This window comes from Arsenophonus endosymbiont of Aleurodicus floccissimus (assembly GCF_900343025.1).
Taxonomy (GTDB): Bacteria; Pseudomonadota; Gammaproteobacteria; order Enterobacterales; family Enterobacteriaceae; genus Arsenophonus.
Genome location: NZ_OUND01000001.1, coordinates 980,414 through 1,095,756, shown reverse-complemented (window position 1 = coordinate 1,095,756; position 115,343 = coordinate 980,414). Strand labels below are relative to the sequence as shown.

Genomic DNA, 115,343 nt, shown 5'->3' with positions numbered 1-115,343 from the left:
TGGATAGTTCAACGCCCCGATCGTCGATGCCCTATTACTATACTTCATATATCTATGTTACACGGAACGGGGCGAGGATGGATGATTCAATTGATGGAAAAAATTCTAGGCTACTGGAATTGTACAAGGGCGAAAATGGATGTTATTTGCAAGAATCAATACCATGACTATTTACATCATTCTCTACTATGTAGCGTTGATGAAGTAAGAGAAAACACGGATAAGCGGTATTTAATTAGCGATCAACTACGTGACATTCTTACCGAGCCTAGATTTGAAGTTAATAATAAAAAAGAAAATAACTGAAGACATTTTTACTAGCTTTCTGTTTTTATCAAACCATATAGATGCAATTATTATCCCTGAAGAAGATAGACGTATTGCAGTCTTTGGAGGGCCTGATCACTTACAAGATGTCAAGTATTATGAAACCCTTTATCGTTATTTATTTTACAAGACGCTAATTTCATATCACAGGTATTTTGGTACTTAAAATCCATTGATTTGAATCAATTCAATTGGCAAAGAGCGCCTAATACTGAAGAGCGTCAGATCATGGTAGAAAGTAGCCGTTCAGATGTTGCCAAAACCTTGCATGATTTGATTGATGATCCTATTTCTCCCGTTATGACCTATCAGCAGATAGTTAATTTTATTATTGGTGATATGGGTTCAGCAGTGGAAATCAATGCTAAACAAATTACGGCGATTTTAATAGCAAAAGGGTTGGTGCAATGTGAAAAAATAAAATTCAAAGTTGAAACTGTTCACCCTGGAGGCTTGTAAAAAAAGAAAATTAACAAACGAAGAAATACGTATAGCGTTAGAAAAATGCGAAGAGCTACAAGAAAAGGTGGTAGGTGCTGCTTGTTTTAAGTTATTACGTACGAGATAACGTAATATTTTGTTATATAATATACGTATTATATATGTTTAAAGTATCTGCCACCTCCCACCTTTTTTGTAAAGATGTAGATGCTGTAAGGCTTAATGTGGGTGGCTGATAGGTATTTTAAGTGTCACCTCCACGCTTTCACACTTTTAACGGAGCGAAAAGATCATGAGCAGAAATATTGAGAAAATACTTTTACACTGGGGCGGTTAGTGTGCGGGTAATCCGTATGCGGTGGTGAGCTGGTTGTCAGTGGCATCGGGCTTTAATCGCCTCATGCCCCGTTTACAGGCGCAAATCGCTTATCGTGCAGTGATGGGGATGTGCTAGTGATTGATGTGTGCGCCAGTCGCCTTAAGATGGTGGGTATGGCGAGAGAATTGAGTTACATTGAGGATTATTACATCAGAGGGATATCCAAGCGTGCCATTGCGCGAAAGTTCAAAGTGCGTGACGGTGAAATCAGAGAAAGAATGCAAATTGCGGAAGGATTTATTTTAGGATGCCTTAAATCCATTGATATTCAATTAGATATTGACGTATTGTACAAATATCATACAAATAGTTATCAAACACTAGTGCGCACGCAAAAGGTATGCTAAAATGCGCATGATGAATTTTTACGTACAAATGTAAACTGATAAATAAAACCTCAATTAATTATTTTTTGCTCACCTCGCTTTTTACGGCACCGCAATACTCATACATTCAATAATCAAAACGAGTAAGGCGGTTGGCTTCCTTTCCGTTTAATCGCTGTCAGGCTTTCAGGCCTACGTCATCGATTGATAAAATTCTGTGGCCTGATGAATCTCTTTATTTTTAAAAAAAGGATATCTTTATGCGAAAAATTAATCGTACACTACTTTTTAGCTTTTACACTGATAACCCCTATTACGACGCTAGCGTCAAAAAGTGTGACGGCGGATGACATTCATCAGGCAAAAGTCATTACGGAAACATATGGTGCGCCTAATATAGCCAATGGTCGCAATTGTGCTGCCGATGGCGAAGGTCTACAGGCAAAGCTGGCGCTTCTATTACCTTGTCCAAAACCCTCACCGGAACCGGTGACTTTCTGCTATTTTCAGCTTAAAGATGATAAGTGCATGACCACGACAAATGACTTCACGGTGGAAATTGCCAAATGTGATTTTAATGATGAGAAACAACGTTGGACGGCAGGGTTGAAAACTGGCCTCGAAATTAAGAATCTGGCAACCGATCACTGCCTGACTGCAAGGGGGCTAAATAATTTCCTTGTGGCACAGGCTTGTAATGGTGTTCCAGCACAGCACTGGCAATTGTCTTAATCAATCAAAAACAAACCAAGGGGGCGACATGATGTTGCCTCTCATCATCAAACTCTAAAAATAATGACAATGAAAATGTCTGAAAAAAACCGGGATGTGGGTTGCTCTGTTGGCGTGGATCCGCTACAATTAAACGGATTTTGGTTACGCCATTATCGCCGCTATTTTTTCGTTTTTACGTAACGCATGGCTTAAGTCTTCCTGGAGTCGTCGGATGTTAGACTCGCTGTCGTGTAGCACATTGGCTTTTTTGCTAAACCGTTACTGAATTTCATCGAAACACTATTAGGAATAACATTTCCCGATGGCCCACCGCAGGTGTTAGCGATTTATATCGGTTACGTGGGAACGGATTATATTCGCGCCCGTATAAACGTGTTTATTAAACGTAAAAACAAGAAGTGAACATGGATATTAGTTCTGAAGGAATAGCACGAATAAAGGAATTTGAAGGACTAAAGCTCCACGCTTACCGTTGTAGTGCTGAACAGTGGACTATCGGCTATGGACACACAAGCAACGTCAAGAAAGGTGATGTTATCACCCCCGAACAGGCGAGATTTTCTTGTATAAAGATATTGCACCGATTGTTGAATGGCTCAATAGCTTAATTACCGTACTGATAACTCAGACGCAGTTCGATGTGTTGTGCTCACTCGTTTTTAATATTGGAATTGGCGCATTTACCACATCGACGTTACTGAAAAAACTGAATGTGGGGGATTACCCGGGGGCGGCTAATCAATTTCCAAGATGGTGTTATGTGACACGTAAAGGAAAAAAAATTATTTCATCTGGATTATTAAAACGTCGTCAGGAAGAGAAAGCGTTGTTTGAAAGCAATATACGGGGAGTATAATATGTTATGGCGACCTTACATCCCTATCCTGATAATTATTGTTGGGTTGATGATTTATTTATCAAACTATCAAAATCTGAAAACGCAATACCAAACGCTAAAACAGCAATATCGTGAGAAAATTGAAGTGGGGAAATTGTACCAACAAGAGCTGGAAGATTTGCACCAACTTGATATTCAACAGACTAAGGAACTCAATAATGCCAAAGCTGAAATTGCCAGGCTGTATGATGCTGGCGTGCTGGCAACAAGCGGTTGCGCGTCAACGCCGTGTGTTCAACACCCCAAACCACTACCTCTCCCAGAGCCGACATGATGAAGCCACCGCAAAACTTAGTCCATCAGCTCGACAGGATTATTTCCGTCTACGGGAGATGATAGTTGAGAACAAAAAGCAGGTGGAATATTTACAGCAGTACATCAAAACACAGTGTCAATTCCATTAAAAGGAAAAGCAATATGTTTAAACATGAATTAGGTCAAGTCGTTCAAATTACTATCAATGGTGAAGAAGGTCATATCAAAGGCCGTGCTGAATACGCCAATATGAATAATCAATATTATGTCGATTACCTGGCAGCAGACGGTCGTGGTGTTGATGGCTGGTTTGATGAGGGTGAGTTGTCACCAGCGAAGCCGATATGACTGAACTGTGGCTAATTTTGATTTATTTTAAGCGTAAAAATAGTTTTATATCTGCCACCTGTTTTAATAATAAATTGTATGCCTCATCCGTTCTGGATTTTTCATGTTTGAGCTGATTAAAAGTCGATTGATATTGACAAATTAACGCTTCGAAGCGTTTCTGTTGTCTTTTAGATAACCGGCGCATTAAGCATGTTATGGCGGATTCTGGTAAGAGGAATGCAGTAGTAAAACCCCGTCGTTCAAACCATGACTGCATATAATCAAAATAGTCAATTATGGGGTTCAGCACGCCCATTAAATTCCTGTCTTTTGTCTCTACCAATTGCGTGTTTGTTACCAATATATAACCCCAGGAAAAATGTTAATAAACTAATCAGAGGTGAGTAAAGTTGCAGGATTTTTATCAAATCATTCATGAATATTGGTGGCTCCTTTATCCAATAATTACGTTTATTTTTGGTTTGTTATGTGGTGGTTTAACAGGTTGGCTACCATTTAGCTACAAATAATCAATAGGTTAAAAACTTTAATGATGAGACAAAATCAATTAAATGGTTAAACAGAAGTTTAACTATCATTAATTTTATCAGTGCTTACTGCGGCTGGATAGTAACCAGTATTATTTATTTAACGAGAAAATAAAATGAAACTTAATATGTTAAAGCCAAGATTGATGATATTAAATAACACGGCTGTTAAACCCTATCATGTTAGCAATCGACGTATTACTGGGTATCAGCTGCAAAAGCGTCGACTTAACATATGGAAAGACAACCCGCACTGCGCGGTGTGGTCGCTAGTCGATTACCCATCAGGATTTGAGCTTGATCATATCATCCCGTTGTTCAAAAGGGGTGCGGATACCATTGAAAACTGTCAAATCCTTTGCATATGCGAAGACGGTTGCCATCAGTGAAAGACAAAAATGGATTTGATAAACCATTGTTTTTAAATATAAAACAGTGTGGGGGATGTCGAAAAGGTTAACCGCCCTACTTTAAAAAACCTCCCGTCCTCTCATTCAGAGAAAAAATTTCGATTTTGAAAAGATCAACATTTGTGAAAAAACGATATGCTAACAATAAAAAAAAGAAATTTGCTGAGGCATTACGTGCGGGTAAAAATCCGCGAGAAGCCGCTATTGACGAGGGTTACAGCGAAAAAAGCACAATATCAAAGGGTAGTCATTTAGCTAAAGATCCCGATGTCATGAACTATCTAAAAATGTTGACTTTCGGGGTCAACATTTCGCAACAGAATACGACGGCAAACCTGAATAAAAATCTGGAAGATCCTGTTGACGTGATGACGTTGATTATGACAAAGCATATTAATACGGATCCAAAACTGGCATTAGACGCAGCAGCTAAATTAGCACCGTATATTCATAGAAAGCTAGATGATCCGGGAAAAAAGAGTTAAAAGCAGAGAAAGCGCAACCGTTAATCGATTTACAGCATTAACCAACACCATTATTAAAACATTAAAAAAGGGCTTACCAATACGCCGTAAAGCCTCGTTGTTCAGCGGCTGTCAAAAAGACTATGATTTAAGGCAAATCAACGGCAAAACATGCAAAAATCGATTTAAGTTTGGTTAACTTGGTGTGATCATCCAATCCAAGTTTAATTGATGTCCTTTTATAAGCTGCATTAGCAAGAATGCCATAGCATTTAGTATCTGATTTTTGTAATTCATTAAATTTCTGGTGTAATTCATCATCACTTAGAGTTGATTCATTATAAATTAATGCGAGATATCTCTTGGCCTGTATATTTGAAAAACATGAATGTTTAGCGTAGTCGTAGAAATACCGAATGACAGAAAGGCATGAAACAAAGACACCAAATAAAAGCAAATTTGAAAAGGGTGTAAAAACTGAACCACCCAATATAAACAAAATCACAGATATCAATTTATCTATGTCCCGTTAAGGTGCTAAACATTTCTTCTAAGTAGTAAGAATAATTAATATCAAAAATTATATTATGACGGTTCATAGTGTTATTTCTTTTGATTTAGTTTAGGTCTGAGCTTTTTAGGCATTTATTTCTCTTCAAAATCATCAGATAAATAGCGATAACATTTAAGATAAAAATGACAAAAATTTCGCATATTTAATCCTTTTTCAGTTCGTTGGGGTTAATTGATTATACATGATTTCAATCGTTGGGGAACGATGAAGCCACCGCTGTCTGAGGTGGCTAAATAATCAGGTATTAATAACTTAAAAGCGGTTGATTACGCGAAAACAAGGTTTGAAAATTATGGAACAGTGGTCAACCGCTTGTACAGATTGGGCTGAGCGTATAAAACAGGGGTTCTCAATCATTCCTAAGCCGATTTATCCTGAACAGGCCGAGCAAGCCCTTGATATTTTTAAACAGTTAAAGATTGTTGATGCACCGAATAGCCCTACATTTGGCGAATCGTGCGCTCAATGGGTGTTTGATTTAGTTGCAGCACTTTTGGGCTCCTACAATGTTAAAACAGGCAGAAGACATATCACCGAAGTTTTTATATTGATACCTAAGAAAAATAGTAAATCCACGTTAGCGGCGGGAATCATGATGACCGCCTTATTGCTGAATTGGCGAGAGGCGGCAGGCTATACCATTATTGCCCCGACAGTTTAAGTGGCGAACAATGCGTTTAACCCCGCTAGAGATGGGGTCAGGTATGAGGATGATTTAAATGATCTGCTTCAAGTACAAACACATATCAGAACAATTACCCATCGCAACACAAACACAACGTTAAAGGTTGTGTCTACTGATCCGAATACAGTATCTGGTATCAAATCCGTAGGCACGCTGATTGATGAATTATGGCTATTTGGAAAACAGGATAAAGCCGAAGACATGTTACGTGAGGCGATTGGGGGGGGCTAGCTTCACGCCCTGAAGGATTTGTCATTTACACTACTACGCAATTAAATGAACCTCCATCAGGAGTATTTAAACAGAAATTGCAGTATGCCTGTGATGTTCGTGACGGCAAAATATATGATCCACATTTTTTACCCGTTATTTTTGAACACCCTACTGAGATGGTAGAAAAGGGTGAGCATCTGTTGCTTGAGAATATTGCAATGGTTAATCCTAATTTAGGTTATTCCGTTGATAAGGTTTTTTTAAATCGAGAATATCAAAAGCCAAAAGAAAGTGGTGAAGCATCCTTTAGGGGATTTTTAGCCAAGCATGCGAATGTGGAAATTGGATTAGCATTGCGATCTGATCGCTGGGCAGGCGCGGATTTTTGGTCACAACAATCTGATAGCGAATTGACATTGGAGACGTTACTTAATTGTTCTGAGGTTGTGACGATGGGTATCGACGGCGGTGGGCTTGATGACCTTCTGGGATTGTCTATTGTTGGTCGCTGCAAAGACACGCGAAAATGGCTGTCATGGTCCTATGCCTGGGGACACAATTCTGTTCTTGAACGACGTAAAAGTGAAGCTACAAAACTACTTGATTTTGAAAAAGAAGGGGATTTCACTTTAGTGAAACAGGTAGGTGATGACAACGCGCGCACTAGCAAATATTGTTGAATATATTTATCAATATGGATTATTCGATAAAATCGGTGTCGATCCAGTAGGGAATTGGTGGAATTTTAGATGAAATTGTTCAGTGAGGAATACCACAGGAAAGTATTGTCGGTATATCCGCAGGGATGGCGATTAGGTGGCGCCATTCAAACTGCAGAATGCAAATTAGCAGAAGAAGCGTTTAATCCACGCAGAACAGTCGATGATGAACTGGTGCGTGAGTAACGCTCGTATTGAGCCAAAAGACAATGCCATATTAATCACAAAACAAGCCAGCGGTAGGGCAAAAATTGACCCGCTAATTGCGCTCTTTAATGCCATTTCACTGATGGCGTTAAATCTAGAACCCGCAAAAAAAGAATATAAAGTCTTCTTCGTTTAATCAATATCTTATTTTAATGAAAACCTCGTGTTAACGTGGTTTTTCTGGAGTCGTTATGCAAGATAAACGTTCCTATAGTCTTCTGACGATAAAATCCGTCAATGAAGATAAAAGGGAAATAACCAGTGTTGCAACCACACCCTCGACAGATTCTTACGGCGATATTGTCAATCCATATGATGGAGTATTTACGTTGCCTATCCTTCTGCTATCTTCTGCTATGGCAACACAATCAGGACGAACCGATAGGTGAAGTGCTAGAGGCCAAAGTTACAAAAGCTAGCATTGAAGTCAAAGCAAAATTAGCCAGATTAGCATCACCCTCAAGGTTATCAGCAAGGCTTGAAGAAGCCTGGGAATCAATCAAGTCTGGGCTTGTAAAAGGGTTTTTTATCGGTTTTAGACCGCTTGAGTATAGCTTCATTGATGAAGGCGGCATTCACTTTACAAAATGGCAATGGAATGAACTTTTCGCTGTCACTATTCCTGCTAACGCAGAATGTAATATTCAAACCATAAAATTATTATTCACCCCACCTGCCTCGTCCGGCAGCACTAGGCAAAAAAAATAAATTATCAAATTTAAAAGCTGGCGTTTCAGCATCAATCAATAAAAAGGAAAGTCAGATGACTATCGCTGAACAAATAAAATCATTTGAATCTAAGCGCTCGGCTAACGATGCTGCTCGTTTAGACATCATGAATAAAGCCGCCGAAGAAGGCCGCACACTTGACCAAGAAGAGTCAGAAAACTACGACAACCTAACGGCAGAAATCAAATCGGTTGATGCACATTTATCACGATTGCGTGAAATTCAAGATACGCAGATTAAAACCGCAAAACCCGTTGATAACACTCAAAAATAAATCTTAGACGCAGTGCGTAGTCGTTCCGGCATTGTTAAAGCAGATGAGAAACTCGCTCCAGGCATTGAGTTTGCACGCCATGTAAAATGTTTAGCATCCGCTAAAGAAAATACCCATCAAGCGTTAGAGATTGCGAAAGCGAAATATCCAGAGCAGCCACGCATTCAAAATGTTTTAAAAGCGGCGGTAAGTGCTGGAACAACAACAGACCCAGATTGGGCTGGTGCACTGGTTGATTATAAAACTTTTGTGGATGATTTCATCGAATTTTTACGTCCCAAAACCATTATTTGGCAATTCGGCACAGGAATCATTCCGTCTTTATTTAACGTTTCTTTCAATGTTCGTATTACTGGCTAAATTAGTGGCGGTAATGGATATTGGGTAGGACAAGCAGCACTCAAGCCATTAACTAAAGTAGATTTTAAATCAATTACGTTAGGTTTTGCTAAAGTCGCTAATATTGCAGTATTAACAGATGAACTTGTTAGATTTAGCACTCCTTCAGCTCACCTGTTAGTGCGAAATGCTTTAGCTGCCGCCATTATTGAACGTATTGATAGGGATTTTATTAATCCTACAAAAGCAGAAGTTGCAGGTGTATCACCCGCCTCCATCACAAATGATGTCACCGCAATAAAATCAACGGGAAATCCAGAAGCAGACGTTGAACTGCTATTTGAGGCCTTTATCAATGCGAATCTAACACCCACCAACGGTGTGTGGCTCATGTCATCAATGACGGCACCACTTGCACTATCGAAAATGAAAAATCCACTCGGTCAAAAAATGTACCCTGAGCTGACCTTATTAGGAGGCACATTCCAAGGATTCCCGGCAATTGTTTCGCAATATGTGGGTACTAATCTTATTTTAGTAAATTCTTCAGATATTTACCTAGCTGATGACGGCCAAGTTGTTATTGAAGCGAGCCGTGAAGCCTCATTAGAGATGGAAGATCAGCCTACCAACAACAGTAAAACAGGCAAAGGTGCTCAGTTGGTTTCTATGTTCCAGACCAACAGCGTTGCGATTCGAGCTGAACGTTTTATTAATTGGCGTAAACACAGAACAGAAGCGGTAGGGTAGGTTTCAAATGTTAACTACAAAACCTCTGTTACCGACCCAAAGTCTTAACCGCCGATAGTACAAAATTTACGGTGGATAACACAACGTTAACAGCAGATAGCACTAAGAGTAAGGATAAATAATGGTAGATATTAAAAAAAATCAATATTCGTACCGGTACTAATGATGGCACTGGCGATACCTTGCATAATGCCTTTAGTGTAGCTAATGACAACTTTGAAGCACTTAATGCCTTACCCAAAAAGGGGACAAAGGCGTAGGTATCAAAACAATTACAGCATCAAAAACAGGAAACACGGTGACGCTGATAGTAGCGTTGACAGATGGAACAAAGCAAACACCTTCCTTCGAGGTTTAGTAATAAAATGGCGCATATCGCGCCTTTATTTTTTACAAGAAATGGATGAATTATGCCCGTTTTCAAAAAATTAAGCGGTTTTTTGCGTCGCTCATTTTCAGGTAGAAATTTAGGAAGCTGTGGCTGGTTTCCGTTTATTGTTAAAGAGCCGTATCCCAGTGCCTAGCAAAAAAATATTGAGTTAAGTCTAGAGGATATACTCGCTTATCATCCAATTTTTGCATGTATCACCTTAATTGCTTCTGATATTGCAAAGTTACCTCTGCTTTTAAAAAAGCAAGATAGTCATGGCATTTGGATTAATACAAACACCCCCCTTAATTTCCGTTATTAAAAACCAAAATGCATTACAAACACGTAATCAATTTTTTTGAAAACTGGCTTAATTCCAAGTTATCGTCTGGTAATGCGTATGTTCTTAAAAAGAGAACAGACAGAGGAAAAGTTAGCTCGCTGCATATCCTTGACCTCAACAGAATAACACCCCTTATCAGTGATGATGGTGAAGTTTTTTATCAAGCATCCGTTGATAATATTTCCGGTGTTAAAGATACCATCACAGTACCGGCTACTGAAATTATTCATGATCGCTTTAACTGTCTTTACCATCCCTTAGTGGGTTTACCGCCGATTTATGCGTGTGCGATGGCAGCATCACAAGGCACAGCGATTATGAGAAATTTAACAAATTTATTTGTAAATGGCGGAAAATCTGGAGGAATTATTGAGATACAAGGAAAACTTTCCGAGGACTCAGTTCGTGAATTAAAAGAACATTGGGAAACAAAGTTATGGCGGTAAGAATGCGGGTAAAACAGCAATTATAACCGAGGGGGCCCAAATATAATTCTACCTCTGTTAGTCCAGTTGATTCTCAACTGGTTGAGCAACTTGGATTAACCGCAGAGATTTGTTGTTCAGTTTTCCACATACCAAAGTATAAAATTAGATTAGGCGAAGTGCCATCTTATAACAATGTCGAAGCCTTAGATCAGCAGTATTATTCATAATGTTTACAATCACATATTGAAGCCATAGAAAATTTACTCGTAGAAGGATTAGAACTGCCTGATAAAAATAAAATTGAATTCGATTTAACCGATTTGCTGAGAATGGATACATCTACTCGTTTTAAAACTTACGTAGATGGTATCAAAGGTAGGTGGTTGACAGCGAATAAAGTTAGGAAAAAGGAAAATTTACTCGCAGTGGAAGGAGGAGATACCCCTTATTTGCAGCAACAGAATTACAGTCTTTCAGAGCTTTCTCAACGTGACAGTAATTTAAAAAAACACACAGGATCCCGCACCGCAAAACGCAGAAACACCAAAATAGCTAACCGAGAGCGAGAAACGGGCATGTCAATTCATTTTTAAAGGAATTATCACAAAATGAACGAACGCGAGTTGTCATTATTAGAGGCAATTGGAGAGGCCGTTACCGATGTCTTGGCTAAACAGGAAGTAGATCTTGTTGAGAAAATAAATAGTGTTAAAAAACATGTTGATGAACAAATTTTAAATTTAAAACAGGAAATAAAAAATAAAGAAATTGTTATCAATGAAAAAATATTAGAAGCAAAAACAAAAAACCTTATTGAAGAACCCGCAATAGAACGACCTGAACTTAGTTTGCTAGATATTGAACAGTTAATAAATGCAAAAATTGCTGATGTAGTTCAATCGGTTTCTGCTGAAAAATTACCGGATATCCATGCTTTTATCACTGATGCTATCGATAAACTACCGAAACCAAAAGACGGTAAAGATGCCGATCCAAAAATCGTAGCTAAAGCCCTGCTTGAGATAATACCAAAACCTCAAGATGGCAAGGACGGCAAGAATGGAAAAGACGCATTAAATATTGAATTGTTGCCTAGTATTGATGAATCAAGAAGTTATCCTAGAGGCACATTTGCAACACATAGAGGGGATATCTGGCGTTCGTTTCAGCAAACAACGGGTATGCACGGCTGGGAATGTGTCGTTAACGGACATTATACAGAAAGTGAAGAATTCAAAGATGCTAGAACACTATCAATTCGATCTGAAATGTCGAATGGACCTATCACAACCAGCGAATATACCATTCCAACCATGATTTATGGTGGTATTTATTCTATTGAAAAAGAATATCAAACCGGAGATGTTGTTTACCTGGAGTGGCTCACTTTGGCACTGTAATGAAAAAACACAAGATAAACCTGGTGAAAACGCTTCTAAAGGTTGGACACTGATTGTTAAACGTGGAAGGGATGCAAAATGACCATGATGAACATTGTTACAGTAGAAGAGGTAAAAGCACATTTACGCATCGATCATGATGAGCTGGATAGTGTATTACAAGATAATATTAATGCAGCCACCGAAGCGGTACTCGATTTTGTTGATTACTGGGTAGAAAAAAACAGCAACAATTAGAATAAAATAAAATAAAATAAAATAAAATAAAATAAAATAATATTCCATATTTTGGCGTGTAAAAAGCGCAATAATAATATTTTTTAGTATAAAATATCGTTATCCGGAAGGTTCTGATAATAGCTTATATCAACGTGGTGAACTCCATTTTCCCGTGACATCCCTTATTTATTCATTGCATAAACCTGTCATTATCTGAGATGTTCATGTTAGCAGGATCATTAACTAAACGTATTACACTCTCAAAATTTAAGATCATTCGTGATGATCTTGGCGGTGAAAAAGTTATTACGGAGAAAGTGAGTGAAGTTTGGGCTAAAGCAGAGGCGATATCTAATCGCAAAATACGAACGGCTGAGTAACAACAGGTCATTGAAACAATGCGATTCACAATAAGGCCAAGAAGTGATGTTGATATTAATTGGTTAGTTGGTTATCAAGACCGTAATTTCACTATGCGAGCTATTGATAGAAATGAATCCGATAGAGTGATCATAACCACCGAAGCGGACAACCGTCATGATAGAAAATGATATCAAAGTAGACTTGGAGTGTATCACGCAATAACCAACATATCCTATCTCGCTACCGTCTAATCATCTTGAAGGTGTTATTTACCAACGCATCAGTGATCCAAAAATGTTTACCGGACTTGCTAGAATTAGATTGGTACAAGCAAGATTTTAGGTAATTGTTCAGCTAGTTGACGATTATGAAAAAGCACTATTCATAAGCGATAAAATACGCGACCAATGGGAAAGTATTGAGCATAGTTACTTAGGAAATTATCCAGTGCAAACAGTAGAGCGTGGTAATTTCTGGCAAAATATGGAAGAACAGACAGATAACCCCAAGATTTATCGCGTTGGTCGTGATTTCATACTGACATATGCCGAGGACGCTAAATGAGAAACCGAGTAGAAGTTAAAGGATTAAGTGATCTTGAATCCGCATTAAAAAAACTGGGCGATGAAGTTGCGGTTAAGGTTTTACGCAAAGCAGGGAGTGAAGCAATGAAACCGGTGTTAGCCGACATGAAATCAAATTCGGGTTATGACGGGCTAAGCAAAAAAGAACATATGATAGATAGCATTAAAATCCGCACAAGCAGTAGCATGAAGGACACAAAAACACAAACCGTCGTCACAGTGAGAGTTGGCCCCTGAAAACAACATGCGATGAAAGCACGACGCAATAGTTTGGTACGGTTAAACAAATAGCGCGCCCTTTTATCCGACCCACATTGGATTATCACCGTGAATTTATCCTTAATGCCTTGGCCTTAGAAATTCGCGCCAGCATTGAAAAACATCGTTAAATAATAGGAGTTATTATGTCTGAAAATAAAACCTCGTCGGAATATGCCACGCTCCCCACAGGTACGGTGGTTAAATTTGGCAAACCGAGTGATAGCGTTGAAACGATGAAGCCACTCATTAATTGTAAAGCATCAGGCGCTACAGGTTTAAGTGGTAGCTTCATTGATTGGACGACACTCATAGATAAAAACAAGCAATTTATAGCTGATTTGCCTGAGGGCCCTGAAAAATCTATCGGATTTATTGATGATCTAGAAAATGAAAATTTTACGGCATTTTTAAATGCGGCACAAAAGAGAGAAACGGTTCAGCTTTATGTTGAGTTGCCAAACAAGCGGATAGCGACAATGGTTCTGTCATTATCAGGTTGGGAGATGAATGACATCAATGCGCCCGCAAGTGAAGTCATTCAGATTACGGTGAAAGGCAAACAGAATAATCTCACCTGGGGAACAGTACCCCAAAAGCCTTAACCGCCGACAGTACAAAACTTACGGCGGATAATATAAAGCTAACAACTGACAGCACAAAGAATAAGAACACATAAAGGGTAGGAAATAGTATGTCATCACTAAAATCCCGTTTATTAGCGCCGGATGTTTATGTAGAAAAACATCCCCTCTTTAGTACTGAGGTTTATTTACGTCGCTTAACAATTACGGAGCTTGATACGTATGAACAGACGTTAAAAAAGGCGCAGGACAATGGTTCAAATACGCAGGCAAGTATTGCAGGGGCGAACCTGATTTTGCAAACGATTTGTGATAAAGCAGGGCAACCCTTACCCACTGAGGAATTACCCACAGCAGAAGAACTCATCGCCACAAAATCTACCCACACATTGATTGAAGCCCTCAAGTTTGTTCAGCAATTTAGCTGTGGTAGTCTGGATAGCGCTAAAAAAACTAATCGACTCCGCTCGCTTAGGTTTTCTTTTTCAACTTGCTGATAGATGGGGTGAACCTGACCCGCGCAAAATTGCGGCTTTACCGAACGAAATACTTACGCACTTGCAAGTGTTTTTTCTGTTGGAAAGGGAACCCGAAGGGGCAGATATTACGGAAAATGAAGTCATTGCACATGATGATGTTAATCAGTAATGTAATACGATTATGAGGATGTTAAATGGTTGATGTCGCCAGTCTCTGGCGGTGGCACTGCATCTGAATGCCGCCAGTTTCAAATCACAGCTCACGGATGCTTACAGTATCGCGGCAAATGAATCCCGTCAATTCACCCGTCAGGTTGAAAGCAGTTCCAATGCGAGTGCGTGCGCCATTAATCAAATGGCGACACAGGCAAAGCGTTCGAGTGGTCAAGCCGCACAAGGATTTGGTCAACTTCACCATGTGTTAACGAAACTGGTTTCGGGTAGCAATGTTGCCGCCAGTACGATTTCAAATGCGTTGGTGCCCGCTTTTGAACGGTTATTCGGCTCTGCACAGGGTTCCACTTTTGATACTCAACGGCAGATGGCGAAAGAAGCCGCGCAAAGCGCGGTAGATTATGCATAGTCTACTATTGATGCCGCCAAAGCAGATGCTACCAGAGCGCAGCAGGGTTTAAAAACTGCACAGGCAATGAAAGTACAAGCCATCGCGCAGCGTGAACAGGTTTTTGCATCTGATGAATATCTTGAAAAGATGCGCGCTATCAACGCCCCAAATGGACTGAATACCGCATAAATTAAAAAGGTGTATGTGGCGCAAAATGCGGCAAATGCCAGAGCGATAGCGGAAGCGAATCTGGCTGAAATCAGTGCAAGTCAAAAAGCGGCTGCGGCTTCAGCGCAATTAACGACGGCACAGGCAGCGGAAATCACGGGTACCCGACAATTAGCTTTGGCCAAGTAACAACTTGCCGTTGCAAATACTGAGTTGAGTATGTTACAACGCGTAACAGGCCGGATTTCAGCTGCTTTCAGTAACCTCGTTAATCTGATGGGTGGGCCACTCAATGTGGGTTTGATGGCGACAGCGGGAATAGTATTTTATTTGTATTCGCAGTTTAAGGAAGCGGAAGAAAGGAAAAAGTCTTTTTATGCAGCCCTTCAAAAAGGTGGATTATTTTTATCGACAACAACGGTTGAATTGAATTTGTTAGCAGACCGACTAGGCGGGATAGCCGAAGCCTATAAAGCGGTGACTTCTGCTGCTAGTGCGGAGTTTACGGGCAAGCTATTGTAAGATGTGGCAGAGTTTGGGGCTAAACTTGAGGAGTCTGGCGGTAGTGTCGATATATTGGTCAGGCAAGCTGTCGGCTATTGGGGACTAACCGTTAAAAGCCTTGCGAAATTACGCAGCAGAAGGTGTGGAATTAACGCAATCGATTTACGAGCAAATTGCTGCCTTGGAAAGACGGGGGCAAATTGAAGAGGCGAAGGAGCTTGCAAGAACCGCCTATGAAAAACAGTATCAGGAAAATATCAAAGAGAGTGATCGTTTAACGCAGGCGCATAAAAAATCACTCGATAATATGACCGGCAGTTTTAACGTGTTGATGGCGGTATCGACGCAAAGTCTAACACTGTATAATCAGGTATTGCAAAAAGAAAAGGACAAGCAGGAAGCGATTTACGCCAAGCAACGCGAAGAGCGGGAAGCATAAACGAAAACCGAAAGACAGCTAGCCATTCATACCATCGAAACCGCGGCACAAATTAATGAGGGTAAAGATCCGCTGAAAGAAAGAGCAAGAATTCAGCAGGAAATTGATCAACGCTATAAAGATGGTGGCCTAACGTTGGATGAGTATACTAAGGAGCTAAAAGGACTGGACAAACTGTACGCCTCTCCACAAAAAACGTCCGGTAAAACCGTTGATGCAGGGCGTCAGCGAATTGAGCAACTACAACCACAAACGGCGACCTTACAGGCGCAGTTAATGGAAAATGAAAAACCGCTCGATTCAGAGCGGAAATTAGTCGCCTTTGAGCAAGAACGCACTCGATTAAAAGGGCAAACGCTGAATGCATCGCAGAAGAGCGTGTTAATTCATGCGGATGAAATTCGTGCACAGTTGCAAATCAATGCCGGGTTAGAGCGTGAATTACAGTTAAAAGCATTAAAGCAACGATTTTCAGATCAGGATTTTGAGATCACAAAACGTACGGCTCAAATGCAGCAGGAAGCACAGAATCGAATTCTGCAAATGACTATGCCCAAAGTAGATTATAATTTGATGCTTGAAGAACAACGCGTCAGGGATGACTGTCGCAGTCGGCGATATCAGTTTGATAAGGAAGTTTCGGATAAGACCTCATAACTTTATGCAGAACAGACTCAGTTTTTAGCGCAAGAAGAACAAAAGCAAATTGAGATAGTGAGAGTTGCTGCAATAAGTAAGGCGAAGAGGGCGCAAGATGGGGGGAAAGGCGTAGCCAAAGGTTGGCAGGAATTTGGGGCTGAAACAGAGAACGTATTTGATAATATGCGAAACATTACTAAAAACGCTTTCGAGGGCCTGTCAAATACGCTGGCTGACTTTGTGACGACGGGTAAATTTAACTTTTCTGATTTTGCGCAATCGGTAGTCAACGATATTACGAGAATGATTACAAAAATGTTGGTTTTTAAAGCGCTGGAATCGAGCTTAGGTGGCTCTGAGTTGGGTAATTTCCTTGGCATAAAGCCAACGCACTTGGCGATGTTTATCGTTCGTCGGGGTTAAGCGCCTATAGCAATACCGTCGTTGATTCACCGACATTATTCCCGTTTGCTAACGGCATTGGATTAATGGGAGAAGCAGGGCTAGAGGCAATTATGCCGTTAAAGAGAGGTGAAGATGGCTCTCTTGGTGTAAGAGCATTAGATTCATCTACAAATTTTGCTAATCCTGAAATTCACATTCATCAAACAATTAACGTCTCTGGAAATGAGGATAAAGCTCTTAATGATGCTATGCAACAAGCCGCATTAGCAGGCGCAAAGCAGGTGCTAGTGATACAATTGCCTTTATCCAGTGGGGTTTTTCGACTAATGGACGAACACGAAGACTACTGGGAGGATAGCGGTGGATATAATTGAATGGCCTGAAAATATCGTTCTTTCCGCTATGAACTGGCAACTGGTGAGTAACAGCAAAACGTTTACCTCAACGTTTACCGGAAGTGTTCAGACAGTGCGTTTTCCTAGAAGCAGTTGGTGGTGGAGCTTACCTTTCAATAACCTGACTGAGAATAAGTCACGTGAACTTGAAGCATTGGCTGCTGAATTTGACGGCGAAAGCGGACGAATAAAAATTTACAACTAGATACGAAAAGGTTTAATCGGTAATGGGGATCCGATAGTCAGTGCTGAAAATTAAACTGGCAGAATACTACAAACAAAGGATTGCAAGCCTAATTTAACTGTCATGCGAAAAGGAGATTATCTGACGGTTAACAATGAATTAAAAATGGTGACGGATAATGTGACTAGTGATGTTGATGGGAACGCTGCAATACCAATTTCACCGATGTTGCGATATACGCCTAAAATAAATGATAAAATAGAAACCCGTTCACCGTTTGGTATTTTTAAGTTAACAAGTAATGAACAAGGAAATTTCCAATCTCGACCAAGCATGTTTTCATCGGTAACCTTGGAGTTTGAGGAGGCACTCTACTAATGCTTTATCATCCTTTTTCAAATAACATGGTTAAAGCGATCAATAATGACTATGAACTTGTTATTGCCGTCCGTTTGGATTTAAAATCCGGCGTAACGCGTGCGCATACCGGCGTTGGTAATTTACCTATTGCAGGTGAAGTTTATCAAGGTGTTGGCTAGTTTGGTAAGGTTGAGCAGGTTCAGGAACAGAACAATACCAGCCCACAGCAGCTCATTTTATCTCTGTCAGGGTTTGACTCGCTGCATTGGTGATGTCATGAATGAGCGTAGTCGAGGCCGGAATGTACGGTTAATGCTGGTTGCTATCAACCAGGAAGGTAAGCCTGAAATAGCAGAGGTCATATTCGCTGGTCAAATCTCAACGATTGGGATGACGACAGGGAAGAGAATGCTGTTGCTGTGACGGTAATCGCTTTGAGCGCTGGTCAATGGGACTGCTAGACAGATTCACGGATGAGTCATGGCGTAAACGGAAAAGTGATGACTGTATATTCCGCGCTATGTGGCACAAATGGCTGAGCGGGCCATTTATTTGGGTAGTAAGAAAGATTCGCCCGCTTTTGTGTATAAGTGAAATTTGAGTAAAAGCTATTTCCCACTATAATGTAATGCTTTTTTTAATCATAGGACAAACAATGAAAAAACTATTGTTGCTGGTTATCCCAACACTATTTTCAGGCGCGGTAATGGCAAAGGCGGGTGAGAGTACGCTCTCTTTTGGGTATTTGAATGTAAAATCTGGTGGAGAGAAAATATTAACTGAGAAAGCGGATACAACAAAACCAGATCCTGAAGGAATTGCAACAGTTTATGCTGATGGTTATTCAAAAGCAGGGGGAGCATTTGTACGTTATCGCTATGAATTTAGTGATGATTGCGGGGTTATCAGTTCATTTGCTTATTCGAAAACGGACTATAACAAACTGATTACCTTGAATATTGATAAACAGACATCTAAACATACTTCTAATGTTAAAGGAGATTATATGTCTTTAATGGTTGGCCCCGCTTATAGAATTAATGAATATCTAAGTATTTATGGATTAGTAGGCTTGGGATATAGCAATGTAAACTTTGATTTGGATGTTACCAAATATGGTAAAAAAAGTTTTCAAAAAGCAGCACTAACTTAGCCTACGGCGTTGGTATGCAAGTCAATTTCTGGCAAGGCGCTACGTTAGATGTGGGTTATGAACGCTCCGGTAGTGGTGAGTGGAAAACAGACGCTTTTACCATTGGTTTAGGATATAAATTCTAATGCGACGTCGAGACTGGGCAACCAGACTACCCAATACCCTAAGGGCGGCGATGAGTCGCCCTTTTTCATGGGGCGAACATGACTGCTGCCTGTTCGCTGCTGACTGTGTAATTGCCGTTTGCGGTTTTGACCTGTGTTTGGAAATTCGGGGACGTTATCGCTCAAAAGCGGGCGCATTACGAGTATTAAAAAATCAATTTGGCGATTTATAACAAGGGGTAAGCTGTTTTTTCAATACGATACTCGTTGAACAGGCAGGGCGGGGCGATGTAGTAATGTTTGATGGGGATGAAGGCTTAACGCTCGGTGTTTTGTGGGCCAATAAGATTTGGGCAGTGACCGATATTGGCGCAAGACCCGTTGATAGAATTCCTATCATGGCATGGAGAATTGAGTAATGGGCAAGACCGTCACAAGCGTTATTGGTGCGGGTTTGATGATAGCGGGCGTCGTGGCAACGGGCGGTTTGGGACTGGTGTTGATGGCAGCGGGTTTGGCTGTCCAAACCGCAGGGTCATTGTTATTTCAGGATAAGCGGCCCTCTGGGGGCTATCGTGACCAGGCAGAGCGCAAGCAGATTTTACGCTCGTCGACGGCGTCAGAAACGGTGATTGTGGGCAAAACAATTTGCTCAGGGCTACTCTTTTTTGCGTAAGAAAAAAAAGGCGAACAGGATAAAAACGAAAAACTTTTCTTGGCAATCACACTGGCTGGACATAAAATCAGTCGCATTGGTCAAGTTTGGCTTAACGACGATACGATAGGCTCTTTTGGCGATAAAGCCGATTACGAATTACATAACGATAGAAAAAGAGTTGATCCTTATTTAGTCAAAAATGCCCCAAGTTGGAAAAACGACATGATAGGCCGAGGCTTAGCCTGGCTGAGATTAACGCTAACCTATGATGCTGAAAAATTTCCCTATGGTGTGCCTAACGTTAAAGTGGAGGTTTGGGGAAAAGAAATATTCGACCCAAGATCGAACAGAACCAATTGGAGTAATAATGGCGCACTGGTAATTTTAGATTTCTATCGGAGTTACCTAAAAGTGCCCGATAGTGATATCGACTTTAATGTCTTTAAAGTTGCTGCGGATTTATGTGATGAGTCAGTGACGACCCCAGAGGGTAAGTCTAAGCCGCGTTATACCTTAAATGGTGCTTATGAGTTATCGGAATCCCCTGCCTCTATCCTTGAACATATGCACCGTTGTATTGGCGCAGAACCGACATACATTGCAGGGCAACACGGTATATTAATGTGGGCGTATCATGGCCCTGCTACGCTTAAAATTGAACCACATTAAATCATCGACACGGTGAGCATTACACCTGAACTGTCGTTAAGTGAGGCGACCAATGCTATTTATGGTACTTTTGTTGATGCGGAACAGAAATACACTAAAACGGACTTTAGCTCAATTGTAGTGGATAAATGGGTAGCAGAAGATGGACTTGAGATTAAAGAAAATATCGATTATCGCTTTGTGAGCAGTCCTTATCAATCTCAGCGTTTAGCCAACCTCTATTTATGCAAGAAACGGGCGGGAAGACGTGTTCAACTAACATTAAACTTAGATGGCTACGCTTATCGTCCTGGCGATGTGGTATTGCTCGATTTACCGAATTTAGGCATTAAATCGCTTGAATTTCGCGTGGCTGAATGGAAATTTCATCCGCAGGAAGGCGTAGAAATTCTGTTAGAAGAGGACGGCGCGTATATTTACGAGGATATTATTGGTAAGCCTTTTGAAAGACCGCCATTTACTGAACTACCAACAGGTGGCATTGCGCCCCCGATAAATCTTACCTTTATGCTTGTGAATATTGGTGATGTGGTTCAAGGGTATCTAAGCTGGGAAAACGCCGCGGCTGATGTCCGTCACAATAAGGTAAATATCATTGAACAAGGTAAAGTGATTCAAACTATTCAGGTGCCAGGCGAGCGTGTTGACATTGCAGGATTACCAAGAGGAGTCTATCGCGTTGAGGTCAGAGCAATTAATGCAGCAGGGGCAATATCGCAACCGACCATTTGTGATTTTTCTATCGAAGCCCCACCTCCTCCAATCAGTGTTGATATTACTGTCGGCATGTTTTCATTAACTGCTGCGCCACGTCAAGGGGATTCTGCATCGTATGGGAGTAACTTTGAGTTTTGGTTGAGCGATAAGAGATTGTCGGACTCCTCAGAAAATGAAGTTATTAACCATGCCACTAAAGACGGGCAAGGACAGTTCTGGACACAGGAAAATCTTAAAGTTGGCCATGTGTATTTTTTCTATATTCGCACGATAAACAGTTATGGAAAATCGCCTTTTGTTGAAGCATCAGGCAAACCAGATAGTTTACCGGGTGATATTTTAGAAGAAATTGACAAAAAGATTAACGAAACGGAAGTCATTAAGCAGTTAAAAAAGGGATAGAGAGTAACACCGAAGCCAATTTTAGAAAACGCAAAAAGACTAAATGGTAACTTTGAGCACTTCATGCGCCAAAATGGCAAGATGAAAGCCGAAATTGTTAGGGTTGATAATTATGTGGTAACCGATACCAAAGCCTTGGCTGAATCTATCCATCAGGTCAGGGTAACCGCGGATAAATCTTGGGCATCGGCGCAGAACTGGCTACAAGCCAAATACGACATGAAAAAGGGCGAAGCTTCTGTAACGTGGACATCGTTAGTCAAGATTCACCATGACGGCGTAGATTATGACGCTGGCATGGTGATTGGTGCTGAGCTTAAAAACGGTAAAGTCACAACTCAGATTGGCTTTAGTGCACAGACTTTCATCGCCTACAATCCGGCTAATGGTAAGATGGAGCCGGTTTTTGCCATCAAAAACGGATAGGTAATTTTTAACGATACGCTAATAAGTAAGGCAACCATTGAAAATGTAATAGTCGGAATGGATTTAAAGTCTAAAAATTATATTCCCGGACAACAAGGAACGCGTATAGATATGGTTAACGGTAATTTTGAAGTTAACAGTGTATCTTCTACTTATCGTACAAGACTGACAAATAAAGGTTTTTATGTATATTCGGGTAATACTCCGATTATAAAGCTTGGAGAATTTATATGATTGGCTTAAGAATAATAAATCCAGATGGTTCTTCTTTTTCTTTTAATGAAAATACAACTCCAGCGACAAACATATGGACAAAAGCTGTTGACGTAAGAAGAGGTGTTTAGACTTGCCCCAACCCAATACCGCAAGGTTATAAATTTGTGCTATCTCGGGGTGGGGCCCTTGCTAGTGTACGATTTGTGCAGCAGGGTAACGCTATGGTTGTTGCAGGAACAGAAACATTAGTCTCTTATTCTGAGTCTAATCGTTTGGTGATAGTGCATAATTTGCACTGGGTAGGGACTGAGCCTATTCAAATTATAGCTTATCCAGACTATAGTAAAATATCTATTGCAGGAAATGCTGGGTTAAAGATATTAGGTAGCGCTATTTTTCTAAATTCACTACCGATAACAGGTTATTCATACGCTTTTCATAAGAAGATTATGATTATTGATGGGGTTTTTAATCCTTTAGAATTAGGAGCTGGTTTAACACCAGATAATGCCATTTATTTTTTTATTCTACCGATGCAAAAAATTATATTGGTAGAGAGCCTATCAGGGATGGGGTGGAAGTGTAAAAAGTTTAAGGATTTCAAACATAAGACGTGATTCACGTAGCTTGGCAAAATCTAAATATTATGTAATTTCTTTTTTAGGACAGCTAAATCTGGCGAACTAGAGATCAGGGGGTGCGGACTAAAATTACGTAATATTGATGGTAATGTGATATTTAATTCTCAGTTTAATGTTATGACAAAACCTGTTTTAGTACCAAGCACTGAATTTGCGGTTGGAAAAGGAAAAGCAATTCCAGGAATAAAAAGGCCGATGTACACTCTTCAACGTGTCGGTGACTATTTCTGGCGTACAGATGGTGGCTACCTTGACTACCTCAATATTTTTCAAAATAGCAAAACAAGTTTAGGACTTTCTCGTTACCGATATTTTTATAATTCAGCATATATTGGTGAAACGACAACCGCCTTGTCATCTTTCCCTGTATTAGTATTGGATGCAGAAGATTACTTTAAATTCTAATAAAATATCGATTCTTTTGGTCGCGGAAAATTAAATATGATTTATACAGAAGGTACAGTCACAACCGTGTTAGGCTCTACTATTGTAAAAGGCTCAGGCACGAAATGGAGTAGCAATAATCCATTAGTCTCACCAGGCATGTTAATGTTCATTAAAAACGGTGATATGAATTATCCTTACATGATAAAAGCTGTTAACAGTGACACGGAATTAGTACTTGCTGAAGAGGCGACATTTTCAGCTACCGACACAACATACACGATTAATCTCACTGAACCAAATAATAATTCTGATGCGGCAAGAGCACTGGTTGCAGCTAACACTTACATCCTCTACTTTCTGCAAAAGATGGATACCTGGATGGGTGAAAATGGAATTGTTGAGCTTACTGTTATCTAGTGGAAAAATCATTAAACTCGAATCGATTAAGGCATTACAGAAATTAGTTAAGGGTAAAGCCAATGCAAGTGATATTTAAAGAGATAAAAGATGAGTTAGAAAAAAAGCAGATACAACAAAAGTTAATGAAATAAGCAATTCAGTTACAGAAATAAGTAAAGATTTAGCTAACAAATTTGACAAAATCAATGTAGTTCAAGAAGTTAGTAATGCAACTGACAAAGTGATTAGTTAAAAAGCATCTACTGATAGTTTTGCCAAGAAATACTCGCAGGAAGTACTTAGAACAGGCAATATCGTTATCAAAAGTGGTAACGATTACTCCGCCCTGATGATAGAAAGAAAAGATGGCCGCGTACTTGCGCCTCAAACTTCTACTGATAGTGCTTATTTTGCCTATGGAGAAGGTGAAAAAGAAATAATCACTATTCCATACAACACGAATGGCACAATGATGGTAACAAGTGATTATATTGTTGACGGCAATGGCTTTGTTAAAAAAGCATCGCCCATTATCAAAATTTTTTCTAATGGAAATTTTGAAACGAATGATGAGTCAGAAGGTGCAACTGTTCAACAAATTGAACAGGGAAATATTTAATTAATGGGGTGTTGGGTTATAACGCTGATGGAGCATGGGGTATAAATGGTGGGATCACAAATACCAAAAAATAGCAATGGCTTATCGTTAATTTATATCAAAGATAAAATTCTATCTAACGGTAACATCGAGATTCAAACATTTCACCGGCAGCACACCCATTTGCTTAAAGATTTCCAAAACTGGCGGGTTAAAGAAATTATTGACGGCAAACTAGTTTATTACGCTGACGGTGAGCAAGTTGATATTCCATTATCAACATGGCTAGATGTGAGGGTAGAGATGCCTAATGATTCAATCTGGAATCAGCAACACGCGAAAAAAGAATAGCCCCATCACAGTGGCATCATATTAGCAGCGTTGGAGGAAGTTGTTAACTATTAGTTGTTGGTTGCGGGTAGGGGGTTTTGTGAGAACTAGTGGTTTTGTTCTTTGCGTTATGGCAAAGATAGCATATGAGGTGAAAAAATAATTTGTACATAATTGTGTATATAAAGATAAATTTAAAATCATTAATTTATTTAAGTTAATGATTTTAAATTATTAATTTGATAATTAACTTATTTGGCATATAAATGATGATGAGATTGGTACAGTGTTTGGAATTGGTTTTCCTCCTTTTACGGGTGGACCATTTAGATATATGGATCAACAAGGTATATCAAATATTGTTGATATAATGCATCGACTAGCACAGAAATATGGTAACAATTTTGTTCTTTGCGAAAGGCTAATGCAAATGGCTAAATCAAATAAAAAATTCCATCAGTAGTTGATTATTTTAGTAGCATTCTAAACCTTACTAATATCATGGTATTAGGAGTAATTTCTATTTAACTTGATATAAAATAAACTTTTTTCGTTTTTTATGAAAATAAAGCGGTTCCTTTTTTTGTAATTTTAGTGCAGAATCTCGGGTTGCTTTGCCCTGCATATTTTCCGACAACAACATTAGCGAGTAATGAGAGGGCTCCTATCTAAGGGGTTAGGTGAAAATATTTTACTCAAATGGTGGATTATGCAAGTTTTTATTATGCGTCATGGTGACGCAACGATGAATACAATAAATGATGAAGCAAGAGAACTTACTCTTAAAGGAATTGAAGAATCTAAATTAATGGCCAATTGGCTAGCACAACAGAATCCAGTGTTCGACCAAGTGTTTACCAGTCCATATGTAAGAGCAGTACAAACTTATCAGGCAATGCAGCCATTATTGCCCTATTCAGGCGAACAAGAAGTATTAGCAGAACTTATTCCTGCTGGTGATCCCCAATCTATTGCTAATTATTTGCAATTACTTGCCGATGGAGGTGTAAGAACAGCATTGATTATTTCTCATTTACCATTAGTTGGTTATTTGGTATCAGCTTTGTGCCCACAAGAAATCCCTCCTATGTTTCCAACTTCTGCGATTGCTTATGTAGAGATAAATACCGAAATGCGGCACGCTGAATATAGATGGCAACGGGGACCTTCTCAAATATTGCATAATGTTAATAAACTAGCGGCACATTTCTAGTTTTATTTTACGTATTATCTGCGCTGAGTTTCATCAGTTTCTACCAAGATAAGCAACGAGGCGCTACCACCCCAAGCTTTTGGGGCTTGATGAAAAGCAGTGATATTAGGGTGTTGAGCAAGCCAAAGGGGAATCTGTTGTTTTAAAATGTGTTTTCCGTGGCCATGCATAATACAGGCAGAATGGATATTATCTCTATAGCAAGTAGCGATTAGCGCTCCAATTTCTTGTTTAGCTTGTCGTTGGGATAAGCCATGTAAATCGAGAAATAGTTTGGGAATATAATCATTCCGACGTAACTTTTTTAATTCATAAGGATTAATATCCGGTCGTAAATATCGAATCGGTCCATCTGCTTCTAGCACCGGTTTATACTCATCTGAAAAGTAATAACTGGCATCGAGCTGCTCTTGGAGCAAACATTTTGTCACAATGTGTGATTTTATTCGATGATGTCTTAGTGGTGGATGACTAACAATGTCATGTAATAAAGGTTTAGTCCCTGAAGTCGCCTCTTTAAATAGTTTAATTTCCTCAGCACTCAATTTGAACTTATTTTTCATTGTGATTCTATCAATCAGTTAGTCAATTATTCTGTTAAGTTTATCTTAATTTTCCTGCTATTACCTTCCTTATAAGCAGCAAGCTTTATAAGCTATTGTTAGTATTCTAATATCAATTAATGAGATTGCTATAAAATTCCTTAACAATAAGCTGATTTGTTAAGTAGTTCGTGGCAGACTATCGGGATTAAATATATGAACTTTGTATTGGCTAGGAGGCGTTTTGGACAAGATTTTTGTTGATGAAGCGGTTGCGGAACTACATACCATCCAAGATATATTGCGTTGGGTAATTAGTCGGTTTAATGCAGCAAATATTTATTACGGTCATGGAACAGATAATTGTTGGGATGAAGCTTTACAACTTGTTTTACCATCACTTTTTTTGCCCTTAGATATCCCTCAACAGTTATGGGGTTCTCGTCTGACTTTAAGTGAACGTCATCTTATCGTTGAACGGGTGTTATGCCGTGTTAATGAACATATCCCTGTTGCTTATTTAACCAATAAAGCCTGGTTTTGCGGGCATGAATTTTATGTTGATGAACGCGTTTTGATCCCACGTTCTCCTATAGGAGAACTGATTAATGAGCATTTTGCCGGCATCATTGATTATGAACCTGTAACTATTTTAGATATGTGCACGGGTAGTGGATGTATTGCTATTGCCTGTGCCTATCAATTTCCGCAAGCGCAAATTGATGCGGTTGATATTTCTGCTGATGCATTGGCGGTAGCTGAACAAAATATTGCCGCTCATGGGTTCTCTAAACGGATAGCACCTATTCGTTCAGACTTGTTTTTGAATATGCCTATTATTAAATATGATTTAATGGTTACTAATCCACCTTATGTGGATGCTGAAGATATGTCTGATTTACCAGCTGAATATCTGGTAGAGCCTAAATTAGCGCTAGCAGCAGGCTCTGATGGTTTAAAACTTGTTAGAAGAATTCTAGCTAATGCTTCACGTTTTCTAACGGACAATGGGGTGCTTATTTGTGAAGTTGGTAATAGTATGTTACACCTTATTGAGCAATATCCGGATATTCCTTTTACTTGGTTGAAGTTCGAACAGGGGGTCGATGGTGTATTCATGCTAACGCAGAAACAACTTATTGAACATCAAAAGAAATTTAAATTATTTATCGATTAACGGGTAATTACATTTTTTCATACAATAAAATAATTTATTCATTAATTATTGTAATGAATGAGAAAAAGAGGAAACAAAGGGGATGGCAGGAAATTCGATTGGACAGCTTTTTCGTGTTACCACTTTTGGTGAATCACATGGTTTGGCGTTAGGTTGCATTATTGATGGCGTTCCGCCTGGTATGGCATTATCAGAAAAAGATCTGCAAACTGACTTAGATCGTCGTCGGCCTGGTACTTCTCGTTATACAACTCAACGGCGTGAACTTGATCAGGTTAAAATTTTATCCGGCGTTTTTGATGGCATAACGACAGGAACACCCATTGGTTTGTTGATTGAAAATCAGGATCAACGGTCGCAGGATTATAGTGAGATCAAAGATATATTTTTCGTCCTGGGCATGCAGATTATACCTATCAACAAAAATATGGTTTACGTGACTATCGTGGTGGTGGGCGATCTTCAGCACGTGAAATAGTGATGCGTGTTGCTGCCGGTGCGATCGCAAAAAAATATTTGCAACAAAAACTAGGTATAATCGTTCGGGCTTATTTAAGTCAAATGGGAGATATTTGTTGTGAACTAAAGGATTGGGATTTGGTTGAACAGAATCCTTTCTTTTGTCCTGATGCAACAAAATTGGAGGCAATGGCCGCTTTATTATGTTCATTGAAAAAACAAGGTAATTCTATTGGCGCTAAAGTAACCGTCATTGCTGAACATGTTCCGGCTGGATTAGGTGAACCTGTTTTTGATCGATTGGATGCGGATATTGCCCATGCAATGATGAGTATTAATGCAGTTAAAGGGGTTGAAATTGGTGCTGGTTTTAAGGTGGTCACATTAAAAGGGAGTGAAAATCGGGATGAAATAACCCGTGATAGATTTATCAGTAATCATGCCGGTGGCATCTTAGGTGGCATAAGTAGTAGTCAACCGATTATTGCCCATTTAGCCTTAAAGCCAACTTCAAGTATTAGCATACCGGGTAGAACTATTAATCGGCAAGGTGATGAGGTCGAAGTGGTTACAAAAGGACGTCATGATCCCTGTGTTGGTATCCGAGCTGTACCGATAGTAGAAGCGATGATGGCAATCGTGCTTATCGATCATTTTTTACGTCATCGGGCTCAATGTGGTGAATTAGCTTTTAATCGTATGATATAAATATTAATGAAAGAACATAATTATAATCATCTAATTAACATTTTTAGTATTTGTTTTGAGAAAGAGTATCGCACGCGTTTAATTAAAGGAGATGATGAACCTATCTATCAGCCTGCAGATGATAAGATACCGTATCATCGAATTATTTTTGCTCGCGGCTTTTATGCTAGTGCTTTACACGAAATTTTCCACTGGTGTATTGCCGGAGAAACTAGACGTCAACAAATAGATTTTGGTTATTGGTATTATCCAGATGGGTGAAATGAGCAAACACAAAACGCTTTTGAGAATGTTGAAGTCAAACCGCAAGCACTTGAATGGATGTTTTGTATGGCGTCAGACTTTCCCTTTGATGTTAGTTGCGATGATTTGGCCGCTAATTTTGAGTCTGACCGGCATGCTTTTCAGCGCAAAGTCTATCGGCAGGTGCTGAACTACCTTACAAATGGTATTCCAGCCAGAGCTGAGAGATTTATTCAAGCTCTATAGTTGTTTTATAATACGCCTCCCTTGGTGAAGCAAAATTTCATTTGCCCCGAAGAGCTGTAAAAAATTTAGTTAGTATAAAGGAACAAAACCATGCTTGCGAAATTGGAAACACGTATTTTAACGCAAATTGATAATAATGTTGATGATGCTAGTCAAATGAACTTTTTGTTGGCGGTTATTTACGTGGACATTTGACATTAGCCATTACTGAATTAGAAACTGAAAATAAAAATAATATTGAAGCGCTTTCTGAGTGTGTCGAAGAGAGTATTGACAAAGCAATTAAGGCGGGTGAATTAAGTCCCCCCTGATCAACGATTGATATTAAATACTTGGCGGATGTTGTTAGAAAATGCCGCTCGATAAGCAAAAAAGCAAGTAAATTTAAACAACCTATTGTTGCATTTTTTTAAAATGGGGTAACGATCTTGGTAAGATTGGCAGTACCTGATGAAGCAGAAAAGTTAGTCAATATTGAACATTTGGCAGCAGCCATATTCCGTCAAATTCCAGCGCTTGGTTGCTGATGCACAAGGCAAATCCGTTAACCAACATTTAGAATTTATTGTTGATGGCGATTGTTGGGTGGCAGTTGAGCAGCAGCAGCTTGTTGGTTTCATTGAGGTTGAAGTAATGGATCAAGCTTTGCATATTTGGGAATTATCTGTTGATAGCCGATGGCAAAGAAGAGGAATTAGTAAGGCTTTACTGCAAAAAGTTATGATGCAAGCAAAACAACTAAACTGTGATCATGTTACTTTAACCACTTTTTGTGATGTTGCTTGGAATGGTGTTTATTATCAGAAATTGGGCTTCACAATTATTCCGGCTGAAAAGTTACCTGTGTCACTACAAGCTATCTTTAAAAAAGAGGTGGCTTATGGATGTACTGCATCCTCACGTTGTGCAATGCAGTACATCCTTTAATGGAGATTAAATTTTTTGCTATAAAGCTAATTATCCAGTTTAACCGCACGGCCTTGTAATAATTTTCTGATCCAAAATCGGTTAGGATTGAGATTTGCCAATATATCATCGTCAAAAGGCAATGGTTCACCAAAAATTTGACTGCAAAGTAGCTCTGCGCAAATTGGCGCACTACATAATCCTCTTGCATCTAATGCACCAATAACAAATAGATTGTCATGAATTGGTGCTTGCAAAATATACTGTTGCTCACTGAGCTGTTTATCTAGCTGGGCATATTGAAGAATAAGTTGATCAACATCCGGTATATTACCGATCATCGGTAGATGATCACGTGTAACACAGCGGATGCTTTGGCGTGATGCATTTTTGCTGATATCAATTTCTTTTGTCCATCCAACATCAGGCAAACAGTTTAATAAGCAAGCATCGTTTTCTTGTTGCTCCAATTTGGAATATTCTAGCGTGAGTTGATGACGTTTATAGCTAGCGCCTAAGCAATGATATTGATGATGAGCGGGCGTTATATATATCCGGCATAACAGAGTGTTGTTTGCAGTTGCTTAAGTATCGGTGTGGTCGGAATATGGCTCACTTGCCCGCGAACAGCACTAACGGGTAATTTTTCCGTTTGAGAAAATAAAGGCAGTTGATGACCATTAGCGATAATGACGGTTTTATGGGTTATTTGTCGTTGCATATCTCCTTGTTTAAATAGCAACTTCCAGCCAGCGGCACTATTTTCTTTCCAGCTGAATAAGACGATGATTAAAATGACTGATTAAACCTTGTTGTTGCACATATTGCCAACTATTGGATGTCAACTCAGCTGGGCATAACCAACCAGCAGCTGGATAGTAGATGCCATCATGGTTAACATCAACACCACAAATGGTTTGTAATGTTTATCGAGTTTCATGGTGCGCAAAATCAGCTGGCTAATTTTTTGTTAATATTTGATCGATTTTTTGTCGGCTTTTTACGTCATAAGCTAACTGCACTAAACCGCTCCAATCGTGAGCAAATGCGATGCCCTAACTGTTGAAGTTGGGTGTAATAGCGTTTTGCAAAAGTAAAAGCGGTAATAAAAAAGCGTTCTAAACCATCGTGGTGACCAGTTAATAATGGATAAAGTGCGCCTTGACGATTGCCGGAAGCGTTTTGTGCCACACTGGGATCTTGGCAATATAAAGTTACCTAACTTCCTCTACGTAATAAAGCAAGAGCAGTCATCATACTGGCAATACCACCGCCAATAATGGCAATATCCTCGGTTGTTGATGCGGCTTGTCGAGCGAACCAGGGTTGTGGATCAGATTGCTGATTTGCTAGTAATTGACCGGTTAGCATTTCACGTTTACGGCCAAAACCTTTGATTTTTTACTTGAAAACCGGCTTTTTCTAATCCACGGAGACCGATATCGGCAGAAGTAAAGGTAGCAAAAGTACAACCATCACGTCCCCAATTTGCCATTGTAGTGAATAGTTGTTCACTACACATTTGAGGGTTTTTAGCTGGAGCAAAACCGTCTAAAAACAAACTATCTATTTTATTGAAAAAATTAGATTTTAATTGAGGTAATTGTATATTTATATCGCCAAAACAAAGATCGAGAATGATTGTCCCATTTTCCATAACTATTCTATGAAAACCTGGTAACGATTGAGGCCATTGTTGACAAATTTATTTAGAAAAAGTGGCGAGTTCAGGCCAACATTGATGAACTCTTAGCAAATCAGTAATGGACAAAGGATATTTTTCAAAACTGATACTGATATAGTGTAAAAGTTGTAACTGGTTGTTAGGCGCTTGTTGGCGAAACTGAATAAATAACTGACAGACTGACATAAAGTTTAGCCCAGTACCAAAACCAGTTTCTGCAATAACATATAGTTTTGCGGAGTGAGAGAAAAAGCGATTTGGTAACTGATTACCGGCTAAGAACACATAACGTGATTCTTCTAAACCATTTTAATTAGAATAATAGACATCACCAAAGTGTTCAGAGATATGGATATCTTGCTCGTTCCAGCTTAATTTAGCTTGGCTTATCTCATTTGTATTCACAAAATTATCTACAATATTTTAAATAATCAGCCAATTTTAACGAATTTAACTTGAGTACGCTAGCTATCACAAAATATAAAAGTTAGCCAAGATAATGTTTTCTACAAAATTTTACCTGATCGGACTTGTTCAGCTTACAAGTGTAAGCTAAAGTAACATGCTAAGCTCCCAGTAAATAAATTTCGACTATGAGGTAATATAAGCAATGAAGCGTGCAGTCATTACTGGTCTGGGCATTGTCTCCAGCATAGGTAACAACCAGCAAGAGGTACTGGCTTCCCTAAAAGCGGGTCGTTCTGGCATCAGGTTTTCAGAAGAATTTAAAGGAATGGGTTTACGCAGCCATGTCTGGGGTAATATTCAGCTGACGGAAGATGATATTAAACAAAAGATTGACCGCAAAATTCTTCGTTTTATGAGTGATTGCTCTATTTATGCCTACTTGGCGATGGAAGAGGCAATTCAGGACGCTAAACTGACAGAAGAGCAGATCTCAAATATTCGTACCGGTTTAGTTGCTAGTTCTGGTGGCGGTTCGCCCCGTAATCAAGTGGCTGGTTCTGATGGTATGCGTGCCAAAGGATTGCGTGGTGTTGGTCCCTATATGGTGACCAAAGCAATGGCTTCTGGTGTCTCAGCTTGTTTAGCCACACCGTTTAAAATTAAGGGCGTTAATTATTCTATTAGCTCTGCTTGCTCAACTTCAGCCCACTGTATTGGCCATGCAGTTGAATTGATGCAATTAGGTAAACAGGATGTTGTTTTTGCTGGTGGAGGTGAAGAACTAAGCTGGGAATTAACCTGTGAATTTGATGCAATGGGAGCATTATCTACCAAATATAATGCAACCCCAGAAAAAGCTTCTCGTACCTATGATCAGGATCGGGATGGTTTTGTGATCGCTGGTGGTGGTGGTATCGTTGTGGTAGAAGAGTTAGAGCATGCTTTGGCACGTGGCGCACATATTTACGCTGAAATTGTTGGTTATGGAGCGACTTCAGACGGTTATGATATGGTTGCTCCGTCAGGTGAGGGTGCGGTAAGGTGTATGAAAATGGCATTGGTAGATGTCGAACAGGTTGATTATATCAATACTCATGGAACTTCAACGCCAGTTGGCGATACAAAAGAGTTAGAAGCAATTACTGAAGTGTTTGGTACTAATACGCCAGCGATTTCAGCGACTAAAGCAATGACTGGCCATTCTCTGGGCGCGGCTGGGGTACATGAAGCTATTTATAGTTTGTTAATGTTAGAGCATGGATTTATTGCTCCAAGCATCAATATTGATAATTTGGATGAAAAAGCGCGAGTAATGAATATTATTATGCAACCCACTGATAAGAAATTAAATACTGTAATGTCAAATAGTTTTGGTTTTGGTGGAACTAATGCGTCGTTGGTAATGAGTAAATACCATTCATAATTATATTACCAAGAAAACAACTACCTACTGATAATCTATCAGTAGGTTTTTTTATTGTTTTCGATATAATTAATTGATTTAATAAGCTCTTTTTTATTAGTTTTAAAAAGGAGATGGTTAAAAAGCTGCGTCAGTGGGGTACGTAATTGCTTCGCTAAAATAACACCGAGTAGCACTTACACCACCACCAATTAAATGGTAGCTGTGCATTTTTTCATTTAAAAATAGGACAGCGATAATGGCAATAAATACCAGTGCCAGATTCATAAATATTGAAGTTGTATTAGCGCCAAGTTGAAATATACCCTGGATCCGTAAGTAGGTTGCAATCAGTGAGGCGGCAATGCCGGCAAACAAGATCAAATTAATATTTGCCGCGGTAATTTCTACTGTTTTAGCCAGTAAAAAATTAGGCAATAGTAGGATCACAGCAAAGCTAATTTGGATATAAAGTGATTGCCAATTGGGTAATGGGATTGCCCAATGCTTGGTTAATACACCATATAGAGAATAAGAGAGAGCAGCGATAAGCATGAGTAATTGCCCGCTATTAATTCCTTGCATAAAAAATATCATTGGGGATCACCCTGACAGATAAGACAGATAAGACAGATAAGACAGATAAGACAGATAAGACAGATAAGACAGATAAGACAGATAAGACAGATAAGACAGATAAGACAGATAAGCCCAATTAAGGATAAGAGGGTACCAATTACAATACCAATGGTAGGAATAGTGCGTAGCACAAAAATACTGAGTATCACCGTTAACAAAGGAATAACCGAATTTAATACTCCCATAAAGGTTGCGCTAACCGTGTGAGCAGCATAATAGGCCAAACTTTGGTAAATCACCATGCCAATAGATAGAGCCCCTAAAATAAAAAGTTTCCAGCCATATATTGCCTTACTACTTTGCGATTTTTAACTATCCCTTTGATCATAAAAGGGGTAAGTAATAAAAACGGCAATAACCAGCGATAAAAGGAAATAGCCGTAGGATCAATCACGTTTGCAACTGCTTTACTTACGACTGTATTAATTAACCATAATAGAACTGCAAAAAGGGGAAAAAGAAAATTTTTCATTATTTAGTCATATCTATCATTTGGTAATAATTTTGCTATTTTAACATTGTCTGATTTATTACATATATTTATAATAAGACAAACGATCCGTTCTTTCTGCCAATATTACTGTGATGGAAAAAATCAAATATATACTTGAACCAAATATTATTGAGCCAGAATCCATAGTTTTTCCTAATAATGAATTGTTAGGTGATACTAAGTGCAAATTACATCGCCATAAATTTGGCCAATTAATTTATGTGGTTAAAGGTATTATAGAGATGCAAGTTGCTGCTCAACATTATATTGCTCCGCCGGAATTTTGTATCTGGATCCCAAGTGGTGTTGAACATGTCACTTACAACAAAAAAAGTGTTAAGTTTAATATATTAGATATTTCCCAGACACTCAGTCATGTTCTGTGTAAAAAACCGTGTATTATTCGTCAAACAGCTATTTTTCATACCATATTATTAGATTTTTATGCACGTCAGATAAGCCAACCAAAGACCGTAGAAGATATGCGCTTAGCCAATGTTTTGATTAATCAATTAAAACGTTCACCTATTCAAAAAACCTATTTACCTGCCAGTAAGGATAAATTTTTAGCGCCTATTTTAGTACAATTACAGCAAAATCCAGCCGATAATACCGCTTTAGCTGTATGGGCCAAACGGGTATATACCTCAGAACAAACCTTGTCACGCCGTTGTCAACAGGAACTGGGGATGTCATTTAGTGAATGGCGCCAGCGATTACGTTTTTTACATGCCATAATGAAATTAGAACAAGGTAATAGTGTCCATCAGGTAGCTTTTGATGTCGGTTATAGTTCCTCCTCGGCTTTTATTACCATGTTTCAGCAGATTTCAGGCACAACACCAGAACGTTTTCGACAAAAAAGTGACGATGACTAAACCGGTTGTTAGGATTTATTTCATTAACATGGCAAAATAGCAACTTGTTACCTTATCGAATAGTAAAAAACGATGGGTTAATTTTGATAAATATAATTGGGCATTAAATAAGTGAAAATATTGGTTGATGAAAATATGCCTTACGCAACACAATTATTTCAAACAATCGGTGAAGTCAAGGCTGTTTCTGGGCGTTCAATCTCATCGTCAGAGCTAGCAACAGCGGATGCTTTAATGGTGCGTTCAGTTACTCAAGTCAATGAAGCGTTACTTAAAGAGAGTAAGGTAAAATTTGTTGGTACTGCAACGGCCGGATTTGATCATGTTGATAGGCAATGGTTAGCGCAAGCGGGCATCGCTTTTTCTGCCGCACCCGGTTGTAATGCAACAGCGGTGGTAGAGTATGTTTTTTCCGTTTTATTGGTACTGGCTGAACGTGATTGCTTTGATTTGCGAGAAAAAACAGTCGGTATTGTTGGGGTTGGTAATGTTGGTAGTCGCCTTAATGTGCGTTTAAAGGCTTGGGGCGTGAATACGTTACTTTGTGATCCGCCTCGTGCAGACGCTGCCGATAATAGTGAGCAATTTTGGCCACTGGAAAAATTAGTTAGTCAGGCGGATATTTTAACTTTTCATACCCCGTTAAATAAATCTGGCCATTATTCACCTTACCATTTATTAAATGAAAAGTTGCTTACAGCTATGCCGGCAGGACGTATTGTGCTAAATACTAGCCGCGGAGCAGTTGTTGATAATCAGGCATTATTAACAGCCTTAGAAAATGGTAAGAAAATCGACGTTATATTAGATGTTTGGCAACATGAGCCCTCTATTTCCCTAGCTTTGTTAGCTAAAGCTAGAATTGGCACGCCACATATTGCTGGCTATTCTCTAGAAGGTAGAGCACGCGGTACCAGCCAGATTTTTACCGCATTTAGCCAGTTTTTAGGCCAAGAACAGCAAATTAAACTCGCTGATTTATTACCTAGTGCAGAGTTTAATGAAATTACTTTTAGCGGTGAATTAACGCAGGCAAGTTTAAAACGTTTAGTGCATTTAGTTTATGATGTCCGTCGTGATGATGCGCGATTAAGAAAAATTGCCCATCTTGCTGGCCAGTTTGATCATCTGCGTAAATATTATCCAGAACGCCGTGAATGGTCATCTCTTAGGGTGAGTTGTGATGATGCCGATGCCGCCAATAGACTAAAAATGCTAGGCTTCAATACCAAATTAATTTGATTAAAAATGCTAATAAAATTGGAGAAAACCAACATGACAGAAGGTTGGAATATTGCACTATTAGGTGCTACCGGTGCGGTCGGAGAGGCCGTATTGAGTTTATTACAAGAACGTCAGTTTCCTGTTGGTGAGTTATTTCTATTAGCCAGTGAAAATAGCGCAGGAGAAAGCATCCGTTTTAATGGTAAGCAATACACAGTTATTGATACTCAATTATTTGACTGGACGCAGGCGCAATTGGCTTTTTTTGTTGCTGGTAAAGAAGCGTCCGCTCGTTATGCAGAGCAAGACGGTTGTATTGTCATTGATAGCAGTGGTTTATTTGCGTTGGAACCAGATATTCCATTAGTCGTACGGGTGTTAATACCCATCTCTTGGCTAATTTATCGTAACCGTAATATTATTGCCGTTGCTGATAGCTATGTCAGTCAATTGTTAGTCGCCGTTAAACCGCTAATTAATTTTGCCGGCATTCATCGTTTAATCTCAACCAATCTGTTTTCAGTTTCGGTGCATAGCAAAAGTGCAGTGAATGAATTGGCGGGTCAAAGTGCCCGATTGTTAAACGGTTTAACCGTTGATAATGAACGTTTTATTAAGCAGCTAGCATTTAATCTATTACCATTATTAAGTGATGATGAAGGTTCTGCACCGCAGGAGCGCAGTTTAGTTGATCAAGTGCGTAAAATTTTACAGAATGATTGGTTATCCATTTATTGTCAGTTTCTTGCAAGCACCAGTTTTTTATGGCAATGCACAAGTGGTTCATGTGGAAACATTACGTCCGATGCCCGTACAAGAAGCCTGGCAAGAAATTACTCAATTTGATGAGATTGAGCTAGTTTGCGAAGATGATTTTCCAACTCAAGTAACAGATGCTTCAGGTAGTGATCGATTAAGTATTGGTTGTATGCGTAATGATTATGGTGCACCTGAGATATTACAGTTTTGGTCAGTTGCCGATAATACCCGATTTGGTGGTGCTCGAATGTTAATAGAAACTACGGAGCGATTAGTGCAGGAGCAATATTATTAATGTTGGAGAAGCAACCCCCTTTATCGATGGCTAAAATTGCGTTAGGTATTGAGTATGATGGTAGCCATTATTATGGTTGGCAGCGTCAACAACAGGTAAAAAGTATTCAGGCTTGTTTAGAGTTTGCGCTAACAAAAGTTGCCAATGAATCTATCCACGTTTATTGTGCCGGACGCACTGATGCAGGTGTGCATGCTACTAGCCAGGTTATCCATTTTGAAACATCTGTCACACGTAAAGATTCTGCCTGGACAATGGGGGTTAATAGTTACTTACCATCCGACATTGCAGTACAGTGGTGCAAAATTGTTGAGCCAGATTTTCATGCCCGTTTTTCCGCCACCGCGCGTCGATATCGTTATATTATTTTCAATCAGCGACTTCGACCTGCGATATTAGCCGCAGGCGTAACGCATTACCATGCCCCCTTAGATGCAGAAAAAATGCATCTTGCCGCTCAGGCATTGATTGGGGAGCAGGATTTTACTTCATTTAGGGCTATTCAGTGTCAATCTAAATCCCCTTGGCGTAATATAAAGCATGTTCATGTCAACCGTTATTGTGACTATATTGTGGTTGATATTAAAGCTAATGCCTTTGTTCATCACATGGTACGCAATATTGTTGGTAGTTTGCTAGCAGTAGGGTGCGGTGATCAGGATATTAGTTGGATAGCAGAGCTTTTAACATTGAAAGATAGAACAAAAGCGGCGGCGACTGCAAAAGCAGAGGGGCTCTATTTAGTTGCTGTCGATTATCCGGCAAAATATAAATTACCTACAACGATCGTAGGACCGCTTTTTTTACTAGAATAATAAATTTAATTTTGCGTTTAATTACACAGCGCTGAAGCTGTCAACTGTTGGATTTTTTATGGAATTTATTACTTTTATTATTGATTTTATTATATACATCGATCTTCATTTAGCTGAGCTGGCTGCAGAATATGGCATTTGGCTATATGCCATTCTATTTTTGATAGTATTTTGTGAAACTGGATTGATTGTTACGCCTTTTTTACCGGGTGACTCCCTATTATTTGTTGCTGTGGCGCATTAACGGCACTGGAGAGCAATGATCTTAATCTTCATTTAATGGTAGTATTAATAATTATTGCAGCAATTATTGGTGATGCGGTTAATTATACTATTGGTCGTTTATTCGGCGAGCGTCTATTTAGCGATTCTAATTCAAAAATTTTTCGACGGATTTATTTGGAAAAAACACACCAATTTTATGAAAAACATGGTGGTAAAGCGATTATTTTAGCTAGATTTATACCTATCATTAGAACGTTTGCTCCATTTGTCGCAGGGATGGGAAAAATGTCATATCGGCATTTTGCTTTTTATAATGTGGCCGGGGCTTTAATACGGGTTCTATTATTTACTTACGCGGGTTACTTTTTTGGTGATTTGCCAATTGTTCGGCAGAATTTAAAATTATTAATTATGGCAATTATTTTAATTTCTACTCTGCCGAGTATTATTGAGATTTGGCGCTATCGTTGATCATCAATAAAAGAAAAACAGGTTGTTAAACCAAAAAAATAGATAGTCATTAGCAGGTTTGATCAGTTTTTTATCCACTATGTTTTGTCATTGTGGTTTAATGATTAACATAATAATGAGACTGATAATGTAATTTCAGACAGAAAGGTCTATTAATGAGCTGGATTGAAAAGATTCTTAATAAAAGCAATATTAGCCAGACCCGTAAAGCGAGTATCCCTGAAGGGGTTTGGACAAAATGTGATAGCTGCCGGCAAGTACTCTATCGCGCTGAATTAGAAAGTAATTTAGCCGTATGTCCAAAATGTGATCATCATATGCGTATTTCAGCCCGTCAACGTCTGTCCTCTTTTCTTGATGAAGGAACCACGGCTGAATTAGGTAGTGAATTAGAGCCGAAAGATATTTTAAAATTTCGTGATTCAAAGAAATACAAAGATCGCATATCAGCAGCACAAAAAGCGACACATGAAAAAGATGCTTTAATCGTGATGAAAGGCTCGCTTAAAGGTATGCCAGTTATTGTAGCCGCTTTTGAATTTGCTTTTATGGGCGGTTCAATGGCTTCAGTTGTTGGTGCACGTTTTGTGCGTGCGGTAGAGCAAGCACTGGAAGATAATTGTCCGTTAGTTTGTTTTTCTGCCAGTGGCGGTGCTCGTATGCAAGAAGCATTAATGTCCTTGATGCAAATGGCAAAGACCAGTGCGGTACTGGCGAAGATGCAGGAACGAGGGCTTCCCTATATCTCAGTACTTACCGATCCAACTATGGGCGGTGTATCAGCAAGTTTAGCCATCTTAGGCGATATTAATGTTGCCGAACCTAAAGCGTTAATCGGCTTTGCTGGTCCTCGGATTATTGAGCAAACGGTACGCGAAAAATTACCACCAGGTTTTCAACGCAGTGAATTTCTGATTGAAAAAGGTGCGATTGATATGATTGTCAGACGGCCTGAAATGAGGGACAAATTAGCCGAAATACTGGCGATGCTCACTCATCAAACCGTTCAAGATGCAAGTCAAATTGATGTTATTAACTTAGTTGACGATGATCTGGAGCCACCCTATCGTGAGAAACCCGAAATTGACAACAAATCAGATCAAAAATGAGAAGATATCTGAAACCTTGATGATACCAGGGGTAACCTCTTCTTTAGCTACCTGGTTAACTTATTTAACCCGGCAGCATAGCAAAATTATCGATATGGGGCTTGAGCGGGTTGGTGTCGTCGCTCGACAGCTGGATCTTTTATATCCCGCCCCGAAAGTCGTTACTGTTGCTGGCACTAATGGTAAAGGAACGACTTGCCATACATTGGAATCTATTCTGATTGAAGCGGGATTAAAAGTCGGCGTTTATAGTTCTCCTCACCTGTTGGATTATACTGAGCGCGTTAGGATCCAGGGTAAGATGTTACCTGAAGCGGAATTTTGTCGGGTTTTTGTCGATATTGAATCTAAACGCGGCACAACAACGCTGACCTATTTTGAATATGGCACCTTAGCTGCTTTACAGTTATTTAAACAAGCTAAACTTGATGTGGTTATTTTAGAAGTCGGTTTGGGTGGACGGTTAGATGCAACCAATATCGTTGATGCGGATATTGCTGCCATCACTAGTATTGCATTGGATCACACTGACTGGCTTGGTGGTGATCGTGAGCAGATTGGCTACGAAAAAGCCGGTATTTTTCGCTCAGGGCGCTATGCGGTTGTGGGTGAACCGGATATGCCGCAGTCGATTAATGAAGTGGCTCAAACCTTAGAGTCAAAATTATTTCGTTGTGGGGTAGATTGGCAATTTGAACTACAAAATGATCATTGGCATTGGCGATCCCATGATCACGATTTTAAACAGTTACCTGTGCCAAATGTCGCACTAGCCAATGCTGCAACCGCATTGGCAATTATTGATTGTTTAATCAAACAGGGTGATGCCATTGGTCAGACGATATCATTGCCCGCTATTCAGCAGGGATTGATTAAGGCGAAATTACCAGGACGTTTTCAAATTATCTGCGAGCAGCCTTGTGTAATTTTAGATGTTGCGCACAATCCCCATGCGGCAGCTTATTTAGCCGATAAACTGGCTCGCTTACCCAGGCAGAAAAATACTAAAGTTCATGCCGTTGTAGCGATGTTAGCCGATAAAGAGATAAAAAGTACTTTATCTTATTTGGCCGCGCAGGTTGATAAATGGTATCTCGCTTCATTAATTGGGATACGCGGTGCCGATGTAGCGCAATTAGCGCAGTATGTTGAATCGTCATACCAATTTGCGACGGTCAAAGATGCCTGGTTGCAGGCTATGGCGGAGGCTGACAAACAGGACATTGTGTTGGTTTGTGGCTCATTTCATACTGTTGCAGAGGTTATGGAACTGCAGACAAAAGAGGAAAATTTAAGTGGCCAGTAAGTTTCAAAACCGTTTGGTGGGAATGATTGTTATTGTTGCAGTTGGTGTTATTGTATTACCCATATTATTGGATGGTAATAAGAAATATAATGAAACTGAATTTGCAGCGATCCCTTTGGTGCCTAAAGCCAGCGATGAATATGAAATTGAACCTATTGCGCCAATTAATCCGAAGCCACTAGCGACATCCTCAGCGAGCGCTGCAGAAGCCATGATTTCTGAGGTCATTTCTGATTCGAAGGCCAAATCAGCAGATAGTCTGTCCGCTCAGCAACAAGCAAAGCCTAAACCAGCAGTCAAAGTTGAAAAACCCGCGCTAGTGCCAGAACATATCACTAAGTCAAATGAGAAAACTCAAGCACCGCAGGCGCGGGCTTATGTTATTCAGTTGGCGGTACTGAAAAATGCAGCAAAAGTGGAAGAGATTATTGCCAAATTACGTTTATTTGGCTACCAGGTTTACACCGAGCCATCATTACTAATTAATGGTCAATTGACTCGAATTTTTGTTGGCCCAAATGCTTCGAGAGATAAATTGCAGTCCAGTTTGTCGGAATTGAAAGATTTAACCGGCTTACAGGGGCAAATACACGGTTATAAACCGTAAAATGGATATGTGCTAATAGATAAAACATATTGATACTAAACAGTTATATTAATTATTCCTGCGGCGATCATGATTTATCTTTTCGCCGCAATTTATTGCTACTTTTCAGCAAAAATATCTAACGCAAACGTTTTCGTTTTCTGCTAGAATACCTTCGACCATGCTGAAGGTTTAATTTTTGGGATTAAAATTATGGTTTGGATTGATTACGCTATTATTGGCTTTTCTGCCTTGGTCAGTTTAATTCGTGGTTTTGTGCGAGAAGCTTTGTCACTTACTTACCTGGGGTTGTGTTTTTTTTTGTTGCCAGCCAATTTTATCCTTATCTGGCGACTTATCTCACCCGCTTTGATGACAGGCTGATTAGAAATGGTATTGCAATTTTATTTATTGCCACTTTAATTGTGGGTGCGGTAGTCAATTATGTGATTAGCTCGTTAGTCGAGCGAACAGGATTATCAGGTACTGATCGCGTGTTAGGCGTCTGTTTTGGTGCGTTACGCGGTATATTGATTGTGTCGGCAATCCTGTTTTTACTGGATACTTTTACACCCTTGCCAAAAAGTGAAGATTGGCAACGCTCTGAATTGATACTCCAATTTAGTCATATTATTAGATGGTTTTTTGATTATTTAAAAAATGTGTCAAGTTTTTTACCTGAAAATATCACTCCGTTTGGTTGATGAGGAAAAAGTAGATGTGCGGTATTGTCGGTATTGCTGGTTTTACACCAGTTAACCAATCAATTTATGATGCGCTAACAGTGCTTCAACATCGTGGGCAAGATGCTGCAGGTATTGCAACAATTGATGAAAATAAACAGTTTCGCCTACGTAAATCGAATGGCTTAGTAAAAGATGTGTTTGCTACCCGCCATATGCTGCGTTTGCGGGGCAAAATGGGAATTGGCCATGTGCGTTACCCAACCGCGGGTAGCTGCAGCGCTTCTGAAGCGCAACCTTTTTATGTTAATTCCCCTTTTGGTATTACATTGACCCATAATGGTAATTTGACCAATGCACATGAATTAAGAAAAACGTTATTTAAAACGACCCGTCGTCATGTAAATACTTTTTCAGATTCAGAAATCTTGCTCAATATTCTTGCCCATGAATTGGATCAATTTGATCATTTTCCGCTTACTGCGGAAAATATTTTTACCGCTATTGCTGTGATGCATAATAAAGTTCGTGGCGCTTATGCTTGTGTTGCAATGATTATTGGCCATGGTTTAGTGGCGTTTCGTGACCCATTTGGTATCCGCCCTCTGATGCTGGGTAAGCGCACATTGGAAGACGGTCAAAATGAGTACATGGTTGCTTCGGAAAGTGTCGCTTTAGATACCCTTGGTTTTGAGTTCTTGCGTGATGTCGCGCCTGGTGAAGCGATTTATATTACTGAACAGGGAGAACTTTACAGCCGGCAATGTGCAGAAAATCCACAATTAACCCCTTGTCTGTTTGAGTTTGTCTATTTAGCCAGACCGGATTCCTTTATCGATAAAATATCGGTTAATAAAGCTCGGTTGCGGATGGGGCAAAAATTGGGCGCCAAAATTGCCCGTCAATGGCAGGATTTAGAGATTGATGTTGTGATCCCGATCCCTGAAACATCTTGTGATAGCGCACTGGAAATAGCTTATATTTTGGGTAAACCCTATCGGCAAGGGTTTGTTAAAAATCGTTATGTGGGGCGCACTTTTATCATGCCGGGACAGCAGGAGAGACGCAAGTCGGTACGTCGTAAACTGAATGTCAATCGAGCCGAATTCCGGGGTAAAAATGTTTTATTAGTTGATGACTCTATTGTGCGCGGAACAACCTCTGAAAAAATTGTTGAGTTAGCACGCGAAGCTGGGGCCAAAAAGGTCTATTTTGCTTCGGCATCACCAGAAGTTCGTTTTCTAAATGTTTATGGTATTGATATGCCGTCCGCTAATGAATTGATTGCCCATGGGCGTGAAGTGGATGAAATTCGTCAACTTATTGGTGCGGATGATTTAATTTTTCAGGATCTTCCTGATCTGATTGCCGCAGTTAGGGAGGAGAACCCCGATATCACTACTTTCGAATGTTCGGTTTTTAATGGGGTTTATGTTACCAAGGATATTGATCAAGCTTACTTGGATTATCTGGAAAATCTGCGTAAGAACGATCAGTTAAAAGAACATAATGAGATTGAAAATTTGGAAATTTACAACGAAGGCTAACTTGTTGTTATCGTATGAATTAAGTTAGACTTTAACGGATATCGTTAAGCTGACAATACTGAAATCTATTTTATCGTTATTATTGAGCAGAAATGATGCAGAGAATAATTATCGGATTGACAGGCGCTAGTGGTGCAATTTACGGCATTCGTTTACTTGAAGTTTTACGTTCTGTTGCTGAGGTTGAAACGCATTTAATTGTCAGTGTAGCGGCTAAGCAGACTATAGCGCTGGAGACCTCTTATCGCCTACGCGATGTTCAAGCAATGGCAAATGTTGTGTATGAAGATAGAGACATTGCAGCGGCGATTTCTTCTGGTTCATGTATTACCTCCGGTATGATTATTATGCCGTGTTCAATAAAAACGTTATCTGGTATTGCCAATAGTTATAACGATACATTAATTACGCGGGCGGCTGATGTGGTTTTAAAAGAGAAGCGTAAATTAATCTTGGGTGTCAGGGAAACACCTTTGCACCTAGGCCATTTGAGATTAATGATGAATGTCATACAGATTGGCGCGATAATTTTTCCACCGATGCCGGCCTTTTATCATCAGCCAGAAACCGTACAGGACATTGTCGATCAAACTGTCAATCGAATATTAGATCAATATGGTATCACCTTACCACAAACCTTATTTACTCGTTGGAAAGGTATTAAATAATGGTCTCTTGCGACGTAGTTAATAGTAATGACTCGAGTGCTTCTTTTAATTCAATATAGTGAAATTTAAATCCAGCTTCTTCAAGACGCTTTGGAATCGCTTGTTGCCCACCTAACATTAATGCTGCAGATTCGCCCATAATCGATTTAATAACAAATTCTGGCGTTCTGATCAGTGCCGGACGATTAAGTACTTCGGCCAGTATTGCACTGAACTGATCATTATGCACGGGGTAGGGCGAAGTAATATTAAACGCAGCAGATAATGAAGGCGACTCAAGCAGGTAATTAATCGCATTGACGACGTCATCAATGCGGATCCAGGGAATATATTGTTTGCCTTTGCCAATTGGTCCGCCTAATCCGGCTTTAAATATCGGTAACAACTTCTTCAGTACACCGCCTTCTTTCGCCAGTACCACTCCAGTTCGTAGCAAACAAACGCGTGTTTTATCACTTTCGGCTTGTAATGCCAATGATTCCCATTTTTGGCATAGCTGGTGAGTGAATTCGGCATGTTGCATATCGGATTCAGTGACAACAGTTTGCCCTTGATTACCATAATAGCCAACCGCTGAACCAGAAATAAACGTTTTTGGTGGTTTTTTACTGTCTTTGATCAGTTGGCTTAAGCGTTCTGTCATTTTCCAGCGGCTTTCATACAGAATTATTTTTTGTTCCTTAGTCCATGGTTTATTTGCAATCGGTTCACCTGCAAGATTAATAATGGCATCAAAACCCTCAAGATTATTAATCTCATTTAAGCTTGTCAGACAATCAACATGTCGACCAAATAGGGTGTAAACTTTTTGGCAAGATCGACTCAGTACGATGATAGTATGGGGAATGTATGACCAGTTGTTGAACAAGTTTTGAGCCAATTAAGCCGGTACTGCCAGTAATAAAAATCCTCATTCTCACTCTGTGGTTTTCAATAATGAAATAAGTAATTATAGTATTGATATTTAAATAAACAGTAGATCATTAGATCTGTGAGTGCAATCAATAAGCTGGCCAGTAAAATTGTCGCCGTTTCGTTGTTTAAAAAATATTCATTAAATTTGGCTAATTGATGTTATTTAACACTTTAAATGTTAATTTTTAGTTGGCTTATTGATTAATTAAAACTAAAAAAACCAAATAGTGAGTTATGTAATAATCATGTATTCATATTTCTTGTAAGACTATTAAATCAATGCTAAAAATCATATTGGCTAAGCTTATTTATTTTAATTTTTTATGAAAAGAGATTTATATTCATCAATAAATTAATTTTAACAATAAGTTGTTATTTTACAGATTGTTAATATATTAACATTAAAATTAAAGGCAGGATAATAGAAATATTTGATTAATTATTATTGATACTAGTTGTTATTTATAAAAACAAACCAGACGCTAGATAAAAGTAATTAATATTAAAATAGCTAATATATATCAGTAAATTTTTATTGTTTAATTTAGCGGCTAAAATTAGTATATCTTGTTTTTATATTTTGCTAGCTTAATGCTTATTATCATTTTTGCTTTATGTTATAAAAAGAATTGATGTGATTTTATGAGTAATTTCACTGTTAATTTCAACTATCCCTAGGCTCAGTGTAAAGTCTTTTGTATCTGCTAATAATAGGCTATGCTTATTTAAGCTGTAGTAAAAAAATAGGGTGCAAAAAGTGCGCCAATCGCTATCTAATTAAGACTTAATTTGCATCAGCAAGTTACTGAGTTTAGACTCAAGTAAACAGATTGATGACCGCTTAAAAATGAGAAAGGTTCGAGATGGGAGGAGTAATAAGCGAAGTAGTCAATGCAGAATGGATTGATATTGTTGACGATAAAAATAAAGTGATTGCTCAGGCGACACGCCAGCAGATGAGAATAGAGAATTTATTTCATCGTGCAGCTTATATTATTGTGCACGATGGTATGGGCAAAATTTTGATCCAACGTTGTACTGAAATGAAGGATATTTATCCTGGTTTATTTGATGCAACCGCTGTCGGTGTTGTTACCAGTGGTGAAGGTATGCTGGCAGCAGCCAGGAGAGAGGCAGAAGAAGAGTTGGAGATTGCTGATATACCTTTTGCAGAGCATGGGCTTTTTTATTATGAAATAACACAATGTCGGGTGTGGGGTGGTTTGTTTAGCTGTGTCAGTCATGTCCCGTTTGCATTACAGGAAACGGAAGTAGAATCGGTTTTTGAGTTGACGCCAGATGAGATTAATGCCCGTCGTCATGAATTTACCCCCTCATTCACTGAAAGCCTTGTCGCTTTGTTTCACCCGCAATAATAATGAATCGCAAAAAACCAAGTTATGCTAGAAAGTTGATTAAGTTTTGATGAGCAAAAATAAATAATGGTAAAGTAGTAGTGATAAGATTGAATCAGCAGTAATTTATCAATCTATTTGTTGATAATATATAATAATATTATTTTGTGATAAAAGTCTTATATTGCAAATCATAGCATATTATCTTGTTATTTTAGATAATATGCTATCGGTTTAAATAAGTTATTAATTTGTTATTTCAGTCGCCGTATCATTTTCATCTTCACTAACCGTCAACCAGGGATAGTATTGTTGGCGTCGCTCATAGCCTTTAGCGGTAACCGTTCGTGTTTCTCGCCCTAGCGGATCATAATAATGAGTGTCGGCATAGTAGCTATCACGACCACTATTATCGAGAATATAATGCTAGCTATTACTGAAAAAAGGTTGATATTGGTGGACAACTAAGCCTTTGTTATCATACTCTACTCGACCTGTTACTGCCCATCGCGAGCTGGTGAAAGCCTGTTTTGCCTTACCGAGTTTATTTTTGGCTAAACGATCATCTTTGGTCACAATATAAGCATCACCAGCGGGTATCCCGTAATGCAGTTTGCAGAGACCTGCCTGCGCCATCAATAAAGTTGATCTGTTGTCGCTGCTGCTGTTGCTCATCAGGATAATAACGATCGGTATTGACAGTTAAAATATAGGGCGATTGCCTTTCAGTATCATCTGCTAACTGTACTTTGTCAACTGGCGTATTGCTTTTACGTAACCAGCGTTGGTAGCCAATAAAATTTACATAACCTTGCTCATTGACAACTTGGTTATATTGATGCTGTGAATTAGTGACTGCTGAGATAAAATCTTTGGTTGCCGGTTTCATCCACACTGCTGGCGCATAGAAGTAAAATTGTGCAACCGGTTGTGGTGTTGGCATGCTCAAAGCCGCGTCAATTGTGTCTGGTGGCATAAAAGGAACTTCATCGGGAGGCGGAAATCCGGCTAGCTGTCCTTCTTCTGTGCCCCATATTCGACTGGAAGAGATGCGTCCAAAGGCATCAAAATCGACATAACTGATATTATCATTAATATCTTTAATGCTATAAGGCATAAGAAAACGGTAATTATAATCCGCTTGCGTATAGAAACCAGCGGCATCAGTAGTACTTATTACGACGCAGTAATATTTATCCCATTGATAATCGGTTGCGCCGGTTAATAATAAGTGGCGCTGACGATAAGGATAATAAAAAGCTTTTTCATCATAATATTCACTATAGTTAAGTCGTGCGATCCAGATATCAGCAGTTTCTTCCCCTGGACGCGGGAATAGGTATTTGGTTTTGATATAACCCGCATTGGTTAAATATGCTTCAATTTGACTTGCGCTAAGTACTGGTTCAAATGCCAGAAAACTTTGCTTATCAAGTTCGGCCTGCTCAGTAAAAGCGACTAAAGCTTGGATTGTCGGGATTTCTACTAGCTTATTATCGCCACCTTCCAGGTAGTAAATTTTACTTTGTCCGGCATATTCTCGCGGCGTGTTTTCACTCAAAATACCATCAGGATTTAACAGCGATTCAAGCGAAAATCCTTCAGCTGGCACATCGCTGGCAGGTAAAGTGATCATATCTGTCTGCTGTATATCAGCAATATTTAATCGCCATTGTTCTGGTGTTTTTAAATTGTGGAAGCGGATTTTATTTTCGCTAATGCGTAATAGTAGTTGTTGGGGATCATAACTCTGCTCAAAATTACCGTCTGGCAACCAAATGGAGGGAGGAATTATACTAATAGGTCGACGTGGATAGTTGATGGCAACATTATGTATTATTGCCCCATTATCATCAAACGCAAGATTAACGTTTTGGCTATAAAGCGGATCTTCTGTAATACGTTCATAATTGTAATCCCATTGCTCTAATGACATGGAGGCCCCATCGCTAAACCGGTTTTGTTCGTTGTCACTGCAGGAATTTGCCTAACCTGATAACGGTATAAGGATTTTCAGCGTCAGCGGCCTGATCTAAGCCATAAAGTTCACTGTGCAGTGGACTGCCCTTTAATGATCGATAAGCCCAGAATCGTTGCTGTTCATCCGGAGAGATAATTGGTACATCTTGGCCTTGCTGGTATTGGGTAAGGCGGGTTTTACCAGCTGGAAACGCTTGTTTATCCCCTTGCCAGTATTCTGATGCAAAAGCTGCTTGGTCATCGATATTGCCGATATGAAACCATTGTCTTAATAATGACGGCATACTACGTTGGTCGGTATTGCCTTTTGCATCTTGGATTGAATCGACAATATCAAGCCGGCCAAACCCACGGAATTCGCGCTCTATACCATCATACATACCATGCAAATAATCAACACTTTGACTAAAACAACTCATGGTAATTTCGTTAAGTTGGTTAATTTTATTGAGCAGCTGAATCGGGAAAGGGAGGTGGCTGGCATAGCTTTTATTCTGTTGAATTGCTTGCTGTTTTTCATCCAGCCAAAATTGCACCGAACTGCGATAGTAAAAAGTGGTATCGGTGCCACAATTATTATTTTGTTGATTAAGGAGGTAAGGTTTTTGGTTGGCTAAATCATAGCGCCAATGCTTTTGCTCCATATGCGGTATATTCAAGATCAAACTAGCGACGCTTAAGCCCTGGATATCTGTAATCCACAATTGGCAGATATCATCATAAGCCACACCGTTTGACAGCGGTATGGTTATCGGTGTGGCCAAGTTATTGCCTGACTGATTCATGTAAATTATTAGATGATCGGACATTAAATAGATAATATCGGTGGTGCCGGAACCATCCAGGTCGGCTAAATAGAGTTGTTTTGGATCAAAGCTGTCTTGTGGTTGTTGAAAACCACTGAGCTGAATCGGGGCACCAAATAGACCTTGGCCAAGATTAGGCCAGCAGGTCACTTCATGATGACGAATACTGATCAAATGTTGTTGGCCTGATCCTAATAGATTACTGAATGCGACCAATTGGAGCTCATCTCTGCCAATAATCGGTAATTTGACAGACGCGGCTTGCGGGTAGTTGACTGGCGCGGCAAAACTTATCCGCTGATTGGCATAAAAACGCACACTTTTAGGGCCAATGAGAGTAATATCCGCTAATCTTGCACCGGTAATGTCAGCAAATTGGGCTTGGTTATTTTGTAATTCGGTATGAATAGCCTGTAGTGGAATAAAGTCACTCCAGCTTCTATCTGGTTGGTTGTTGGGCATAATAACCGCCAATATTGAACTGGCTGAAAAACCATTCCAGCCGTCCATCATCGTTAATATCCATTAAAGTGCCACCACTGAGCAGGGTGGGTATATTAGGTAACCGCTGTGCTGGCGAATAATGAATTTCATCGGTTTGTGGTTGGCCGCGTATTGGGTCACGGTAGTACTCGGCATAATTATCTTCATACAGAATGCCGGCAATACCTTCACCATAGAGATCAACCAGATAGTACTGTTGTTGATCTTTCATGCTATTAAATTCGATTAAGGGTTGTCAATCACCATTAGGTGGTAGACGAAAGGGTTGATAATCAAATTTAAGTGGTGGCAGTGTTAGAGAATTATTTTCATCGTGAGCCAGTTGCTGGTAACTGATGAGTTGGCTAACAATCGCTTGTTGGTCATAGTCTAACTGCAAACGACGAACCAGCGTGGGTGAGGTGTTTTCGGCAGGTAAGCTTTGTAGTCGTTGTAGGTCATGAAACATTAATACTTGTTGGCACAGACGGCGGGTACGGATTTCAAAGCCATATTTAAAGCTGGAAAAAGGATCTTGTCGCATAGACCAGGCTTGTTGAGGCAGAAATTCAGGTGTTTGATCGATTTGATTACTGCGTTCGCCGTAATCGAATATGAGGTAAAATAACCAATCTGTTGCTGGTGGTAGTGTGTTGGTTAAGCTATATGGCGCTGCATAGGCGCTAAGATTGCCGTAACTTACCATTGTTAAATATCGTTGCGCTGTTGCTGATGGATGTTGTAGCCGCTCCTGCTCAGACGTTCCTTGGTCATTTTCCGCTTGATATTGATATAAAATGTGTTCTCCGGTCGGTAAAACCGACTCTTCCAGTAACCATACGGCAATGTGTTGCTGTTCTTTAGGGTCAAAAATTCTGGTGTTAGCCGATTTACCTAAACAGTGGATCTGTCCATCGGGTGAGTAGATCAACCAAAAAGGCATTTGGGAAGATTCAGTTGCTACTGGTTGCCAATATTCGATCCGTTCGGCACCAGTACCGATGCGTGATTGATATTGAGTTACTTGATAATTTTCGGTTAGTTTTATATTTTGCCAGCTATCTTTTTGATAACGGATCGGTTGACCTGCTTGATCAACGGCGATCATCAATACTTCATTATCTACACCAATAAAAGTATCGTCTAGATGATAAAGTGGCCGGTCATGACTGGTTTGGCGACGAATAGTGAGTAAAGGAATATCCCACCCCAAGCCAAAGGCACTGTTACCGGAGCCACTGTTATAATTTAAGCTCAATGCAGGTGCATAACCATGGCCACTGGAAATAGGCAAAGGTAGTGTAATATGCATCATACCATCAGGGCCGGGTGTGCCAACAGTTTCTCCCATGCCTTGTAAGCTTCCACCACCTTTCGGTAAGGAAAGGGGCGCTATGGATAATTTATCTTGATTATTTGGATTATTAGGCATTTTAAACTTCCATAAGGCCCTAAACAGGGCCTAACGAAATTAATTAAACGATACAAAATAGTGATTAACCATTATCATGAATGGTGTAGCGAATATGCAAGATGATATCGGTTAGACTATTTAATAAGGCTTTTTGTTTTTCGGTCGCATTCGGGAATTGTAAAGTTAATCCTCCTTGATCTTCGATTGGGATCCCCTTAAAACGCAGGTATTTACTGTCGTTAAAATTAAGTTGGAATTGGCCACTATGATTAACACCGTGAGAAATAGCGATGGCTTTACAGCCATTACTCAGTTGTAAATTACCGGTGTATTCCAGCACGGCTTGAATATCTTGATAGGGGCCAAGCAGGGCGGTAACGACACACTAATTTGTTTGATGCGTCGCATGTTGCCAAGCTTGAGATCAGTGGGATAATCATTCAGCAGTTTTAGATCGGTAATTTTAATGGTGGCAGATAAGGTATTTTGCTCTAGAGTGACTTTATTATTGTCATTGCCGATAGGCCCGCTACTTTCGCCATTGATCAGTTTTCGAATGGTGTCACGTAAATCAAATCCATTGGGCATATGCTGATAGAATTCAGCCAAAGAGACTGTACGGTCAACATCGAGTGCTCTGGCTTCCCATTTCAGATAAGCTTCTTCCATGGTAACTAAATTGAGCATTAAGGCTTCACCACACAGTAAGCCGGCATAAGTACTTTTCTAGGCGCCGGGTTTAATAAATTGGGTTGATTTATTGGTTTCCCAATGGAATGAACTTTCGGCACGTAGACAGCGAGCAATGACTAAATCATAGAATTGGAAATAGATAGCAGATAAGCGACCACGTAGCCAGTTATATAAGGCTTCAATAAGGCTTCATTAGTGAATTTGCCTTTCAACAAATTAAATTGATCTAAGGTGTTAGTTTGCTGAGTTTCCAGGTAGCTATATTGTTGATCAGCTGCAGTGCTGCCTTTTTTAGTGCCGCTAAATGGGCGGTTAATTGTTGCTCCTCGTAGTCAGCAGTTTGATACATCTGCTGCCAATCTTCACGACGACGGTATATCTCTGATTGTGAGGTTTTATCGGCAGCGGTTATTATGCCACTGGCGGCAGTCTCAATTCCTAATGCTATAGCGGTAGGAACAGCACAATATTGCATGCCGCCATCTCGGCTAAGCCAAAGATATTAGGTGCCAGATTAGCTAACGCTGCGGCCATATAGACGGGTTTGACAGAGGTCATTAAAATATCGGCCGTCATGTGTAAATCGATAACTTCTTGTTCACCTTGATTGATATTCTGATCATACAGCTCTTTATAGTGTTTTTTGCGCTCTTTTACGGAGGTAATTGAAATTTGCAGTGCATTTTATTCCTCGCTTAATTCATTTTGAGTGGTTTTTTGCATCTCCAGGCTTTTCTTAGATAAGGCTAAACCTTGAGTTTGTAGTAGCATCGCCATTTTTTCTGTATCTTGCCGTTCAATGATACCAAGTAAGGTATTACCGTACTTGGAAAGTTGTGCCACCACTACTTTGGCATTTTCTAGCGTTTGTGTGAAACGGTATAAGCCCAAGTTGATATCTGTTGGCAGTGGAATACCGCCTTGAGCATTAGCCACTGCTGCACTTAATAAATCTGCTGGATTAGCTGATGTGGCAAATAAGGGTAAAGAAAGTGGTTTACCGTCGATGGCGGGATTATGGCGTAAATTGTACAGTTTTTGTGTCAGTGTTGGAGTAATTCTTGCCACTTACTATTTTTTTCTGGTTTAAATATTGTGTGTTCTTCTGATTCGGCGGCCTCTTTCAAGGTTGGATTTTGCCAGCTTGTTGGTAATGAAGATTCATCTTCACCCATCAGTTCCAGCGCTTGTAGATACCACATTTTTGCTTCCGCTAAGCTATCCCGCTCTAATTGACGATAATCCTGATCACCGCGGGCGATCAGTAACTCTATCATATTCATCAAAGTCGATAACTTATAATGCATCGGATCGGCTTGCGCAATCGCGTCGGGATCGGTGAGATATTCAGGCACCTCATTCCAGCTGGTATCCTCCAGGAATGGACGTGTATTCCAGTATTGATTTTGCCGTCCGTTACTATAACCGGCTGAGCTAAAAATAAATTTTAACCAACTGGCTGAATCAGCAAAATTTTGTTCTTGGAACAGACGTTTCATCACCAGCATCGGCACATAGTAGAACAGTTCCCAGAAATAGAGTGCATTAGCGCCGGCAAAGTCCATTGGTTCGGTTTTATTGTCTACTTTAGCAAAGAAGCTTTCGACGTTATCAATGTTTTCTAAGCCAGGGAAGGTTCCATTATGATAATTTTTGTCTAATTACCACTCTTTCATACCGTTTATTTTGTGAAATAGAATATCCGGTTGTTTGCCACTTTGATATCCAGCTTCTAAATAGAGGTTATCATTATAGCGATTAAGGAAGCAGGTCACAGTGGTTGGCTGGTCACTGAGTTCACCGGTATAGAGCAATAATGAATCATTATTTTGCCAAATATTTGTTTCTTTAAGTTTAAAGATTTTATTACTGCTATGAATAATTTCATTATAGGGTTTTAGCGTTAAGGTTACTTGCACGCCGTTACGTGGTAGGGCGGGTTCTAGCATATATTGGGTATCAAGGTTTAATAAGGTATCTAGTTCACGATTTGCACGAGCAGTCAATTCCTTAGCAAACAGGGTATTGAGTCGAACTTGATAAATACCGCTATGTTTTTGCGATTGGTCAGACTGATAAATATCACTGAGTCCACCTTCCATATATTGTGCTTTGTTAATTGCCGTTTTTAGTAATAGAGGTTGGGTGTCATCAACGACTTTGCTTTCGATAGGAATTAGGTGGCTGACGGAACCCAGCTCACCACCATCGCGATCGGCTACACTTACCATAAATTCTATAGAGGATGTTGATGGTAATTTATTTAATTGAAGATTCCATGCTTTATTATGTAACACTAATGGCCAATAAAAATCATCTTCAATGATTTCTTGGGTCGCTTGAATAGTACCATTGAATCTTGCTGTTAAAGTGTATCTATAAGGCCTTTGGATAAGCATTGATGATACGGGATTACTGTCGACAGTAAATCCCTGCCCATTGGCTTTAGTATAGATATCAGCAAGATTGCTGTTATCTGGCGCGTCAATAACATCGGTTTGCCAGTTATTGGGGCCCTCCTTTTTATATGGTAAAGTTATACCATTAAAAATACGAGTAATAGAGCTGGCAAAGAATGAGGTATTACTGGTATAGATGATTACGGTGTATTTGTTGCTCTCTAATTTTAATATTGCGGTTAAAAAAGCGAATTTAGTCGGAAAATTAGGCACATTATAATAATTGACGATAACCTGGCCATAAGGAGTTTGTTGATATATTTGCTGTAAATAATCCATAAATTGATCAAGATAGGGATCACTAGTATTTAAATAATTGTTATCTTGTCCTTTGGCTTCGATACGGACAATCACACCATTCAAGTGATATTGATTATTAACTATATCTTTTATCAGTGATAATTGGCTTAAACCGTGTGATAACGGAGCAAGGCCGCTAGGTATCTTTGGTGCGACGGAATGGGAAGTGGCGACAATATTAGTAGGAACCTGGACAGTATAGCTTAATGGTGTTGGTACACTTAAAGCTATCGTCGTATCTAACTCACGCCAAATAACTGATAGACTAAGGAAAAAATCTGTCTGTTTAACATCGTTATTGGTTAGAGTGAAATCTTGGTTAATTGTCCATGACTGCCCGGTAGGCATAGCGTCTTTATCATATTTTGGTTGTTTATGGTACAATATGACCAACATATCTTTTTGAGTAAGGTCATAGGTAACAAATAAACCTACTTGCTCATTAATAGTTGGCTTATCTTTATTTAAAAGAGTAAGAAGCTCATCATTAATATCCAATGTGGTATAAGTAAATGGCGTGCTCCAGTTACCATCGTAAAGGATATGCGAATGTTTTAGATCATAAGTGTATTCGGGAATAAATGACTGTTTGGCCAGTATCTTTTTTTTCTATATTTACCTGCCGCTGTTCTAACCAAAACAGATACAAACGTGATTTAAAAATAACTGCCCGGATAAGATTTCGATAGGGTTTGGCAGAGGCGATAATAGCTTGCCACTCTGTCCAGGCATCAGCCGGAAATCCCTGATTGATAAACATATCATGATTAACTTTATTTCAGGAATAGCTGGGCCAAGCTTCTTGGTTGGCACCGATAAGATAGGTGAAACCTTTTTGCACATCTAATTGGTCATGGTAGCCACTGATTATGGTTAAATTGGCGACCAACTCAAAATCCGTCAGGTAGCTATGAAAAGCCTGTTCAACAATATCGCTGGTTAACTGACTTTGATTAATCGCTTGTAGCAGCTTATTCATCATCTGGGTTTGGCCGATTCGTTAAGTCGGATTAATATAGTTTTCCGGATAGTAGTCCAGTTCCCTGATGCTAGTCCAGCTACTGTAACGGCGATTATATTGTTCCCACTGTTGGAAAAATGGCCGTTGCAGGGCAGAATAATTTACACCAACCTCATACCCAGGCTGCTGAATACAGCGATTAATGTAGAGTTGTACGCTTGCCATGGCCGCGGCTATCTGGCTAGTAGTAACTTGATAACTATCTTGGTTATCAATTAATAGATAGCCATACAATTGATCTCGGTTAGTGAGCGCCAGGTTGTTGTAAGCGACATAAGCCAGATTGCGCGCGACTGAGATTTTCAGCCAAAATACCGTTCACGGTTTTGAGTTGTGATTTGTTAAGAGCATTTAACAGGCTGGTGGCTAAGGATAATAAAAATGGGTCCAAATCTGGCTGAATTGGGATGATAATACTGAGTTCATTGGACAATTGGTCAGTAAAGATTGTTGTTGGATACAGCTCGCTCTTTTGTTGATATGAATATTTGTGATTAACAATAGGTTGCTGATTTTCACAATTGTAAATTGTAATTTCATTAGGTATTTTAATGTTGCCCAATCTATGTATGTGATAAGTTCATATTCATTTTCACTGATCTTTTTCGCATCACCCAAATATTGGATACCTGATGTTGTTTCATAAGCCCAACCATATAGTTTATCTTGATTCCAGATCAAAAATCTTGGCCTTGATTTTAAATTGATTATTCCCTAGCGGATAAAGTAACAGGATATAGCTAAGATTTTTTTCTTCATTATCCAAATACCATAATGCAATATCATTATTATTGTTAATGATTGTAACTTGATAACTATAATCTCCTGATCCTGGATTGTAATCTCTTACCAATGCAGCAATAGCATTTGTTAATCTATTAATGTGAACTTGGATTTGTAGTTGTAAAGAAGACAGTGTTAATGGATAATTGTTAGTGGGATCGTATAAGCTGCCAACCACGGTGGCATCAACCGCTAACGTTTCCCCTGCGATACCACTGCTGAATAAATAAGCATTGTTGGACATCGGTGACAATAGTATCGCTAGTGGCGAGTTTATTAACTTGCTGAGCAGCGGCGGTGTATTCGTTAACGGGGGCATTAATTGCTTTTGCCAGCATGCTGACGGTGAGTTGATTTTTACCTCATGAAGTAATGACGACGGGTGCTTATGTCGCCAATAGGATGGTCTAGTCGTGGAATTGAGTGATAAATTGTAAATTGTTTACCGTTAGATAAACTTTGGTTAACGCTTTTTTTAAGTGCTTTGGTTGGTTTACAATCAGTATGACTTCAGTTAGTGATAGCTTAAACAGGTTGGTTATAAGCGCTAATTGGGCAATCCGGTGGCAATAACAAATGGCTGTTGGACTGAGAGTAAGGGGTTTATCAATGTTAATGTTACTAATTTGTTGCCAAAATTGATTAGTATCTAAGTCTTCAGGACGAATTTTAATATCATCCAGCTAAATCAGTAATTGGTAGGCGATATTTGATGACGAAAGCGCTAACTGGGACGCAAAATAGGGCGCTAGTGCGGTTTTGAGCGCGTTATCTGATAAATTCGGATCATCCAAATTAAATTACTTCTTAGCGTAATAATCAGATTTTCAATTTCAGGTGATTGATTGGTATCGAAATTATCTGTCGTTAATGCGACTAAGCTTACGCCATTAAGATTTTGTTTATTTAACCATTCGACGTTAGTATACAGTCTGTGAATAAACGTTTCGAAGGTAGTTTTATGATAATCGAGTAGATTATATAAAATTGTTAATTCTGCAATGGTCAGCTGATTAGCGGTAGCTAGTAGACAAAATTCATAAAAAGCAGTGGTGTAAGTGATATTGTTTTTGCAAAGACTGTCATTATTATTATCTCCCTTCAATAGCAAAATATTTGATATAGTCTTAGTCATTAATCCCAAATGCTTGCTTCAGATTTGATTTAAAGACGTTTTGTGCCTCAGGTGCTACATCATAATCTTTATCATTTGGGAAGAATTTTTGGCCATATAAAGGCGGATTATTAAACAGTTGGTCATATTAACTGAGCTGTCCATTAACGGCGGCTTGACTGATTTTTAGACCAGCCAAAATACGCGCTTGTTGTTCTTCCAAGTTGAAAAATTGCTCATATTGTTTAATAAGCAAAATATTAGCCAGAAAATCTTTATTAATATGATTGTTGAATTCTTCAATTAATTCAGACAGGGTGAGTGGCGTAAGCTGAGTGGTTTTGTGCAATAAAACAATTTTATGCACTTTTAGTAAATGTTCTTTTAGCTGCTTTTCCGTTGCATCTTTATTAGGTAGGAATAGTTCAAAAAAATCAGGTGGTAAATCGTAATGTTCTGCCAGCGCAACTGCTGTGGTCAGGGTTTGTGGTGGAATGGTGCCAAACACTTTTTGGTATTCAGCGTCTAGGTTATCTGGAGTAATTTCCGTGGTTAATAGCGTATAAATTGGCGGTGATATTTTTAAATCGGTACATATGATAAAAGTTTCATCTGTATTGGCCGGACGATTTTCCGGCTGAATTAATTGCGCCAGCATGACATTATGGTTTTGTAAAACTTGCTGAATAATATCAGTGTAATAATAATAGGTGCCATCAGGATTTAACGTATCTTTAGCCAACGCGTCGAGAATTTTTTGCTTATCGTTATCACCGATTTTTTTGCCAATTTTGGCCGCTAGTACTTGATTGGATAAGGTTAGCGTGCTTACTGGTGTATCCATATTGTCCTGACTCAAAACCAGATCGGCTAAGTCAGGGCGACGATTGTCGATAAAATAGGGTGAATTTACCGGATGCAGTTTTTGTACTTTTGCGTTGCTAAAATTTGTCTGTAATTGAGTCGCGACTAGATGTATTGATTGTTTTAGAATAGCTTGGCGGGTGATTTTTGCTGCCAGTATTGAGCATTATTTTTTGCCTGGATCTTTTTGGCTTGGGCTAACAGTTGTTCACAATCCTGCAAGCTTAATTGATTATCGGCAACTTGATAAAGTTCTTCTTTAGCGTAATCAGCAAGTTCACTAAATGATTTAACATTTAATTTATTAATAATATTCTTAATCGAATTTTCGTTAATTTGGTAGGACATAAAACCCTCACTTATATTAGATGGTTCTATCGTTGTTTTAAAGAAAAGGAATATCTTCTGATGGAATATAAAAATCAGACGTGATTATTTATATTCATATCTTTTAATTTATTTTTATTGATTAGGATTAAATTTAAAAAAATCATAACATACTTTATTTTTAAAGCTAGTATTTTTTATTTAAACTTATAATAAAAGTTTTTAATAAAATAAATTAATTATGAGCTTTATGGATTTAGCTTGTTGATTATTTCTATTTTAAATTATCGCGGCGGTTCATTTTTATTAGAAATGAATATTTAATAATAAGTAAAGGTTAAGTTGATTTTAGTTAATTATTTTTAATTGTAATTTAAAATAATAGATAATTTTTATCATTGGTTGAAACTAAAACGATTAATCTAATAAAGTTTTTTTGCATAGCTATTTGTTGATTCTGAATACGTAATTGAATAAATTATTTATAAATCCTATTATTTATTTTATAAATTTTAATTTTATTAGGATTAAATTTTGAAATCCATGTGATCATAAAATATAAGTTTACTTGGCCATGTTTTTTCACTATTTTTATTTTTTGCTAGGAATTTTTTTCTATTGAAGCGTTTCAGGTTATAATATTTAGTGGTGTTAATTTTTTAATTTTATTTTAAAGTTTATAAATTAAACTCTTAATTTTATTTCTTATATGTAATTATTATTTTTTTATTGGAAATAAATCCGTTAATTAATATTAAATATAGCATTAGAAAGGAATAATAATGAAAAACACAATACAATATCAGCAGACAAGCTATCGAGGATGCTATCCATCAGATGAGCATGGTAAAGTAATAATAATCAACCCGGAGCGAGGTTTTAGATATGAAAATATGATTTTATTAAATGAAGATTTAATAAATCCCTTTTCAGGTGAAAAATAAAATGGAAATGTTTTATTCGAATTATATAAAAAAGTAATTGCCGGTGAATGTTATCAAATTGTTCAGCAATATATATCAGAATATATAAATAAAGATCTTGATGATAAAGCTATTGAGCTGATTAATTATATCTTTTGCCAAGCGAAATTAGCCGGTGTTAAGCTGCTGGTTAGATTTGTCTATAAATATACTAACCATATTCTGGAGCCCGAGGTAGAAAAAGTAAAACAACATATGCAGCAATTAAAGCCACTATTGGCCAATGGCGTAATATATGCCTTTCAATTTGGTTGGATTGGTACCTGGGGCGAGCAATACGGTAGTTGTTATCAAGATGAGGAAAAGCGTCAAATCTACCGTACATTTTATACCGATTTTATGCCGGCAAATAGAAAACTAACCATGCGTTATAAGTCTAATCGAGATATGTTGATTAACTCACTTGGCCCATTACAGTTTAATGACCAATTGCGTATTGGTTTTAATAATGATTACTATACCTTAGATGCGCATATAAATATGCTATTGGCAATGACTTTACTTGGCAAAGTGCGGTAACGATCTGAAAAAAAATTGGCGTAAATTCTATCTATGACGTTGAAATGCCTTATAACGATGATGGCCGTGATGCCTGGTGCCTTAATGCTATTCCTGCTGATTTTGTCTGGTGAACGATTTGGCGCTTTACTGAATTAGGCGCTTCAACCTTTAGTATTATACATAATTTAAATTTATGTATAGTCGCTTTACGCAAAGCGGTTATTAATTTAAAATGATTTGAAAGTGCAGGATTTATTTGTGACCGGGATTATTTTTAGGATCAAACCAAGGAAAGTTATACCACAAGAAGCGCCTTTGAATATATTAAAGATCATCTTGGCTATATGTTAACACTTGAAGAAGCAAATTACCCTTTGTTTGTTAAAGTCGGTGATTATTTTGATTTAAAGTTTAGCCTAAAAAATTATTGTTTTGCCCGTCCAGTAAACGTCAGGCTAATTGCTATTGTGTTACTCGATGAGCAACATGAGATCAAATGGTAGTTTTTTGCCTGCTGGTGCTGAGAGGTGTGCTGCAGGCAGAGGATATACATTTAGTATTTCCTGTCAGGTTCTTAATATAAAAAGCGGAAAACATTTGCTAGCGTTATGGTTACCTGATAAAAGTCCTATGTTAAGAGATGATCACAACTATGATATACAATTGGCAAATGGGGGAAGTAATTTCAGTTTAATTGTTACCGATAAACATCGTTTTAATGTTTTCGCTACCATAATAGTTATTGAATAAAACTCAGCTAGTAAATTGACGGCGTTAGCCAGTTTTTAGCTGTTAATGTGTTTTTTCCATTCAGTTAGCGGGTAGTAAAACTTAATTTCATCGATTAAGGTTAGTTATTAATTAAGTGTTTAATGAATAAAAAAGCTGAAACACAATGTGTTTCAGCTTTTTCACTAGTGAGAAAAATCGATTATTTTTGATTTTGTGTTGCCTGAATAGCGGTGAGCGCAATGGTATAAACGATATCATCAACTAGCGCGCCACGGGACAAGTCATTAACCGGTTTACGCATCCCTTGTAGCATTGGGCCGATAGAAACGAGATTAGCTGAGCGTTGTACCGCTTTATAAGTGGTGTTGCCAGTATTGAGATCAGGGAAAATAAACACTGTGGCTTGACCGGCTACCGGTGAATTTGGTGCTTTAGATTTAGCTACATCGGCCATAATGGCGGCATCATATTGTAGTGGACCATCGATCACCAGATCTGGCCGTTTCGCTTGCGCCAAACTGGTTGCTTCACGTACCTTGTCTACGTCACTGCCGGCACCGGAGTTACCGGTAGAGTAAGAGATCATCGCCACGCGCGGTTCAATACCAAATGCTTTAGCAGAATCGGCTGACTGGATGGCAATTTCCGATAATTTTTCGGCCGTTGGGTCTGGATTTATCGCGCAGTCGCCATAAACTAATACTTGCTCAGGTAATAGCATGAAGAATATCGAGGAGACGATTGAACTACCTGGTGCAGTTTTGATTAGTTGCAACGGTGGGCGAATAGTATTGGCGGTGGTATGAACCGCGCCGGAAACTAAACCATTAACCTCATTTTTTTCCAGCATCATGGTGCCTAACACCACATTATCTTCTAACTGTTCGCGCGCAACAATTTCAGTCATGCCTTTATTTTTACGCAGCTCAACCAAGCGCTCAACATAATTTTTCCGTACTGATTTAGGCGCTACAATTTCGATCCCCGCGCCTAATTCAATTCCTTGCGCGGCGGCAACCCGTTTTATTTCATTAGGTTCACCTAGCAGAATACAGGTGGCAATGTCTCTTTCAGCGCAAATAGCCGCTGCTTTTACCGTACGCGGTTCATTACCTTCCGGTAGCACGATACGTTTATTAGCTTTACGTGCGAGCTCGGTTAATTGATAACGGAAAGCCGGCGGTGATAGCCGTTTGGGGCGTTCAGAATCAGCAGTCAGTGAATTGATCCATTTTTGGTTGATATGCAAAGCAACATAATTTTGTATTTTTTCAATCCGCTCATGATCATCTGCATGCACTTCTAAGCTGAAACTTTGTAGACTTAATGAAGTTTGCCAGGTATTGGTATCTACCATCATCACCGGTAAACCCGTTTCGAAAGCACGGTGACAGAGATCGTGTATCGGCTTGGCAATAGGGTAACCGCCAGTTAACAGTAACGCGCCAATTTCGATGCCATTCATGTCAGCTAGACAGGCAGATACGATAACATCAGGGCGATCAGAAGAGGTCACCAGCAATGTGCCGGGACGAAACAGCTCGACCATATTGGGCACACTGCGGGCACAGAAAATAACTGATTTTATGCGCCGGGTTTGTAATGCGCCTTCATTGATGATAGTGGCATTCAGATGATTCGCAATATCGATACCACGGGTGGCTATCAGGTCAAAATTCCACGGAATACAACCCAAAATTGGTAGCGGACAATTGTCAGCTAACGTTTTGCTATCAATTTTTACGATTGTGGCTTTCGTTGATTCATCAAATATTTCTGATAAATCAGGACGGGTACGGCCATGCTCATCAACTGGTGCATTGAGTTTATTGATAATTACCCCAGTGATATTTTTATTTTGTCCACCACCAAACTCTGCGCGGGCTAACTCAATGCGCTCTTTTAACTGTTCTGGTGTATTGTTACCCAGTGCGGTGACAAAAATAACGTCAGCCCCCAGTGTTTTAGCGATATCGTAATTCAATGATTGGGCAAAAGTGTGCTTACGGGTAGGCATTAAACCTTCGATCAGAATAACTTCAGCCTGCTGCGTATTGTCATGGTATCGCGCAACAATCTCTTCCATTAAAACATCTTTTTGATCATTAGCCAGTAGGGATTCAACATAACTCATTTTTAGTGGTTCAGCGACCTGAACACTAGAGTGGGAGCGTAATACTTCAGTTGTTTGATCTTTATTACCAAAACGGGGTTGAGCGATGGGTTTAAAAACCGTTAGACTAACCCCTTTTTGTTCCATTGAACGAACAACCCCTAAACTGACGCTGGTTAAGCCAACACTAATGTCAGTCGGTATTAACATTATTGTACGGGACACAAGTACCTCTTTAACAATTGCAAGATGTTCAACTCATTACTGCCAATTAGTAGACTGACAGTTTTTAATCTATTTATGCCGTTAGACGGCTCGCGTTCTGTGCAATAACTAACTCTTCATTTGTTGGAATAACCAGAGCAGGAATGCTATCGTCAGTTGTGATCTTGCCTGATTTGCCAAAACGGGCGGCTAAGTTGCGCTCGTGATCATATTTAATACCAATTAAAGATAGCTTCTTAAGGGTTAATTCACGTACTAAAGCTGAATTTTCGCCAATACCACCGGTGAAGATAATAGCGTCTAGGCGTCCTTCCATTAATGCACAATAAGCAGCGATATATTTGGCTAAACGATGACAATAGACATCCATCGCTCGTTTTGCATCTGCTTTAGTGTCATAATTGTCTTCAATATAACGACAATCGTTGGTAACTTCAGTTAAACCAAGTATGCCAGACTCTTTGGTTAATAATGTATTGATCTTATCAACACTCATACCCAAGGCGTCTTGAAGGTGGAACACAATAGCTGGATCGATATCACCACTGCGGGTTCCCATTACTAAGCCTTCTAGCGGTGTGAGACCCATTGAAGTATCTACAGATTGACCATTAACGACCGCGGTAACTGATCCACCATTGCCCAAATGACAGGTGATCACATTCAGTTTATCGATCGATTTATTCAATTCTTTGGCAGCTTGCTGGGAAACATAGTAATGACTGGTACCGTGCGCACCGTAACGACGAATACCATGCTCTTTGTAAAGATTATAAGGCAGAGCATATAAATAAGCTTCAACCGGCATAGTTTGATGGAAGGCGGTGTCAAATACAGCGACATGCTTGTCATTTAAATGTGGAAATGCTTTTTTAGCTTCTTTAAGTCCAATAATGCCAGCAGGATTATGTAGTGGTGCAAATGGAATAGAGGCTTTAATGCCTTCAACGACTTCATCATTGATAATAACCGATTTGGTAAATATTTCACCACCATGAACAATACGATGGCCAATAGCCGAAATGGCTTGCGCTAATTCTGGTTTTGCGGTGAGAATTTGATTGACAATGAAAGCCATCGCTTCACTGTGGGCAGCGCCTGAACCTAAAGCAGCTTCTTTTTTAGTGCCATCTATTTTCCACTTAATACGGGCTTCTGGTAGATGAAAGCATTCTGCTAAACCAGATAGTTGTTCTTCGCCGTTAATCGGATCAATGATAGCAAATTTAAGGGAAGAGCTACCGCAGTTGAGGACAAGTACCAGCTTACTTGACATGGAATTACCTACTATATCGTTATCATGGAGTCTTTTTTGTCAGATTAACCAGGAAGACTAGGGTTAATAAACATCAATCCAATAGAATGCTAGTAGCCTAGCTTATCCCTAGGATTATACTGAATGATTAATATCATATTTATACAATATTATGATATTTTAATTGTATTTATTGACTAAATAACTATGTTTGCAATGTTGATATTAAAGATGCAATATAATATTAACATTATGGATTGAAAAGATAGTAATAGACCAAATATAAACTTTATATGATATAAGTTTTTTCTATAGATTATAGAAGTCGTGGCCTCAGGCAACCAAAGGTGCCCTATAAATTCTACTAAAAAGATTTTATGCTTTATACATTTTTTTAAATTTCGCATGAGAAATTGATTAAAGTCATGTGAAGTATTAATGAATACGACACCAGAAACGACCTCAGGTTTCTTATAAAAGTTGAAATTAGGACGGCAGTATGCCAAGGCATTTCCGTTAGAAAAATGTTTGATGCCTATTTTTCCTGAACATCGGGTGATCACAGCTAGTCGCTTTGCGATTCGTTATATGCCTGCTGTTGCTGTTTTTACCCTTACCTGGCAGATTGCATTAGGTGGTCAGCTGGGACCCGCTGTGGCAACAGGGCTTTTTGCTTGTAGCTTACCTTTGCAAGGATTATGGTGGTTAAGTAAGCGTTCAGTTACGCCACTACCGACGGCATTACTAACTTGGTTTTATGAAATTCGTGAAAAATTTAATCAAGCTGGAATTGCCATCACACCCGTCAAAGGAACACTGAATTATCAGGCATTAGCAGAATTGTTAAAACGTGCGTTTAAACAATTAGAGAGCTCTTTTATTGATGGTATTGAACATAATTTGAATAGTTATTGGGTTAGCTAGTCAGCAATAAAGATAATAAGTATTATAAAATAGGTTATTAATGGTTAAAGTTTGAAAAGCCTTTTTAGATCAATAAAAGGTAAGTTATCACTATAAAAAGAAGGGCGGTAATGCGATGATTTAGCAAATTTCCAGGTATAGGAGAACCATAATGGAAATGACTAATGCACAACGCTTAATTCTGTCTAACCAGTATAAAATGCTGATCAAGCTTGATCCGGATAATGCCAAATACTATCAACGCTGTCAAACTATAATTGAAAATGGTTTTGGCTTGCAAATGAAACAGTTACAGAAAGATTTTGCTGAGTTTTCAGAAGAAAATTGCCAGACTATCATTGATATTATGGATATGTATCATCATGCCTTACAAGTTTCCTGGTAAAATTTGTCGTCTAAAACCGACATTACGGACAGAAGAGTTATCTTTTTAGGCTTTGATACTGTTACGGAAGCACATTATCTTAATTATGTTTGTTTTTTGGTAAATAATGAGGGTCGCTATTATCCGTCATTTTGTCAGTGGTTGTGATGATTTTAATGCTCAAGACACCTATGTGGGATAAATACCTAAGAATGTTAAATGTTTGGACATCTTGTCCGCGTCAATATCATCTTTGTGCAGTAGAAATTAATCAAATCATTAATGCATGACTTATCTAAGGAGCATCAATGGTATTAAAATATAAGGAATTTTTATTTGATTTAGATGGCACGCTGGTTGATTCGTTACCTAATGTTGAACATTGCTGGCGAGAATTTAGCCGTCGAATTGGTGTATCAGAAAGCGATGTATTGCACTATATTCATGGCAAACCGGCAATCAGTTCTATCCGTCATTTTATGCCAAATGCCTCAGAAACTGAAATTGATGAAATTTTTTATTGGCTGGAAAACCTAGAAGCAGCCAATACTTCGGCTATTGTAGCACTGCCTGGTGCAATTGCTTTATTAGAACAACTCAATACATTTGCTATTCCATGGGCAATAGTGACTTCTGGCACAGTTCCAATTGCTTTTAATCGTAGTAAAGCGGCAGATTTGCCGGAATCGAAACACTGGGTCACGATTGAACGAGTTGAACAACAAGGGGTAAACCCGCAGCCAGATAACCCTTTTTGCTTGGTGCACAACTACTCAATTTACCGCCTGAAGCCTGTATTGCGGTTGAAGATGCGCAGGCAGGAATCTATTCTGCTTTAGATGCGGGTTACCAGGTTATCGCTGTTTATGCGCCAGCAGGTATGCCACGGTGAGAAGAAATTTCATTAATTATCAAATCATTTACTGAATTAAATATTTCAAAACCAGATAACCAAAGTATTGTTACCGTGACTCAGCGATAAAAATATGTCAGTTTCATAAATTAGGCCGACAAATTTGCGCTACTTATGGCAAATGAGCCCGATGAATAGACTTAATTTGAGGTCATTTTGAATAGCCAGCTGGTATGGGTATTAATTTTACTGCTAATAGTCGCCACTCTTTTTATGGCTAATAAGATCCGTATGGATGTTGTTGCATTATTAGTCATTGTGGCTTTAGTGTTGAGTGGAACTCTGACGCTTAAACAAGCAACAATCGGCTTTAGTGACCCCAATGTTCTGCTAACTTGCGGCACTTTTTGTTTTTAGTGAGGGATTAGTCCGTACCGGTATTGTCTACCAAGTTGGCGACTGGTTAGTTGTTGTAGCCGGTAATAATGAAAATAAGATGCTGATTTTTTTGATGATCACAGTCGCAGGTTTAGGCGCTTTTATGAGTTCAACCGGCATTGTTGCCATCTTCATTCCCGTTGTTCTTAATGTTGCTAAACAGATGAAAATCCCACCAGTACGTTTGATGATGCCATTAGGCTTTGCTGGACTTATCAGTGGTATGATGACGTTAGTAGCGATACTACCAAATATGATAGTTAATAGTGAATTGGTTAGAGAAGGTTATACGGGATTCAAATTTTTTGCCATTACGCCGATTGGAATTGCGGTGTTGTTACTGGCAATTATTTATATATGGCTGGTTCGTCGTAGGTTAGGTAACTGCGAAATTGCAGCGTGTTCTGCTCCTCATCGGCGCACATTTCACGACTTTATTCGTGATTATAAACTAACAGGCCGCGCTCGTTGTTTAGCCATTTGTCCAGGTTTCCCCTTAATAAGCTACTCACTCGATGAGCTACATCTACGCACACGTTATGGTGCGAATGTTATTGGTATTGAGCGTTGGCATCGTTTTCGTCGATTTATGCTAAGTGTAACGGCTGCAACAGAGTTACATGAACGTGATGTGTTATTAGTCGATATGTCGGATAGTGAGGTTGATCTTAATGAATTTTGTTATGAACAAAAATTGACCCCAATGATTCTGAGAGGTGAATATTTCTCCGCGCGTGCGCGTTATGGCCTTAATGTTGTTGGCATTTACCGTGAAGGAAAAACTATCGATGATAAATTAATTGATCAGCTAATGCGTTTAGGTGATGTTTTGCTGATCGTGGGTGACTGGAAATTAATTCGCTTATTGTCAACTGATAGACGTAATTTTATTGTGTTAAATTTAGCCACTGAGGTAGAGGCAGTTGCTCCTGCTGCATCGCAAGCACCACATGTAATTTTTTGTTTGATATTAATGGTTACTATGATGGCAATAGATGAAATTCCCAATTTTATTGCTGTACTGATTGCGTGTTTATTGATGGGAGCATTTCGCTGTATTGATATGGAAAGCGCTTATCGTGTAATACATTGGCCGAGTATTATATTGATTGTTGGTATGATGCTCCTTTGCATTGGCATTACAAAAAACCGGTGGTATTGATTTGATTGTTAATTTACTAATAGATATTGCAGGTGGTATGGGACCAAGGATAATGTTGCTTTGCCTATTTATTGTTTGTGCAGTAACTGGATTATTTATTTCTAATACCGCAACAGCAATACATTGCTGTTGCTAATCATATGAATGTTTCGCCAATACTTTTTGCTATGGTGATATGTGTTGCAGCTTCCGCGGCCTTTTATGACCCCAGTTTCTTCACCGGTTAATACTCTAATTTTGGCGCCTGGTGGCTTAAATTCAGTGATTTTGCTAAATTTGTGGTTCCTTTTACTGTTTTAGTTATGGCTATCGCTATTGTTCCTCAATTGTTTCCATTTTAAAGTTATCGCTTATTTTATGTAACAAACAGTAAGATAATAATACTATTTATATGTTATATAACTTACTAGATACTAATTTCATCTAAAGATAGGCTGAATCTGGCTGGGTACAAAAACTTCAATAAAGTATTGCATTTTATCACTATAACGTTCAGAAAGTGTTTTTTCAAGTCGCATTTTAGCTAGATTAAACTCGGTATTACCTGCAGATAACTCTTCTAAGCATTTTAAATAGGCACAAAGTGGATCCGCTTGTTTAACGATAGCGCGTTCTTCCTCAGTATGATATTCATCATCCAAAATCGGCTGAAAATCTTGTTGTAATTCTTCTGGTAGCATAGCAATAAGTTTTTGCTGAGCGTATTTTTCAATTTTTTTTGTATTCGTTAGCAATTTGTGGGTTATGATATTTTATTGGTGTTGGCAGATCACCGGTGATCACTTCACTGGCGGCATGATACATAGCGAGCAGAGTAATACGTTCAGGATTTAGTTGGTCATTAAATTTTCGATTTTTAATGCAAGCAAGGGCATGAGCGACAAAGGCAACTTGTAAATTATGCTCTGAAATATTTTCGGTACGTACATTGCGCATTAATGGCCAACGATTAATTAATTTCATCCGAGAAAGATGGGAAAAAAATAACTCATAGATTGTCCTCACGGGATTGTTATAGTGATAAGCATTGTGGATTGATTAGATTAACAAGTAAATAACAGAACAAAACATCCCTAATATAGATTAAGAATGTTCTATTATTGGACAACTATTGGCGATAGTTGAGCAGGAATTGGCTAAATTTATTAATTGCAGCTTCAAGCTCGCCAACATGTAGCGTAACAATTCTGACATGATCGGGTTCAGGCCAATTAAAAGCGGTTCCTTGAACCAATAAAACTTTTTCCTGTAAGAGTAAATCAAGTACCATTTTTTGGTCGTTTGAGATATTGAACTTTTTAATATTAATTTTGGGAAACATATATAAAGCACCTTGCGGTTTAACACATGATACCCCAGGAATTTCATTAATCAGTTCCCAGGCGCGATTACGTTGTTAATATAATCGCCCACCAGGACAGATAAATTCGTTAATACTTTGATAACCGCCTAATGCGGTTTGGATTGCATGTTGCATAGGAACGTTAGCACAAAGCCGCATGGAGGCTAATATTTCTAAGCCTTCAATATAGCTTTTGGCATTTTCTTTCGGACCATTAAGCACCATCCAGCCTTGACGAAAACCAGCAACCCGATAAGTTTTTGATAAACCATTAAAAGTAACGGTTAATAGATCCGGTACTAACGCGGCAATTGAATGATGCTTAGCATCATCGTAAAGAATTTTATCGTAGATCTCATTGGCAAAAATTATCAACTGATGCTGACGAGCGATTTCGACGATCTCCATTAATAATGGTTTGCTGTAAACAGAACCATTAGGATTATTGGGATTAATGATGACGATACCACGTGTTCGAGGGGTAATTTTTTTGCGAATATCATCTAGATCGGGAAACCAATTTTGTTCTTCATCACATCTATAGTGTACAGCTTTACCACCGGAAAGAGATACCGCAGCAGTCCATAGCGGATAGTCAGGAGCTGGGACTAACATTTCATCGTTATTATTCAATAAGGCTTGCATCGATTGCACGATGAATTCAGAAACACCATTACCAATAAAGATATCCTCGATATTAATGTCAAGCATTCCTCTAGCTTGATAGTGTTGCATGATTGCTTTGCGGGCGGAGTAAATTCCTTTTGAATCACTGTAACCTTGTGAGTGAGTAAGATTGTGTAAAACATCAAATAAAATTTCATCCGGCGCTTCAAAACCAAAAGGCGCTGGATTACCAATATGAAGTTTAAGAACCTTATGGCCTTCTTCTTCAAGACGTCTGGCCTCTTTAAGAACAGGCCCTCTTATGTCGTAGCATACGTTATCCAATTTATTGGATTTAGTTATTGTATTCATTTACTCTGTTTGAACCTCAACGTTAATAGAATATGAGGAAATTTTGCTGCATATTTATATTCACCACTCTACTTCTTAGTTGGAAAAATTTTGAAGATATAGGCTTATTTTTGGTAGAAAAGGTTTGTTTAAATAATTAAATTAGGTCAAATAAACCTTTTATATAACTTAATTAGATAAATAAATTTAAAAATCTTGTATAAGTTAGCCTTATATTTTAGCTGTAAGATGATTTTTAGTATACAAAGAATAAATTACTTAGTAATGGATTTGGCAGTGCATTTTTTGTTACAAACCATTGGTGGTTTCATGATAGAAATATTGTTTTTATAACATATAATTAAAGTTAATATGTTATTGCCCTATCTCGGCAAATAGAGTTTTGTTGCTGATTATCAATTAATAGTTTTTCCTAGCTGCATTATCTTTGACAGTTATTTTGTTGAGAATAACCTATTTTCTTGCTGTTTGAAAAATCGTTATTTTAGCGCATAGGACTGGAATTAAAAATTATTCTAATAAAAACGAGAAGAGGAACATTCTCATTGGCATTTTGTTTATCAATATGTAAAAAATGCTTATTATTAAGCAATTTAAGTTAATAAAAGGTGTATACACAGTAATAAATACTGCATTAATAGAAATAAATTTTAATGTATAAGGTTTTATCTTTATTTCTTTAACTATCAATGATTTTAATATCTATTGAATTCGTAAAAACACCAGGAATGATATAAGAGAATAAAATGATAAATTCAAATCGCCCAATTATGAATCTCGATCTTGATTTACTTAGGACTTTCGTTGCTGTTGCCGATCTTAATACATTTACGGCAGCTGCTGCAGCTGTTTGTCGTACTCAATCAGCCGTTAGCCAACAAATGCAGCGTTTAGAGCAGCTAGTGGGCCGTGAGCTTTTTGAACGCCATGGCCGTAATAAATTATTAACGGATCATGGTTTGCAATTATTAGGTTATGCGCGGCAAATATTACGGGCTAATGATGATGCTTCAGCTTCACTAACATATAATGATGCTGAAGGTGAGTTGCGAGTTGGTGTTTCTGATGACACTACTAATACTTTATTACCATTTCTGCTGAATCGTATCGCATCAGTATATCCGCGTATGGCTGTTGATATTTATATAAAGCGCGCTCATCTTATTAAAAAAATGCTGGATAATGGTGAAATTGATTTAGCATTAATACCCACAGAATTGAGTCAATATCCAAGTACGTTGTTACGTTCTGCCCCGATCCTTTGGCATTGTGCACCTGATTTTCAGCATCAATTAAATGAGCCAGTTCCCTTGGTTGTTATGGATGAAACCAATCCATTTCGTGAAATAGCGATAAGTACCCTTAATACTACGGGTATCAAATGGCGTATTGCTTATGAAGCAGCTTCGTTATCGGCAGTGCTTGCCGCTGTTAATGCAGAAGTCGGTATCAGTGCGCGTCCGCTAGAAATGCAGACTGGTGATTTAAGAATACTGAGCGAAAGTGATGGTTTACCCTGCTTACCCGAAATTCGTTATTGGTTATACCGTAATATTAATGAACAAAACGAGGCTATTTTAACTGTATTTGGTGCAATTAAAAATAAGAAAACACCTTATATAGTACAGCCGATTAGCGAGACAATTAATAAAGAAATATTATAAATCTGACGGTTAGTAAATTACGCTTTAGTTAACGTTGTTATTTAAGTTAAATATGGCGAGCGCTGCTATTATTCCTGCACTGTTTCTCTATTTTATATAGTTATAGTAGTGCATTTTTTATTTTCCCTAGAAAAGCTTATTTTGTTTAGCTGACAATAGCTAAAAATATTAGTACATAAAATATTCTTTATTATTGTGATAAGGAAAAGAATTGTTTAACAAAAATTATTTAAATATTTCTTATCAATGGAATTAAATTTTATTTTGGTAAAAACTTATTGTGGCTTAAAAAGGTTTGGGTTTTATCTAATAATTAGGATTATTTATAAATTTGTGAAAAATGACAGTCGTTAATATAATCAATTGAGTTTTTTCAACAGAATTGTGCGCGTGATCATAAAATAGCGGAAGTGAAGCGGTTTTAAAACAGGTTTTTCCTGACATAATGGTGTAGTAAAAACGAAATATCAGTTACACTAGTTACTAACTATTAGTATTAGTTGAATGAGCTGTCACGTTTTAGCTAGCGATGTTTTTTGATTTGCAGTTGTAAGGTAAAAGGTGTGAAGAGAGCGTTATTTTATAAACAAAATAGTGGTGAGAAGAATTAAGTTAAAAAAAATTGATATATGTCTGTTTATTGTGATTTTTTCTTCTCATCTAATTATGGTTAGTGTGGTGTAATATTGCGCTAATTTAAGAGCAAAGCAATGACACCGTTTTTATTTATAATGAGTAAGCAGCGAGTATGTCTACATCTATTGAAGTATTTGCTCATCATTGGGCTTTTGCAATATATCTTATCAGTGCTCTTGGTCTGTGTTCCTTAATGTTACTTGGTGCTTATTACCTCGGTGGTAGATCCCAAGCCAGAGCAAAGCATATCCCTTATGAATCGGGCATTAATTCTGTTGGTAGTGCCCGTTTGCGTATATCAGCCAAATTTTACTTGGTTGCAATGTTTTTTGTTATTTTCGATGTTGAAGCGTTATTCCTTTATGCGTGGGCAGTCTCTATTAAAGAAAGCGGTTGGTTAGGCTTTATTGAGGCAAGTATTTTTATTTTGGTGCTATTGGTGGGCTTATTCTACTTGGTTCGTATTGGGGCACTTAATTGGACGCCAGAGCGTTCACGTGGCCATGTCGCAAAACCGAGTGAAATAATTAAAACCAACAATCGTCACCCCTAGTAAAATTGAGGCATTCAAAGATGGATTATACGCTCACTTGCATTGACTTAAATGGTGAGAATGACCGTTATCCCTTGCAAACACAGCAAGTTGTCGGGGATCCATTAGAGCAGCATGTTCATCGTAGTGTTTATATGGGTAAATTAGAGCATGCTTTACATAATATGGTGAATTGGGGCAGAAAGAATTCTCTTTGGCCGTATAATTTTGGCCTTTCTTGTTGCTATGTTGAAATGGTGACTTCTTTCACTGCGGTGCATGATGTCGCCCGATTTGGTGCTGAGGTACTAAGGGCATCACCGCGACAGGCTGATTTTATGGTTGTTGCAGGAACCTGTTTTACTAAGATGGCACCTGTTATTCAACGACTTTATGATCAGATGTTAGCGCCTAAATGGGTAATTTCTATGGGGGCATGTGCTAACTCTGGTGGTATGTACGACATTTATTCTGTTGTACAGGGGGTTGATAAATTTCTTCCTATTGATGTCTATATACCAGGTTGTCCACCACGTCCTGAAGCTTATATGCAAGCTTTATTATTATTACAAGAATCGATTGGTAAAGAACGTCGTCCATTATCGTGGGTGGTCGGCGATCAGGGGGTTTATCGCGCCAATATGCAATCTGAAAAAGAGCGTAAGCTTTGTGAAAGAATAGCGGTCAAAACGCTACGAACACCCGATGAAATATAAGGATTAAAAATATAAGCTATTTAGCGTAACAGAAGCAATGTGTTGCGGTCGTAATAAACCTGATCAAGCGTTGTGGTGCATAATGATAACAGATAAGATAACGCAAGAGAGTGTCAGGCCGGTATGGCAAACTTATGATCATTGTGATGATCCAATAATTTTGACACTGCGTAACCAATTCAGTCCAGATGCGTTCACTATTCAATCAACTCGTACCGGAATGTTGGTTATATGGATCAAACGTGAACAACTTCTTGCTGTAATAGAGTTTTTGAAAAAACAGCCTAAATCTTATGTAATGCTGTTTGACCTGCATGGGGTTGATGAGCGGCAAAGAGTATATCGGCAAGGTTTGCCTGAAGCCGATTATTCCGTTTTTTACCATCTTATTTCCATTGAGCGCAATCGCGATATTATGTTGAAAGTGGCGCTTAACGAGAAAGATCTTAATATTCCCTCTACGGTTTCTTTATTTCCCAATGCTAATTGGTATGAGCGTGAAGTGTGGGATATGTTTGGCATAACATTTAATGGCCATCCGAATTTACGGCGGTTATTAATGCCAATGACCTGGGAAGGACATCCGTTATGTAAAGATTATCCGGCCAGGGCCACAGAATTTGATCCTTTTGTTTTAACCAAACAAAAGCTTGATTTAGAGATGGAGTCACTGACCTTTAAACCCGAAGAATGGGGGATGGCGAGAAGTAACGAACATGAAGATTTTATGTTCTTGAATCTGGGCCCCAATCATCCCTCATCTCACGGAGCCTTTCGAATTGTACTGCAACTAGATGGTGAAGAGATTATCGACTGTGTACCGGATATAGGTTACCATCATCGCGGTGCCGAGAAAATGGGCGAGCGCCAATCCTGGCACAGTTATATTCCCTATACTGACCGCATTGAGTATTTAGGTGGCTGTGTTAATGAAATGCCTTATGTATTAGCGGTAGAAAAACTAGCAGGAATTGATGTTCCTGATCGGGTTAAGACTATCCGCGTTATGTTGTCAGAGTTATTCCGTATTAACAGTCATTTACTCTATATCAGTACCTTTATTCAGGATGTCGGTGCCATGACACTGGTTTTCTTTGCATTTACCGATCGCCAGAAAATTTATGACATTATTGAAGCGATCACCGGTTTCCGTATGCATCCAGCTTGGTTTCGGATCGGTGGTGTTGCTCATGACTTACCGAAAGGCTGGCAAAAACTATTGCAGGAGTTCCTTGACTGGATGCCAAAGCGATTGGATTCATATGTCAAGGCAGCATTGGAAAATAGTATTCTTAAAGGGCGTTCAGTTGGTGTAGCTGCTTACACGACTAAAGAAGCATTAGATTGGGGGGTCACTGGCGCCGGATTACGTGCGACAGGCCTTAATTTCGATATTCGTAAATGGCGACCCTATTCAGGTTATGAGAACTTTGAATTTGAAGTTCCTATCGGCAACAATGGCGATTGTTATGATCGTGTGATGTTAAAAGTGGAAGAACTGCGGCAAAGCCTGCGTATTCTTAAGCAATGCTTAAATAATATGCCTGCAGGACCATTTAAAGCCGATCATCCGCTAACTACTCCACCACCGAAGGAACGCACTTTACAACATATTGAAACCATGATTAATCATTTTTTACAAGTTTCATGGGGGCCAGTAATGCCTGCAAATGAGGCTTTTCAGATGATTGAAGCAACAAAAGGGATCAATAGTTACTATCTGACTAGTGATGGTAATACTATGAGTTATCGCACCCGCGTTCGTACACCAAGTTTTGCCCATTTACAGCAAATTCCTGCGGTGATTAGAGGCAGCCTGGTGTCTGATCTTATTGTCTACCTTGGTAGCATTGATTTTGTCATGTCAGATGTGGATCGTTAATGATGCAAGATGAATTTAATCCCAATCAACAGCAAAAGCGGCTCGATGTCGCTAACATGGTAGAGTCTCACACCAAACATGATTTTGCCTTGACGACAGAAGAGCGAGAAGAGATCGAGCAAGAAAAACATCACTATGAAGATGCCAGAGCCGCTTCGATTGAAGCATTAAAAATTGTACAAAAAAAACGCGGTTGGGTGGCAGATGGGGCTATTTATGCAATTGCCGATCTGTTAGGTATTCCTGCTAGTGATGTAGAAGGAGTGGCTACCTTCTACAGTCAAATTTATCGCCAACCTGTTGGTCGTCATATTATTCGCTATTGTGACAGTGTGGTTTGTCATATTACCGGTTATCAAGGTATCGAGGCTAAAATTATCAAATTATTGAAGATTGCGCCCGGCCAAACAACTACTGATGGCCGGTTTACCTTATTACCAACTTGTTGTCTGGGTAACTGTGATAAAGGTCCGACTATGATGATTGATGAGGATACCCATAGTCATGTAAAGCCATCTGATATTCAACGGTTATTGGAGCAATATCCATGACAACACAGCGACAAATTACCCGTAGTGCGCAGACACATCCATTAACCTGGCGGTTACGTGAAGATCAGCAACCAGTCTGGTTAGAGGAATACTTAAGTAAAAGTGGTTACCTAGGTGCTAAAAACGCCCTAAAAAGTATGCCGCCAGATCAAGTTGTTAGCTTAGTTAAAGATGCTGGTCTTAAAGGTCGTGGTGGTGCTGGTTTTTCTACCGGTCTCAAATGGAGTTTAATGTCGAAAGATGACAGCATGAATATCCGTTATCTACTTTGCAATGCGGATGAAATGGAGCCTGGAACCTATAAAGATCGTCTTTTAATTGAACAGCTACCGCATTTGTTGATCGAGGGAATGTTAATTGGTGCTTTTGCATTAAAAGCGTACCGTGGGTATATCTTCTTGCGTGGTGAATATATCGAAGCTGCTAAACATTTACGTAAAGCAATTGAGGAAGCGAAAGTAGCGGGTTTATTAGGTAAGAATATTCAGGGTACGGATTTTAATTTTGAGCTTTTTGTGCATACTGGTGCTGGGAGCTATATTTGTGGTGAAGAAACAGCGCTGATTAACTCCCTTGAAGGGCGCCGTGCAAATCCGCGCTCAAAACCGCCTTTTCCGGCAACATCCGGTGCCTGGGGTAAGCCGACTTGTGTCAATAACGTGGAAACACTTTGTAACGTGCCTGCGATTATTGAACATGGTAAAGAGTGGTATCTCGGCCTTAGCGAAGGTAAAAGTAAAGATGCCGGAACTAAGCTGATGGGATTTTCTGGGCGAGTTAATAATCCAGGGTTGTGGGAATTACCTTTTGGTATCACTGCTCGCGAGATCCTGGAAGATTATGCAGGTGGAATGTGTAAAGGTTTAACGCTTAAAGCCTGGCAACCAGGCGGGGCTGGTACCGATTTTCTAACTGAAGCGCATCTCGATTTGGCCATGGATTTCGACAGTATCGCTAAAGCAGGTAGCCGTCTGGGTACCGCGCTTGCCATGGCGGTTGATAATGAAATTAATATGGTTTCTTTAACCTGCAATTTAGAGCAATTTTTTGCTCGCGAATCCTGTGGCTGGTGTACACCGTGTCGGGATGGCTTACCCTGGAGTGTGAAAATTCTACAGGCGTTAGAGCGTGGTGAAGGACAACCGGGCGATATTGAAACATTAGAGCAACTTTGTCGCTTTCTTGGGCCAGGTAAAACTTTTTGTGCTCATGCACCAGGAGCAATAGAACCTTTGCAGAGTGCTATCAAATATTTTCGTGCTGAATTTGAAGCGGGCATCAGCCAACAGAATTTTGCCAACTTGAGTCAAATTGCTGGCATTCAACCAAATTTGTTAAAGCAGCGTTGGTAATAACTTACGCTAAGCTGAATAAAAACATATTTAAGTCGACTGAATTTTTGATTAACGCCTGCTGAAAAAGCAGGCCATTAGGAAGCATGCTGACTATGGCTACAATATATGTAGACGGCAAACGATATGATGTAAATGGGGCTGAAAACCTATTGCAGGCCTGTCTCTCTCTGGGTCTGGATATCCCTTACTTTTGCTGGCACCCAGCTTTAGGAAGTGTTGGTGCTTGCCGTCAATGCGCAGTTAAGCAATATCAAAATGCTGACGACACACGTGGTCGTCTGGTAATGTCTTGCATGACACCGGCTTCTGATGGAACCTATATTTCCATCGATGATGATGAAGCCAAGCAGTTTCGTGCAAGTGTTGTTGAGTGGTTGATGACAAATCACCCACATGATTGCCCAGTTTGTGAAGAAGGCGGCAATTGTCATTTACAAGATATGACGGTGATGACTAGTCATACAATGCGTAAATATCGTTTTACCAAAAGAACACATCATAATCAGGATCTAGGTCCATTCATGGGTCACGAAATGAATCGTTGTATCGCTTGCTATCGCTGCGCTCGTTATTACAAAGATTATGCTGATGGCACCGATCTGGGGGTTTATAGCGCCCATAGTCACGTCTATTTTGGCCGGGTGGAAGACGGTACGCTAGAGAGTGAATTTGCTGGCAATTTAGTTGAGATCTGCCCAACGGGGGTTTTTACTGATAAAACCCATTCTGAACGTTACAATCGCAAGTGGGATATGCAATTTGCACCAGGAATATGTCAACAGTGTAGTCTTGGTTGTAATACAAGCCCTGGTGAACGTTATGGTGAATTACGCCGAATTGAAAACCGTTATAATGGGGTGATAAATCACTATTTTTTATGTGATCGTGGCCGCTTTGGTTACGGTTATGTTAATCGTAAAGATCGACCTCGTCAGCCCCAATTAGTTAAAAAAGCAAAACGACACACTATTTCGGTGATGGAGGCGATGCAAACGGGCGCCAAAATTTTACGCCAAGCAAAAAAGACTATCGGTATTGGGTCACCAAGAGCTAGTGTCGAGAGCAATTATGCATTATGGGCACTGGTTGGCGAAGAAAATTTTTATTCAGGTATATCGACAGCAGAACAACGTCATCTCGAACTAATGGTTAATATTCTGCAAAAAGGAGGCGTCTATACGCCGACATTGCGTGAAATTGAAAATTATGACGCGGTGCTGGTTTTGGGGGAGGATTTAACCCAAACTGGAGCTCGTATAGCATTAGCGGTTCGTCAGGCGGTTAAAGGTAGAGCAAGGGCGATGGCTGAAGCACAAAAAGTGGCAGATTGGCAAATTGCCGCCGTGTTAAATATTGGCCAACGGGCTAAATACCCATTATTTATCACTAATATTGATGATAGCCGTTTAGATGATATTGCTGCATTAAGTTATCGGGCGCCGGTTGATGATCAAGCTCGCTTTGGTTTTGCTATTGCCCATGCTTTGGACAGCAACGCGCCAGCTGTGAATGATTTGCCTGCGGATATTAAAGCAAACGTTGAATTAGTTGCTGCAGCGTTATTGCAGGCCAAAAAGCCACTTATTATTAGTGGTAGTAATGCCGGTAGTGAAGCGCTTATCCAGGCTGGCGCTAATATTGCTTTTTCATTAAACGCGAAAAATGTTAAAGTTGGAATTAGCTATATTGCAGCTGAAGCTAATAGCTTTGGCTTGGCTTTAATGAATGCTCAATCGCTAGATATGGCAATGGAGCGTATTTCATCCGGTGAAGTTGATACTGCGGTAGTAATGGAGAATGATCTTTATCGGCATAGTAATGTTGATAGTGTTAATAATGCTCTAAAAAAGCTAAATAAATTGATTGTTACGGATCATCAACATACTACTATTATGGATCAGGCGGATCTGATTTTACCCGCTGCCAGCTTTGCTGAAAGCACTGGAACATTAATTAATAATGAAGGTCGGGCGCAACGTTATTTTCAGGTGTTTGATCCGACTTATTACCAACTTAATATTGCCATTAATGAAAGTTGGCGTTGGTTACATTCATTGCGGGCAGAGCTCGAAACACGTCAAATCGATTGGTCACAATTAGATCATGTTATCCAGGCCTGTATAACCGCTATGCCGCAGTTTGCGGCTATTGTCGATGCGGCACCTAATGCCACATTCCGTATCCATGGACAAAAATTAGCCCGTTCGCCCCAACGTTATAGTGGACGTACCTCAATGTTGGCTGATATAGAGGTCAGTGAACCTGGTCAACCATGTGACATTGATACGCCATTTGCTTTTTCGATGGAAGGTAACAATAGCCCCACCGCTATTCGCCAACAAATTCCGTTTGCTTGGTCGCCAGGCTGGAATTCACCTCAAGCGTGGAATAAGTTTCAAGCTGAAGTCGGCGGCCATTTACGTTTTGGCGATCCGGGGATCCGATTATTTGATTCAACTGATAGTCACTTAGATTATTTTACTGCTGTTCCGCTTGCCTGGCAGCGGCAAGATAACCAATGGACGGTTGCACCTTACTATCATTTATTTGGTAGCGATGAAACCTCACAGCGAGCTGAAGCAATACAACAACGTATGCCAGAAGCTTACATTATGCTCAATTATCAGGATGCTGAAAACCTGGCTGTTAAAGCTGGGACAGTGCTTGAATTCAGTTATGGTGGGCAAATTTATCGATTGCCAGTTCGTCTCAGTTATCATTTGGCGTCAGGACAGATTGGTTTACCTTTAGGTATGCCTGGAATCGCACCAACGATGGCAGGTATGGCGGTGAAAAATTTACGGAGGGCGACATAGTGACTCTATTTTCTGCTGAAGTCACCGCAGCGATTATTGCTGTCCTACAAGCAATAGTTATTTTGCTGGTGTTGGTTATTTGCGGCGCTTTAATGAGTTTTGGTGAACGTCGTTTATTGGCACTGTTCCAGAATCGCTATGGACCTAATCGGGTAGGTTGGGGAGGCTCATTACAGATTGCTGCTGATATGATTAAAATGTTATTTAAAGAAGATTGGATCCCACAATTTTCAGATAAGTGCATTTTTATATTGGCACCAGTAATCGCCTTTTGTTCAATGTTATTGGTGTTTGCCATTATTCCCATTAGCGCAACTTGGTATGTTGTTGATCTTAATATAGGTCTGCTGTTTTTTTTCATGATGGCCGGCTTAGCGGTTTATTCTGTACTGTTTGCAGGTTGGTCAAGTAATAATAAATACTCTTTATTAGGCGCGATGCGCGCCTCAGCTCAGACGTTAAGTTATGAGGTTTTTCTCGGCCTTTCATTAATGGGTGTCGTTGCCCAAGCTGGCTCCTTTAACTTAATTGATATTGTCAATTCGCAAGCTGGATTATGGAATATTATTCCACAATTTTTCGGCTTTTTAACCTTTGTCATCGCGGGTGTTGCTGTTTGTCACCGGCATCCATTTGATCAACCTGAATCAGAGCAAGAACTGGCCGATGGCTATCATATTGAATATTCCGGTATGAAATTTGGTCTGTTTTTCGTCGGCGAATATATCAGTATTGTCACCGTTTCTGCATTAATTGTGACCTTATTTTTCGGCGGCTGGCTTGGCCCATTTTTACCTGGCTTTATTTGGTTTGCATTAAAAACAGCCTTCTTCATGGTGATGTTTATTCTTGTTCGCGCCTCATTACCACGTCCGCGTTATGATCAAGTGATGGCTTTTGGTTGGAAAGTGTGTTTGCCATTGACGTTGATCAATCTGTTAGCAACCGCAGCAGTTATTCTATGCAACGCTTAATAAGGGAGGATTGAGCCATGACATTAAAAGAGTTAGTGGTTGGTTTGGCCACCCAGGTACGTAGTATTTGTATGATCGGGCTACATGCTTTTCATAAACGTGAAACGAAAATGTACCCGGAGGAGCCGGTTTATGTACCTCCTCGTTATCGCGGGCGTATTGTATTGACCCGAGATCCTGATGGTAAAGAACGTTGTGTGGCTTGTAATTTATGTGCGGTAGTTTGTCCGGTTGGCTGCATTTCATTACAAAAAGCGGAACAGCCAGATGGCCGTTGGTATCCGGAATTTTTTCAGATTAATTTTTCCCGTTGTATTTTCTGCGGTTTATGTGAAGAGGCTTGTCCGACTACCGCTATTCAACTAACGCCTGATTTTGAAATGGGGGAATATAAACGCCAAGATCTGGTCTATGAAAAACAAGATTTGTTGATTTCAGGGCCAGGTAAATATCCAGATTATAATTTTTATCACAAAACGGGTATGGCAATTAGTGGTAAAGATAAAGGTGAAGCGGATAATGAAGCTAAGCCTATTAATGTTAAAGATTTGTTGCCATAAAGGAGCGATGTTTATGGAATTTGCATTTTCTGTCGCTGGATTGGTGGCTATTTTGGCGACGCTTAAGGTAATAACACATACCAATCCAATACATGCGCTGTTGTATCTGATCGTTTCTCTGTTAGCTTTATCGATCGTTTTCTTCTCGGTTGGTTCTTATTTTGCCGGTGCCTTAGAGATTATCATCTATGCCGGGGCTATTATGGTGCTGTTTGTGTTTGTGGTCATGATGCTTAATTTAGGTAAATCAGTCGTTGATCAGGAACGTGCCTGGCTACAACCAAAAGTATGGATTGGTCCATCTATCCTTTCAGTGGTTTTACTTAGCGTGATTATCTATGCCATTGTTTCAATAAAACATAGCCAGATAAAAGGTCAGATGATTAGTGCTAAGGAGATTGGTATGAGCTTATTTGGTCCTTACGTATTAGCCGTTGAACTGATTTCTTTACTGTTATTGGCGGGTCTTGTCGTAGCATTTCATATTGGACGTGAAAAGTGGCTTAACTCTCTGGATAGTTATTCGGATGTGGAGGAACAAGTATGATCTTTCTGCAACACGGTTTAATTTTAGCGGCAATTTTATTCGTATTAGGTTTAAGCTGTCTGCTGATCCGGCGCAATTTTCTCTTTATGTTAATTGGATTAGAAATAATGATTAACTCAGCCGCATTGGCTTTTGTGGTGGCGGGTAGTTATTGGGGACAATCTGATGGTCAAGTCATGTATATTCTAACGATTAGCTTAGCTGCCGCGGAAGCAAGTATAGGATTGGCGTTGTTATTGCAACTTCATCGTCATCGCCAGAACCTTAATATTGATGAAGTCAGTGAGATGCGCGGATGAATCTACTCTATTTAACCATTCTGCCACCACTATTTGGATTTCTACTACTCGCATTCTCTCGCGGACGTTGGTCTGAAAATGTGTCCGCTATTATCGGGGTCGGTTCGGTAGGGTTGGCAGCACTGGTAACATTTTGGCTAGCGATTAATTTTTGCGCTAATAATGCTGACGGTGGTTATGCTTATCGTCAGACATTGTGGCACTGGATAGTAGTAGGCGACTTTAACATTCCAATTACACTGGTACTTGATGCTTTATCGTTAATCATGTTGGCAGTTGTGACAAACGTCGGCTTTTTAATTCATCTATACGCTTCTTGGTATATGCGTGGTAAAGAAGGTTATTCTCGTTTTTTTACTTATACCAATTTGTTTATTACCAGTATGGTTGTTTTAGTTTTGGCTGATAACATGATGCTAATGTACCTAGGTTGGGAAGGCGTCGGGTTATGTAGTTACTTGCTAATCGGTTTTTATTATACCAATCCAGAAAATGGCAAAGCAGCCATGAAGGCTTTTTTTGTCACGCGGATTGGTGATGTATTTTTAGCCATTGGCATGTTTATTCTCTATAACCAATTTGGCACCCTTAATTTCCATCAATTGAGCATACTGCTACCACAACAAATTAGTGTAGGCTCTTCGCTGATTAATTGGGCTACGCTAATGATCCTTGGCGGTGCAGTCGGTAAATCCGCTCAGTTACCTTTGCAGACCTGGTTAGCCGATGCAATGGCGGGGCCAACCCCAGTATCTGCACTTATTCATGCAGCAACGATGGTAACTGCTGGGGTTTATTTGATCGCACGCACGCATAGCCTATTTTTGTTGGCGCCGGAAATATTGCACTTAGTCGCTATTATTGGTGCAGTCACCCTAATATTGGCTGTGTTTGCGGCCTTAGTACAAACAGATATCAAGCGAGTATTGGCGTATTCGACGATGAGTCAAGTAGGTTATATGTTTTTAGCTCTAGGTGTTCAGGCTTGGGATGCGGCTATTTTTCATTTAATGACCCACGCTTTCTTTAAAGCTTTACTCTTTTTATCTGCCGGTTCAGTGATTGTTGCCTGTCACCATGAACAAAATATATTCGAGATGGGTGGCTTACGTAAAACGTTACCCTTTGTTTATGGTTGTTTTTTAATCGGCGGTGGCGCGCTAGCGGCAATACCACTAGTTACTGCCGGTTTTTATAGCAAAGACGATATCTTATGGGGAACAGCTCTTCAAGGAGAAACAGTTTTACTCTGGGCTGGTATAGTTGGCGCATTTATGACCGCACTTTATACCTTCCGTATGATTTTTATTGTCTTCCATGGAAAAAAACAGATCTCAGCTCAAACTGTCGGTGGTATTAGTCATACTCTGCCGTTAGCGGTATTAGCAGTTTTATCTACGGTTATTGGTGCACAGATTGTTCAACCGCTAGTGGGCATATTTCCTGTCAATGAAACAATCAATGAGTCGCGTAAAGTTAGGCTAGAAATAATTTCAGCAATTGTTGCATTATTGGGGTTGGTACTGGCGGTATTCCTCTATATGGGTAAACGTAAGGTTGTTAAATCAATTGCTAAAAGCGCAGTAGGGCGTTTCTTTACTGTTTGGTGGTATCAGGCTTGGGGATTTGACCAACTTTATAACCTTATTTTTGTAAAATCATTTAAAGCAATTGCTCAATTATTAGCAAATAATCCTGTCAATTCATCAATGAATATTCCTGCTGTGATGTCACATTGGGGCAATAAAGGCTTAACGTTCAGTCAGAATGGGCAGATCCGTTGGTATTTGGCTTCTATGGGATTAGGGGCAGTGTTGATGTTAACACTGTTACTTCTGGTTTAATTAAGGGACATATTGCGCCATGCTATTACCTTGGCTAATACTTCTCCCCTTCATCGGTGGCGTGTTATGTTTGCTGTCCGAACGATTCAATAAATGGGCACCACGCTATTTGGCACTGCTTGTAATGGGGTTAACACTGCTCCTCTCTGTATTACTTTGGTTGCAGGGAAATTATTCGTTGCCTAATACGTTGGCATTACTCCAATGGCAAGCGATCTTTTTCATGCCATGGATCGCGCCATTAGGTATTAATATTGCCTTAGCCATTGATGGTTTATCATTACTAATGATAGTGTTAACGGCTATTATGGGAATTTTTTCTATATTGAGTTCGTGGAGTGAAAATCAACCTAATCAGGGTGCTTATCACTTCCATTTGATGTGGATTTTAGCCGTCGTGATGGGAATTTTCATGGCGGTGGATCTGTTTTTGTTTTTTTTCTTCTGGGAAATGATGTTGATCCCGATGTATTTCCTAATTGCTAATTGGGGACATAAAGGCTCAGAAGAACGCGCACATGTTAATGCTGCAACTAAATTTTTTATTTATACCCAAGTAAGTGGCTTGATTATGTTGCTGGCGATTGTGGCATTGGCATTGATTCATTATCAATCATCTGGTCATTGGTCATTTGCCTATCACGATCTGTTAAATACCAAAATGTCAGCGCTGACGCAGTATTTATTGATGCTGGGATTTTTTATTGCCTTTGCGGTAAAAATGCCTTTGGTACCTTTCCATGGATGGATAGCTGACGTGCAGGAACAATCCCCAACGGCCGGCTCCATTGATATTTCAGGTATCATGCTGAAAACGGCTGCTTATGGTTTATTGCGTTTCACCTTACCGCTATTTCCTGAAGCATCAATTCAATTTACCCCTATCGTCATGACGTTAGGTGTGATCAGTATATTTTATGGTGCATGGCTAGCATTTAAACAGACAGATATCAAACGTCTGGTGGCTTATAGTAGTTTGTCGCATATGGGGTTTGTTACCGTCGCCATTTATGCAGGCTCCATACTTGCTTACCAAGGAGCTGTGTTACAGATGATAGCCAATGGCTTATCAGGTGCGGCTTTGATCATTATTAGTGGCCAACTTTATGAACGTACTGGAACACGTGATATGCGCATGATGGGCGGATTATGGAAACGGATCATATGGCTGCCTGCGCTATCACTATTTTTTGCGGTTGCAACCTTAGGAATGCCGGGTACCGGAAATTTTGTCGGTGAGTTTATGATCCTATTTGGTACTTTTGGCCAATTTAAATTGGTGACCGTTATTATGGTATTCGGTGTGGTATTTGCATCTATTTATGCACTTTGGATGATGCAACAAGTTTATTATGGTGCTGCAAAATCGGAAAAAGCACTGCCTGCTTTAAATGGTCGCGAGACGCTAGTTTTATTGACATTAGCACTGTTATTAGTGGTATTAGGTTTTTATCCGCAGCCGGTGTTAGATACTTCAAAAAATGTGATGGAATCACTTCACAGTTTATATTCCATTTCATTTTCAACATTAAGGCCATAATTCGCCATGACCATAACTTTTGAACAATTGATCGCATTGTCACCACTTTTGATCGTTGTGCTATTAGTGGTGATTGTGATGTTATCTATTGTCTGGCAACGCCATCATTTAATCAATGTCACATTAACAATAACCGGTTTTATTATTGCTCTGCTATCTTGCTTGTTAATTGAAGATAGGTTGCCGATTGAAGTAACGCCATTAATCTATGTCGATAAATATTCACTTTTCTATAGCACCCTGATTTTGATTGCCGGTATTGGCACAGTAATTTATGCTTGTCGATGGCTTGCAGGGTATCCGGATAATAAAGAAGAGTTTTATTTATTACTAACTATTGCGGTAACGGGGGGGATACTGTTATCAATGGCTAATCATTTAGCAACCTTATTTATTGGTATTGAATTGATTTCATTGCCATTATTTGGCTTGGTTGGTTATGCCTTTACTCAGAAGCGTTCATTAGAAGCTAGCATTAAATATATGTTGCTATCCGCCGCCGCTTCTGCATTTTTATTGTTCGGTATGGCATTACTTTATGCTGAATCAGGCAGTTTAGCCTTTTCCAAATTGGGTTCAAGCCTAAATGAGCATATTATTCACTATCCAGTCCTTATGGTTGGGTTAGGCATGATTTTGGTTGGTATTGGTTTTAAACTCGCTTTTGTCCCATTCCAATTATGGACGCCGGATGTTTATCAAGGTGTGCCTGCACCAGTTGCGACATTTTTGGCAACTGCCAGCAAGATCGCTATTTTTGTGGTTTTAATGCGTCTACTGATGACATCACCCCTAGCAGAAAGTCAGGCATTATTGTCAGTACTCAGCGTTATTGCCATTGCTTCTATACTATTTGGTAATTTGATGGCCATTTCGCAACAGAGTATTAAGCGTCTGTTAGCCTACTCATCTATCGCCCATATGGGATATTTACTACTACCGTTAATCGCTTTACAGACTGATAGTGTTGCAGCACAAATTACAGTGTCAATCTACTTTATTGGCTATTTATTCGCTAGTTTAGGAGCTTTTGGCGTGGTAAGTATTCTATCTATTCCTTATTGTGGCGATGATAAAGACGATATTAGTGCTTATCGGGGATTATATTGGCGCCAACCGGTTCTGGCGATTATTTTAACTATCATGATGTTGTCGTTAGCTGGCATACCGATTACTTTAGGTTTTATTGGTAAATTTTATCTTATCATTAGCGCTATTAATGCCGAGCTGTGGTGGCTAACGGCTGCCGTTATTATCGGTAGTGCGATGGGTTTATACTATTATTTACGTTTTATGGCCAATCTATATAGCCGTCAGCCAGTAGCAAATAATCAATCTGACAAACAGTCAAATGTTAATTTAGCAACTTTATTTGCGCTATTGTGTGCTGTTATTACAATTTTATTGGGAATATGGCCACAACCATTGTTTGAGATTGCGGTTGCTGCCTTGGCGGAATAAATATCAGTATGTGTAAAAAACCCAGCGCTAATATCGCTGGGTTTTTTACGCTCAATGTTATTAAAAGTGAAAAAACTAACAAATGGTTTGCTAAAGATACAAATAGCAGAATAAATACGAGGTTAGCCAATTGGCTTGATAAAATGATTTATTAGCTGGTAAGTCAATAGGATAGTGATAGTGGTTAATGTTACCGAGTTTATGGCAAGTGTTCATCAATTTTTATCTAAACAACAAATCGATGCTGGAAGTGTGTGACAATATGAATTCCCTTTACCCGCTGATATCACTTTTCCTGCTTTAGATTGGTTGGCCAGTCAGCAATTTTATCCTCAATTTTATTGGTATCATCGAGATGGTCATGAAGAAGCGGTTTTACTAGATGAAGTAAAACATTTTAGCAACATTGTTGATGCTGAATAATTTTTACAGCAACAAACAGCAATACCAACCATGCGGATCTGGGGATTGAACGCTTGGCAGCCACTGCCGGATAATGAATATTATGCCGATTTTGTTGGTAATGATAGCTACTTGTTTTTACCACGAATTGAGTTTCGGCATTGTCAAGAAAAGTGGATATTGGCTATCAATATTATTGATCAACAAGATCTGCTACATGCCCTGCAATTTTTATCCAAATTGCAATCCGTTAACCTATATTGCTGATTAATAGCCGTATTAAACGAATTCTACATCTTCCTGAATATCAACAATGGCATAATTTAACCACTCAGGCAGTAGAACTGATTAATAGCGGGGGTTATGGATAAAGTTGTGATTGCCCGTCAAACGGATATTCAATTAACCAAACCGTTAAATCCGGCAAGCCTACTGTCGGCAAGTAAAGTGGTTAATGGTCAATTTTACCATTTTATGAGGTCCTTTAACGCTCAACATACCTTTTTATCATCAACCCCTGAGCGACTTTATTATCGTAAATTTCAACAACTTTACACTGAAGCATTAGCCGGAACAGTAGTTAATTCATCAGACACCATAGTCAGAAAAAACAATTCCGATTGGTTAATGCATGATGATAAAAATCAACATGAAAATTTACTGGTGGTGGAGGATATTTGCCAAAGATTGCACAATAATAGTGAAAAAATTGATGTTTCCCCACCTGATATTATTTTATTACGTAAAATTCAGCATTTGCGTCGTCTTATCCATGTGACGTTATATCATGCTAGCGATAGCGACTGTCTATACCGTTTACAGCCAACCGCTGCGGTTGCCGGTGTACCCGAGGAAAGTAGCAAATATTTTTTACAGCAAAATGAGTCTATTTGCCGCAGTTGGTACGCAGGTAGTGCCGGTTATTTATCACTAAATCAAAGTGAATTTGTGGTTTCTTTGCGTTGTGCGCATATCAATGATGATCATCTTGGCTTTATGCCGGCGCCGGTATTGTTAAGGATTTAGATCCGCTGCAAGAATGGCTTGAAGTTGAAAATAAGGCCGCAGGTTTACAAACATTACTAAATAGAGAAATATTTTGTTGTGAAAGTTGATATTAACAACAGAAATAATTTTTTAGCGTCATTTTATTGAACTGGAATAAGGAAAATCAGGTAATTTTACTTAAAATTGCTATTATTTTATTTCTTATTTCTTATTTCTTATTTCTTATTTCTTATTTCTTATTTCTTATTTCTTATTTCTTATTTCTTATTTCTTATTTCTTATTTCTGCTTTGAGTAATATATATATCGCATAGTGTTTTTAATCGTCAATGGGCGGAAGTCATTTTGGAAGCATTAACCAGAGATGGTTTAAGTCATGTTTGTATTGCGCCAGGTTCTCGCTATACGCCATTGACATTAGCAGCCGCGGCACATGTAAATTAATTTGCCATACTCACTATGATGAGCGTGGGTTAGGCGGCTTGGCTAAAGTTATTAGCAAAACCGGTGGCGGTTATTGTCACTTCTGGTACCGCAGTAGCTAACTTATATCCTGCTTTAATAGAAACCGGCTTGACCGGTGAAAATATCATTTTTTTAATCGCCGATAGACCTGCTGAATTAATTGATTGTGGTGCTAATCAGGCTATCCGACAAACGGCTATTTTTGCTGATCATTCGGCACAAACATTAGCATTGCCTAGCCAAACACAAGCTATCAATGCAATGCACAATGGTTGATGAGTACTATTGACAATGCGATGAATAATCTTTCTTACGGCACTTTGCATATCAATTGCCCATTTACTGAACCTTTATATGGTGATAGCTCAGCACAAATTGATTGGCAAAATTCACTAGCTAGTTGGTGGCAATCTTCGACACCCTGGTTGATAGGTTCTAGATCCAGCTCACTAGCATTACTTGTTGATTGGCATGTTTGGCGACAAAAAAAGGTCTCGTGATTGAGGGCAGAATGTGGCCTGATGAGGGAGAAAAAGTTGCCCTGCGGTCAGAAATACTAGGCTGGCCAGTTATTAGTGATGTTTTATCACAAACCGGGCAATCTTTACCATGCGCTGATCTCTGGTTATCTGTAACAGCGGCGAAAAACATTCTGCAAAATATAGAGCTAGTCGTCCAGTTTGGCTCAAGTTTAACCAGTAAACGTTTATTAGAATGGCAAGCACAATGCCAACCAGAGGAATATTGGATTATTGATAGCATTCCGGGTCGTTTAGATCCGACTCATCATCGTGGTAGACGGTTGGTTAGTACCGTATCTGACTGGTTAATAGCGCATCCGCCAATTAGCTGTTTGCCCTGATCGCATGCATTGACAGAAATTGTCAATAACGTTCATCGCACTGTCAATAAACAGTTTGCACAACAATTTTCAGAGGCCGCTATTGCTCATCAACTTGCACATTTGTTACCAACAGATGGGCAACTTTTTGTAGGTAATAGTTTGATTGTCAGGTTAATTGATGCCCTAGGCCAATTACCGACCAGTTATCCAATTTATAGCAATCGTGGAGCGAGTGGTATTGATGGTTTGATTGCTACGCTAGCCGGCGTGCAAGCTGCCAATGCAAAACCCACGTTGGGGATTATCGGCGATATTTCGGCGCTTTATGACTTAAATAGTCTAAATTTATTACGTGCTTGCGTGGCGCCCATGGTGTTGATTGTGGTGAATAATAATGGTGTCCAAATATTCTCTATGTTACCTACTCCTGAGATGGAAAGAGAACGTTTTTATTGCCTGCCTCATCATCTACAATTTAAGCATGCGGCCGCTATATTTGGACTATCTTACTCCTCACCATCAAATTGGCATCAGTTAAAAGATACAATCAACAATTATTGGCAGCAGGGTGGTAGAGCGTTGATGATTGAATTGTTAGTAGCCGGTCATGAAGATGCGAGAACACTCAATCAGCTTGTTAACCAGATGATGGAATTATAATGCCATATACGCGACGATATCATGAAACATGTGCTGGAACATGGTTAGTTTGGTTACATGGTCTACTTGGCAACGGCAATGAATGGCTACCTATTATAGAAAAATGCGTTAATCGTCTGTCACTTACAATTGACTTACCGGGACATGGGTGTTCACCTCACATTCAATTAACCGATTTTTCTCACGTAAGTCGGCTAATTGAGCAAGCTATTGGGGCTAATCAAATTGATAGTTACTATCTAATCGGCTATTCGTTCGGTGGCAGAATTGCTATGTATTACGGCTGTCAGTTTCAACCCACTAAATTAAAAGGCTTGATTGTTGAGGGGGCTAATGTTGGTTTAACACAGCCAACGGATCGTCTGCTACGTGTAAAGCATGATCAATCTTGGGCAAAACGCTTTCGATGTGAGCCAATGGATAGTGTCTTATCTGACTGGTATCAGCAAGCCGTTTTTGATGATTTATCTGCCGAGCAACGGCAACAATTAATTACTGAACGCGGCAATAATAGTGGTGAATATGTAGCTCATTTATTGGAAACGACTTCACTAGGTAAACAACCTTGTTTAGTAAATAAATTATTACAGCGAAACTACCCTTTCAGCTACCTCTGTGGTGAGTATGACGAAAAATTTTGCTCTATCTCACAATAATTTTCGTTACCACTTATTCGGATACCTGGGGCTGGTCACAATGCCCATCGTAGTAATCCTGTTGCTTATGCTACAGCAGAGGAGCGTTTTTTAACATTTTCTGACGGAAGGAATTGAATATGCAGTGTCTGAATGAAGAACAACTTTATGCCGCTGCCGAGTGGCATGATTATTCAGCCCAATTTGAAGATATTCTTTATCATAAAACTAAAGATGGGATTGCCAAAATTACAATCAATCGTCCACATGTTCGTAATGCATTTCGGCCATAAACCGTCAAAGAGATGATCCAGGTGTTATCCGACGCCCGCTACGATAATGCGATAGGTTGCATCATTTTAACTGGCCAGGGTGAGAAAGCCTTTTGTGCCGGCGGTGATCAGTAAATTCGTGGTGATTATGGTGGTTATTAAGATGATAATGGCGTCCACCACTTGAATATTTTAGATTTTCAACGACAAATTAGGACCTGTCCAAAGCTGATTGTTACTATGGTTGCCGGTTATGCGATCGGCGGTGGGCATGTATTACATATGATGTGTGATTTAACCATTGCTGCTGACAATGCCATATTTGGTCAAACTAGGCCTAAGGTTGGTTCATTTGATGGTGGTTGGGGAGCGTCTTATATGGCACGCATCGTTGGATAAAAAAAAGCGCGCGAAATTTGGTTCTTATGCCGTCAATATGATGCCCAGTCAGCACTAGAGATCGGATTGGTAAATCAGGTTGTACCTTATGCTGAACTGGAGCATGAAACGGTAGGCTGATGTTGTGAGATATTAAAAAATAGCCCAATGGCACTACGCTGTCTAAAAGCAGCGCTGAATGCGGATTGTGACGGCCAGGCCGGTTTACAAGAGTTAGCCGGTATAATGCAACCATGTTATTTTACATGACCTAAGAAGGTCAGGAAGGGAGAAATGATTTCAATGAAAAACGGCAACCTGATTTTTCAAGCTTCGAGCGTAATCCATAATGCGTAAGGCAGCAATATATCAATTTAGTCTACCTATGGAAGCAGGGATCGTATTAAGGCAGTAGCGATTAAAAACCCGTGATGGTTTTCTTATTCATTTACAGGAAAATGAACTCCCAAGGTTGGGGTGAAATTTCACCTTTACCCGAGTTTAGTGTAGAAACACTGGAAATGGCCAGGCAATCATTTCAAACAGGCTTACATAACTGGTGCCAGAGTGCAACAGTTAAAATGTGCCATATTCCATCAATGGCTTTTTGGCTCAGTTGTGTGCTGGCTGAATTAAAGGCTGAATTAACTGAAATAACCCATTATCCAAAAGTTCCTCTATGCACCGGCGCTTATTTTACAATTAAATGGTGCTAGCAATGAAAAAGTGGCTAAGGTTGGCCTTTATGAGTCGGTGCGGGATGGGATGGTGGTTAATTTGCTACTTGATGCGGTTCCTTTATTGCGTTTACGGTTGGATGCTAATCGAAGCTGGAATCAGTCACAAGCCGCCGTGTTTGTCAAGTATATTAAGCCAGCTAATCGCAGTAGAATTGATTTTATTGAAGAGCCTTGTAAAAAACCATGCTTGACTCATTAGCGTTTGCTCAACAAACGGGGATCACTATTGCTTGGGATGCAAGTGTGCGCGAACCTAATTTTAAACTTGAAAAACAGCCAGGTGTTAGCGTCATTATTATTAAACCTACCTTACTGGGTAGCTTAAATCACTGTAAGCAACTTATTGATGATGCCAGGGTTTTGGGATTAAATACTGTAATTAGTTCAAGTCTTGAAAGTAGTTTTGGTTTAACACAATTAGCCAGAATAGCAAGGTGGTTAATACCAGAAACCGTTCCCGGGTTAGATACCTTGTCTTTGTTCCAGACTCAACTGGTTCGTCAATGGCCTGAAAGTTCATTGCAATTAATCGGATTAAATGAATTAGAACTAATATGGCAGAATACATGATATTTAATCAATGGCCTTGGATCTATTGGGCAGAAAAATCGCCTGCTGACATTGCACTGATAACCGACAATAGACAATATAGTTGACGGCAATTGGTAGCAAAAATTAATTGCGTTACCGACAATCTCCACTGTCAGTTGCTTGCCCCCCCGAGCCGATGATTGTCATGCTAAGAGGAAAAAATAGTTTTTCTATGCTGTTATGTCAGCTGGCATTATTACAGTTAGGGGCCGCGTGTTTTACCTCTCAATCCACAACTGCCAGAGAGCACAGTAGTAGAATTAATTGCCAGTTTGTCAGTTGATTATATGATTGATTTTACTGATCAACCTTTGTTTTTGCCGAAGGTCAAATTATTAGACTATCGCGCAGTAATAGCAAAATCAGTTAATCATCGACATGGTGTTACTGGCCCGATACCTTTTATGCAATTGCTGCCGGCGACATTAATATTAACCTCGGGTTCAACCGGAATGGCGAAAGCGGTGGAGCATAATATTAGCGCTCATCTCAATAGTGCTAAAGGTGTGCTTTCGTTATTACCATTTGAACGTGAGGATTATTGGTTACTTTCTTTACCGCTTTTTCATGTCTCAGGTCAGGGGATTGTTTGGAGGTGGTTATATCGAGGAGCAAGATTAGCAATAAAAGCAACCATTTCATTACCACATGCATTACAGCAATGCAGCCACGCTTCTTTAGTACCCATTCAATTATGGTGTTTATTGAAGATAAAAGAGGTTGAGCAAAAATTTAGTTTACAAAATGTGTTACTAGGCGGTGCGATGATCCCGGATGAGCTAGTCACTACGGCTAAGCAGCATGGCATCCGCTGTTGGCTAGGCTATGGTATGACAGAAACAGCCTCAACGGTTTGCGCGAAACAAGCAGATAGTACTCTAGGAATTGGTTTACCTTTAATCGGCCAGTCTGTTCGCTTAGTGAATAATGAAATTCATATTCAGGCAGATAGTTTGGCATTAGGCTATTGGTGGCAGGGTAAAATCCTACCCTTAACATTAGTTAATGGTTGGTTTGCTAGCCGTGATAAAGATACTTTTGCGGGTGGTGAATGGTGGATCTTAGGTCGATTGGATAATCAATTTTTTAGTGGCGCGGAAGGTATTCAACCCCCCGAAGATATCGAATCGATATTGAATAGTCATCTTGATATTAAACAGAGTTTTGTCATTCTAATAGCTGATAAAGAATTTGGTCACCGTCCAGTTGCGGTCATTGAGTCTGATAATCAACAACTGGTAACCAATTTAAGTCAGTGGTTAAATCATCGGCTAGCGGCTTTTCAACGACCTATTGCTTATTATTTATTGCCTAGCATGTTAATCGATAATGCCGGCATCAAGCTTTCACGTCGCAATATAAAGCAATGGCTTTTGCAGCATCATCATAATAATAAAGTGGATTAAGATGATCTGGTGCTGGCTTTAAGGTGATAATAGATAGTAATGTAAATCCTTGGCTAAATATAATTTTTATACTGTCATCAGGGTAAAAATGATCAGGAGAGGTTTTACTCTTTCTGTTTGCTAGCAAGAAATTTTATTTATGCTGTTTTTTTTCGCCATTTTTCTAATGCTTTTTCAACTCCTTCACCATATTTAGGGTGTACCTTGCTAAATGGGTTTCAATTGAAGCTTCAACTAATTCACTGGCAATTCTATCAAACATACGTTTACGTTTACGTTTGTGTTTACTGAGCAATTCATAAAGTGCTCGTGGCTGACTGTAATAATCTTCATCTTCCCGATGATTTCAGTAATCGGGTGTTCCACATAATGTCAACGGTGGTTCTTTGAATTGAGGTTGCTCTTGAAATTGGCCCGAGCTATTTGGTTCGTAAGTAACCCCATTGCCACTATACTATTACCATTCACTCTCATGGCACCATCACGGTGGTAGTTATGAAATAGACAGTTAGCCTGTGGTTTATTTACTGGGATCTGAAAATTATTGACGCCTAACCGATAACGATGCGCGTCGCCATAAGAGAATAACCGGCCTTGTAACATTTTATCCGGTGAAAAACTAATACCTGGCATAATATTCGCTGGACTAAAGGCGGCTTGTTCCACATCAGCAAAATAGTTATCAGGATTGCGGTTTAATTGAAACTCACCAATATCTATTAATGGGTAATCTTTATTTCGCCATACTTTGGTCAAATCAAATGGATTGTAAGGCAGTTTAGCGGCATCGGCTTCAGGCATCACTTGGATTTGCAATTTCCAACGTGGATAATTTTGGCTGTTAATGGCATTAAACAGATCACGTTGTGAGCTTTCACGATCTTTGGCAATAATTTGTTCCGCTTCGTCATCCATCAAATTTTCAATACCTTGTTGGCAACGAAAATGAAATTTAACCCAGAATCGCTGATTTTTTTCATTAATAAAACTATAGGTATGGCTACCGAAACCCTGCATATGACGGTAGGATTTAGGTATACCCCGGTCACTCATATCAATAATTAATTGATGAAGAAATTCAGGTAAATGCGAGAAAAAATCCCATTTATAAGCAGGGTTACGTAAATTAGTGTGTGGATCACATTTTACCACATGATTAAAATCAGGAAATTTTAATGGCTCACGTAAATAAAAAACCGGTGTATTGTTACCCACTAAATCCGAATTACCTTCTTCGATGTAAAACTTTAAGGCAAAGCCACGAATATCTCGCTCTGCATCAGCAGCTCGCCGTTCGCCAGCCACGGTAGAAAAACGGATAAATAATTTGGTTTCTTTACCTATTTCAGAGAAGATTTTTGCCCGTGTATATTGTGGCTAATATCATGGTTAACGGTAAAAGCACCAAATGCCACAGAGCCCTTGGCATGCATACGGCGTTCAGGAATAACTTTACGATCAAAGTGAGCCAATTTTTCTAAAAACCAAACATCTTGTAATAATATCGGGCCTCTAGGGCCTGCGGTGATAACGTTATTATTATCAACGACGGGTGAGCCTGCAGTGGTAGTAAGACCTTCTTTTTTCTCCATTATTCATCTCCAGTTTTAGTTGAAATAGATAGAAAATGTAGTTAAAAACAATTAGCAGGTGTTACATGATTTTATTAATCTTATTAAAGTCATATCAAATGGATTATCTTAGCTAATAAAGTATATAGCCAATTAAAAATACCTATTACTGCGATATATCAGAGCAAAAAATGTTTTTTACAAAAAAATAATAATAATTCGAAAGAAAATGAAATATATTGTTGGTATTTTAGTAACCAGAATAATTATTAGCTTAGAATAACTATTTTAATGAAAAAAATTTTATTACCGGTAACAGTTAGATGTTTTTTATTATCAGGTCATTCTAATGCCGATTCTATCAGTGCACAAGTAGGAAAAGATTTTACTGAACTTGCCGCTGGCATTGGCAGCAAATGGGCAGGCTTAGGCATAAATGGCAATTGGGCGCGTAGCGATCATGACGGTCAGGTAGTTAGTTTGGAGGCGACTTTTGGCTTACCTTTAGGGCTGTTTACCGCTTATATTGGTGGAAAAGCTTATTATTTATCACCACAAGATAATAATAACGGTTTTGCCTTTGCGGCTGGTGTTGGTGCTAATTGGCAAATTATTCCATCGTTGGGCTTTTATATGGGGAAATTTATGGCTCACCGCGTGATTTCACTTCGGGCAATTATGCTTATTAGGAAGCGGATGTGGGTATCAAATATGAAGTGATTAAACCATTAGCGATTAATTTTGGTTATCGTTTTATTAAACTGCAAGGCAAGAGTCAGCATCCTAACAATACCATTGCAGATGGTTTTTATCTTGGGTGCAGGCGTCAATTTCTAGCTGCTTAATTGTTTGCACCATATGAATTATGGTATATTACCTTTCATTTATCTCAAAAGTGTTATCCAATAGCACTTAACATACCACTAACAATACCAATCTGAATTAAAATTATGGCAACACCACAAGTTAGCACTATTAGTAATGCGGGCGTTCCACCTTTAACCCTATAACAATTAGTTTTATTTGCTTCGATTTTTCTGACGCGCATCACCATTAAGGTTGGCAGAATGAGTGCTAAAATCGATAAAGCAACGGCTGCATAGGTTAAGGCTTGAACAAAACTACTGAAAAATAGCGCAAAAATCAGCGGTGGCAGGAAGGTTAATAATCCACTCTGTAAGCGACCAAATGGCGTATTTTTACGTTTAAACATATCGGCTAAATAGTCAAACAAACCCAGCGTAACACCTAAAAAAGAGGTCGCCAACGCCAGATCCATGAATAGGTTAACAACAATATTTACTTGTGAAGTGGCGACAATATCATTAATTGCACTCAGTAATCCGTTCAAACCAGACTGGTTGGCTAATATACCGATAAAGGTGGTTCGTGAGATAGCCCCTAAGGTGGCTATCTGCCATAAAATATAAGCGAATAGTGGGATAGCACTACCAATAATAAAAATTTTACGTAATTTATTGATATTACCATCCATATAGCTTACCAGGCTCGGAATACTACCGTGAAAGCCAAATGAAGTAAAAATGACTGGTATCGCTGATAAGGCTAATCCTTTTTCTACTGGTATAGCGGTAAGATTAATATTTTCTACGTGGGGCATCATGACGACTAGCATGATGCACAGAAAAACAATTTTTGCGATAAACAAAATGCGATTTATCAAATCGACTGAATGAGAGCCAATACAGACAATCGTACCGCCAATAATGGTGAATAAAATAATTGCAGAATTGATGTTAATATTTATACCTGTCCAAGATGAAAGGCTATTAGCGATCAAAACCCCTGTGCCACCGATATAAGCGGTCGCTAATGCATACATCAGTAGTAGCATGCTTAAACTGGTTACCACTCTTCCAGGTAAACCAAGATAACGTTTGGCAATAGAGCCTAAACCTAAATGTGCGGGGTTGTATTGATATACTTCGACTAATAATAGCGCGGTATAACTCATTAAAGCCCATAACCCAATTAGCGTAAGTGCAATCGTGGGAAAACCAACGCCTGATGAGGCAAGCGGCATTGCCAACATACCGGCACCGATTGTTGTGCCAGCAACAATTAAAATACTACCTAGTGTGAGATTTTTCACAAGTGATCCTGAGCCTTATAGCGCTAAATTTAATATGGCGGCAGAGTAAATGATTGATTATTATGTGTCAAATTAATATTGCATTTTATGGAATTTTATGTTTACGTTATCAGTTTGAACAGTAGTTAATTGAATGATGATCAGGCATAATATAAAAATTCGATTAGAGAGTGATAGTTAAGCTAGTTATATACCAATCATTGGAATTTAGTTATGAAAGAGAATATTTACGATCAGGATGATTTTTTTATTGCCTATAGCCAGTTTCCTCGTTCTGTTGATGGATTAAATGTAGCTGGTCAATGGCCAGCATTACAAAGTTTATTACCTAATTTTCAAAGTAAATCAATATTAGATTTGGGCTGTGGTTGGTTAGTTACGGTTGGCATTGTTTATATGCAGCAGAGCATGGCGCGAAAAAAGTGATTGGTACAGATATTTCGCAGAAAATGTTAAAGGTAGCAAAAGCAAAAAATCGCTTTTCTGATGTCATTGAATATCGGCAACAAGCGAAGAGGATATTCAGTTTGCTAATGCTAGCTTTGATTTGGTTGGCAGTTCTCTAGCATTACGTTATGTCGTTGATTTTGCGCAAATATGCCATAAAATATACCCTTGTTTAACTAAGAAAGGCCAGTTTATGTTTTCGATCGAACACCCAGTTGTTACCGCTCATGGTTCACAAAATTGGTGTTATGATAGTTCATGGCGCTAAGCTCTATTGGCCAGTTGATAACTATTTTAACGAAAGTGCGCGTCAGGCAGAATTCCTCGGTCATAAAGTGACTAAGTACCATAAAACCTTAACAACTTATTTAACTAGTTTATTAACAGCCGGATTTTCTATTGAGCGACTCATTGAGCCTCAGCTGGCTGATTATTTGTTAGATAAAATTGATGGCATGAGAGATGAGCTACGACATCCGATGATGTTGCTGGTGTGGTTGCTGAAAAAGCATAAACAGTCTTACTGTTAGCGCCCGCTGGTGTTATTGATTGATATCAATATCAGTGATAGGCCGGCAACCTAATATCTCATCTTTATCAATGAAAGCGATCGGTTTATGACGATATGCCACTTTTCCTTTTCGCAGACCGAACCAGGCAGTCACCACAAAAGCCTTCCCGACATTGAAATTCAATTTGAATTTTACTCTGTTCAAGAGCATCAAGTAGACTAGTATGGTTGTTCGGAATGAAAAGGGATCAGTATGCCCCGCGCGTTGCGCAGGGTAATTTTATAACTTGCCATAACGGTTATAACTCAAAGTTACCCAATTCATCGGTATCGACCTGAGCATCAATTTGCCCTACCAAGTAAGAACTTACTTCTACTTCTTGTGGGGCCGCCTGAACGTTATCAGAAACTAGCCAGGCGTTGATCCATGGGATTGTATTAGAACGAGTTTCGAAGGGTAATTTTAATCCAACCGCTTGCATGCGAATATTGGTAATATATTCGATGTATTGACATAAAATATCTTTATTAAGACCGATCATAGAACCATTCGAGAAGAGATATTCTGCCCACTCCTTTTCCTGTTCGGCGGCTTGCACAAACAATTTGTAACACGCTTCTTCACACTCTTTGGCAATAATAGCCATTTCAGGATCATCTTGACCAGAACGCATCAGATTTAACATATGTTGGGTGCCTGTGAGATGCAAAGCTTCATCACGGGCAATCAATTTAATAATTTTAGCGTTTCCTTCCATCAATTGACGTTCAGCAAAGGCAAATGAGCAAGCGAAGCTGACATAAAAACGAATAGCTTCTAATGCATTAACGCTCATCAAACATAAATAGAGCTGCTTTTTCAAATCGTGTAAAGAAATAATGACATTTTTGCCATTAATTGTATGATTGTCCTCACCTAACATATGGTAATAGCTGGTCATCTCAATTAAATCGTCATAATAAGTGGAAATATCTTTTGCCCGCTTTAAAATTTCGTCATTAGTTACAATATCGTCAAAAATGATTGATGGGTCATTAACAATGTTACGAATAATATGAGTATAAGAGCGCGAATGAATAGTTTCGGAAAATGACCAGGTTTCTATCCAGGTTTCAAGTTCAGGAATTGAAATAAGAGGCAGTAGTGCCACGTTAGGACTACGTCCTTGAATAGAGTCTAATAGTGTTTGATATTTTAAGTTACTGATAAAAATGTGTTTTTCATGTTCAGGTAGCGCTTGATAATCAATACGATCACGAGAAACATCAATTTCTTCTGGGCGCCAGAAAAAAGAGAGTTGTTTTTCAATTAGCTGCTCGAAAATAGGATATTTTTGCTGATCATAACGGGCAACGTTGACAGGCTGTCCAAAGAACATCGGTTCTTGCAATTGATCGTTTTTGGTTTGCGAAAATGTTGTATATTGGTATTCCATACGTCCTCACGTTAAATCTTACAAGCGCCGCCATCACAATCGCTGTCAGCTGATTTAATAACCTCTTCAAGATCGGCTTGGCTATCCTCTGCACCATCACGGGTATTATGGTAATAAAGCGTTTTTAACCCATATTTATAAGCAAGTAACAAATCTTTCAGTAATTGATTCATTGGAACTTTATTATTTGGGAAGCGGGTTGGATCATAATTCGTATTAGCAGAAATTGATTGATCAATAAATTTTTGCATAATACCAACCAACTGCAAATAACCGTCATTGTTGGGCATTTGCCATAACAGTTCATAATCATCTTTTAAGCGTTCGTATTCAGGTACAACTTGACGCAAAATACCATCTTTGGATGCTTTAATACTGATATGGCCTCGCGGTGGTTCAATGCCATTGGTGGCATTGGATATTTGCGAAGAAGTCTCTGATGGCATCAAGGCGGAAAGCGTTGAGTTACGCAAACCATATTGCTTGATATCTTTGCGTAAAGTTTGCCAATCATAATGTAGCGGTTCAGATGTTAGTGTATCTAATGATTTTTTATAATTATCAATCGGTAAAATACCTTTTGCATAAGTGGTTTCGTTAAACCATGGGCAAGCACCTTGCTCTTTTGCCAGTTCATTAGATGCTTTCAATAAATAATATTGGATAGCTTCAAAGGTTTTGTGGGTCAGATTATTGGCACTACCATCGGAGTAGTGAACGCCATGTTTAGCTAAATAATAAGTATAATTTATGACGCCAATACCTAAAGTACGACGACCCATAGAGCCTTTTTGCGCAGCAACAATCGGATAGTTTTGATAATCGAGCAGTGAATCTAATGCACGCACCGCTAATACCGCCAACTCCTCCAATTCATCTAATGAGGTAATGGCACCCAAATTAAAGGCGGAAAGAGTGCAGAGAGCAATTTCACCATTTTCGTCGTTAACATCATTTAAGGGCCTGGTTGGCAAGGCGATTTCCAGACAGAGGTTTGATTGACGAATTGGCGCAACTCTAGCATCAAATGGACTATGGGTGTTACAGTGATCGACATTTTGAATATAAATACGTCCGGTTGACGCTCGCTCTTGCATCATAAGTGAAAATAGATCGAGCGCTTTAACGCGTTTTTGGCGTATGTTTGCGTCTTGTTCATATTTTAAATATAAACGTTCAAATTCGCTTTGATCAGCGAAAAATGCTTCATATAAGCCGGGTACATCAGAAGGGCTAAAGAGAGTCATTTCTTTGCCTTTGATAAGGCGTTCATACATCAGTTTGTTAATTTGTACGCCATAGTCCAGGTGACGAACACGATTACCTTCAACGCCCCGGTTATTTTTCAATACTAATAGGCTTTCAACCTCTAAATGCCAGAGCGGATAAAATAGCGTGGCGGCTCCACCACGCACGCCACCTTGAGAACAAGATTTTACCGCAGTTTGGAAATGTTTATAGAAAGGGATACAGCCTGTGTGAAATGCTTCACCTCCCCGAATTGGACTACCTAGTGCACGAATATGACCGGCATTAATACCAATACCGGCACGTTGAGAAACATATTTTACAATCGCGCTGGAAGTGGCATTAATTGAATCAAGGCTATCGCCACATTCAATTAATACGCAAGAACTAAATTGGCGAGTTGGGGTACGTACTCCCGCCATAATCGGAGTAGGTAGTGAAATTTTGAAAGTTGAAATTGCATCATAAAAACGATGAATATAGTTTAAACGCGTCTCTTTTGGATAGCGCGAAAAAAGGCAAGCTGCAACAAGGATATAGAGAAACTGGGCACTTTCATAAATTTCACCGCTTACCCGGTTTTGTACTAAGTATTTGCCTTCTAATTGTTTAACTGCTGCATAGGAAAAATTCATATCACGCCAGTGATCCAGAAAACTATCCATCTGCCCGAATTCTTCAGCTGTATAATCTGTTAGCAGATGCTTATCATATTTACCTATTTTAACCATATGCAAAACATGCTGATATAGTGCTGGTGGTTCAAATTGGCCATATGCTTTTTTGCGTAGATGGAAAATAGCTAATCGAGCTGCAAGATATTGGTAATCGGGTGTATTAGCTGAAATAAGATCTGCTGCCGCTTTGATCATAGTTTCGTGAATATCGGACGTTGTGATGCCATCATAAAACTGGATCTGAGAACGTAGCTCTACTTGTGAAACAGATACATCTTTTAGGCCTTCAGCTGCCCAGGTAATGACTTTATGGATTTTATCAAGATCAATGCGCTCTTTATGTCTATCACGTTTAGTGACTAATAGACTTTGGTTCATGGGTAGATACACCTAAAGTTAACTAGCTAAATATTTATCGATCACTGCACTCAATGGTTAATAACAAAATACAAAACGGTGAGCTGTTAATAGCATATTATGTTTGTATTTCGAACTAAAATGGAGAGCAGCAAACACAATATATAGTGTTTGATTGCGTTTATACTAACAAGATAATGGTATTTGCTACTTTTATCAAGTCTATAAAAAATGGGGTTTTTAGCAATAATCCAGCGCTAAATTTTGATAATTGGCCGATAACTCTGTGTGATAATAGAAGAATATTATAATTTATGTTACCGGCAATGGTGAAAAATAAATTTAATAATGACCTACTGACTGCTGCTTTCTTCAGCAAATGTTAACAATTATTAGCATTTGACAAGTGCAACATATAATTAACATCAACATTCGAACCTAACGAAAATTTGTCGCTGATCGGATTATAATGTAATCCGATCATATGTTGTTCTTGTAAAGAGGTTTTATCTATCCAACTGAGTAGCTCTGAAGGTCGAATAAATTTTTTCACATCATGAGTACCTTTCGGAACTATTTTTAAAATATGCTCAGCGGCAATAATTGCCAATAACCAGGCTTTTTTATTACGATTAATAGTAGAAAAAAATACATGACCGCCCGGTTTGACTAATTTTGCGCATGATTGAACAACAGACTCAGGATCGGGCACATGTTCCAGCATTTCCATACAGGTAACGATATCATAAGTTTTAGGGTATTTTTCGGCATGACTCTCAGCGGTTCCCTGTAGATATTTAATCTGTATATTGCTTTCTAATGCATGGAGCTTTGCGACTTCCAGCGGCTCTGCGGCCATATCAATTCCTGTCACCAGTGCGCCTTCTTTAGCCATACTTTCTGATAAAATTCCGCCGCCGCAGCCAATATCAAGTACTTTTTTACCAAACAGACCCTTAGCCTGTTGTAGGATATAGTTTAAACGTAATGGATTAATTCGATGAAGAGGTTGGAATTCACTCGTTTCATCCCACCACCGAGTCGCAAAAGAGCTAAATTTGTCGATTTCAGCTAGATCAACATTTGCCTGGCTGAGCGAATTCTTGTTATTCATCAGAAAATTTACTCCTTAATTTTTTATTAACATAGACTGTATAATGGCATTAGGTCATTATACATGTTTTATTGATCAATATGCGTTTCCTGTTTTTATAAAATGGCGATTTTGTGGTATAATTTTACTCCTTAATGAATAAGGAGTATGAGGGACAGTGGCTCCATGAGTGACATAGCAAGAGAAATTACCCCGGTCAATATCGAAGAGGAGCTGAAAAGCTCTTATTTGGATTATGCGATGTCTGTAATTGTTGGACGCGCCCTTCCAGATGTACGAGATGGATTAAAGCCTGTTCACCGTCGTGTATTATATGCGATGAATGTGTTAGGCAATGATTGGAATAAACCGTACAAAAAATCAGCCCGCGTAGTCGGTGACGTCATCGGTAAATACCATCCTCATGGTGATAGTGCTGTTTATGATGCGATAGTACGTCTGGCACAACCTTTTTCAATGCGTTATATGCTTGTTGATGGGCAAGGTAATTTTGGCTCTGTTGATGGCGACTCTGCTGCGGCTATGCGTTATACCGAAGTACGCATGGCAAAAATTGCCCATGAATTGTTGGAGGATTTAGATAAAGAAACCGTTGATTTTATTCCTAACTATGATGGTACAGAACAGATCCCTGATGTTATGCCAACGCGGGTTCCAAACTTGTTGGTTAACGGCTCTTCAGGTATCGCTGTTGGTATGGCTACCAATATTCCACCTCATAACCTTAGTGAAGTCATTGATGGCTGTCTGGCTTATATCAATGATAAAAATATTAGTATTGAAGGATTACTGGAGTATATTCCAGGTCCTGATTTTCCAACTGCTGCAATTATTAATGGTCGCCACGGTATCATCGACGCATATCGGATGGGATGTGGTAAAGTCTATATCCGTGCACGTGCTAACATTGAAGTTGATGATAAAAATGGTCGTGAAACAATTATTGTCAATGAGATCCCTTATCAGGTTAATAAAGCTCGTTTAATTGAAAAAATTGCAGAATTAGTTAAAGATAAGCGTGTTGAGGGGATTAGCGCATTACGTGATGAATCTGATAAAGATGGCATGCGTATTGTTATTGAAGTAAAACGAGATACAGTGGCGGAAGTGGTACTGAATAATTTGTATTCCCTCACTCAACTTCAAGTCTCATTTGGCATTAATATGGTTGCCTTATGTGATGGCCAACCTAGACTTTTAAACTTAAAAGAAATTCTTGAAGATTTTGTTCGTCATCGTAGAGAAGTGGTCACTCGACGGACTATTTTTGAATTGCGTAAAGCGCGTGACCGGGCTCATATATTGGAAGCCCTTGCCGTCGCATTAGCAAATATTGATCCGATAATTGAACTTATCCGCCAAGCATCAACGCCTCATGAAGCGAAATTGGCTTTGATTGCTCGTCCTTGGCAATTAGGTAATGTTTCTGCCATGTTGGCCAGTGCAGGTGATAACGCTGCTCGCCCTGAATGGCTTGAACCCCAATACGGTGTGCGCGATGGTCAATATTATTTGACCGAACCGCAAGCTCAGGCAATTCTTGATTTGCGTTTGCAAAAATTAACTAGCTTAGAACATGACAAAATATTGGATGAATATAGTGAGCTGCTAAAACTGATTGCCGAATTGCTATATATATTAACCAGCCCAGAACGGTTAATGGAAGTTATCCGTGAAGAGCTAGAAGCTGTTAAAGATCAGTATCGTGATGTCCGTCGCACTGAAATTACTGAAAATAGTGCAGATATTAATATCGAAGATTTAATTACCCAGGAAGATGTGGTCGTTACCTTATCACATCAGGGGTATGTTAAATATCAGCCACTATCTGATTACGAAGCACAGCGACGCGGGGGGAAAGGTAAGTCGGCAGCGCGTATTAAAGAAGAAGATTTTATTGAGCGTTTGTTAGTTGCCAATACCCATGACACAATTCTATGCTTCTCTAGCCGTGGCCGTCTCTATTGGATGAAAGTTTACCAATTGCCGGAAGCCAGCCGTGGCGCACGTGGACGACCAATAGTCAATTTATTACCGTTAGAACAAAATGAACGAATTACTGCAATTTTACCGGTACGTGAATTTGATGATGGTCATTATGTATTTATGGCTACCGCGAGTGGTACAGTTAAAAAGACATCACTAAAAGATTTTAGTCGTCCCAGAAGCGCCGGCATTATTGCAGTTAATCTTAATGATGGCGATGAGCTGATTGGCGTTGATTTGACTGCTGGTAAAAATGAGGTAATGCTTTTCTCTGCTGGTGGTAAAGTTGTTCGTTTTGCGGAAAATGCGGTTCGTTCTATGGGACGTACCGCAACAGGTGTTCGAGGTATTAAGTTACAAACTGGCGATAAGGTCGTTTCGCTGATTGTAGCTCGCGGTGAAGGCGATATTTTAACCGTTACAGAAAATGGTTATGGTAAACGAACCGAGCAGAGTGAATACCCGACAAAATCTCGTGCTACTCAAGGTATTATTTCCATTAAGGTTAGTGAACGTAATGGTAATGTGGTCGGAGCAATTCAGGTAGAAAAAACTGATCAAATCATAATGATCACGGATGCTGGCACCTTGGTGCGTACCCGAGTTGCAGAGGTTAGTATTGTCGGTAGAAATACTCAGGGAGTCACTTTGATTCGTACTGCTGAAGATGAAAAAGTAGTGGGTTTACAACGCGTTGTTGATCCTGAAGAAGAGGAAGATGATAACCAAACGTTAATAGAAGATACAATCAGCGTAAAAGTAGAGCCTGACATCAATAACGTAGAAAATCTTTCGCTTAATGAGTGATCTATTAGTTTTGTCTGAGCGGGCATAGTAGTAAGTGCCCGTTTTTACGCTTTATGTCAATTCGTTATCAGTGATAACTTTTTATTATTTCGCTTATCGTATATGCTTTACCATTGATACACTTCTTTTATAGTTGGGACAGTGTTTGAGATATCTATCTTCATTTAGAACGTCATTGAAAATTTCTCGCTATTTGTTCCGTACTCTCGGCGTTATGCTGTGGGCAATGGGAGCTGTAATCACACTTTTCTATCTATTTAATATCTTTAATGAAGTCAAATCTGATTGATATACATCAACAGTATTCATCTACTTATGACAGTATGGTTGAATATGTGCATTATACGGATAAAACCCTGCGATCAATCCAATATATAGTAAGATAGCCATATCGAAAAATTAGCGGTAGATCCTAATTATACGCCTGTCTTGCCAAAACAACTTAATTTCACCTACTTACCCCTAACGGCAGACGCTGATTGTAGCAAATTGCATGAAACATCAAAGAGTTACTTGGTCGCATTTAATCAATTATTCTCTTTTTTGCGAAATAATATTGTGCCACCACAAGGTTTAAAAACGGTTTTTATTGTTGGCCCAGAAAGTAACTGCATGATTGATTTGGCTATCCGAAACAGTACTACCAGTCTTCAATCGTTAAAAAAAATAATCCATGAAAATATGCGGACTTATATGAGTTTGAGGGCGCAAGGAAGAGAGCAAAATATTTATTGGATCACACCCGCGTCGGGAACTGATAATGGATCTTTCTACCTATTAGCGCCTATTTATGATAAAGGGACTTTGATTGGTCTAATTGGTCTAGAACGTTCAATACGCTTGGAGCAATTTAATTTACGTTATGAAAGGCCAATTAGTACCTTCGTTTTAAATGCAAATAATAGATTAGTATTACATTTTCCGTATGATAGTAATTTAAGATCTGATGATTATGTTTATCAGTTAGAAAACTTTCATTTTGGCTATGATAATGATTTTAATCGATTAATTTATAAAAATCGCTTACTACCTTCGTTATTAAGTGTTGTTTTTTCTGTACCTATTAGTGATATTCATTAATGAATTTAAGCTGTCAATTATAAACTGCATTCTGTTAAATATAATCTCATTTATTTTAATTACTTTTTTGATCTGACTATTAGAAAGGAAGATGTTATTACCGGCAGAAGATAATGCCATTCGTTTAGAAGAACATTAGCAATTTAATCATAAGATAGTGGCGTCGGCGCCGGTTGGTATCATTATTTTATGCCTTATTGATGGTGTTAATATATTGAGTAACGAACTGTCCCATGATTATTTTCGATTATTAAGCTATGATGATAAAATCCGTATCCTATCAATTATTCAAGATAAATCTAGTAGCTATATTGATGTTGTTACTACCAGTCATACCTATTTACAAATAAGTTATGTTATTTCTCGTTATCAAAATAAGGAAGTGGCCATTTGTGTATTGGTTGATATTAGCGCCCGTGTTCAGATGGAAAAATCTTTACATAATATGGCGCAGGCATCATAACCAAGCCAAATCTATGTTTTTAGCAACCGTTAGCCATGAATTACGAACACCACTTTATGGCATCATTGGTAATTTAGAGTTATTGCAATCTTATGAATTACCCATTCAAGCTGATCGCCTTTTGACGACAATGGATCACTCTTCATCATTATTATTAAAAGTAATTAATGATATTTTAGATTTTTCAAAAATTGAATCTAAGCAATTTAATATTGATCCAGCACCGTTTAATTGTCGTGAAGTTTTCTTATTTATTATTTCTAATTATATTCCGCTGATAGGTAAAAAGGGTCTTTCGATTTATTACTATATTGATCCCAATGTGCCCGATATTATGAATGCCGATTCGGTTCGAGTACAGCAAATTATTTCTAATATTCTCAGTAATGCGATTAAATTTACAAAAACTGGTTTTATTCTGTTAAATATTTTCATAAGAGATTTTTATATTTATATTGAAATTAGGGATACGGAGATTGGCATGCTCGATAATATATTAATGCAACTTTTTGATCCTTTCTTTCAGATTAAAGTTAATAATGAGAGTTTTTCCCAGGGAACTGGTTTGGGGTTACCTATTTGTGAAAAATTAATTAACTTAATGGATGGCGATATTGAAGTTAACAGTCAGTTTGGTATAGGTAGTAGTTTTACCGTTAGGTTACCTTTGTTTGATAGTGAATATGGGGTTTGTCGCCACCCAGAATATCGGCAAAATTTTCGTATCGGACTGTATTTTTTAATCATTATTTGTGAGATTATCTACAACTTATTTAGACTACAATGGCTTTAAGATAACGACAGTTTGCAATGAACACAGTAAAGATAAAATATATGATTTGATTATTACTGATTATGAAGGCTTGGTGGCTGAAAGTAAATTTACACTTAAGCTATTTTCAACTTTTATCGGTGAACCCCAGGAAAATGCGAAAAATGATTGGTTTCATAATACTTACTAACTTGATAAATTAGATGGTTTTATTGATCAATTAGTGATGGAAAATGGTGAGCAGTAGGTTGTTAATCCATCTTCAATAATGTCGCTACCAGATAAAAAATTATGTTTTCTTCTAACGGTATTGATTGTTGATGATCATCCAATTAATCGGAGTTTACTGGCTGATCAGCTGAAATCAATAGGCTTTAATATAGTACTTGCTGAAGATGGGCTAATCGCTTTGGATTATGTTCGACAAAATAATATAGATTTTATTGTTTTGACAGATGTAAATATGCCTAATCTCGATGGCTATGGTTTGACAAAGTTAATTAGAGAAGAAGGTTATGCGATACCGATCGTTGCTTTAACGGCTCTAATGCTATGGCAGAAGAAAAGCAGCGTTGTTTAAGTGTAGGAATGTAGGAATGGATGATTGTCTATCCAAACCGGTTACATTAAAAAAATTAAAGCAATCGCTGTTGAAGTGTTGCGATATTAGTATATTAGCAAAACAAGAAAATAATGATTAAATACTATTTTAATATTCAAATGATTATTAATTTATTAATAAACAGAATGGAAAACCGATTAACCTTATTCATTGCCCATAAGATTAGGATCAATCAGTTTTTTATTTGTATCATATTACTAGTTAATTTCTTTCTCAATTGTGACTGAAGAAAGATAATTTAATAATGCTATATCATTTTCAACGCCGAGTTTTAACATAGCCGACTTTTTTTGGCTGCTAATTGTTTTAATACTTCGATTAAGTTTTTTTTGCAATTTCGGTGACTAAAAAACCTTCCGTAAATAAGCGCAACACTTCACTTTCTTTTGGCGATAAACGTTTATCGCCATAACCATTCGCATTAACTTTCTCCAATAATTTCGATACATTTTCAGGAGTGAATTTTTTTCCTTTTTGTAAGGCTGATAATGCCTTTGATAAGTCAGCAGGAGTGCCTTGTTTCAATACGATACCTTCAATATCCAAATCTAACACAGCACTAAGTATTGCGGGATTATTATTCATGGTAAGAACAATTATTGATAGTTTAGGGTAATGGCGTTTAATGTATTTAATTAATGTAATTCCATCACCGTATTTATCACCGGGCATCGAAAGATCAGTAATTAGAATATCTGCTTTAAGTTTGGCTATATTATTGATAAGAGATGTGGAATCTTCAAATTGACCAACCAAATTAATTCCCTCGATTTGCTCAAGAGATTTTCGTATACTAAATAGTACAATAGGATGATCATCAGCGATAATGACATTAAGGTTATTCATTTTATTGGTTGCCCTCTGGCATTAGTTTTTTGATAAAGATATCAATATCTCTAATGCTATTTAAAATCTCAAATTCATTATTATCTGCTATGTGTTGTTCTAATTGCTCACATGCTTTTTTAAGAAGCTCAAAGTTCAGCATAGCAAAAATACCTTTTAGTCTATGTGCTATATCTTTTAGTTTTTTTAAGTTACCTTTTTTTTGGTTAGTATACAGCTTATTAATATCTATTAGGTACTGTAGTAAAGAATAAATTACGATAGTCATTATCAGAAAGCTCTTTTTTATAATCCTCAAGGATTATAAGGTTTGAATTATTGTTATGATTGATGATAGTAAATATTTATTTATCGGTTTATTCTTGCTCCGCAATCAAATTATCTTCGATTAAGATAGAAATTACATTAATAAATTCATCATTAAAATTGAAATTACATTTTATCAAATTTTGTTTTACTACTCTATAATTAATAATATTATCAACAAGGTAAATTGTCTGTTTATTATATTCTTTTTTATGATCATTTATAAATAATTTATAGGATTAATGACATCTATTTTTAGATATATAAGAATAATTAGCTACATAAGTCATTAAATGCTACTGGATAATTTTATGAATTTTAGGGTTTCTAATATCAAGAAGTATATTAATACCATCAAGAAGTAGTAATGATTTGGAACTTTGTTCATGTTCTAATTCTAAGGGCAATGTCACTGTATAATGAGAACCGATTCTAACTTTACTTTTTATGAAAAATTCACCTTTCATACGGTAACATAGCTGATGACATAGATAAAATGTCATTCCTGAATTGGATAGGGTTCCGTCATTATTTGTTGAACTAGCAAAAGGCATGTGGATATTTGCCAGATCCATAGTATTAAGTCCTATACCGCTATCAATAATCTCAAGGGATAGACGTTTATTTACATAGTTTACTATAACAGTAATTTTGCCAAAATTAGTTGTATTGATTGAATAACTCAATAGAAGTGAAATTATTTTTAATAAAGTGTTATTATTTGTGGTGATGTGTTGTTCATAATTTAAATTATTATGATAGTAAAGTGAAAGACCTTTGTTGATAAGCAGTGATACTTTTTCTTTTAGTATTTTATTCATTATCTCAGCGATTGAGACAGGTTTAAATTCATTTGGTTGCTCTAATTTCCATTCACCAGATTCAATGGTATTAAGTAAAGCAATATTATCTATCCAGTTAACAATATAATGTGTTCTAATTAATGATTCATTAATTAAATATTTTATGTTGTGATTATCAGCGGTTTCTTTGATTTGGTTAATGAGACTATTAATTTCTATAATGGGAGTATGGATCTCTTTACACATGTTAGACAACATTGAACGTCGGATTTGAATATTTTTTTCAGGCTCATGTTTAGCCATTAGTAATTTTTTATTTGTTAGTGCTTCTTTATCTTGATCATGAATAAAAAATATATAAGTATTATCTAATAATTGATTATTAAGTAATTTTATTTCATAAATAGTATCTTCAATTGAAATTTTAATAGCCCCATGATGCTGGATTGCCATGTCACGAATACGTATCAAGTCCATATGAGGTAAAAGTAATTCAGCTATTCCATTACTCATAATTTTGCGATTGGTTGTGAAATTATAAAGTAGAAAACCAATAGGAATATTTGAAATAATATAGTTGCTAATTATGTTTGTAATTTGTATCTCGTGAAACATATTTTGGTTAGGGGCAACAAAACGTGTCCTGATATACAAGCTGCCAACAATAGAGATGGTTGTAAAAAAACAAATGGCGATTATGGCCCACAAATTATTATATAAAAGATCCCACAAGATATCTTTAATTGGTAATTGATATACTAGCCGGTAAGTTGTTCCGGGTATGGGTTGGGTAAATTGTAGTGAGAGACCATTAAATTCAATATCAACTAGGTTTCCATTGTTGTGTATTATGTTCATTTGAAAAGGTAATTGATAAATATTCAGGATTAATATTTTTTGAGAGTAATAAATTTATCGGTAATTCAAAAGTTATAATGGTAGTTAATTGGCCTGGTGAGTTGAACATCGTGCGGTAAGTATAATAGTATGAATTATCAGGTCGTGTACGATGAATATTTGACAAGCTTTCTCGTTTTGTCTATAGCCGATGATAATGTCAACATCTCAGAGCGTTTTTCTTCTGCGGTTAAAGTTAAATAACTCTCTTTGTAGCGAATCTCTGGTTTTAGTATCGAATGAGTAGTTACCAGTAAAAGTGTATTATCAGGACCATTGAGATAGTATATTGAACTATATTCATTTTTAGCGCCCCAGATTATGCCCATATAGTTAGATAATTTATAGGCCAGATTAATTTAGTATTATTTTGTCTGCCAAAAATAATGGCATCGACATGACGCTCCTAGTTATTGATCCAAAAAATATCAGGGCGCAATTTTATGGGTA

At 38.7% G+C, this 115,343-nt stretch carries 115 protein-coding genes and 30 pseudogenes (2 of these 145 running past the window's edge); 103 read left to right on the top strand and 42 right to left on the bottom strand.

Translation table 11 applies throughout. From position 1 onward, the window contains the following. From ARADI_RS20750 to ARADI_RS06025, 8 genes and pseudogenes are all read left to right on the top strand, one after another. Positions 1 to 306 (top strand): annotated as a pseudogene (locus ARADI_RS20750) (DUF5906 domain-containing protein) (it extends 1,359 nt beyond the left edge of the window). Between the two features lie 198 nt (positions 307 to 504). Then, entirely contained in the window at positions 505 to 786 is a 282-nt protein-coding gene (locus tag ARADI_RS06060; protein ID WP_119711455.1) for a hypothetical protein, read from the top strand. 435 nt (positions 787 to 1,221) lie between these two features. Continuing rightward, complete coding sequence (locus ARADI_RS17535) at positions 1,222 to 1,494, top strand: antiterminator Q family protein (RefSeq protein ID WP_238149167.1); 273 nt, start codon at positions 1,222 to 1,224, stop codon at positions 1,492 to 1,494. 315 nt (positions 1,495 to 1,809) lie between these two features. After that, the gene (locus ARADI_RS06050) at positions 1,810 to 2,205 is read left to right on the top strand and encodes a ricin-type beta-trefoil lectin domain protein (RefSeq protein WP_182853116.1); all 396 of its coding nucleotides are present in this window, start codon (positions 1,810 to 1,812) and stop codon (positions 2,203 to 2,205) included. Positions 2,206 to 2,612: 407 nt separating this feature from the next. Then, positions 2,613 to 3,064 (top strand): annotated as a pseudogene (locus ARADI_RS06040) (lysozyme). A 1-nt stretch (position 3,065) separates the two neighbouring features. Beyond that, entirely contained in the window at positions 3,066 to 3,380 is a 315-nt protein-coding gene (locus ARADI_RS06035) for a lysis system spanin subunit (protein WP_147392375.1), read from the top strand. Beyond that, the gene (locus ARADI_RS06030) at positions 3,265 to 3,510 is read left to right on the top strand and encodes a lysis system i-spanin subunit Rz (protein WP_369406945.1); all 246 of its coding nucleotides are present in this window, start codon (positions 3,265 to 3,267) and stop codon (positions 3,508 to 3,510) included. Before ARADI_RS06035 ends, ARADI_RS06030 begins: the two co-directional genes overlap by 116 nt. Before the next feature lie 13 nt (positions 3,511 to 3,523). After that, entirely contained in the window at positions 3,524 to 3,709 is a 186-nt protein-coding gene (locus ARADI_RS06025) for a hypothetical protein (protein WP_119711453.1), read from the top strand. Positions 3,710 to 3,731: 22 nt separating this feature from the next. On the opposite strand, the gene ARADI_RS06020 is transcribed toward ARADI_RS06025, so the two are convergent. Continuing rightward, positions 3,732 to 4,052, bottom strand: a complete 321-nt coding sequence (locus tag ARADI_RS06020) for a hypothetical protein (protein ID WP_147392374.1) — start codon at positions 4,050 to 4,052, stop codon at positions 3,732 to 3,734. A gap of 303 nt (positions 4,053 to 4,355) precedes the next feature. Here ARADI_RS06020 and ARADI_RS20740 point away from each other — a divergent pair, with 303 nt between their 5' ends. From ARADI_RS20740 to sixA, 39 genes and pseudogenes are all read left to right on the top strand, one after another. Then, a complete protein-coding gene (locus ARADI_RS20740; protein ID WP_119711451.1) occupies positions 4,356 to 4,628 on the top strand; it encodes an HNH endonuclease in 273 nt (90 codons plus the stop codon). Between the two features lie 125 nt (positions 4,629 to 4,753). Next, entirely contained in the window at positions 4,754 to 5,134 is a 381-nt protein-coding gene (locus tag ARADI_RS06010; RefSeq protein WP_147392373.1) for a terminase small subunit, read from the top strand. An 842-nt stretch (positions 5,135 to 5,976) separates the two neighbouring features. Beyond that, a pseudogene (locus tag ARADI_RS06005) lies at positions 5,977 to 7,647 on the top strand (terminase large subunit). A 55-nt stretch (positions 7,648 to 7,702) separates the two neighbouring features. Then, positions 7,703 to 9,603: pseudogene (locus tag ARADI_RS05990) on the top strand (phage major capsid protein). Positions 9,604 to 10,303: 700 nt separating this feature from the next. Continuing rightward, positions 10,304 to 10,762 carry a phage portal protein gene (locus tag ARADI_RS17525; protein WP_238149166.1) on the top strand — a complete coding sequence of 153 codons (459 nt, stop codon included), beginning with the start codon at positions 10,304 to 10,306 and terminating at the stop codon, positions 10,760 to 10,762. Between the two features lie 311 nt (positions 10,763 to 11,073). After that, positions 11,074 to 11,337, top strand: coding sequence for a hypothetical protein (locus ARADI_RS05980; RefSeq protein WP_182853113.1), 264 nt, complete (start codon positions 11,074 to 11,076; stop codon positions 11,335 to 11,337). Between the two features lie 15 nt (positions 11,338 to 11,352). Then, positions 11,353 to 12,144, top strand: a complete 792-nt coding sequence (locus ARADI_RS05975; RefSeq protein ID WP_119711448.1) for a hypothetical protein — start codon at positions 11,353 to 11,355, stop codon at positions 12,142 to 12,144. Between the two features lie 78 nt (positions 12,145 to 12,222). Continuing rightward, on the top strand, positions 12,223 to 12,381 hold the full coding sequence (locus ARADI_RS17520; RefSeq protein ID WP_238149165.1) for a head-tail connector protein: 159 nt from the start codon (positions 12,223 to 12,225) through the stop codon (positions 12,379 to 12,381). Positions 12,382 to 12,587: 206 nt separating this feature from the next. Further along, a complete protein-coding gene (locus ARADI_RS20735) occupies positions 12,588 to 12,743 on the top strand; it encodes a phage head completion protein (RefSeq protein WP_369406944.1) in 156 nt (51 codons plus the stop codon). An 18-nt stretch (positions 12,744 to 12,761) separates the two neighbouring features. Further along, entirely contained in the window at positions 12,762 to 12,914 is a 153-nt protein-coding gene (locus ARADI_RS20730; RefSeq protein ID WP_369406943.1) for a hypothetical protein, read from the top strand. 372 nt (positions 12,915 to 13,286) lie between these two features. Beyond that, on the top strand, positions 13,287 to 13,547 hold the full coding sequence (locus ARADI_RS20725; protein ID WP_369406942.1) for an HK97 gp10 family phage protein: 261 nt from the start codon (positions 13,287 to 13,289) through the stop codon (positions 13,545 to 13,547). A gap of 167 nt (positions 13,548 to 13,714) precedes the next feature. Then, complete coding sequence (locus tag ARADI_RS05950; RefSeq protein WP_119711447.1) at positions 13,715 to 14,173, top strand: phage tail protein; 459 nt, start codon at positions 13,715 to 13,717, stop codon at positions 14,171 to 14,173. Between the two features lie 89 nt (positions 14,174 to 14,262). Beyond that, a complete protein-coding gene (locus ARADI_RS05945) occupies positions 14,263 to 14,649 on the top strand; it encodes a hypothetical protein (protein ID WP_119711446.1) in 387 nt (128 codons plus the stop codon). Further along, the gene (locus tag ARADI_RS05940; protein ID WP_119711445.1) at positions 14,579 to 14,800 is read left to right on the top strand and encodes a hypothetical protein; all 222 of its coding nucleotides are present in this window, start codon (positions 14,579 to 14,581) and stop codon (positions 14,798 to 14,800) included. The genes ARADI_RS05945 and ARADI_RS05940 overlap by 71 nt, the downstream gene beginning before the upstream one ends. 186 nt (positions 14,801 to 14,986) lie before the next feature. Beyond that, on the top strand, positions 14,987 to 15,214 hold the full coding sequence (locus tag ARADI_RS05935) for a hypothetical protein (RefSeq protein ID WP_147392371.1): 228 nt from the start codon (positions 14,987 to 14,989) through the stop codon (positions 15,212 to 15,214). A 186-nt stretch (positions 15,215 to 15,400) separates the two neighbouring features. Beyond that, positions 15,401 to 15,553, top strand: coding sequence for a hypothetical protein (locus tag ARADI_RS05930; protein ID WP_182853112.1), 153 nt, complete (start codon positions 15,401 to 15,403; stop codon positions 15,551 to 15,553). Positions 15,554 to 15,577: 24 nt separating this feature from the next. Next, the gene (locus ARADI_RS05925) at positions 15,578 to 15,886 is read left to right on the top strand and encodes a hypothetical protein (protein ID WP_147392370.1); all 309 of its coding nucleotides are present in this window, start codon (positions 15,578 to 15,580) and stop codon (positions 15,884 to 15,886) included. Between the two features lie 100 nt (positions 15,887 to 15,986). Beyond that, the gene (locus tag ARADI_RS05920) at positions 15,987 to 16,307 is read left to right on the top strand and encodes a hypothetical protein (RefSeq protein ID WP_119711442.1); all 321 of its coding nucleotides are present in this window, start codon (positions 15,987 to 15,989) and stop codon (positions 16,305 to 16,307) included. Between the two features lie 135 nt (positions 16,308 to 16,442). Beyond that, the gene (locus tag ARADI_RS05915) at positions 16,443 to 16,964 is read left to right on the top strand and encodes a hypothetical protein (protein ID WP_119711441.1); all 522 of its coding nucleotides are present in this window, start codon (positions 16,443 to 16,445) and stop codon (positions 16,962 to 16,964) included. 57 nt (positions 16,965 to 17,021) lie between these two features. Beyond that, positions 17,022 to 17,369 carry a phage tail tape measure C-terminal domain-containing protein gene (locus ARADI_RS05910; protein ID WP_182853111.1) on the top strand — a complete coding sequence of 116 codons (348 nt, stop codon included), beginning with the start codon at positions 17,022 to 17,024 and terminating at the stop codon, positions 17,367 to 17,369. 65 nt (positions 17,370 to 17,434) lie between these two features. After that, complete coding sequence (locus ARADI_RS21610) at positions 17,435 to 17,725, top strand: phage tail tape measure protein (protein ID WP_182853110.1); 291 nt, start codon at positions 17,435 to 17,437, stop codon at positions 17,723 to 17,725. Next, on the top strand, positions 17,712 to 17,951 hold the full coding sequence (locus ARADI_RS17510; protein WP_238149164.1) for a hypothetical protein: 240 nt from the start codon (positions 17,712 to 17,714) through the stop codon (positions 17,949 to 17,951). The genes ARADI_RS21610 and ARADI_RS17510 overlap by 14 nt, the downstream gene beginning before the upstream one ends. 102 nt (positions 17,952 to 18,053) lie before the next feature. Continuing rightward, complete coding sequence (locus ARADI_RS17505) at positions 18,054 to 18,308, top strand: hypothetical protein (protein WP_238149163.1); 255 nt, start codon at positions 18,054 to 18,056, stop codon at positions 18,306 to 18,308. Then, on the top strand, positions 18,308 to 18,469 hold the full coding sequence (locus tag ARADI_RS17500; protein WP_238149162.1) for a hypothetical protein: 162 nt from the start codon (positions 18,308 to 18,310) through the stop codon (positions 18,467 to 18,469). Before ARADI_RS17505 ends, ARADI_RS17500 begins: the two co-directional genes overlap by 1 nt. A 10-nt stretch (positions 18,470 to 18,479) precedes the next feature. After that, positions 18,480 to 18,713 (top strand): hypothetical protein, encoded by a 234-nt coding sequence (locus tag ARADI_RS17495; protein WP_238149161.1) that lies wholly within the window; start codon positions 18,480 to 18,482, stop codon positions 18,711 to 18,713. 232 nt (positions 18,714 to 18,945) lie between these two features. After that, complete coding sequence (locus tag ARADI_RS05890) at positions 18,946 to 19,443, top strand: Ail/Lom family outer membrane beta-barrel protein (RefSeq protein WP_182853109.1); 498 nt, start codon at positions 18,946 to 18,948, stop codon at positions 19,441 to 19,443. Positions 19,444 to 19,457: 14 nt separating this feature from the next. Then, complete coding sequence (locus tag ARADI_RS19520; RefSeq protein WP_119711439.1) at positions 19,458 to 19,568, top strand: Ail/Lom family outer membrane beta-barrel protein; 111 nt, start codon at positions 19,458 to 19,460, stop codon at positions 19,566 to 19,568. Further along, positions 19,568 to 19,966 (top strand): annotated as a pseudogene (locus tag ARADI_RS21605) (DUF6950 family protein). Before ARADI_RS19520 ends, ARADI_RS21605 begins: the two are co-directional and overlap by 1 nt. 35 nt (positions 19,967 to 20,001) lie before the next feature. Then, complete coding sequence (locus ARADI_RS17485; protein WP_238149159.1) at positions 20,002 to 20,223, top strand: hypothetical protein; 222 nt, start codon at positions 20,002 to 20,004, stop codon at positions 20,221 to 20,223. Between the two features lie 39 nt (positions 20,224 to 20,262). Next, positions 20,263 to 20,874, top strand: coding sequence for a hypothetical protein (locus tag ARADI_RS17480; RefSeq protein ID WP_238149158.1), 612 nt, complete (start codon positions 20,263 to 20,265; stop codon positions 20,872 to 20,874). A gap of 12 nt (positions 20,875 to 20,886) precedes the next feature. Further along, positions 20,887 to 21,993, top strand: a complete 1,107-nt coding sequence (locus ARADI_RS17475) for a phage tail tip protein J-related protein (RefSeq protein ID WP_238149157.1) — start codon at positions 20,887 to 20,889, stop codon at positions 21,991 to 21,993. A 63-nt stretch (positions 21,994 to 22,056) separates the two neighbouring features. Further along, a pseudogene (locus ARADI_RS21600) lies at positions 22,057 to 22,653 on the top strand (phage tail tip fiber protein). A gap of 146 nt (positions 22,654 to 22,799) precedes the next feature. Next, positions 22,800 to 23,252: a hypothetical protein gene (locus tag ARADI_RS05865; RefSeq protein WP_119711437.1), complete on the top strand. Its 453-nt coding sequence runs from the start codon at positions 22,800 to 22,802 to the stop codon at positions 23,250 to 23,252. A gap of 141 nt (positions 23,253 to 23,393) precedes the next feature. After that, complete coding sequence (locus ARADI_RS05860; protein WP_119711436.1) at positions 23,394 to 23,681, top strand: hypothetical protein; 288 nt, start codon at positions 23,394 to 23,396, stop codon at positions 23,679 to 23,681. A 36-nt stretch (positions 23,682 to 23,717) separates the two neighbouring features. Then, positions 23,718 to 24,080, top strand: coding sequence for a hypothetical protein (locus ARADI_RS05855; protein ID WP_238149156.1), 363 nt, complete (start codon positions 23,718 to 23,720; stop codon positions 24,078 to 24,080). 331 nt (positions 24,081 to 24,411) lie between these two features. Next, positions 24,412 to 24,755 (top strand): annotated as a pseudogene (locus tag ARADI_RS05850) (phage tail fiber protein). Beyond that, entirely contained in the window at positions 24,727 to 25,011 is a 285-nt protein-coding gene (locus ARADI_RS05845; protein WP_119711434.1) for a phage tail fiber protein, read from the top strand. Before ARADI_RS05850 ends, ARADI_RS05845 begins: the two are co-directional and overlap by 29 nt. A 265-nt stretch (positions 25,012 to 25,276) precedes the next feature. Further along, positions 25,277 to 25,453, top strand: a complete 177-nt coding sequence (locus ARADI_RS05840) for a hypothetical protein (protein WP_182853108.1) — start codon at positions 25,277 to 25,279, stop codon at positions 25,451 to 25,453. 246 nt (positions 25,454 to 25,699) lie between these two features. After that, positions 25,700 to 26,203: a phosphohistidine phosphatase SixA gene (gene sixA, locus ARADI_RS05835; RefSeq protein ID WP_119711634.1), complete on the top strand. Its 504-nt coding sequence runs from the start codon at positions 25,700 to 25,702 to the stop codon at positions 26,201 to 26,203. Positions 26,204 to 26,217: 14 nt separating this feature from the next. Here the strand turns inward: sixA and smrB are convergent, their stop codons facing one another. Continuing rightward, the gene (gene smrB / locus ARADI_RS05830) at positions 26,218 to 26,766 is read right to left on the bottom strand and encodes an endonuclease SmrB (RefSeq protein WP_119711433.1); all 549 of its coding nucleotides are present in this window, start codon (positions 26,764 to 26,766) and stop codon (positions 26,218 to 26,220) included. 223 nt (positions 26,767 to 26,989) lie between these two features. Between smrB and prmB the strand changes: the two genes are divergently transcribed. The 5 genes and pseudogenes from prmB to ARADI_RS05805 all read left to right on the top strand — a co-directional run bounded on the left by prmB (position 26,990) and on the right by ARADI_RS05805 (position 30,505). Continuing rightward, entirely contained in the window at positions 26,990 to 27,922 is a 933-nt protein-coding gene (gene prmB, locus ARADI_RS05825) for a 50S ribosomal protein L3 N(5)-glutamine methyltransferase (RefSeq protein ID WP_119711432.1), read from the top strand. A gap of 82 nt (positions 27,923 to 28,004) precedes the next feature. After that, a pseudogene (gene aroC / locus ARADI_RS05820) lies at positions 28,005 to 29,089 on the top strand (chorismate synthase). Positions 29,090 to 29,095: 6 nt separating this feature from the next. After that, positions 29,096 to 29,578 (top strand): annotated as a pseudogene (locus ARADI_RS05815) (elongation factor P hydroxylase). A 90-nt stretch (positions 29,579 to 29,668) separates the two neighbouring features. Continuing rightward, a pseudogene (locus ARADI_RS05810) lies at positions 29,669 to 29,944 on the top strand (YfcL family protein). 108 nt (positions 29,945 to 30,052) lie between these two features. Further along, the gene (locus tag ARADI_RS05805; protein ID WP_238149154.1) at positions 30,053 to 30,505 is read left to right on the top strand and encodes a GNAT family N-acetyltransferase; all 453 of its coding nucleotides are present in this window, start codon (positions 30,053 to 30,055) and stop codon (positions 30,503 to 30,505) included. A gap of 26 nt (positions 30,506 to 30,531) precedes the next feature. Here the strand turns inward: ARADI_RS05805 and mnmC are convergent. Next, positions 30,532 to 32,573 (bottom strand): annotated as a pseudogene (gene mnmC / locus ARADI_RS05800) (bifunctional tRNA (5-methylaminomethyl-2-thiouridine)(34)-methyltransferase MnmC2/FAD-dependent 5-carboxymethylaminomethyl-2-thiouridine(34) oxidoreductase MnmC1). Positions 32,574 to 32,778: 205 nt separating this feature from the next. On the opposite strand from mnmC, the gene fabB reads away from it, so the two are divergent. After that, on the top strand, positions 32,779 to 33,999 hold the full coding sequence (gene fabB / locus ARADI_RS05795) for a beta-ketoacyl-ACP synthase I (RefSeq protein ID WP_119711430.1): 1,221 nt from the start codon (positions 32,779 to 32,781) through the stop codon (positions 33,997 to 33,999). Between the two features lie 38 nt (positions 34,000 to 34,037). On the opposite strand, the pseudogene ARADI_RS05790 reads toward fabB, so the two are convergent. After that, positions 34,038 to 35,089 (bottom strand): annotated as a pseudogene (locus tag ARADI_RS05790) (DMT family transporter). Between the two features lie 113 nt (positions 35,090 to 35,202). Here ARADI_RS05790 and ARADI_RS05785 point away from each other — a divergent pair. The 11 genes and pseudogenes from ARADI_RS05785 (at position 35,203) to ARADI_RS05735 (ending at position 45,676) form a co-directional block, all read left to right on the top strand. After that, positions 35,203 to 35,988 carry an AraC family transcriptional regulator gene (locus ARADI_RS05785; protein ID WP_119711429.1) on the top strand — a complete coding sequence of 262 codons (786 nt, stop codon included), beginning with the start codon at positions 35,203 to 35,205 and terminating at the stop codon, positions 35,986 to 35,988. A gap of 111 nt (positions 35,989 to 36,099) precedes the next feature. Continuing rightward, complete coding sequence (gene pdxB / locus ARADI_RS05780; protein ID WP_119711428.1) at positions 36,100 to 37,230, top strand: 4-phosphoerythronate dehydrogenase PdxB; 1,131 nt, start codon at positions 36,100 to 36,102, stop codon at positions 37,228 to 37,230. Positions 37,231 to 37,263: 33 nt separating this feature from the next. Beyond that, positions 37,264 to 38,266 (top strand): annotated as a pseudogene (locus ARADI_RS05775) (aspartate-semialdehyde dehydrogenase). Next, positions 38,266 to 39,081 carry a tRNA pseudouridine(38-40) synthase TruA gene (gene truA / locus ARADI_RS05770; RefSeq protein ID WP_119711427.1) on the top strand — a complete coding sequence of 272 codons (816 nt, stop codon included), beginning with the start codon at positions 38,266 to 38,268 and terminating at the stop codon, positions 39,079 to 39,081. The pseudogene ARADI_RS05775 and the gene truA overlap by 1 nt, the downstream one beginning before the upstream one ends. Positions 39,082 to 39,139: 58 nt before the next feature. Then, positions 39,140 to 39,777 (top strand): annotated as a pseudogene (locus tag ARADI_RS05765) (DedA family protein). Between the two features lie 155 nt (positions 39,778 to 39,932). Then, on the top strand, positions 39,933 to 40,886 hold the full coding sequence (gene accD / locus ARADI_RS05760; protein WP_119711426.1) for an acetyl-CoA carboxylase, carboxyltransferase subunit beta: 954 nt from the start codon (positions 39,933 to 39,935) through the stop codon (positions 40,884 to 40,886). Positions 40,887 to 40,890: 4 nt separating this feature from the next. Further along, on the top strand, positions 40,891 to 42,192 hold the full coding sequence (gene folC / locus ARADI_RS05755; protein WP_439647091.1) for a bifunctional tetrahydrofolate synthase/dihydrofolate synthase: 1,302 nt from the start codon (positions 40,891 to 40,893) through the stop codon (positions 42,190 to 42,192). After that, positions 42,182 to 42,799 carry a cell division protein DedD gene (dedD, locus tag ARADI_RS05750; RefSeq protein WP_119711425.1) on the top strand — a complete coding sequence of 206 codons (618 nt, stop codon included), beginning with the start codon at positions 42,182 to 42,184 and terminating at the stop codon, positions 42,797 to 42,799. The genes folC and dedD overlap by 11 nt, the downstream gene beginning before the upstream one ends. A gap of 192 nt (positions 42,800 to 42,991) precedes the next feature. Then, positions 42,992 to 43,482: pseudogene (gene cvpA / locus ARADI_RS05745) on the top strand (colicin V production protein). Between the two features lie 14 nt (positions 43,483 to 43,496). Beyond that, positions 43,497 to 45,008 carry an amidophosphoribosyltransferase gene (purF, locus tag ARADI_RS05740; protein WP_119711424.1) on the top strand — a complete coding sequence of 504 codons (1,512 nt, stop codon included), beginning with the start codon at positions 43,497 to 43,499 and terminating at the stop codon, positions 45,006 to 45,008. 95 nt (positions 45,009 to 45,103) lie between these two features. Beyond that, positions 45,104 to 45,676, top strand: a complete 573-nt coding sequence (locus tag ARADI_RS05735; RefSeq protein WP_119711423.1) for a UbiX family flavin prenyltransferase — start codon at positions 45,104 to 45,106, stop codon at positions 45,674 to 45,676. Here ARADI_RS05735 and ARADI_RS05730 read toward each other — a convergent pair. After that, a pseudogene (locus ARADI_RS05730) lies at positions 45,669 to 46,590 on the bottom strand (TIGR01777 family oxidoreductase). The gene ARADI_RS05735 and the pseudogene ARADI_RS05730 overlap by 8 nt on opposite strands. 864 nt (positions 46,591 to 47,454) lie before the next feature. Here ARADI_RS05730 and yfcD point away from each other — a divergent pair. After that, positions 47,455 to 47,998, top strand: a pseudogene (yfcD, locus tag ARADI_RS05725) (NUDIX hydrolase YfcD). Positions 47,999 to 48,372: 374 nt separating this feature from the next. On the opposite strand, the gene ARADI_RS05720 reads toward yfcD, so the two are convergent. The 19 genes and pseudogenes from ARADI_RS05720 to ARADI_RS05630 form a co-directional block, all read right to left on the bottom strand. Next, complete coding sequence (locus ARADI_RS05720) at positions 48,373 to 48,522, bottom strand: hypothetical protein (RefSeq protein WP_182853106.1); 150 nt, start codon at positions 48,520 to 48,522, stop codon at positions 48,373 to 48,375. 10 nt (positions 48,523 to 48,532) lie between these two features. Continuing rightward, positions 48,533 to 49,882: a toxin TcdB middle/C-terminal domain-containing protein gene (locus tag ARADI_RS19510; RefSeq protein WP_119711422.1), complete on the bottom strand. Its 1,350-nt coding sequence runs from the start codon at positions 49,880 to 49,882 to the stop codon at positions 48,533 to 48,535. Positions 49,883 to 49,916: 34 nt separating this feature from the next. Beyond that, a complete protein-coding gene (locus ARADI_RS19505) occupies positions 49,917 to 51,194 on the bottom strand; it encodes a toxin TcdB middle/N-terminal domain-containing protein (protein ID WP_182853105.1) in 1,278 nt (425 codons plus the stop codon). Continuing rightward, positions 51,172 to 51,447 carry a hypothetical protein gene (locus ARADI_RS05705; protein ID WP_119711420.1) on the bottom strand — a complete coding sequence of 92 codons (276 nt, stop codon included), beginning with the start codon at positions 51,445 to 51,447 and terminating at the stop codon, positions 51,172 to 51,174. The genes ARADI_RS19505 and ARADI_RS05705 overlap by 23 nt, the downstream gene beginning before the upstream one ends. Before the next feature lie 24 nt (positions 51,448 to 51,471). Further along, positions 51,472 to 52,647 carry a SpvB/TcaC N-terminal domain-containing protein gene (locus tag ARADI_RS05700; protein ID WP_119711419.1) on the bottom strand — a complete coding sequence of 392 codons (1,176 nt, stop codon included), beginning with the start codon at positions 52,645 to 52,647 and terminating at the stop codon, positions 51,472 to 51,474. A gap of 64 nt (positions 52,648 to 52,711) precedes the next feature. Beyond that, positions 52,712 to 52,969, bottom strand: a complete 258-nt coding sequence (locus ARADI_RS05695; RefSeq protein ID WP_147392368.1) for a Tc toxin subunit A-related protein — start codon at positions 52,967 to 52,969, stop codon at positions 52,712 to 52,714. Continuing rightward, positions 52,939 to 53,505 (bottom strand): annotated as a pseudogene (locus ARADI_RS05690) (Tc toxin subunit A-related protein). The gene ARADI_RS05695 and the pseudogene ARADI_RS05690 overlap by 31 nt, the downstream one beginning before the upstream one ends. Positions 53,506 to 53,548: 43 nt before the next feature. Continuing rightward, the gene (locus ARADI_RS05680) at positions 53,549 to 53,797 is read right to left on the bottom strand and encodes a hypothetical protein (protein ID WP_119711417.1); all 249 of its coding nucleotides are present in this window, start codon (positions 53,795 to 53,797) and stop codon (positions 53,549 to 53,551) included. Then, complete coding sequence (locus ARADI_RS19500; protein ID WP_255420616.1) at positions 53,767 to 53,898, bottom strand: hypothetical protein; 132 nt, start codon at positions 53,896 to 53,898, stop codon at positions 53,767 to 53,769. Before ARADI_RS19500 ends, ARADI_RS05680 begins: the two co-directional genes overlap by 31 nt. A gap of 108 nt (positions 53,899 to 54,006) precedes the next feature. After that, positions 54,007 to 54,390 carry a hypothetical protein gene (locus ARADI_RS05675; protein ID WP_119711416.1) on the bottom strand — a complete coding sequence of 128 codons (384 nt, stop codon included), beginning with the start codon at positions 54,388 to 54,390 and terminating at the stop codon, positions 54,007 to 54,009. Beyond that, positions 54,366 to 54,887 carry a hypothetical protein gene (locus ARADI_RS05670; RefSeq protein WP_119711415.1) on the bottom strand — a complete coding sequence of 174 codons (522 nt, stop codon included), beginning with the start codon at positions 54,885 to 54,887 and terminating at the stop codon, positions 54,366 to 54,368. The genes ARADI_RS05675 and ARADI_RS05670 overlap by 25 nt, the downstream gene beginning before the upstream one ends. Positions 54,888 to 54,983: 96 nt before the next feature. After that, positions 54,984 to 56,579, bottom strand: a complete 1,596-nt coding sequence (locus ARADI_RS05665; protein ID WP_119711414.1) for a hypothetical protein — start codon at positions 56,577 to 56,579, stop codon at positions 54,984 to 54,986. 61 nt (positions 56,580 to 56,640) lie between these two features. Next, positions 56,641 to 56,841, bottom strand: coding sequence for a neuraminidase-like domain-containing protein (locus ARADI_RS05660; protein ID WP_119711413.1), 201 nt, complete (start codon positions 56,839 to 56,841; stop codon positions 56,641 to 56,643). A gap of 18 nt (positions 56,842 to 56,859) precedes the next feature. After that, entirely contained in the window at positions 56,860 to 57,063 is a 204-nt protein-coding gene (locus ARADI_RS05655; RefSeq protein WP_147392367.1) for a hypothetical protein, read from the bottom strand. A gap of 18 nt (positions 57,064 to 57,081) precedes the next feature. Next, positions 57,082 to 57,360, bottom strand: coding sequence for a neuraminidase-like domain-containing protein (locus ARADI_RS05650; RefSeq protein WP_369406979.1), 279 nt, complete (start codon positions 57,358 to 57,360; stop codon positions 57,082 to 57,084). Positions 57,361 to 57,763: 403 nt separating this feature from the next. Beyond that, positions 57,764 to 58,204 carry a hypothetical protein gene (locus tag ARADI_RS05645; protein ID WP_119711409.1) on the bottom strand — a complete coding sequence of 147 codons (441 nt, stop codon included), beginning with the start codon at positions 58,202 to 58,204 and terminating at the stop codon, positions 57,764 to 57,766. Positions 58,205 to 58,633: 429 nt separating this feature from the next. Beyond that, positions 58,634 to 59,020 carry a hypothetical protein gene (locus ARADI_RS05640; protein ID WP_119711408.1) on the bottom strand — a complete coding sequence of 129 codons (387 nt, stop codon included), beginning with the start codon at positions 59,018 to 59,020 and terminating at the stop codon, positions 58,634 to 58,636. A 127-nt stretch (positions 59,021 to 59,147) separates the two neighbouring features. Continuing rightward, entirely contained in the window at positions 59,148 to 59,858 is a 711-nt protein-coding gene (locus tag ARADI_RS05635; RefSeq protein WP_238149153.1) for a hypothetical protein, read from the bottom strand. Positions 59,859 to 59,986: 128 nt separating this feature from the next. After that, positions 59,987 to 60,211 (bottom strand): hypothetical protein, encoded by a 225-nt coding sequence (locus tag ARADI_RS05630; RefSeq protein WP_119711406.1) that lies wholly within the window; start codon positions 60,209 to 60,211, stop codon positions 59,987 to 59,989. Positions 60,212 to 60,972: 761 nt separating this feature from the next. Between ARADI_RS05630 and ARADI_RS05625 the strand changes: the two genes are divergently transcribed. The 4 genes and pseudogenes from ARADI_RS05625 (at position 60,973) to ARADI_RS05610 (ending at position 62,424) form a co-directional block, all read left to right on the top strand. Then, positions 60,973 to 61,134 (top strand): hypothetical protein, encoded by a 162-nt coding sequence (locus ARADI_RS05625; RefSeq protein ID WP_182853104.1) that lies wholly within the window; start codon positions 60,973 to 60,975, stop codon positions 61,132 to 61,134. 36 nt (positions 61,135 to 61,170) lie between these two features. Continuing rightward, positions 61,171 to 61,692: a DUF4874 domain-containing protein gene (locus tag ARADI_RS05620; RefSeq protein ID WP_119711405.1), complete on the top strand. Its 522-nt coding sequence runs from the start codon at positions 61,171 to 61,173 to the stop codon at positions 61,690 to 61,692. A gap of 287 nt (positions 61,693 to 61,979) precedes the next feature. Next, positions 61,980 to 62,177 (top strand): annotated as a pseudogene (locus tag ARADI_RS05615) (DUF4832 domain-containing protein); the annotation flags it as partial. A gap of 4 nt (positions 62,178 to 62,181) precedes the next feature. Further along, positions 62,182 to 62,424 carry a hypothetical protein gene (locus tag ARADI_RS05610; protein ID WP_119711403.1) on the top strand — a complete coding sequence of 81 codons (243 nt, stop codon included), beginning with the start codon at positions 62,182 to 62,184 and terminating at the stop codon, positions 62,422 to 62,424. 181 nt (positions 62,425 to 62,605) lie between these two features. Here ARADI_RS05610 and pta read toward each other — a convergent pair whose 3' ends face one another. Beyond that, complete coding sequence (pta, locus tag ARADI_RS05605) at positions 62,606 to 64,744, bottom strand: phosphate acetyltransferase (RefSeq protein ID WP_119711402.1); 2,139 nt, start codon at positions 64,742 to 64,744, stop codon at positions 62,606 to 62,608. 73 nt (positions 64,745 to 64,817) lie between these two features. Continuing rightward, positions 64,818 to 66,020, bottom strand: coding sequence for an acetate kinase (locus ARADI_RS05600; protein ID WP_119711401.1), 1,203 nt, complete (start codon positions 66,018 to 66,020; stop codon positions 64,818 to 64,820). 459 nt (positions 66,021 to 66,479) lie between these two features. On the opposite strand from ARADI_RS05600, the gene yfbV reads away from it, so the two are divergent. The 4 genes and pseudogenes from yfbV to ARADI_RS05580 all read left to right on the top strand — a co-directional run bounded on the left by yfbV (position 66,480) and on the right by ARADI_RS05580 (position 70,081). Continuing rightward, positions 66,480 to 66,923, top strand: a complete 444-nt coding sequence (yfbV, locus tag ARADI_RS05595; RefSeq protein ID WP_119711400.1) for a terminus macrodomain insulation protein YfbV — start codon at positions 66,480 to 66,482, stop codon at positions 66,921 to 66,923. A gap of 151 nt (positions 66,924 to 67,074) precedes the next feature. Further along, positions 67,075 to 67,577: pseudogene (locus ARADI_RS05590) on the top strand (YfbU family protein). Between the two features lie 18 nt (positions 67,578 to 67,595). Then, positions 67,596 to 68,269: pseudogene (locus ARADI_RS05585) on the top strand (sugar phosphatase). 87 nt (positions 68,270 to 68,356) lie between these two features. Continuing rightward, positions 68,357 to 70,081 (top strand): annotated as a pseudogene (locus ARADI_RS05580) (SLC13 family permease). Positions 70,082 to 70,146: 65 nt separating this feature from the next. Here ARADI_RS05580 and yfbR read toward each other — a convergent pair. Further along, positions 70,147 to 70,703 (bottom strand): annotated as a pseudogene (gene yfbR / locus ARADI_RS05575) (5'-deoxynucleotidase). A 145-nt stretch (positions 70,704 to 70,848) separates the two neighbouring features. Then, a pseudogene (locus ARADI_RS05570) lies at positions 70,849 to 72,060 on the bottom strand (pyridoxal phosphate-dependent aminotransferase). Positions 72,061 to 72,806: 746 nt separating this feature from the next. Between ARADI_RS05570 and ARADI_RS05565 the strand changes: the two are divergent. The 22 genes and pseudogenes from ARADI_RS05565 to ARADI_RS05470 all read left to right on the top strand — a co-directional run bounded on the left by ARADI_RS05565 (position 72,807) and on the right by ARADI_RS05470 (position 96,837). Beyond that, positions 72,807 to 73,724, top strand: coding sequence for a LysR substrate-binding domain-containing protein (locus ARADI_RS05565; protein ID WP_119711399.1), 918 nt, complete (start codon positions 72,807 to 72,809; stop codon positions 73,722 to 73,724). Between the two features lie 748 nt (positions 73,725 to 74,472). Further along, complete coding sequence (locus ARADI_RS05560) at positions 74,473 to 74,913, top strand: NADH-quinone oxidoreductase subunit A (protein ID WP_119711398.1); 441 nt, start codon at positions 74,473 to 74,475, stop codon at positions 74,911 to 74,913. A gap of 20 nt (positions 74,914 to 74,933) precedes the next feature. Continuing rightward, positions 74,934 to 75,608, top strand: a complete 675-nt coding sequence (locus ARADI_RS05555) for a NuoB/complex I 20 kDa subunit family protein (protein ID WP_119711397.1) — start codon at positions 74,934 to 74,936, stop codon at positions 75,606 to 75,608. Positions 75,609 to 75,690: 82 nt separating this feature from the next. Next, positions 75,691 to 77,490: an NADH-quinone oxidoreductase subunit C/D gene (nuoC, locus tag ARADI_RS05550; RefSeq protein WP_439647090.1), complete on the top strand. Its 1,800-nt coding sequence runs from the start codon at positions 75,691 to 75,693 to the stop codon at positions 77,488 to 77,490. 56 nt (positions 77,491 to 77,546) lie between these two features. Beyond that, positions 77,547 to 78,041 (top strand): NADH-quinone oxidoreductase subunit NuoE, encoded by a 495-nt coding sequence (gene nuoE / locus ARADI_RS05545; protein ID WP_238149252.1) that lies wholly within the window; start codon positions 77,547 to 77,549, stop codon positions 78,039 to 78,041. After that, entirely contained in the window at positions 78,038 to 79,393 is a 1,356-nt protein-coding gene (gene nuoF, locus ARADI_RS05540) for an NADH-quinone oxidoreductase subunit NuoF (protein ID WP_119711396.1), read from the top strand. The genes nuoE and nuoF overlap by 4 nt, the downstream gene beginning before the upstream one ends. An 86-nt stretch (positions 79,394 to 79,479) precedes the next feature. Next, positions 79,480 to 82,212, top strand: a complete 2,733-nt coding sequence (nuoG, locus tag ARADI_RS05535; protein ID WP_119711395.1) for an NADH-quinone oxidoreductase subunit NuoG — start codon at positions 79,480 to 79,482, stop codon at positions 82,210 to 82,212. Then, positions 82,212 to 83,186 carry an NADH-quinone oxidoreductase subunit NuoH gene (nuoH, locus tag ARADI_RS05530; RefSeq protein WP_119711394.1) on the top strand — a complete coding sequence of 325 codons (975 nt, stop codon included), beginning with the start codon at positions 82,212 to 82,214 and terminating at the stop codon, positions 83,184 to 83,186. Before nuoG ends, nuoH begins: the two co-directional genes overlap by 1 nt. Before the next feature lie 17 nt (positions 83,187 to 83,203). Next, positions 83,204 to 83,746: an NADH-quinone oxidoreductase subunit NuoI gene (nuoI, locus tag ARADI_RS05525; RefSeq protein ID WP_119711393.1), complete on the top strand. Its 543-nt coding sequence runs from the start codon at positions 83,204 to 83,206 to the stop codon at positions 83,744 to 83,746. 13 nt (positions 83,747 to 83,759) lie between these two features. Further along, a complete protein-coding gene (gene nuoJ / locus ARADI_RS05520) occupies positions 83,760 to 84,293 on the top strand; it encodes an NADH-quinone oxidoreductase subunit J (protein ID WP_119711630.1) in 534 nt (177 codons plus the stop codon). Further along, positions 84,290 to 84,592 carry an NADH-quinone oxidoreductase subunit NuoK gene (gene nuoK / locus ARADI_RS05515; RefSeq protein WP_119711392.1) on the top strand — a complete coding sequence of 101 codons (303 nt, stop codon included), beginning with the start codon at positions 84,290 to 84,292 and terminating at the stop codon, positions 84,590 to 84,592. Before nuoJ ends, nuoK begins: the two co-directional genes overlap by 4 nt. Next, positions 84,589 to 86,436: an NADH-quinone oxidoreductase subunit L gene (gene nuoL / locus ARADI_RS05510; RefSeq protein WP_119711391.1), complete on the top strand. Its 1,848-nt coding sequence runs from the start codon at positions 84,589 to 84,591 to the stop codon at positions 86,434 to 86,436. Before nuoK ends, nuoL begins: the two co-directional genes overlap by 4 nt. A 19-nt stretch (positions 86,437 to 86,455) precedes the next feature. Beyond that, positions 86,456 to 87,976: an NADH-quinone oxidoreductase subunit M gene (gene nuoM, locus ARADI_RS05505; RefSeq protein ID WP_119711390.1), complete on the top strand. Its 1,521-nt coding sequence runs from the start codon at positions 86,456 to 86,458 to the stop codon at positions 87,974 to 87,976. A gap of 6 nt (positions 87,977 to 87,982) precedes the next feature. Next, positions 87,983 to 89,437 (top strand): NADH-quinone oxidoreductase subunit NuoN, encoded by a 1,455-nt coding sequence (gene nuoN / locus ARADI_RS05500; RefSeq protein WP_119711389.1) that lies wholly within the window; start codon positions 87,983 to 87,985, stop codon positions 89,435 to 89,437. Between the two features lie 453 nt (positions 89,438 to 89,890). Then, entirely contained in the window at positions 89,891 to 90,106 is a 216-nt protein-coding gene (locus ARADI_RS17465) for a hypothetical protein (RefSeq protein WP_238149151.1), read from the top strand. A 96-nt stretch (positions 90,107 to 90,202) separates the two neighbouring features. Further along, entirely contained in the window at positions 90,203 to 90,865 is a 663-nt protein-coding gene (locus ARADI_RS17460; RefSeq protein ID WP_238149150.1) for a chorismate-binding protein, read from the top strand. Positions 90,866 to 91,149: 284 nt separating this feature from the next. After that, positions 91,150 to 92,815, top strand: a pseudogene (gene menD / locus ARADI_RS05490) (2-succinyl-5-enolpyruvyl-6-hydroxy-3-cyclohexene-1-carboxylic-acid synthase). After that, the gene (gene menH, locus ARADI_RS05485) at positions 92,815 to 93,471 is read left to right on the top strand and encodes a 2-succinyl-6-hydroxy-2,4-cyclohexadiene-1-carboxylate synthase (protein ID WP_238149149.1); all 657 of its coding nucleotides are present in this window, start codon (positions 92,815 to 92,817) and stop codon (positions 93,469 to 93,471) included. Before menD ends, menH begins: the two are co-directional and overlap by 1 nt. A gap of 119 nt (positions 93,472 to 93,590) precedes the next feature. Continuing rightward, a pseudogene (gene menB / locus ARADI_RS05480) lies at positions 93,591 to 94,450 on the top strand (1,4-dihydroxy-2-naphthoyl-CoA synthase). Between the two features lie 92 nt (positions 94,451 to 94,542). Next, positions 94,543 to 95,410: pseudogene (menC, locus tag ARADI_RS05475) on the top strand (o-succinylbenzoate synthase). 109 nt (positions 95,411 to 95,519) lie between these two features. Then, positions 95,520 to 95,714 (top strand): hypothetical protein, encoded by a 195-nt coding sequence (locus ARADI_RS20715; RefSeq protein WP_369406940.1) that lies wholly within the window; start codon positions 95,520 to 95,522, stop codon positions 95,712 to 95,714. Continuing rightward, a complete protein-coding gene (locus tag ARADI_RS05470) occupies positions 95,668 to 96,837 on the top strand; it encodes an AMP-binding protein (protein WP_369406977.1) in 1,170 nt (389 codons plus the stop codon). Before ARADI_RS20715 ends, ARADI_RS05470 begins: the two co-directional genes overlap by 47 nt. A 137-nt stretch (positions 96,838 to 96,974) precedes the next feature. Here the strand turns inward: ARADI_RS05470 and ARADI_RS05465 are convergent. Further along, positions 96,975 to 98,429, bottom strand: a pseudogene (locus tag ARADI_RS05465) (catalase). Between the two features lie 270 nt (positions 98,430 to 98,699). Between ARADI_RS05465 and ARADI_RS05460 the strand changes: the two are divergent. Together ARADI_RS05460 and ARADI_RS20710 are read left to right on the top strand one after the other, a co-directional pair. Further along, positions 98,700 to 99,128: a YfaZ family outer membrane protein gene (locus ARADI_RS05460; RefSeq protein WP_369406939.1), complete on the top strand. Its 429-nt coding sequence runs from the start codon at positions 98,700 to 98,702 to the stop codon at positions 99,126 to 99,128. Next, positions 99,107 to 99,253: a YfaZ family outer membrane protein gene (locus tag ARADI_RS20710; protein ID WP_369406938.1), complete on the top strand. Its 147-nt coding sequence runs from the start codon at positions 99,107 to 99,109 to the stop codon at positions 99,251 to 99,253. The genes ARADI_RS05460 and ARADI_RS20710 overlap by 22 nt, the downstream gene beginning before the upstream one ends. Positions 99,254 to 99,306: 53 nt before the next feature. Here the strand turns inward: ARADI_RS20710 and tyrP are convergent, their stop codons facing one another. Continuing rightward, positions 99,307 to 100,461 (bottom strand): tyrosine transporter TyrP, encoded by a 1,155-nt coding sequence (tyrP, locus tag ARADI_RS05455; RefSeq protein WP_439647076.1) that lies wholly within the window; start codon positions 100,459 to 100,461, stop codon positions 99,307 to 99,309. Between the two features lie 273 nt (positions 100,462 to 100,734). On the opposite strand from tyrP, the gene ARADI_RS21595 reads away from it, so the two are divergent. From ARADI_RS21595 to ARADI_RS21580, 4 genes are read left to right on the top strand one after another with little or no spacing between them, the layout of a single operon-like run. Beyond that, a complete protein-coding gene (locus tag ARADI_RS21595; protein ID WP_238149148.1) occupies positions 100,735 to 100,947 on the top strand; it encodes a hypothetical protein in 213 nt (70 codons plus the stop codon). After that, a complete protein-coding gene (locus ARADI_RS21590; protein ID WP_255420614.1) occupies positions 100,944 to 101,087 on the top strand; it encodes a class I SAM-dependent methyltransferase in 144 nt (47 codons plus the stop codon). The genes ARADI_RS21595 and ARADI_RS21590 overlap by 4 nt, the downstream gene beginning before the upstream one ends. After that, positions 101,069 to 101,236 (top strand): hypothetical protein, encoded by a 168-nt coding sequence (locus tag ARADI_RS21585; protein WP_255420613.1) that lies wholly within the window; start codon positions 101,069 to 101,071, stop codon positions 101,234 to 101,236. Before ARADI_RS21590 ends, ARADI_RS21585 begins: the two co-directional genes overlap by 19 nt. Further along, positions 101,217 to 101,498 carry a hypothetical protein gene (locus ARADI_RS21580; protein WP_238149147.1) on the top strand — a complete coding sequence of 94 codons (282 nt, stop codon included), beginning with the start codon at positions 101,217 to 101,219 and terminating at the stop codon, positions 101,496 to 101,498. The genes ARADI_RS21585 and ARADI_RS21580 overlap by 20 nt, the downstream gene beginning before the upstream one ends. Before the next feature lie 12 nt (positions 101,499 to 101,510). Here the strand turns inward: ARADI_RS21580 and ARADI_RS20700 are convergent, their stop codons facing one another. The 5 genes from ARADI_RS20700 to ubiG all read right to left on the bottom strand — a co-directional run bounded on the left by ARADI_RS20700 (position 101,511) and on the right by ubiG (position 106,311). Continuing rightward, positions 101,511 to 101,633, bottom strand: coding sequence for a 2Fe-2S iron-sulfur cluster-binding family protein (locus tag ARADI_RS20700; protein WP_369406937.1), 123 nt, complete (start codon positions 101,631 to 101,633; stop codon positions 101,511 to 101,513). After that, positions 101,584 to 101,718, bottom strand: a complete 135-nt coding sequence (locus ARADI_RS20695) for a 2Fe-2S iron-sulfur cluster-binding protein (RefSeq protein WP_369406976.1) — start codon at positions 101,716 to 101,718, stop codon at positions 101,584 to 101,586. The genes ARADI_RS20700 and ARADI_RS20695 overlap by 50 nt, the downstream gene beginning before the upstream one ends. Before the next feature lie 60 nt (positions 101,719 to 101,778). Beyond that, positions 101,779 to 102,915 (bottom strand): class Ia ribonucleoside-diphosphate reductase subunit beta, encoded by a 1,137-nt coding sequence (gene nrdB, locus ARADI_RS05440; RefSeq protein WP_119711387.1) that lies wholly within the window; start codon positions 102,913 to 102,915, stop codon positions 101,779 to 101,781. Positions 102,916 to 102,926: 11 nt separating this feature from the next. Beyond that, positions 102,927 to 105,218: a class 1a ribonucleoside-diphosphate reductase subunit alpha gene (gene nrdA, locus ARADI_RS05435; RefSeq protein WP_119711386.1), complete on the bottom strand. Its 2,292-nt coding sequence runs from the start codon at positions 105,216 to 105,218 to the stop codon at positions 102,927 to 102,929. A gap of 361 nt (positions 105,219 to 105,579) precedes the next feature. Then, positions 105,580 to 106,311 carry a bifunctional 2-polyprenyl-6-hydroxyphenol methylase/3-demethylubiquinol 3-O-methyltransferase UbiG gene (gene ubiG, locus ARADI_RS05430; protein WP_119711385.1) on the bottom strand — a complete coding sequence of 244 codons (732 nt, stop codon included), beginning with the start codon at positions 106,309 to 106,311 and terminating at the stop codon, positions 105,580 to 105,582. A gap of 165 nt (positions 106,312 to 106,476) precedes the next feature. Between ubiG and gyrA the strand changes: the two genes are divergently transcribed. Next, on the top strand, positions 106,477 to 109,104 hold the full coding sequence (gene gyrA / locus ARADI_RS05425) for a DNA topoisomerase (ATP-hydrolyzing) subunit A (RefSeq protein ID WP_119711384.1): 2,628 nt from the start codon (positions 106,477 to 106,479) through the stop codon (positions 109,102 to 109,104). Positions 109,105 to 109,249: 145 nt separating this feature from the next. Beyond that, a pseudogene (rcsC, locus tag ARADI_RS21575) lies at positions 109,250 to 112,120 on the top strand (two-component system sensor histidine kinase RcsC). Positions 112,121 to 112,238: 118 nt separating this feature from the next. Here rcsC and rcsB read toward each other — a convergent pair. From rcsB to ARADI_RS05375, 7 genes and pseudogenes are all read right to left on the bottom strand, one after another. Further along, positions 112,239 to 112,887: pseudogene (gene rcsB / locus ARADI_RS05395) on the bottom strand (response regulator transcription factor RcsB). 1 nt (position 112,888) lies between these two features. Next, the gene (locus tag ARADI_RS05390) at positions 112,889 to 113,155 is read right to left on the bottom strand and encodes an Hpt domain-containing protein (RefSeq protein WP_119711380.1); all 267 of its coding nucleotides are present in this window, start codon (positions 113,153 to 113,155) and stop codon (positions 112,889 to 112,891) included. Positions 113,156 to 113,243: 88 nt separating this feature from the next. Further along, the gene (locus ARADI_RS20690) at positions 113,244 to 113,417 is read right to left on the bottom strand and encodes a hypothetical protein (protein ID WP_119711379.1); all 174 of its coding nucleotides are present in this window, start codon (positions 113,415 to 113,417) and stop codon (positions 113,244 to 113,246) included. 72 nt (positions 113,418 to 113,489) lie between these two features. After that, positions 113,490 to 114,611, bottom strand: coding sequence for an ATP-binding protein (locus ARADI_RS05380; protein ID WP_500782315.1), 1,122 nt, complete (start codon positions 114,609 to 114,611; stop codon positions 113,490 to 113,492). A 208-nt stretch (positions 114,612 to 114,819) separates the two neighbouring features. Continuing rightward, positions 114,820 to 115,020 (bottom strand): hypothetical protein, encoded by a 201-nt coding sequence (locus tag ARADI_RS22115; RefSeq protein WP_500782169.1) that lies wholly within the window; start codon positions 115,018 to 115,020, stop codon positions 114,820 to 114,822. Continuing rightward, complete coding sequence (locus ARADI_RS22110; RefSeq protein ID WP_500782313.1) at positions 114,992 to 115,246, bottom strand: hypothetical protein; 255 nt, start codon at positions 115,244 to 115,246, stop codon at positions 114,992 to 114,994. The genes ARADI_RS22115 and ARADI_RS22110 overlap by 29 nt, the downstream gene beginning before the upstream one ends. Positions 115,247 to 115,299: 53 nt before the next feature. Beyond that, positions 115,300 to 115,343, bottom strand: partial view of a hypothetical protein gene (locus ARADI_RS05375; RefSeq protein WP_119711377.1) — the 3' portion only. The gene runs 253 nt beyond the window's last position; only the last 44 of its 297 coding nucleotides appear in the window; its start codon lies beyond the right edge, outside the window — the gene reads right to left on this strand; its stop codon occupies positions 115,300 to 115,302.

What these genes read in the sequence shown, in the direction of transcription:
- ARADI_RS06035 (WP_147392375.1), top strand. Translation starts at nt 3,066, where the DNA reads ATGTTATGGCGACCTTACATCCCTATCCTGATAATTATTGTTGGGTTG.
- ARADI_RS06030 (WP_369406945.1), top strand. Translation starts at nt 3,265, where the DNA reads ATGCCAAAGCTGAAATTGCCAGGCTGTATGATGCTGGCGTGCTGGCAA.
- ARADI_RS06025 (WP_119711453.1), top strand. Translation starts at nt 3,524, where the DNA reads ATGTTTAAACATGAATTAGGTCAAGTCGTTCAAATTACTATCAATGGT.
- ARADI_RS20740 (WP_119711451.1), top strand. Translation starts at nt 4,356, where the DNA reads ATGAAACTTAATATGTTAAAGCCAAGATTGATGATATTAAATAACACG.
- ARADI_RS17525 (WP_238149166.1), top strand. Translation starts at nt 10,304, where the DNA reads ATGCATTACAAACACGTAATCAATTTTTTTGAAAACTGGCTTAATTCC.
- ARADI_RS05980 (WP_182853113.1), top strand. Translation starts at nt 11,074, where the DNA reads ATGGATACATCTACTCGTTTTAAAACTTACGTAGATGGTATCAAAGGT.
- ARADI_RS05975 (WP_119711448.1), top strand. Translation starts at nt 11,353, where the DNA reads ATGAACGAACGCGAGTTGTCATTATTAGAGGCAATTGGAGAGGCCGTT.
- ARADI_RS17520 (WP_238149165.1), top strand. Translation starts at nt 12,223, where the DNA reads ATGACCATGATGAACATTGTTACAGTAGAAGAGGTAAAAGCACATTTA.
- ARADI_RS20735 (WP_369406944.1), top strand. Translation starts at nt 12,588, where the DNA reads ATGTTAGCAGGATCATTAACTAAACGTATTACACTCTCAAAATTTAAG.
- ARADI_RS20730 (WP_369406943.1), top strand. Translation starts at nt 12,762, where the DNA reads ATGCGATTCACAATAAGGCCAAGAAGTGATGTTGATATTAATTGGTTA.
- ARADI_RS20725 (WP_369406942.1), top strand. Translation starts at nt 13,287, where the DNA reads ATGAGAAACCGAGTAGAAGTTAAAGGATTAAGTGATCTTGAATCCGCA.
- ARADI_RS05950 (WP_119711447.1), top strand. Translation starts at nt 13,715, where the DNA reads ATGTCTGAAAATAAAACCTCGTCGGAATATGCCACGCTCCCCACAGGT.
- ARADI_RS05945 (WP_119711446.1), top strand. Translation starts at nt 14,263, where the DNA reads ATGTCATCACTAAAATCCCGTTTATTAGCGCCGGATGTTTATGTAGAA.
- ARADI_RS05935 (WP_147392371.1), top strand. Translation starts at nt 14,987, where the DNA reads ATGGCGACACAGGCAAAGCGTTCGAGTGGTCAAGCCGCACAAGGATTT.
- ARADI_RS21610 (WP_182853110.1), top strand. Translation starts at nt 17,435, where the DNA reads ATGGGAGAAGCAGGGCTAGAGGCAATTATGCCGTTAAAGAGAGGTGAA.
- ARADI_RS17505 (WP_238149163.1), top strand. Translation starts at nt 18,054, where the DNA reads ATGCGAAAAGGAGATTATCTGACGGTTAACAATGAATTAAAAATGGTG.
- ARADI_RS17500 (WP_238149162.1), top strand. Translation starts at nt 18,308, where the DNA reads ATGCTTTATCATCCTTTTTCAAATAACATGGTTAAAGCGATCAATAAT.
- ARADI_RS05890 (WP_182853109.1), top strand. Translation starts at nt 18,946, where the DNA reads ATGAAAAAACTATTGTTGCTGGTTATCCCAACACTATTTTCAGGCGCG.
- ARADI_RS19520 (WP_119711439.1), top strand. Translation starts at nt 19,458, where the DNA reads ATGCAAGTCAATTTCTGGCAAGGCGCTACGTTAGATGTGGGTTATGAA.
- ARADI_RS05860 (WP_119711436.1), top strand. Translation starts at nt 23,394, where the DNA reads ATGACAAAACCTGTTTTAGTACCAAGCACTGAATTTGCGGTTGGAAAA.
- ARADI_RS05855 (WP_238149156.1), top strand. Translation starts at nt 23,718, where the DNA reads ATGATTTATACAGAAGGTACAGTCACAACCGTGTTAGGCTCTACTATT.
- ARADI_RS05845 (WP_119711434.1), top strand. Translation starts at nt 24,727, where the DNA reads ATGGTGGGATCACAAATACCAAAAAATAGCAATGGCTTATCGTTAATT.
- sixA (WP_119711634.1), top strand. Translation starts at nt 25,700, where the DNA reads ATGCAAGTTTTTATTATGCGTCATGGTGACGCAACGATGAATACAATA.
- smrB (WP_119711433.1), bottom strand. Translation starts at nt 26,766, where the DNA reads ATGAAAAATAAGTTCAAATTGAGTGCTGAGGAAATTAAACTATTTAAA.
- fabB (WP_119711430.1), top strand. Translation starts at nt 32,779, where the DNA reads ATGAAGCGTGCAGTCATTACTGGTCTGGGCATTGTCTCCAGCATAGGT.
- ARADI_RS05785 (WP_119711429.1), top strand. Translation starts at nt 35,203, where the DNA reads ATGGAAAAAATCAAATATATACTTGAACCAAATATTATTGAGCCAGAA.
- truA (WP_119711427.1), top strand. Translation starts at nt 38,266, where the DNA reads ATGTTGGAGAAGCAACCCCCTTTATCGATGGCTAAAATTGCGTTAGGT.
- accD (WP_119711426.1), top strand. Translation starts at nt 39,933, where the DNA reads ATGAGCTGGATTGAAAAGATTCTTAATAAAAGCAATATTAGCCAGACC.
- purF (WP_119711424.1), top strand. Translation starts at nt 43,497, where the DNA reads ATGTGCGGTATTGTCGGTATTGCTGGTTTTACACCAGTTAACCAATCA.
- ARADI_RS05735 (WP_119711423.1), top strand. Translation starts at nt 45,104, where the DNA reads ATGCAGAGAATAATTATCGGATTGACAGGCGCTAGTGGTGCAATTTAC.
- ARADI_RS19510 (WP_119711422.1), bottom strand. Translation starts at nt 49,882, where the DNA reads ATGTCATTAGAGCAATGGGATTACAATTATGAACGTATTACAGAAGAT.
- ARADI_RS19505 (WP_182853105.1), bottom strand. Translation starts at nt 51,194, where the DNA reads ATGCCCAACAACCAACCAGATAGAAGCTGGAGTGACTTTATTCCACTA.
- ARADI_RS05705 (WP_119711420.1), bottom strand. Translation starts at nt 51,447, where the DNA reads ATGAAAGATCAACAACAGTACTATCTGGTTGATCTCTATGGTGAAGGT.
- ARADI_RS05700 (WP_119711419.1), bottom strand. Translation starts at nt 52,647, where the DNA reads ATGCCTAATAATCCAAATAATCAAGATAAATTATCCATAGCGCCCCTT.
- ARADI_RS05680 (WP_119711417.1), bottom strand. Translation starts at nt 53,797, where the DNA reads ATGCAATATTGTGCTGTTCCTACCGCTATAGCATTAGGAATTGAGACT.
- ARADI_RS19500 (WP_255420616.1), bottom strand. Translation starts at nt 53,898, where the DNA reads ATGACGGCCGATATTTTAATGACCTCTGTCAAACCCGTCTATATGGCC.
- ARADI_RS05670 (WP_119711415.1), bottom strand. Translation starts at nt 54,887, where the DNA reads ATGGACTTTGCCGGCGCTAATGCACTCTATTTCTGGGAACTGTTCTAC.
- ARADI_RS05660 (WP_119711413.1), bottom strand. Translation starts at nt 56,841, where the DNA reads ATGTTTATCAATCAGGGATTTCCGGCTGATGCCTGGACAGAGTGGCAA.
- ARADI_RS05655 (WP_147392367.1), bottom strand. Translation starts at nt 57,063, where the DNA reads ATGATGAATAAGCTGCTACAAGCGATTAATCAAAGTCAGTTAACCAGC.
- ARADI_RS05645 (WP_119711409.1), bottom strand. Translation starts at nt 58,204, where the DNA reads ATGCCCCCGTTAACGAATACACCGCCGCTGCTCAGCAAGTTAATAAAC.
- ARADI_RS05640 (WP_119711408.1), bottom strand. Translation starts at nt 59,020, where the DNA reads ATGACTAAGACTATATCAAATATTTTGCTATTGAAGGGAGATAATAAT.
- ARADI_RS05630 (WP_119711406.1), bottom strand. Translation starts at nt 60,211, where the DNA reads ATGTCCTACCAAATTAACGAAAATTCGATTAAGAATATTATTAATAAA.
- ARADI_RS05625 (WP_182853104.1), top strand. Translation starts at nt 60,973, where the DNA reads ATGAAAAACACAATACAATATCAGCAGACAAGCTATCGAGGATGCTAT.
- ARADI_RS05600 (WP_119711401.1), bottom strand. Translation starts at nt 66,020, where the DNA reads ATGTCAAGTAAGCTGGTACTTGTCCTCAACTGCGGTAGCTCTTCCCTT.
- ARADI_RS05565 (WP_119711399.1), top strand. Translation starts at nt 72,807, where the DNA reads ATGATAAATTCAAATCGCCCAATTATGAATCTCGATCTTGATTTACTT.
- ARADI_RS05560 (WP_119711398.1), top strand. Translation starts at nt 74,473, where the DNA reads ATGTCTACATCTATTGAAGTATTTGCTCATCATTGGGCTTTTGCAATA.
- ARADI_RS05555 (WP_119711397.1), top strand. Translation starts at nt 74,934, where the DNA reads ATGGATTATACGCTCACTTGCATTGACTTAAATGGTGAGAATGACCGT.
- nuoC (WP_439647090.1), top strand. Translation starts at nt 75,691, where the DNA reads ATGATAACAGATAAGATAACGCAAGAGAGTGTCAGGCCGGTATGGCAA.
- nuoE (WP_238149252.1), top strand. Translation starts at nt 77,547, where the DNA reads ATGGTAGAGTCTCACACCAAACATGATTTTGCCTTGACGACAGAAGAG.
- nuoF (WP_119711396.1), top strand. Translation starts at nt 78,038, where the DNA reads ATGACAACACAGCGACAAATTACCCGTAGTGCGCAGACACATCCATTA.
- nuoG (WP_119711395.1), top strand. Translation starts at nt 79,480, where the DNA reads ATGCTGACTATGGCTACAATATATGTAGACGGCAAACGATATGATGTA.
- nuoI (WP_119711393.1), top strand. Translation starts at nt 83,204, where the DNA reads ATGACATTAAAAGAGTTAGTGGTTGGTTTGGCCACCCAGGTACGTAGT.
- nuoJ (WP_119711630.1), top strand. Translation starts at nt 83,760, where the DNA reads ATGGAATTTGCATTTTCTGTCGCTGGATTGGTGGCTATTTTGGCGACG.
- nuoK (WP_119711392.1), top strand. Translation starts at nt 84,290, where the DNA reads ATGATCTTTCTGCAACACGGTTTAATTTTAGCGGCAATTTTATTCGTA.
- nuoL (WP_119711391.1), top strand. Translation starts at nt 84,589, where the DNA reads ATGAATCTACTCTATTTAACCATTCTGCCACCACTATTTGGATTTCTA.
- nuoM (WP_119711390.1), top strand. Translation starts at nt 86,456, where the DNA reads ATGCTATTACCTTGGCTAATACTTCTCCCCTTCATCGGTGGCGTGTTA.
- nuoN (WP_119711389.1), top strand. Translation starts at nt 87,983, where the DNA reads ATGACCATAACTTTTGAACAATTGATCGCATTGTCACCACTTTTGATC.
- ARADI_RS17465 (WP_238149151.1), top strand. Translation starts at nt 89,891, where the DNA reads ATGCGGATCTGGGGATTGAACGCTTGGCAGCCACTGCCGGATAATGAA.
- ARADI_RS17460 (WP_238149150.1), top strand. Translation starts at nt 90,203, where the DNA reads ATGGATAAAGTTGTGATTGCCCGTCAAACGGATATTCAATTAACCAAA.
- menH (WP_238149149.1), top strand. Translation starts at nt 92,815, where the DNA reads ATGCCATATACGCGACGATATCATGAAACATGTGCTGGAACATGGTTA.
- ARADI_RS05460 (WP_369406939.1), top strand. Translation starts at nt 98,700, where the DNA reads ATGAAAAAAATTTTATTACCGGTAACAGTTAGATGTTTTTTATTATCA.
- tyrP (WP_439647076.1), bottom strand. Translation starts at nt 100,461, where the DNA reads ATGTTGGCAATGCCGCTTGCCTCATCAGGCGTTGGTTTTCCCACGATT.
- ARADI_RS21595 (WP_238149148.1), top strand. Translation starts at nt 100,735, where the DNA reads ATGAAAGAGAATATTTACGATCAGGATGATTTTTTTATTGCCTATAGC.
- ARADI_RS21580 (WP_238149147.1), top strand. Translation starts at nt 101,217, where the DNA reads ATGATAGTTCATGGCGCTAAGCTCTATTGGCCAGTTGATAACTATTTT.
- nrdB (WP_119711387.1), bottom strand. Translation starts at nt 102,915, where the DNA reads ATGGAATACCAATATACAACATTTTCGCAAACCAAAAACGATCAATTG.
- nrdA (WP_119711386.1), bottom strand. Translation starts at nt 105,218, where the DNA reads ATGAACCAAAGTCTATTAGTCACTAAACGTGATAGACATAAAGAGCGC.
- ubiG (WP_119711385.1), bottom strand. Translation starts at nt 106,311, where the DNA reads ATGAATAACAAGAATTCGCTCAGCCAGGCAAATGTTGATCTAGCTGAA.
- gyrA (WP_119711384.1), top strand. Translation starts at nt 106,477, where the DNA reads ATGAGTGACATAGCAAGAGAAATTACCCCGGTCAATATCGAAGAGGAG.
- ARADI_RS05390 (WP_119711380.1), bottom strand. Translation starts at nt 113,155, where the DNA reads ATGACTATCGTAATTTATTCTTTACTACAGTACCTAATAGATATTAAT.
- ARADI_RS05380 (WP_500782315.1), bottom strand. Translation starts at nt 114,611, where the DNA reads ATGTTTCACGAGATACAAATTACAAACATAATTAGCAACTATATTATT.